The organism is Streptomyces sp. YKOK-I1 (assembly GCF_054660435.1).
In genome coordinates, this window is sequence record NZ_BAAGDR010000001.1 from 4,248,619 (window position 1) to 4,363,961 (window position 115,343).

Consider the following 115,343-nt stretch of genomic DNA (forward strand, 5'->3'; position numbering starts at 1 on the left):
ACGATGACGGAGTCCGTGGAGAGCAGGGCCCGGCGCAGCGTCTCGCGCCACGCGCGCGTACCGCGCTGCAGGCCCAGGGTGACGGTCGTGCCGGCGTCCGCGTCCGTGGCGTCACCGCGCAGTAAGGAGACCACCTCGGTGACCGGACGGCCGTCGACCCCGTGTCCGTCGACGCTGCGCAGCCGGTCCCCGGCGCGGATCCCGGCGCCGGCGGCGGGCGATCCGGGCCGCACCTGGGTGACCTCGATCCGGCCCTGCGCGTCGCGTCGCGCCCACAGGCCGACGCCCGTGTAGCGGCCGTCGAGGGACTCCTCGAACTCCTCGTACTCGCCCGCGGAGTACACGGCGGCCCAGCGGTCCCCGCTGCGGCTGACCGCGCGCTGCGCCGCCTCCATGGGGGACTTGCCGACCGCGGCGGCCTCCTCGGCCGCGCGTGTCACCTCCTCGGCCCGCCCGGCGGACGCCTCACGGGACGGCCCCGGGGCGGTCCGCCGCCCGTCGCCCGGGATCGCCCCGGTCGCGGCACCGGCGACGAGCACGCTCGCGAACACCAATGTCAGGGCGGCCCCGCGGCCGAAACGGCGGGGCTGACAGAACAGGTCGCGGCCTGACATGGCGGTGAGTCTAGGGGAACGCGAAGAGCCGTATGCGCCCTTGACCGCACGACTCTCGTGGCATGCGTCACCGCCACGCCCGCAGCGGAGACGGCGGGATCGGACACTGCCGTCGGATCAACCGCTGATCGCCCATTGGGGTGACGTAGACCGATTTCGGCCCAGACGTTCGAGTGTCGTGCGTACGGTCTGATGGTCGAAACCGGGTGATCCGGCGTGAAGTACCACGATGGTGAAGGGGGGTGACAACGTGGTCTCACCACAAGAGGCCGACCGGGCCGGTCACGCCCGGTTCACCTACCGGCTGCGAGTGTCGTCCTCCGCTCGAACTGCGCTGTTGACCGAGTGGGGCCGCTGCCGGTGGGTGTGGAACGAATGTGTTGCCCGTTCCAAGGAGGCCTACCGCGAGGGGGAGAAGTGCGGCCCGGCTCGCCTGGACAAGATGCTGACCGAGACCCGCGCGGTCACGCCCTGGCTGGCCGAGGGGGCATCGGTCCCCCAGCAGCAGCTCATCCGCGACTTCGGCAAGTCGCGCGCGAAGGCTCTCAAGGACATCAAGGAACGCTTGCCGGTCAAGCGGCGAGCAGGGATGCCTGGCTACAAGAAGAAGCACGAGGACGCCCCGAGCCTGGACTACACCCGACGCGGCTTTCGGCTGAAGGACGGGCGGCTGCACTTGGCGGGCGGCATCGTCCTGACCGTGGTGTGGTCCCGCGAACTGCCCGCCGATCCCTCTTCGGTGCGGGTGTACCGGGACAGCGTCGGCGACTGGTACGCCTCCTTCGTCGTCTCCGTCGAAGTCCAGCCGCTCCCCGCCACGGGGCGCGTGATCGGTATCGATTGGGGAGTGAAGGAGACCGCGACCACCACCAGTGACAGCCACGAGCTTCCCCATTCCGAGCACGGGAGGAAGTCTCAGGCGAAGGTGTCGCGGTACGACCGGATGATGGCCCGTCGCACACCGAAGAAAGGTCGGGCGACGTCGAAGGGCTACCGGGAGGCCAAGCGTTGGCGGGCGAAGACCTACCGGAAAATCGCCCGGCAACGGCGGGACGCCGTCCGCAAGTGGGCGAAGAAGGTAGTGCGTGATCATGATGCGATCGCGGTGGAGGACTTCCGGCCGAAATTCCTTGCCAAGACGCACATGGCGCGCAAGGCGGCGGACGCCTCGATCGGGGCGGCGAAACAGGCCCTGCTCGAGATGGGCCGCAAGCACGAGCGGGACGTACGTCTGGTACATCCCGCTCACACGACCATGGACTGCGGAAGGTGCGGAGCGAGAACCAAGCACGCTCTCCCGCTGTCGGAACGTACTTATCGCTGCACCACGTGTGGGCTCATGTCCCCCCGGGACAAGAACTCCGCCCGTGTGATGCTCGTCCGGGCAGGTCTGGACCCGGCTGGTATCGACGGCGCAAGACCTCCTGGAGCGTTGCTCCAGGAGGCTGCCTGAGCCAGGAATCCCCTCCCGCCAGGGAAGGGGAGCGGTCAAACCTTGAGGTACTTGCGCAGCGCGAAGAACGCCGCCAGGGCCGGCATCAGCAGGCTGGTGGCGAGGATCAGCGGAAGCTTCGTCAGGACCGCGTCCCAGCCGATGAAGTTGATCAGGTTCAGCTTCTCGGACAGGGCGAGACCGTGGTCGATGATGAAGTACCGGGCGATCACCAGGAAGCCGCAGGCGACCGTGCCGCCGATCAGCCCGGCGACCGCGGCCTCGGCGATGAACGGGGCCTGGATGTAGAAGCCGGAGGCCCCGACGAGGCGCATGATCCCGGTCTCCCGCCGACGGCTGAACGCCGAGACCCGCACGGTGTTGACGATCAGCATCAGCGCGACCACGAGCATCAGCGCCATCACCGCGCGCGCGGCCCAGTTCATACCGTTGAGGAGCCCGAAGAGGTTGTCCAGGATGCCCTTCTGGTCCTGCACCGACTGCACGCCGTCCCGGCCGTCGAAGGCGGTGGCGATGACCTGGTACTTCTCCGGGTCCTTCAGCTTGATCCGGTACGACTCCTGCATCTGGTCCGGGGTGAGGGAGGCGGCCAGCGGCGAGTCGCCGAACTGCTCCTTGTAGTGCTTGTACGCGTCGTCCTGCGACTCGTACGTCACGTTCTCCACCACCGACATCTTGCCGAGGTCGGTCTTGATCTGCTTCTTCTGGTCGTCGGTCACCGCGCCCTTGGCGCAGTTGGGGTCGGACTCGGCGTCGCTCTTGTTGCAGAGGAAGATCGAGACGTTGACCTTGTCGTACCAGTAGCCCTTCATGGTGCTGACCTGGTCGCTCATGAGCAGCGACCCGCCGAACAGCGCGAGCGACAGGGCCACGGACACGATGACGGCGAAGGTCATCGTCAGATTGCGACGGAGACCGACGCCGATCTCGGAGAGTACGAACTGGGCACGCATGGCGTGTTCTTGAGGCCTTTCCGTGAACGTCTGCGGGGGCGGTCAGTGCTGGTAGCCGTAGACGCCGCGCGCCTGGTCACGGACGAGGCGGCCCTTCTCCAGCTCGATGACGCGCTTGCGCATCTGGTCCACGATGTTCTGGTCGTGCGTGGCCATCACGACGGTCGTGCCGGTCCGGTTGATCCGGTCGAGCAGCTTCATGATGCCGACGGAGGTCTGCGGGTCGAGGTTGCCGGTCGGCTCGTCGGCGATCAGCAGCTTGGGCCGGTTGACGAAGGCCCGCGCGATGGCGACGCGCTGCTGCTCACCGCCGGAGAGCTCACCGGGCCTGCGGTCCTCCTTGCCGCCCAGCCCGACCAGGTCGAGCACCTGCGGCACGGACTTGCGGATCTCGCCCTTGGACTTGCCGATGACCTCCTGCGCGAAGGCGACGTTCTCCGCCACCGTCTTGTTGGGGAGCAGCCGGAAGTCCTGGAAGACGGTCCCCAGCTGGCGGCGCATCTGCGGCACCTTCCAGTTGGAGAGGCGTGCGAGGTCCTTGCCCAGGACGTGCACCTGGCCGTGGCTGCATCGCTCCTCGCGGAGGATCAGCCGCAGGAAGGTGGACTTTCCGGAGCCGGAGGACCCCACGAGGAAGACGAACTCGCCCTTCTCCACTTCCAGGGAGACATCCCTGAGTGCGGGGTGGGTCTGCTTGGGGTAGACCTTGGAGACGTTGTCGAATCGGATCACGGGTGCACCACGGGTCGCCGGGGGTAGATGAGCGTGACCATACGCGAATAGGGCGCGCGGGCGCAGTCGCCGGGAGGGGTTGCGGCAGGCTTGTGCGTTTTTGTACGGGACTTTGTCCCGGAGTTTGTCCGGGCCCCTCTCCGGCAGGGCCGCGCGGCCCTGGCGGGAACCTGGCACAGTGGAGGGGGAACGTTCTCGGTTGCGTGAGCGTTGAGGTACGTGGAACCGGTGCAAGGAGGGCGAGGCGCATGACGTACGACAGGCTGGTGTGCGCTAACTGCGCGGCGCCCGTGAGCGAGGGCCGGTGCCCCGTGTGCCGTGCGAACCGCGAGCGGCTGCAGCAGGAGAACTTCTTCACGGGGCTGAACCCCATGGCGCTGATCGCGCTGCTGGCCGTCCTGGTGGCGGCGGTGGCGCTGCTGGCCCACCAGACCGCGTAGCGGCCCGTCCCAGGACACGGTACGACGCAGAAGGGCCCGGAGCCGATCGGCTCCGGGCCCTTCTCGCGTTACGTCACCTCACGTCACGCGCAGGTACGACTACCGTCAGGCAGCGGCCCCGCTGCGGCCCGCGACGACGCGCGGCAGGACGCGGAAGGCGACACCGCCCGCGATCATGGTGGCGGCGCCGAGGATCAGGAAGGTGGTCTGGCCGGCGCCGGTCTCGGCGAGCTCCCCGCCGCTGCCCTGGGCGGCGGTGTCGGAGGTGCTGTCCGAGGTGTCGGTCAGGGCGGAGGTGCCCTCCTCCTGGGTGGAGGTGCCGTCGGTGTCGGTGCCGCCGCTGGTGGAGGAGCTGCCACCGTCGGTGGAGGACCCACCGGTGCTGGAGGACCCACCGGAGGTGGAGCTGGAGCCACCGTCGGAGGAACCGCCGGTCGAGGTGGAACCGCCGGTGGTGGAGGAACCACCCGTGGTCGAGGAGCCGCCGGTGGAGGTGGTCTCGCCCGTGGTCGAGGAGCCACCGGTGGAGGTGGTCTCGCCCGTGGACGTCGTCTCACCCGTCGAGGTGGTCTCGCCGGTCGAGGTGGTCTCGCCCGTGGACGTGGTCTCACCCGTCGAGGTCGTCTCGCCCGTCGAGGTCGTCTCCCCCGTGGACGTGGTCTCGCCGGTCGAGGTGGTCTCGCCCGTGGACGTGGTCTCGCCCGTCGAAGTCGTCTCACCCGTGGTGGTGCAGACCCCGACCGGGTCGCACGGGTCGGGATCGGTCTGCGTGGAGACTTCGGTGTCGTCGGCCGTGGAAACGAGGTTGCCGTCCACGGCCGAGGCGACGCCCGCCACGGTCAGGGAGGCGCCCGCGGCGATCACGGCGCCGGCTGCGAGCCGCGCGACCCGGATCCGCGTCTTCTTTGTCATAAAGCTGCTACCCCCAGTAGCTGAATCGTCGATGAGGGCGCGCTCGGGGCGGTGATCGACGGGAGGTAGCTCAACTACTGGCTGAAACCCCCCGGTTCACATGCGCCCCGAAGATACGCATGCCACACTGCACCCTCCCGATTTTTCAAAGCATCGTCAAGGTCGTTGCGGGCGCAATGTCCAAGTCGGGGGTCTTTGCGCAATGTTGGAGCTGTGAATGTGACGTAAAAGGCAATACGAAAGGCAACCGCCGCTGATTCAGGGGCGGTTGCCTTGTCGACAAAACTACTTCTCCTGCTGCTTGCGCCAGCGAATTCCTGCTTCCAGGAATCCGTCGAGCTCACCGTTGAAGACGGCCTCGGGGTTGCCGACCTCGTAGTCGGTGCGGAGGTCCTTGACCATCTGGTACGGGTGCAGGACGTAGGACCGCATCTGGTTGCCCCAGGAGCTGCCGCCGTCACCCTTGAGCGCGTCCATCTTGGCCCGCTCCTCCTGGCGCTGCCGCTCGAGCAGCTTGGCCTGGAGCACGTTCATCGCGGTGGCCTTGTTCTGGATCTGCGACCGCTCGTTCTGGCAGGAGACGACGATGCCGGTGGGGAGGTGGGTGAGCCGCACCGCGGAGTCGGTGGTGTTCACACCCTGGCCGCCGGGTCCGGAGGACCGATAGACGTCCACACGCAGCTCGGACTCGTCGATCTCGATGTGATCGGTGGTCTCCACCACGGGAAGGATCTCGACACCCGCGAACGAGGTCTGGCGGCGCCCCTGGTTGTCGTAGGGCGAGATGCGCACCAGCCGGTGCGTGCCCTGCTCCACCGAGAGGGTCCCGTAGGCGTACGGCACCTGCACGGCGAAGGTGGTCGACTTGATGCCGGCCTCTTCCGCGTACGAGGTCTCGTAGATCTCGGTCTTGTAGCCGTGCTGCTCGGCCCAGCGCAGGTACATGCGCTGGAGCTTCTCGGCGAAGTCGGCGGCGTCCACTCCACCGGCCTCGGCGCGGATGTTCACGAGCGCCTCGCGGGAGTCGTACTCCCCGCTGAGCAGCGTGCGCACCTCCATCTCGTCCAGCGCCTTGCGGACGGCGGCGAGCTCGGACTCGGCCTCGGCACGGGTGTCCGGGTCGTCCTCCTCCTCGGCCATCTCGAAGAGCACGGCGAGATCGTCGATCCGCGCGCGCAGGGCTTCGGCCTTCCTGACCTCCGCCTGCAGGTGACTCAGCTTGCTGGTGATCTTCTGCGCCTCGTCCGGGTTGTCCCACAGGGACGGCGCGGCCGCCTGCTCCTCGAGCACGGCGATGTCTGCCCTCAGCTTGTCGAGGTCCAGAACGGCCTCGATCGACTCCATGGTCGAGGAGAGGGACTTGAGCTCTTCGGATACATCGACGACTGCCACGCCTCCAGCGTAACGGACCCGCCATCCGCTCCTCTCCGACGCCGGTCGCGGCCTCGCAGGGGCTACGGGGCGGACGGGGCCGAGGTGCCGGTGTCCTGGGGGGACGCGCCCGCGTCGTCGCCCGAGGTCGCCGCCCAGGTGCCGACGCCCACCGCCGCGACCAGCGCGACCGCCGCCGCGCCCAGGGTGATCCGGCGGCGCCGGGTGACCGCCCGGTTGCGCGCGGAGCCGGGGCGAGGTGCCCCCGCGGCCCGCGGCACCCGTGCCGTGCCGTGCGCCCCGCCCGCCAGCTCGTCGGGCGCCGGCACCCGCATCGAGGTGTGGGTGTCCCGGTTGGAGTCCGGCTTGGCGCCCGGCACCAACGGCACCGACCCCCGCCGTACCCGTCCGGAGGGCGCCGCCGGGGCGGGCGAGGCCGGGTCCGCGTTCTCGCCGCCCTCCGCCGCCGGCTCGGTGTCCGGTTCGTCCACGTCGAGCGGCGGCATCCCGGCCAGCGTGGGCAGCTGCTCCCGCAGCCGCGCCGCCAGCTCGGAGGCCCGCAGCCGCGAGGCCGGCCCCTTCGCCAGGCACTGCACGATCAGCTGCCACAGCTCGTCGGGGATGCCGGGGAGCGGGGCGACCGTCTCGGTGACATGGCGGCGCAGCACGGCCCCCGGATGTCCCCCGCCGAACGGGGTGAACCCGGCCAGCAGCTCGTAGAGCACGGTCGCCAGCGCGTAGATGTCCACGGAGGCCCGCGGCGGCAGTCCCTCGACGATCTCCGGGGCGAGGTAGTCCGGTGTACCGATGATCTTCGTGGCGCGGGTCCGCTTCGGGGTGTCGATCAGTTTCGCGACCCCGAAGTCGGTCAGCAGCGCGCGGTGCGAGCCGCCGGGGCCCAGCGGGCCCTGCATGTCGAGCAGGACGTTCTCCGGCTTGACGTCCCGGTGCACCACCCCGGCGGCGTGCGCCGCGGCCAGCCCCTCCGCGATGTCGGCGACGATCGCCACCGCGGCCTCGGGCGCGAGCCTGCGGTCGCGGTCGAGCCGGGTGCGCAGATCGGTGCCCCGGACGAGGTCCATGACGAGCGCCAGGTCGTTGCCGTCGACCACCAGGTCCCGTACGGAGACCACGTTCGGGTGTTCGAGCCCGAGCAGCGCCGTGCGCTCCTGCACGAAGCGGCCCACGAGCTCCTCGTCGGAGGCGAGGTCCTCGCGCAGCAGCTTGATGGCGACGGGCCCCTCGGGTCCCTCGCCCAGCCACACCGTGCCGGCGCTGCCCCGTCCCAGGATCTGGTGGGCGGTGTACCGGCTGCCGATCTTCCGTGCCAAGACTGCTCCTACAGACGCGTGTTGCCGAACAAAGTACGCGTCCTACGAGCCAACCTTCACCGCGGAGACGGAAATCACCCGCCAGATGTCGACAAGTCCACAGACTCGCGGTCGGACGGCGCCGGTCCGGGCCCGGGTCAGGGCTTGCCCGGGCCGCCCGAGTCGCCGCCGACGTCGGCGAGGTCACCGACGAAGCTCGTGAACTGGTCGAACAGGTGGGTCAGCTCGCCCCACCAGCTCCGGCCCGTGCCGATCCACTCCTGGAGCGGGCTGAACTCCCAGATGAGCCAGCCGGCCACGAAGAAGATGACGATCGTGAACAGGCAGCCCTTCAGGCAGCCGAGTCCGGGGATCTTCATCGGGTTGGCGCTGCGCTGCCTGGGTTCGCGGGGCTGCCGCGGCTCGGGCGCGGGCCGCTGCGGCTGCCGCTGGGGCTGCTGCTGCGGGGCCGGAGCCGGGGCGTACCGCTGGGGCTGCTGGGGCTGCTGCGGCGGCGCGTACTGCTGCTGGGGTTGCTGCTGATGGCCGTACCCGCCCTGCTGGGGCGGGTATCCGCCCTGCTGAGGCCCGTATCCGCCCTGCTGAGGCCCGTATCCGCCCTGCTGGGGCCGCTGCGGCGGCTGCTGCGGACGGGCGACCTGCCGCTGGGGGCGGCGGCGCAGCGGGTCCTCGCCCGGGTCGAGGTACTGCTGGACCTGCGTCTGTTCGTTGCGGTCGCGAGCCGCGCGGAGCTGGGTCTGCCAGGGGTGCGGCTGCTCGGGCTGCTGCTGTCCCGGCTGGTGCTGCGGCACCGGCGGCAGCACGGCCGTCGGATCGGCGCCGCCGCCCGGGCCGCCGGTGTGCGGCAGCACGGCCGTCGGGTCGGCGGCTCCGGCGGGGCCACCGGTGTGCGGGAGCACGCTGGTCGCGGCGTTCGGGTCGTACGCCCCCTGGGGCAGGCCCGCTCCGGCGTCCGCGCCCGGCACCTGCGCGGGCGCCGGGTCGGGGGCGAGGAGGTGGACGACGCCCTCGGCGGCGGCGATCTGCATCGCGTTGGCGTGCACGCCGATGCCCTCGGCGACGATCCGCAGCCCGCGCGCGAGGTTCTGGGCGCTCGGCCGGCCCTCGGGGGTCTTGCTCAGGCAGCGCTCTATGACCGTCCACAGCGGGTCGGGGACGGTGGAGGGGCGGCGCGGTTCGGCGCTGAGGTGCTGGTGGAGTACTTCGAGCGCGGAGCCGCCGGCGAACGGCGGACGGCCGGTGACCAGTTCGTACAGCAGGATGCCGGCGCCGTAGATGTCGACCGCCGAGGTCTGCGGACGGCCCTCCGCCGACTCGGGCGCCACGTACGCGGGGGTGCCGACGAACTCGCTGGTGCGGGTCAGGCCCGGGGAGTCGGCGAGACGGGCGATGCCGAAGTCGGTGAGCATCGGGTGCATCTGGCCGCCCTCCTGCATCAGCAGGACGTTGGCCGGCTTCAGGTCGCGGTGGACCACGCCGTCGGCGTGGCTCGCGGCGAGCGCGTCGGCGACCTGGGCGGTGAGCAGCGCGGCGGCGACGGGCGTCAGCGGTCCGTTCTCGCGCAGGTAGCGGTGCAGGTCGGGGCCGTCGACGAGGTCCATGACCAGCGCCAGCAGATCGCCCTCGACGACCAGGTCGCGGACCCGGACGATGTTCGGGTGGGTCAGGCGCAGCAGCACCGACCGCTCGCGCAGGAACCGCATCACGACGTCGGGGTCGCTCGCGAGCTCCTCCTTGAGGACCTTGATCGCGACGGTTTCCCCGGGCTGACCGGGCACGGCCGCCTCGGCGCCCGCGGTCTCGCGCTGGCGGGCTCGCCAGACGGTGCCCGTGGCGCCGCGTCCGAGCGGCTCCTCGAGCAGGTACTTGCTGCCGACTGGCCGCACGTCACGCGCTCCCTGCTGCTTGCTGGCTGCTTGCTTGCTGCTTGCTTGCCTGTTCTGCCTGTGTTCCGACCCACTGTAGTGCCGGGGTCCCCGGACCGGGCTGTCCTCTTCCTATGGGCCTTACGTACGGTTACGTGCCTTCTTCCCTGCCCGTTCGAAGGGAAGACGCGCACCCAGGTCCCCCGGTTGCCGCACCCCGGCGTGACCGATCTCAACTGATCGCCGTCCGATCGCCGGCGATCGAATGGTCAGGCACTTTTGCGGGCAGAGCCGACCAATCAAGATCACTTGCATGCGGGCGGTGGGCGGATTGTCGGTGACAGGTGCGAGGATGCCTGCAGTACTGGCCGATGTGCTCGTGCGGGGTGGGGGATGGTCCGCGCCCGGGCAGAAGGGACCGCTGACGGCGATGCAGATCCGGCTGACCGTCGTAGACCCGCTGGGCGCGTCCGCTGAGGGGCGGGGCCGCGCCGCGAGCTGCGACGTACTGGTCACGGCGCCCGCCGGCACGGCGCTGACCGAGGTCGCGTCCGCCCTGTCCGCCGCGGTCTCCGGGGAGAGCGCGAGCGGCGCGCCGGTCGTCCTGTACGCGGGCGCGGAGCGGCTCGACAGCCGGCGCTGCACCCTCGGCGAACCTCCCCTGACGGACGGCGCCGTCCTCGCCGTGGGCGCCCCGGCCGACCCCGAGCCGCATCCCGAGGTCGACGACGCCCCGGCCCGGCTGCACGTGGTCGCGGGCCCGGACGCCGGCGGGGTGCACCTGCTGCACGGCGGCCAGGTCCGGGTGGGCCGGTCCGCCGAGGCCGACGTCCCGCTGGACGACCCGGACGTCTCCCGGCTGCACTGCGCGGTGACCCTGACCCCCGACGGGCGCGCCACCGTCACCGACCTCGGCTCCACCAACGGCACCACCCTGGACGGCAGCCGAATCCAGTCCCGGCCCGTCCGGCTGGCCCCGGGCGCGCTGCTGCGGGTCGGCGAGTCGGCGCTGCGGCTCGCTCCGCCCGGCGGCCCGGGAGTCCCCGTGGCCACCACCCCGGACGGCGAGGGGCACGTCCGCGTGCCCTGCGGCGCCGGTACGGCACAGAGCGCCCCGCCCTCGACACCGGCGACCGGGGCGCACCCGCGCGAGACGGCCGCCGCCGACCGGACCACCGCGGCGGGCGGATCCCCCGCGCGCGAGACGCCCGCCCCACGACCGGGCGGCCCCGCGGGCACCACCGGTGCCGCCCCCGCACGCGTGCTGCCGGGCGCGCGGACCGACAGCCCGCAGCCGGCGGGCACCCCCGCGCCGCCCCACGGCCCGACCGGCCACGCCTACGGCACGGTCGACTGGACCGGTTCCGAGGCTCCCCGCCCCGAGCGTGCCCACCCCTCCGGCGAGACCCCCTCGGTGCCCGGCCAGGGCGGCGCCCCGCACATCGAGAGCCACCCGGCCCCCGGCACGGCGCGCCGCGCGCCCTCCCCCGGTGCGTCCCACGACACGCACGCCGGCCGCGCGGGCGTGGGCTCCTTCACCCGGCCGCACCACGACGAGCCCCACCACGGCCAGTCCCCCCAAGGCGGGCCCCACGACGGCGGACCCCACGACGGCGGACCGCAGGACGGCGCCCGAGGCGCGCACGGCACCGCCCCCGACGACGACACCCCCGCCGTCTCCCGCCGCAAGGGCACCCCCCTGCGCGGCACCGACGTCCCGCCCGGTCTGCGCAAACGCGGCGGTCTCTCCGCCTGGGCGCGGAAGCTGGCCGGCGGCCGCGGCGGCGCGCAGGACTCCCCCGACACCGACGCCCACGACGACGCACCGGGCACCGCGGCCTCCTCCTTGGCCGTCGCCGCGCCCGCGCCGGAGACCTGGCCGGACCCGGCGGCGCTGCTGCTGACGGCGCTGGCCCCGGGCCCCCGGCTGTGGGAGCGCGCCCCCGGTCACCCGGAGGCGCTGACGGTCCGGCTCGGCACGGCGGACCGGCCCGCGCCGGACGGCTCGGGCGTGCTGCCCGCCGTCCCGGTGACGGCGGGGCTGCGCGAGGCGGGGGCGCTGGGGCTGGCCGGACCGCGCCCGCGGCTGGCGGGGCTGGCCCGCGCGGTGCTGGCGCAGCTGGCCGCGCTGCACTCGCCGGACGCCCTGGAGATCGTCCTGATCAGCACGGACCGGGCGCGCAGCGAGCAGGAGCGCACCGCGGAGTGGGCCTGGCTCGGCTGGCTGCCCCATCTGCGTCCCGGCCACGGCCAGGACTGCCGTCTGCTGCTCGCCTACGACCACGACCAGGCGGCGGCCCGCACGGACGAGCTGCTGCGCCGACTGGCGGACCGGCAGCCGGACGGCGGCGGCCCGGCGCCGGTCACCGCGCACCGCCCGTCCTGGGCGCGGGCCGAGGACGGGGCGGGCTTCCCCGGCCCGTACACGGTGGTCGTCGTGGACGGCGACCCGGGCGGCGCCGATCTGCGCGAGGCGGTGACGCGGCTGGCGGTGGCGGGCCCCCGGGCCGGCATCCATGTGCTGTGTCTGGCCGAGACGTCCGCCGTGTCGCCGGGCGCCCCGGTGACGCAGGCGTACGAGACGGCCTGCGCGGCGGCACCGGCGTTCCGCGCGTGCGGGGCGGTGGCGCTGCTGAGCGGGGACGTGGCGACGGCGCTGCGGCTGTTCCGGGTGGCGCCGGAGGGCGACGGCCGGTCGGGCCCGGTGGGTCAGGGCACGCTGGCCGCCGTGGACGCGGTCTCCCCGGCCTGGGCCGAGCGGTTCGCGCGCGCCCTGGCCCCGCTGCGCCCCGACGGCGGCGGTGAACGGCACACGCGGGTGTCGGCCCCGCTGCCCCCGTCCGCCCGGCTCCTCGACGAACTGGGCCTGGCCCGGGCCACCCCGGCCTCCCTGATGGCCCGCTGGGCCGACGCGGCCGACGACACCGAGGCGCTCGGCGGCCGGGCCTGGGCCGTGCTGGGCGCGGGCCCGCGCGGTCCGGTCGCGGTGGACCTCGCCGTCGAGGGCCCGCATCTGCTGATCGAGGGCCCGTCCGGCAGCGGCCGTACGGAACTGCTGCGGGCGGTCGTCGCCTCGCTGGCCGCCGCGGAGCGCCCGGACCGGCTGAGCGTGCTGCTGCTGGACGGCGGCGACACCGTCGGCCAGGGCGCCACCGGCCAGGGCGACGGTCTGCGCGTCTGTACGGACGTCCCGCATGTCACCGGCCATCTGACCGCCAACGACCCCGTCCGGATGCGGGAGTTCGCGCAGTCGCTGAGCGCCGAGCTGAAACGGCGGGCCGAGCTGCTCGGGCTCTCCGACTTCGCCGAGTGGCACACGCACCGCGAGGTGTCCGGCCGGATCGTCCCCCAGCGCACCCCGGCCGCCCCCGCGTCCTCGTCCGCCGGCGCCGCCGACCTCGACACCCCGCCCAGCGCCACGATCCGGCTGCGTCCCTCGGCGGCCGCCCGCCGCCAGGAGGAGACACCCGCCCCGCTGCCCCGTCTGGTGGTCGTGGTCGACGACCTCGACGCCCTGGTCTCGCCCGCCCTGGGCTCCCCCGGGCGCCCCGCCGCCGGCTCGGTGATGCGGGCGCTGGAGGCGGTGGCCCGTGAGGGTGACCGGCTCGGCGTGCACCTCGTGGCGGCGACGGCTCCGGACGCCCGTACGGCGGAGTCGGAACCGGCCCGCCGTTCCACCGTCCGGGTCAGCCTCGACCCTCCGGGTTCGGGCGCCGACGAGCCCGCCCCCGGCCGGGGCCGCCTCAGGGGCGCGGACGGCCGTCTCACCCCCTTCCAGGGCGGCCGCGTCACGGGCCGTATCCCCCGCACGGCGACCCTGCGCCCCACGGTGGTGCCCTTGGACTGGCACCGCATGGGCGACCCCCCGACCCGCCGCCCCGTCCGGGAACTGGGCAACGGCCCGACGGACCTGGCCCTGCTGGCCAGCGCTCTGGAGCGCGCGGCGGCCACCGATCAGCACCGGTCCGGCACCTCCAGCCCGTCCGGCGTGTGAGGACACCGCACCACGGCTCACCCGTTACGACGCGGTCACGATCCCCCGGTGGACAGGGTGGGCGCTCTTGCCGACCTCCGTCACCCGGCGTAGACCAGTGCTCACGGGACAGCGCTCGACGTTCGACGAGAACCGAAGAACGGGGTCGTGATGCGCAGGACGAGCCACACCATCCGGACACGCAGGACCGTGAAGACGGCCGCCGCGCTCGCGGCGGGAGCCCTCGCGCTCTCGCTCACCGCGTGCGGCGGGGACGACGACAAGAGCAGCGGCAACGGAAGCGGGACCGGCACCGAGGACACCGGCAGCGGACTGAGCCTGCCGAAGCTGGACGGGACCACGCTCGAGGTGGCCGCCGTGTGGACCGGCGCGGAGCAGGCGAACTTCAAGAAGGTCCTGGCGGAGTTCGAGAAGCGCACCGGCGCGAAGGTGACCTTCGTCCCCGCGCAGGACCCGATCATCAACTTCCTCGGGTCGAAGATCGCGGGCGGTTCGCCGCCGGACGTGGCGATGCTCCCCCAGCCCGGCGCGATCAAGCAGGCGGTGGACCAGGGCTGGGCGAAGCCGCTGGGCGCGGACGCCCTGAAGGAGCTGCAGAAGAACTACGCGCAGGGCTGGCAGGACATCGGCAAGGTCGGCGGCAAGCAGTACGGCGTCTACTACAAGGCCGCCAACAAGTCGCTGATCTGGTACAACGCGCAGGTCTTCGAGAACGCGGGCGCGAGTGAGCCGAAGACATGGGACGAGCTGCTGGACACCGCGCAGACGGTGTACGACTCCGGTGTCACGCCGTTCTCGGTCGGCGGCGCCGACGGCTGGACGCTCACCGACTGGTTCGAGAACGTGTATCTGTCCCAGGCGGGCCCGGAGAAGTACGACCAGCTCGCCCAGCACAAGATCAAGTGGACGGATCCCTCGGTGAAGGAGGCGCTGACCACGCTGGCCCTGATCTGGGGCAAGAAGGACTGGATCGCGGGCGGTGCGAGCGGCGCGCTCCAGACGGAGTTCCCGGCCTCGGTGACGCAGACGTTCACCGGCGGCGACCAGCCGAAGGCGGCGATGGTCTACGAGGGCGACTTCGTGCAGGTCAACATCGCGGACACCAAGGCGAAGGTGGGCACGGACGCGAAGGTGTTCCCGTTCCCGAAGGCCGGTGACACCGCGCCGGTGGTGTCCGGCGGTGACGCGGCGGTCGTCTTCAAGGACTCCGAGGGCGCGCAGGCGCTGGCGACCTTCCTGGCCTCGCCGGACGCCGCGACGATCCAGGCGAAGCTGGGCGGCTACCTCTCGCCGAACAAGAACGTCGCGATCTCCTCGTACCCGAACGAGGTCCAGCAGACGATCGCCAAGGCGCTGATCGCGTCCGGCGACGACTTCCGCTTCGACATGTCCGACCAGGCCCCGCAGGCCTTCGGCGGCACACCCGGCAAGGGCGAGTGGAAGGATCTCCAGGACTTCCTGAAGAACCCGACGGACGTGGCCGGCACCCAGAGGAAACTGGAGTCGGACGCGGCGGCGGCGTACGGGAACTGACCCGGCGATGAGGCAGTCCGTAACCGGCACGCGCACAACCGTGGCGGCGCTCTTCCTGCTGCCCGCTCTGGTGCTGCTCGGCGCGCTCGTGGTGTACCCCATCGGGTACTCGGTCGTGCGCAGCTTCTACGACCCGTCGGGCGACGGTTTCGCCGGCGTCGACAACTACCGGGCCCTCTTCACGGACGACGGCATCCGCACGGCCCTGAAGAACAACGTGATCTGGGTGGTGTTCGCGCCGACGGTGGCGACCGCCCTCGGTCTGATCTTCGCGGTGCTGACCGAGCGGGTGCGCTGGGGCACGGCGTTCAAGCTGGTCGTCTTCATGCCGATGGCGATCTCGATGCTCGCCGCCGGGATCATCTTCCGGCTGGTGTACGACCAGGACCCGGACAAGGGGGTCGCGAACGCGGTGTGGGTGGGGGTGCACGACACGTTCGTCCAGGCGTCCGCGTTCCCGAAGGCCCACCCCGGCCGTGAGTCGCCCCTGACGGCCGAGGGCGGCGGTTACGTCACCCAGGCGACCGTGCACACCGGTGAGACGGTCTCCCTCCCCCTGGTCGGCGTCGCGCCCGACCGGATGCCCGACGACGCGAAGAAGGCCGTACCGGCCGAGGCCGACCCCGCGAAGATCACCGGCACCACCTGGCAGGACTTCACCCGGGGCAAGGGCGTCGGCACCCTGGGCGCCCCGGACCCCACCGAGCTGGGCTACGCCGGGATGAGGATCGAGGCCGTGAAGGACGGCAGGGTGGTCGCGTCCGCCACGGCCGCCGACGACGGCACCTTCACCCTCCCCGCCGAAGCGGACGGGGCCCGGCTGCGGCTGCCCGCGAGCAACTTCGCGGAGCCGTACAACGGCGTGGACTGGCTGGGTCCCTCGCTGGTCACCCCGGCGATCATCGGGTCGTACATCTGGATGTGGGCCGGTTTCGCGATGGTGCTGATCGCGGCCGGGCTGGCGGGTGTCCCCCGTGAGCTCCTCGAGGCCGCCCGTGTCGACGGGGCGAACGAGTGGCAGGTGTTCCGCCGGGTCACCGTCCCGCTCCTCGCGCCGGTCCTGGCGGTCGTCACCGTCACCCTGATGATCAATGTGCTGAAGGTGTTCGACCTGGTGTTCATCATCGCCCCCGGCTCCTCGCAGGACGACGCGAACGTGCTGGCGCTGGAGCTGTACCGCAAGGGCTTCTCGGAGAACCAGCCCGGCATCGCCAGCGCGATCGCCGTGTTCCTGCTGCTGCTGGTGATCCCGGTGATGTGGTTCAACGTGCGCAGGCTCAGGCGGGAGGTGCGGCGATGACGACCGCGGGCAGGTGGCTGATCGAGAAGGTCAACAGCGGTCTGGTCCGGGTCTTCCTCCTCGTCGTCGGCCTGTTCTGGCTGGTGCCGACGATCGGTCTGCTGATCTCCTCGCTGCGCTCCCCGGAGGACCTGAGCGCCAGTGGCTGGTGGACGGTGTTCTCCAAGCCCTCCGAGCTCACCTTCGGCAGCTACCGCAAGCTCCTGGAGAACGGCGACATCACCGACTCGCTGGTCAACACGGTGCTGATCACCGTCCCGGCGACGCTCCTGGTGGTCTTCATCGGCTCGCTCGCCGGATACGCCTTCGCCTGGATGGAGTTCCCGGGCCGCGACTGGTGGTTCCTGGCCGTCGTGGGGCTGCTGGTGGTGCCGGTGCAGGTGGCGCTGATCCCGATCGCGGAACTCTTCGGCAAGCTCGGCCTGTTCGGGTCGGTCTTCGGGGTGGTCCTGTTCCATGTCGGCTTCGGCCTGCCGTTCGCGGTGTTCCTGCTGCGGAACTTCTTCGCGGAGATCCCGCGCGAACTGCTGGAGGCCGCCCGGCTGGACGGGGCGGGCGAACTGCGCCTGTTCTTCCGGGTCGTGATGCCGCTGGGCGGCCCGGCGATCGCGAGCCTGGCCATCTTCCAGTTCCTGTGGGTGTGGAACGACATGCTGGTGGCGCTGGTGTTCACCGACGCCGGCAGCCAGCCGATCACGGTCGCCCTCCAGACCCAGGTACGGCAGTTCGGCAACAACATCGACGTGCTCGCGCCCGGCGCGTTCATCTCGATGGTGATCCCGCTGGCCGTGTTCTTCGCGTTCCAGCGGCAGTTCGTGTCCGGGGTGATGGCGGGAGCCGTGAAATAGCCGTCGACTAACCGCCACGGGGGCGGGACGTCACGGTCCCGCCCTTCCCCGTTCACCCGGAATCCCCCGAATGCCGTACGAACCGTAACCGATTCACTCCATCGGCCGTTCCCGGGCAAGGCCCTGCCCGCGCCGACCCATGGATGCCCCTTGCCCAGGTTCAGTGTCATCGTCCCCGCGTACAAGGTTCAGGCGTATCTGCACGAGTGCCTCGAATCGGTGCTGTCCCAGTCGTGGACCGATCTCGAACTGATCGCCGTCGACGACTGCTCGCCGGACGCCTGCGGAGAGATCATCGACGAGTTCGCGGCGCGCGATCCACGGGTGCGCGCGGTCCATCTGCCGGAGAACGCGGGCCTGGGCGGTGCCCGCAACGCCGGGATGCGGGTGGCGGTCGGCGACTATCTGCTGTTCCTGGACTCCGACGACACCTTCACCCCGGACGCGCTGCGCGCGATCGCCGACCGGCTGAAGGAGACCGGCGAGCCGGACGTCCTGGTCTACGACTACGCGCGCACCTACTGGACGGGCGAGGCCGAACGCAACAAGGTCGCGTCCCTGCTCGGCGAACAGGGCCCGGCCCCGTTCCGGCTGGAGGACCGCCCGGAGCTGTTCCGGCTGCTGATGGTGGCCTGGAACAAGACCTGCAGGCGGGAGTTCGTCGACCGCGTGGGTCTGGCCTTCCCGCCGGGCTACTACGAGGACACGCCGTGGACGTACCCGGCGCTGATGGCGGCGGAGTCGATCGCCACGCTCGACCGGGTCTGTGTGCACTACCGTCAGCGCCGCCGCGGCAACATCCTGTCCACCACCAGCCGCCGGCACTTCGACGTCTTCGAGCAGTACGACCGGGTCTTCGCGTTCGTCGAGGAGCACCCCGAGCTGGCCCGCTGGCGGCCGGTGCTGTTCCGCCGCATGGTCGACCACCTCACGACGATCTTCGCCAAGCGGGACCGGCTGCCGCGCGCCGCGCGCGCCGAGTTCCTGCGCCGGGCCCGCGCCCACTACCGCCGCTACCTCACCCCCGGCAGCGGGATCCCGCTGCGCTCCCGGCTGCGGCACACCCTCGTCCACCTCGGCCTGCACCGCACCTACCGGGGGCTCCAGGCGGCCATGACGCTGCGCCGGCGCGCCCTGAAGCTCGCCGTGAAGCTGGCCCGCGCCCTGCGGTCCGTCCTGCTCCAGACGCACTACCGCGTCCAGCTGCGGCTGCCCCTGCGCGCCGACCGCGCGGTGTTCGGGGCGTACTGGGGGCGTGGGCACGGCTGCAACCCGGGCGCGCTGGAGGCCGCGTTCCGCGCCTACGCGCCCGAGGTGCGCACCGCGTGGATCGCCCGCCCCGAGCACCGGCAGGCGATCCCGGCGGGCCCGCGCCCCCTCACCCCCGGCACGGCCGCCTACTGGACGGCGCTGGCCCGCTCCAAGTACCTCGTCAACAACGTCAACTTCGACCGCCGGCTGGTCAAACGGCCCGGCCAGGTCTTCGTGCAGACCCAGCACGGCACCCCCCTCAAGCACATGGGCCTCGACCTCCAGGAACGCCCCGCCGCCGCCCGGGACATGGACTTCGAGGAGCTGCTGCGCGGCGTCGACAAATGGGACTACGTGCTGTCCGCCAACCGCCACACCACCCTGACCTGGGAGCGCGTCTACCCCGGCCGGTACCGGACGCTGGAGTACGGCTATCCGCGCAACGACGTCTTCCAGCGGGCGACCGCGGCGGACGTGGCCCGGCTGCGGGACTCCCTCGGCATCCCCCGCGACACGGTGGCGATCCTGTACGCGCCCACCCACCGCGACCACCGGCGCACCCAGCACCCCGCCCTGGACCTGGAGCGCGTGCTGCGCCGGCTGGGCCCGCGCTTCGTGGTGCTGGCCCGGGCGCACCACTGGCAGGGCGCCCTCCTCGCCCGGCGCACGCCCGGCGTCATCGACGTCGGCGACCATCCCAGCGTCGAGTCGCTCTGCCTCGCCTCGGACGCCCTGGTCACGGACTACTCGTCGATCATGTTCGACTACGCCAACCTGGACCGCCCGATCGTGGTGCACGCCCCCGACGAGGACTGGGCGGCGTACCGGGCGGCCCGCGGCGTCTACTTCGATCTGCGGGCCGCCCCGCCGGGCGCGGTGGCCCGCAGCGAGGACGAGCTGATCGACATCTTCTCCACCGGCCACTGGCGCGGCTCCCGCTCGACCCAGCTGCGGGCCGGGTTCCGCGAGCGGTTCTGCCCGTACGACGACGGGCGCGCCGCCGAGCGGGTCGTCCGGCGGATCGTGCTGGGCGAGACGCACCTGCCGCCGGTCGTGCCGCTCGCCGAGCGCCGGCCCGTGCCGTCGGCGGCGGCCTCGGGCCACCCCCCGCTCACCGCCGTACCGCAGCCTTCCGGCACACACCCCGTCACCGACGGCCGCTGAACACCGTTTGCCCGACGAACACACCGGCGCAGCACGCCCGGCAGAGTGCCCGGCAGAGTGCCCGGCGGAGTGCCTGACAGAGTGCCCGACAGAGAAAGAGCAGCATGCCCCGCTTCAGCATCATCGTCCCGTCCCATGGGGTCGCGGGCCGGCTGTCCCTGGCGCTGGACTCCGTCCTCGCCCAGTCCTTCGGCGACTTCGAGCTGATCCCGGTCTGCGACGCGCCGGACGCCCCGGCCGCCGTCCTCGCCGCCGGGTACGCCGAGCGGGACCCCCGGGTGACGCCGGTCCACTCGCCGCCGTCGGCGGGCCTGGCCGGGGCGCGCAACACCGGGACGCGGGCGGCGCACGGGACGTATCTGCTGTTCCTCGACGGCGACGACACCCTCGCGCCGGGCGCCCTGGCGGCGCTGGACGCCCGCCTCGCCGAAACCGGTGACGTGGACGTCCTGTACGCCGAGCACGAGCGCGTCCCGTGGTGGGAGGGCGAGCCGGCCAACCCGGCGGCCCCGCTGCTGGCGAAGGCCCCCCGGAGCGCCTTCACCCCGGCCGAGGCGCCCCGGATCACCGGGGTGCTGCTGCCCGCCTGGAGCGCCGCCTACCGCCGCGCCTTCCTCGCCGAGCGGCGGATCGCCTTCCCCGAGGGCCACTTCACCGACCTCGGCTTCGGCGGCCTGGTCACCCTGCACGCCGAGCGGATCGCGGTGCTGCGCTCGGTCGTCGTCCGGCATCTGCTGCGCCGGCAGGGCAGCCGGCTCAACCTGCCGGGCGAGCACCACACCGAACTCCTCGACCGGATCGAACCGGTACTGGCGGCGGCCGCCGGACTCGGACTGCCCGCCGACCGGTCGGGGCCGCTGTTCGAGCAGCTCTTCGCGCTCGTCCTCAAGACGGCCGCGCACCCGCGCCGGCTGCCTCACCGCCGTCGCCGGGCCTTCTTCCGCCGCGCGGGCCGGCTCTACCGCCGCCACCGCCCCGCCGGTCTGCGCCGGCCGGGCGGCAGCCTCGGGGTGCAGCACCGGCTGCTCGCGGCGGGGGCGTACACGGCGTTCCGTGCGCTGCGCGGCGCCAACCAGCGGCTGTCGGCCGCCGCCCGGCTCCTCCCGCGCCCCCGCGGACTGCGCACCCGCCTGTACTACCGGCGTCAGCTGCGCCGCCGTATCGACCCGAACCTGGCGGTGTACTGCGCCTACTGGGGCCGCGGGTACGCGTGCAGCCCCGCCGCGATCCACGCCAAGGCCGCCGAACTCGCCCCGCACATCCGCTCGGTGTTCCTCGTCGAGCCCGGCCAGGCGCACGCCATGCCGGAGGGCGTCGAGCACGCCGTGATCGGCAGCCGCCGCTCCTGGCAGGTCCTGGCCCGCGCCAGGTACCTGGTCAACAACGCCAACTTCGCGGAGGGCGTGGTCAAGCGGGAGGGCAGTGTGCACGTGCAGACCCAGCACGGCACCCCGTTGAAGAAGATGGGCGTCGACCAGTCGACGTACCCCGTGGTGGCGGCCGCGAGCGGCTCGTTCACCAAGCTGCTCGGGCGGGTGGACCGCTGGGACTTCAACCTCTCCTCCAACACCCACTCCACGCAGATGTGGGAGCGCGCCTTCCCGGGCCGCTACGAGCACCTGGAGTACGGCTATCCGCGCAACGACGTCCTCTACACGGCGACCGCCGAGGACGTGGCCCGGATCCGGCGTGAGCTCGGGGTGCCGCAGGGGCGGACGGCCGTGCTGTACGCGCCGACCCACCGCGACTGGCGGACCGGCTTCGAGGGCGGCCTGGACCTGGAGGCCTTCTGCGAGGCGGCCGGCGAGGACGTCGTCGTCCTGCTGCGCGCCCACTACTTCTACGACCTGGGCCGCGCCCGCGGCACGGGCCGGATCCTCGACGTCACCGGCCACCGCTCCTCCGAGGAGGTGTGCCTGGCCGCGGACGCGCTGGTCACGGACTACTCGTCGATCATGTTCGACTACGCCAACCTGGACCGCCCGATCGTCGTGTACGCCGACGACTGGGAGGTCTACACCGAGACGCGGGGCGTGTACTTCGACCTGATGGCGGCCCCGCCGGGACCGGTGGCCCGTACGCCCGGGGAGCTGGCGCGGGTGTTCCGCGACGGCTCGTACGCCTCGCCGGAGTCCGGGGAGCTCAGGGCCGCGTTCCGGGCCCGTTTCTGCCAGTTCGACGACGGCCGGGCCGCCGAGCGCGTGGTGCGCAGGGTGCTGCTCGGCGAGCCCCCGGAGGCGATCGAGCCCGTGCTGCCGCTCGCCGACCGCGTCCCGGCCCCCGCCCACCCCGTAAGGAGCTGACCCCCGCAGTGCCCCGCTTCAGCGTCATCGTCCCCTGTTTCAAGGTGCAGGGTTTCCTGCGCGAGTGTCTCGACTCGCTCCTTTCGCAGTCGTACGCGGACTTCGAGGTGATCGCCGTCGACGACCGCTCACCCGACGGCTGCGGCGCGATCCTCGACGAGTACGCGGCCCGCGACGAGCGGGTCCGGGTGCTGCATCTGCCGGAGAACGTGGGTCTCGGCCGCGCCCGCAACGCGGGTCTGCCGCTCGCGGGCGGCGACTATCTGTTCTTCCTCGACAGCGACGACACCCTCACCCCGGGCGCTCTGCGCGCGATGGCCGACCGGCTGGCCGGGTCCGCGGACCCGGACGTGCTGGTGTTCGACTACGCGCGCACGTACTGGTGGGGCGGCACTCGCCGCAACGCCCTCGCGCACGTCCTCGCCGACATCGGCTCCCCCGCTTTCACGGCCACCGAACGCCCGGAGATCCTCGACCTGCTGATGGTCGTCTGGAACAAGGTCTACCGGCGCGACTTCGTCGAGCAGAACGGCTTCGCCTTCCCGCCCGGCTACTACGAGGACACGCCCTGGACGTTCCCGGTCATGCTCAGCGCGGAGCGGATCGCCGTGCTGGACCGGATCTGTCTGAACTACCGCCAGCGCCGTCAGGGCAACATCCTGTCCACCACCAGCCGCAAGCACTTCGACATCCACGACCAGTACGAGCGGGTGTTCGCCTTCGTCGACTCCCGCCCGGCGCTCGCGGGCTGGCGGCCGTATCTGCACCGCAAGATGGGCGAGCACTGCCTGGACATCCTGGCCAAGCCGGACCGGCTGCCGCCGTCCGACAAGAAGGAGTTCTTCCGCCGCACGGCCGAGATGTTCCGGGCCCGCCGGCCGGACGGCGCACCGGTGCCGGCCGAGCTGCGGGTGCTGGAGCACGGGTACGCGGCCTACCGGGCCCGGCGGCAGGCCGCGCGCGCGGGACGGGAGCTGGCACGGCGCGGGACGCTCGTACGCCGGGCGGCCGGGGCACGGACCCGGCGCGCGGTGGACGGGGTGCGCGCCCGCCGGCCGATCGACCCTCAGCTGGTCGTGTACTCGGCGTTCTCGCACCGGGGGGTGCTGGGCGATCCGGGGGCGGTCTACCGCAAGGCGCTGGAGATCGCGCCGCAGTTGCGCGGGGTGTGGGTGGTGCGCGACGAGGAGACGGCCGCGGGGCTCCCGACGGGCGTCGAGCACGTCCTGCTGGACTCGCCCGCGTACCGGAGGGTGACCGCGCGGGCGGGGTTCTTCGTCAACAACGTCAACTGGCCGGGCGCGCTGGCCAAACGCCCCGGCAGCGTCCACATCCACACCCACCAGGGCACCCCGCTGAAGTACATGGCCGCCGATCTGCTGGACCGGCCCGGCGGCCGGTTCGGGGTGGACGTGCCGCAGATGCTGCGCCGCGCCGACCGCTGGGACCACAGCCTGGTCGCCAACCCGCACTCGGAACTGGTGTGGGAGCGGGCGTACCCGTGCCACTTCGCCTCCGCCCGCACCGGCAGCCCGCGCAACGACGTGCTGGTCGCCGCGGACGCCGGGGCGGGCGCGGCGGTGCGGGCCCGGCTGGGCATCCCCGCCGGGGACACCGTGGTGCTGTACGCGCCGACGCGGCGGGAGTACGTGCGGGGCGGGCACGTCGACCGGATCGACCTGGCCCGGTTCGCCGCCGGGCTGGGCGAGGGCCACACCCTCGTCGTACGGCTGCACCCGTCCCTGGCGACCGGGCACGCGCGCGGGATGGGCCTGGCGGACCTGCACCGGCGCGGGGTGCTCGTCGACGCGACGGACGAGCCGCACGTGGAGGACGTGATGCTCGCCTCGGACGTGCTGGTCACCGACTACTCGGCCCTGATGTTCGACTACGCCAACCTGGACCGGCCGATCGTGGTGCACGCCGACGACTGGGAGGCGTACACGGCGAGCCGGGGCGCCTACTTCGACATCACCGCCGAGGCGCCGGGCCCTGTCTCGCGCTCCTTCGACGAGCTGGCCCGGCTGCTGGCCTCCGGGAGCTGGCGGGACGAGGAGTCCACCCGGCTGCGGGCCGCGTTCCGGGCGCGGTTCTGCGCGTACGACGACGGACGCGCCGCCGAACGGGTCGTACGGCGGCTGCTGCTGGGCGAGGAGTTCCCGGACGTCGGGGCGGCGCGGGTGCCCGCTCCGGGCGCGGCGCACGAGGAGCTCGCGTCGACCTGAGCGGCGGGCCCGCATGGTAGGCCGGATGCCGCGACATCCCTCATGCACGGGGCGGGCGCTGTACTGCGTCCTGCGCGCGGGGGTGTGTGGCTGGCCGGGGGCGCGCCGGCCGTGCTGGTCGCGGTCGAGCACGCGCAGGCGCTGTTCCTCGGGGCGTGCCTGGCGGGTGCGGGCGCGCCTGCGGGCGCGGGCGGCCCGACGGGGCCTGTTCGCGGGGATGACTCCGTTCGGGCTCACCCGCCGGGGTGACAGGGGGCGAGGCCGCTGATGCGGGAGGGAAGGTACGGCCAATGCCCCTCATGCGCAACTTTGCCCCCGATTGCCACCTTTCCCTTGCCTGTCACCTTTCACTTGTCTGTCACCTTTCGGTCCGCGCCCGGTGAGCGCCGGTGTCCTGATCCGGCGTCCGGCGCGCGGCGCCGGGGCGCTGCGCCGTCGGCGGGTGTGGCGTCCGAGCCCGTTCCAGGTCTTCGGTTTCGTGTTCTGGCTGGTGACGACGCTGGCGTTCTGGAGGGTGCCGCTGTGCTGCGACGCGGGGGTGCACGCGGCGGTGGTGGAGCGGCTGAAGGCCGACCTGCTGCACCCCCGGCATCCGATGGCCGATCTGCCGGGCGCGGGCAGTCCCTACTACTCGCCGTACGCGCTGGCCGAGGGCGTGTTCGCCCGGCTGACCGGGCTGACGGGGTGGGAGGTGCTGAGGGTCGCCGGGCCGGTGAACCTGGTCGTGCTGCTGACCGGTCTCGGCCGGTTCGTGCGGGCGCTGACGCCGAGACCGTGGGCGCCGGTGCTCGCGCTGGCGGCGATGACACTGCTGTGGGGCACGGAACGCGCCTGGTGGAGCGGCTATCTGGGCCTGATGTCGATGACCGGCAACCTCGGCTATCCGTCCACCTTCGCGATCGGCCTGGCCCTCTGGGCGTGGGCGCTGACGGCGGCACGCGCGTGTGACGGACGCCTGGTCCGGTACGTCGGCCCCGACGGGCTGCGCGGCTTCACCGGGTACGCGGGGGTCGGCGCGCTGTACGGGGCGATCCTGCTGGCGCATCCGATCACGGCGGTGGCGGCCGTGACGGGCGGGGTCGCGGTGGTCCTGGGCCGGCAGCGGGAGTGGCGGCCGGCGGTGGCGGCGCGCTGGGCGATGACGGCCACGACGGCGCTGCTGGTCGCCGCCGCCTGGCCGTACTTCGATGTGTTCGCGCTGGCCGGGGACGGCAGCGTCGACGGGATGCACCGGCGGCTGTACGACGACCTGGCCGGCCATTTCTGGCTGGCGCTGCTGGGCCTGCCGGCGCTGGCGGCGCGGGCGCGGCGCTCGGTGCGCGATCCGCTGGTGCTGATGTTCGCGCTGGACTGTCTGGTGGTGGTGTACGGGTTCGTCAGCGGTCACTACACGTACGGGCGGATCCTGGGCCTGACGCTGGTGCCGCCGCAGTTCGCGCTGGCGGTGGAGCTGGCGGCGCCGAAGCCGTGGGGGGTGTGGCGCAGGGCGCTGGGCGCGGTGGCGGCCGCCGGGGCCTGTCTGGGGCTGCTGACCGTGCAGGCCGGGGCGGTCGTGCCGCGTGCGCTGGATCCGGTGGGCTTCGACCAGCCGCCGCGCTGGCCGGCGTACGACTGGGCGGCGCGGCACATCGGGCCCGGGGAGGTGGTGATCACCGACGGGTACTTCGCGGTCCACGCGATCGCCGGGTACGGGCCGAACCTCGCCGCGCCCGCCTGGCCGGACGCGGCGCTGGACGAGCGCGCGAGGCTGCGCCGGGTGGCGGACGTCCGGGCGTATCTCGCCCCGGGCTCGACACGGGCCGGGCGGGCGGCGATCGTCCGCCGCTACCGGGTCCGCTGGCTGCTGCTGACGCGCTGGCACCCGGTGCCCGAGGAGGCCGTGGTGGTGGCGTGGAGCCGGCGGACCGGGGAGGTGCTGGCGCGGGTGGGGTGAGCCCTCCCGAGGGGTGTCGCCCGCTGCGCGGATCCCTCGGGAGGCCTGTGTCCGGGAGGTCCGGGGGTTACTCGATGACGAGGTCGACCTCGATGTTGCCGCGGGTGGCGTTGGAGTAGGGGCAGACCTGGTGGGCGGTCTCGACCAGCTTGCGGCCGGTCGCCTCGTCCAGGGTGTCCGGGAGCTCGATGCGCAGCGTGACCTTCAGGCCGAAGCCCTCGCCCTGCTTGCCTATGCCGACCTCGGCGGTCACGGCGGCGTCGGAGACGTCGACCTTCGCCTGACGGCCGACGAGACCGAGCGCGCTGCCGAAACAGGCCGCGTAACCGGCGGCGAACAGCTGCTCCGGGTTGGTGCCCTGACCGTTGCCGCCCATCTCCACCGGCAGGGCGAGGGCGAGGTCGATCTTCCCGTCGTTGGTGACGGCGCGGCCCTCGCGGCCGTGGGTGGCGGTGGCGACTGCGGTGTAGAGCGCGTCCATGGATGAACCGTCCCTCTCGGAAGAGCCTGTGTCGGGGGGTGGCCGGTCCGGCCGCTTCTCGCGTCCGGGCCGCTCACGGGGATAAGTAGAGCACACAATTCAGTTGTGCACAACTAAATGGCCCACCGGCGTTACCCTGGAGGCATGACCCCGACGTCGACCCCGCTCCCCGCCCCCGCCCCCTCGGAGAACTGGCTGCGCCTGGACCGCCAGATCTGCTTCTCCCTGCACGCGGCCTCGCGTGCGTTCAACGGGGTCTACCGCGTGATCCTCAAGGAACTCGGGCTGACCTACCCCCAGTACCTGGTGATGCTGGTGCTGTGGGAGCAGGGCGAGCTGCCCGTGAAGAAGCTCGGCGCACATCTGCGCCTGGACTCCGGCACGCTGTCCCCGCTGCTCAAGCGGCTGGAGACGGCGGGGCTGGTGGTCCGGGAGCGCAGCGCGCGCGACGAGCGGTCGGTGGAGATCCGGCTGACCGAGGAGGGTGCCGCGCTGCGGGAGCGGGCGCTCCAGGTGCCCCGCCGGATCGTCTCGGCGACCGGGTTCGGGCTGGAGGAGATCAGCGAGCTGAGGGAGCGTCTCGACCAGCTCACCGACGCGCTGGACGCGGCGGCGCTGGAGGAGGAGCCGGGGGCCGGCAGGACTGAGGACCTTCGTGCGGACAGGTCCCAGGACTCCGGCGCGGCGGGCGGCGGGCGGCGGGTGTAGAGGCGCAGGGTGACCCCGCCGCGCACGAACTCCCGTCCCGGTTCGCCGGGCACGAACTCCTCGGTCACCACGGTCAGCTTGACCCGCTCGGTCGGATTGCGCGGGTACCACGGGGAGCGCAGCGCGTACGGCTCGGCCAGCACCCACAGCCGGTCCAGCGCGAGCAGCTCACGGCGCAGCTCGGCGGCGCCCCGCTCGCGGCCGTAGAGCGTGCCGGAGGCGGGAGCGGACGCCTGGAGCGCCACGTCCCGCACCCCCCGGAAACCCTCGGGGTGCGCGACCTTCGCCCGCCGCCCGATGGCCGGCAGGAACACCACGGCCTCGCCCGGCCGCATCTCGCGCCCGGCCAGCGCCGAGACGGCGGCGAGGGTGTCGGGGCGCCCGCGCAGGGTGCGGTCCTGGCGGTACAGGGGCAGGTACTGGGTGAACGCGAGGGCGACGGCCAGGGTTCCCGCGAGCGGGACCAGGGGCGACCTCGCCCCCTTCGCGCCGAGCACCCGGTCGGCGCCCGCCGCCACCAGCAGCGGCGCCCCCGCGAGGGCGTACAGCACATAGCGGTCGTCGTACATCGGGCGGAGCTGGGAGACGGCGAGCAGGGTCAGCGGGGGCACGACCGCCCAGGGCAGGGCCACCGACGCGAGGGTCAGCCGACGGGGGCCCGGCAGGGCGGCGAGAGCGAGGAGCAGAAAGGTCCAGAAGAGCGGCCCGCCCGGCCCGAGGAACGCGTGCAGCAGCCGCAGCGCGCTGCCCGCGCCCGGCCGGGACAGCCACGCCACCTGGCCGGCCTGGGCGCGCGACACGACGGCGAGCGGGGTCAGCACCAGCATCGCGGCACCGGCCGCCGCGGCCCACCGCGCCCCGTCCCGTCTCCCCACGCGCGCGTGCAGGAGCGTCACCCCGTGGGCGAGCACCAGCAGCACCGCCAGCTCGTGCAGCAGACAGGTCAGCGTGAGGACGACGCCGTACGGCCACCAGGAGCGCCCCTGGAGCGCCCGGACGAGCAGAAGGGTCGCTCCGGCCGCGCCGGCGCAGACGAGAGCGTAGGAGCGGCCCTCCTGCGCGTAGTGGCCCACGAGCGGGGTGACGGCGTACAGCAGGCCCGCCCACAGGCCGACGCGCGGCCGGGCCAGCCGGGTGCCGAGGGCCGCGACCAGGCCCGCCGTGAGGGCCGCCGCGCAGACGCTCGGCAGGCGCAGGAGGACCTCGCCGGGGCGGACGGCGAGGACGGCGTGCAGGAGGAGGTAGTACAGGCCGTGCACGGCGTCCACCCCGTGCAGCAGCCGCCAGATCTGCGGCACCGAGCGCCGCGCCACCTGGAAGGTGACGGCCTCGTCGCGCCACATGCCCCCGCGGTCCAGCCCCCACCACCCGAGCCCGAGCCCGGCCCCGACGGGAAGGAGCACCGCCGCACCGGCCCTGTTCCTGATGTCCACGGACCCCATTTTGTTGGATTTAGTACCGCTTCTTGGCTATTGACGGAGTATCTGAACTAAAGAGGCATTCGAGCGCCTTACGATCCGCCGTCATGAGACGTCGTCACCTTCTCGTCGCCCTCGCCGCCGCCTGGCTGGCCTCCCGCGCCCTGATGCTGTGGCTGCTCGCCCACGACTCCCTCGGAATCCTGGGCGGCCGGGTGGGCCGGGAGGTGTGGCACCTGTACCACCACTGGTACGGCGTCCTCGCGCACGGCGCCTTCCCCGCGCACGACACCTTGTGGCAGTACCCGCCGGGCGCCGGTCTCGTGCTGCTGTCGCCGGGCGTGCTGCCGTGGTGGACGTACTTCCAGGCGTTCGTCGCGCTCACCGTCCTCTCGGACGCGGCGGTCGCGTGCGCGCTCGCCCGCGCGGGCACCCGCCCCGGCCGCCGCCTGGCCGGGGCGGCGGTCTGGGTGGTCGGGCTGCCGCTGCTGGTCCGCGTCCCGTTCGCCCGCTACGACGTGCAGGTCACCGCGCTCGCGGTGCTCTCCCTGCTGGCGCTCGCCCGCTCCACGCGTGCGTGCGGGGCGTTCGCGGCCGTGGGGGCGCTGGTGAAGGTGTGGCCGGCACTGGTGCTGATCGGCGTGCGGCGCGGGCGCGACTCCCGGTCGGTGTGGTCGTCGGTGGCGCTGACCGGGGCCTCGCTGTTCCTGCTGCTGGTGTTCGTGTTCCGCAATCCGCTCGCCTTCGTGCGCCAGCAGGGCGGCCGGGGCGTGCAGATCGAGTCCCTGGGCGGGACCCTGCTCTCGCTCGCGACCCACGCGGGGTGGCCGGGCAAGGTCCACTACCGGTACGGCGCTATGGAGTTCACGGGGCCGTACGTCTCCAGCGTGGCGCACGCCTCGCTCGCCCTGACCGCCGTCGCCTTCGGGCTGCTCCTGCTGTGGCGGGTCCGCGCCCGGCACTGGACCGAGGCCGTGCCCTTCGACGCCGCGCTGAGCGCGGTCCTGCTGTTCACCGTGACCAGCAGGGTGATCAGCCCGCAGTACATGATCTGGCTGGTCGGGCTGGCCGCCGTCTGCCTCACCTCCCGGCACACCACGCAGCGTCCGGTGGTGGCGCTGATCCTCGCGTCGACCGCGGTCAGCTCCGTGATCTTCCCGGTCGAGTACGGCAGGGTCATCGAGTGCACCTGGACCGGAACCGGGCTGATGGTCCTGCGCAACGGCCTGCTGCTCGCGGCGGCCGTGCTGTCCTACGTCCGCCTGTGGCGCGCGACCACGGCGCGCGCCCCCGAGCGCGCCGGGAGTTGTCCACAGGCCCTGCGGGAGAGCCGTACGCCTGCTTCACTGTGAGACGAACGGGCCGATCGCGGACGAATCACATCGCAACCGGCCATCCTGCTTGGGGGAATCCACATGACCTGGCTGATCACCGGCGGCGCCGGCTACATCGGGGCGCATGTCGTCCGGGCGATGACCGCGGCGGGCGAGCGGGCGGTGGTGTACGACGACCTGTCGACCGGCGTCGCCGCGCGCGTGCCGGAGGGGGTGCCGCTGGTGACGGGCTCCACGCTGGACGGGGAGCGGGTCGCCCGCGTCCTCGCCGGGCACGCGGTCACCGGTGTCGTCCATCTCGCGGCGAAGAAGCAGGTCGGCGAGTCGGTGGAGCGGCCCCTGCACTACTACCGGGAGAACGTGGAGGGCCTCAGGGTCCTGCTGGAGGCGGTCACCGAGGCCGGCGTCGGGTCCTTCGTGTTCTCCTCCTCGGCCGCCGTCTACGGCATGCCGGACGTCGATCTCGTCACCGAGGACACCCCGTGCGTGCCGATGTCGCCGTACGGCGAGACCAAACTCGCCGGCGAGTGGCTGGTCCGGGCGACCGGCCGCGCCACCGGCCTGTCCACGGCCTGCCTGCGCTACTTCAACGTGGCGGGCGCGGCCTCCCCCGGCCTGGCCGACACCGGTGTCTTCAACCTCATCCCGATGATCTTCGAAAGACTCACCGAGAACGCGCCGCCCCGCATCTTCGGCGACGACTACCCCACCCCCGACGGCACCTGCCTCCGCGACTACATCCACGTGGCCGACCTCGCCGAGGCCCATGTGGCCGCCGCCCACGCCCTGCGCTCCTCCCCCGGCCGCGACCTCACCCTCAACATCGGCCGCGGCGAGGGCGTCTCGGTCCGGGAGATGATCGACCGCGTCACCGCCGTCACCGGCCACACCCGCCCCCCGACGATCACCCCCCGCCGCCCCGGCGACCCCGCCCGCGTGATCGCCTCGGCCGACCGCATCACCACGGAGCTGGGCTGGAAGGCACACCACGACGTCCAGGACATGATCACGTCGGCCTGGCAGGGATGGCTGCGACTGCATCCGGAGGCGGGGCGGGCTTAGACGGACGGCCCCGTACGCCGGCACGACGACCGCCGAGGACCGCCGAGGACCGCCGCCGCTAGGCGTTGTTGAGATACGCCAGCACCGCCAGTACCCGGCGGTGGCCGCTGTCGCTCGGGGGGAGGCCCAGTTTCAGGAAGACGTTGCCGATGTGTTTGCTGACCGAGCGCTCGGTGATGACGAGCGTGCCCGCGATGGTGGTGTTGTCGTGGCCCTCGGCCATCAGCTCGAGGACCTCGCGCTCGCGGGGGGTGAGCTGGTCGAGGGGGGAGTCCTTGCGGCGGGTCAGCAGTTCGGTGACCACCTCGGGGTCCAGGGCCGTACCGCCGCCCGCGACCCGTTGCAGGGCGTCGAGGAACTCGTCGACGCGGCCCACGCGGTCCTTGAGGAGATAGCCGACGCCGTTCGCGCCGCCGCCGAGCAGTTCGGCCGCGTAGGACTCCTCGACGTACTGGGACAGGACCAGGACCGGGAGGCCGGGGATCCTCCCGCGGGCCTCCAGGGCGGCCCGCAGGCCCTCGTCGCGAAAGCCCGGCGGCATCCGCACATCGAGCACGGCCACATCGGGGCGGTGCTCCAGCAGTGCCGGAAGGATCTCGGGCCCGGAGCCGGCGACGGCCGCCACCTCGTGCCCGGCCGACGTCAGCAGCAGCACGAGCCCCTCCCTGAGCAGGGCGTTGTCCTCGGCCAACACGACTCTCATGCCACCTCGACTCCCGTCGACCCCTGTCGACTCCCGTCACGGCGCCCGGAGTTCCCGGTCACAGCGCCTTGATCGCCTCCGCGGTCGCCCGCGCCAGCGCGCCCAGATAGCCCTTGGGCAGCTTCGGACTGCGGATCACCACCGAACGCCAGTAAAGCGGACCGGAGATCAGATCGAGCGCCAGCTCGTCGTCGAGGCCCATCCGGACCTCGCCGCGCTGCTCCGCCGCCGCGACGATCTTCAGCGCGACCCCCTCCTGCCCCTCGCGCAGCGCCTTCTGCAGCGCCTCGGCGATCTCGGGGTTACGGGCCGCCTCGGCCTGGAGATCCGGGATGATCTGCGAGGCCGCGGGGTGCCGCAGCGCCCGCGAGGTCACCTCGTACAGCATCCGCAGATCACCCTCCAGACTGCCCGTCTCCGGGGCCGGCAGGCCCTGCACCGCGAGCGCCGAGACGAGATCGAGGACCAGGTGCAGCTTGGAGCGCCAGCGCCGGTACACCGCGGTCTTGCCCACGCCGGCGCGCCGGGCGATGCCCTCGATGGACATCCGCGCGTAGCCGACGGTGGCGAGCTCCTCGAACACGGCAGCCCGGATGGCCTCCGTCACATCCTCGCGAAGCACGGCCGCACCCGCCGGAGCCCGGCGGCGCGGCTTCGCCTGCGGTTCGTCGGCGTTCGTCGCGTTCGTCGTCATGTCCTCCAGCATAGGGCGTTACGACGAAACGGTTGCGTTCCGACGTCGACTGGGCCTACGCTCACGTTGCGACGATACGGTCCCGTCCCGACGTAAGAAAACATCAAGAGAAGCGTAAGAGAACGCCGGGCGACGGCAGAGTGCAGCCGCGACGGCCGCACACGCACCCCCACCCCCCGAGTGAAAGCAGCGGATGTGAGCCAGGTACTCCACACACCGCCCACGACACAGGCCGCACCCCCCGAAGACGACCTGGCGGCCCTCGCCGCCCGTCACGGCCTCGCGGTCAGCGGTGCCCGCCCCTCCCTGCCCCAGTACATCCGCCAGCTGTGGGCGCGCCGCCACTTCATCACCGCGTTCGCCACCGCCAAGCTGACCTCGCAGTACAGCGACGCCAAGCTGGGGCAGATCTGGCAGGTGATGACCCCCCTGCTGAACGCGGCGGTCTACTACTTCATCTTCGGTGTGCTGCTGCAGACCAAGAAGGGCGTCCCGGACTACATCCCCTTCCTGGTCACGGGTGTGTTCGTGTGGACGTTCACCCAGAGCTCGATCATGTCGGGCACCCGGGCCATCTCCGGCAACATCGGCCTGGTGCGGGCCCTGCACTTCCCGCGGGCCGCGCTGCCGATCTCGTACTGCCTCCAGCAGCTCCAGCAGCTGCTGTTCTCGATGGCCGCGCTGCTGATCATCCTCGTCGTCATGGGCGTCCCCCCGGCGCCGTCCTGGCTGCTGGTCCTGCCCGTGCTGCTGCTCCAGTTCGTCTTCAACGCGGGCGTGTCGCTGGTCATGGCGCGGGCCGGCGCGAAGACCCCCGACATCGCCCAGCTGATGCCCTTCGTCCTGCGCACCTGGATGTACGTCTCGGGCGTGATGTGGAGCATCGACAAGCTGCTCAGCAAGCACGCCGGCCTGCCGTACTGGGTCGTGGACGTCCTGCGCGCCAACCCGGCGGCCGTCTACATCGACCTGATGCGCTTCTCGCTGATCGACAGCTTCCACGCGAGCCAGCTCCCGGCCCATGTGTGGGCGTGGGCGACGGGCTGGGCCCTGCTCGCCGGCGTCGGCGGCTTCATCTACTTCTGGAAGGCTGAGGAGACGTACGGCCGTGGCTGACAACACCCCCCGCACCGAGCCCTTCGCCGACGAGCGGATCCCCACCGTCGTCGCCGACCGGGTCGACATCGTCTACCGCGTCAACGGCACCGGCGGCGGCCGCGGCAGCGCCACCGCCGCCCTCAACCGCATCCTGCGCCGCAAGCAGACCGAGAAGGCGGCCGGCACCCGGCTGGTGCACGCCGTCAAGAACGTCTCCTTCGTCGCCTACAAGGGCGAGGCCATCGGCCTGATCGGCACCAACGGCTCCGGCAAGTCCACCCTCCTCAAGGCCGTCGCCGGACTGCTGCCCGTCGAGCGCGGCCGGATCTACACCCAGGGCCAGCCCTCCCTCCTCGGCGTCAACGCCGCCCTGATGGGCGATCTGACCGGCGAGCGCAACGTCTACCTCGGCGGCCTGGCCATGGGCATGTCCAAGGAGCAGATCCGGGAGCGCTACCAGCAGATCGTCGACTTCTCCGGAATCAACGACAAGGGCGACTTCATCTCCCTGCCCATGCGCACGTACTCCTCCGGCATGGGCTCCCGGCTGCGCTTCTCCATCGCCGCCGCCAAGGACCACGACGTCCTCCTCATCGACGAGGCCCTGGCCACCGGTGACGCGCTCTTCCGCAAGCGCTCGGCCGACCGCATCCGCGAGATGCGCGAGCACGCCGGCACCGTCTTCCTCGTCAGCCACAGCAACAGCTCGATCCGCGAGACCTGCGAACGCGTGCTGTGGCTGGAGCGCGGCGAGCTGAGGATGGACGGGCCGACGGAGGAGGTCATGGACGCCTACGAGGAGTTCAGCGGCGACAACAAGGCCAAGAAGAAGCCGGCCGCGAAGAAGCCCGCCGCCAAGCCCGCCGCCAAGCCGGCCACGGCCGTCTGAACGGCAGCACGAAGGGGCGCCTCCCGGGTGGGAGGCGCCCCTTCGCGTTCACCTACGCGTCGTTCCCCTGCGAAGCGTTCCCCCGCGGATCACGCATGCGTCCGCAGCAGCGTCCTCATCGTCCGCATCGCCACCGACAGGTTCGCCAGGTCGAACGTCTCCGAGCCCTGGATCTCCTCCAGGGTCGTCCGCGCCCGGCCCAGGATCGCCGCGTTCTTCTCGTCCCACGCCTTGAACCGCTGCTCGGGCGTCGAGGTGCCGTTGCCGACGGCCAGGACGTCCGCGGTCAGCGCCGCATGGGCCGCGTACAGGTCCTCACGGATGGAGGCGCGGGCCATGGACTGCCAGCGGTCGGCCCGCGGCAGCTCGATGATCCGGTCCATCAGCTGGGTGATGTGCAGCCGGTCCGCGAGGTCGTAGTAGACCTCGGCGACATCCAGCGGGTCCTTGCCCATGCGGTCGGCCACCGACACGATGTCCAGCGCCGGGAACGCGGAGGAGAACCCGGCCACCCGCGAGGCCAGCTCGTCCGGCACGCCGGCGCCGCTGAGCTCGTCGTAGATCTTCTGCCACCACTCCAGGTCCGCACCGCGCAGCAGCTTGGTCAGCTGCGACCACACCTGCTCGACGCGCTCGGCGAAGAAGTCGACCGTCTCGGCGAGCTGGAGCGGCTGCGGCCGGTTGTTGAGCAGCCAGCGCGTGCCGCGCTCGACGAGCCGGCGCGAGTGCAGCCGGATCCGGGTCTGCACGGCCGCCTCGACCGTGTTGTCCAGCTCCTCCACCGCGTCCCACACCGGCGCCGACCGGAAGATCGCCCGCGCCGCGGTCTGCGCCCGCACGATCTCCTCCAGCGACGCCCCCGTCTCCTCCCGCAGCCGGTGCAGATACGTCGTGCCGCCCGTGTTGACCGTGTCGTTGACCAGCACGGTCGTGGTGATCTCACGGCGCAGCGGGTGGCTGTCGATGTGCTCCGGGAACTGCTCGCGCAGCGCGGTCGGGAAGTACGCGTACAGCAGACCCCGCAGATAGGGGTCGTCCGGCAGGGAGGTCTGGAGCAGCTCGTCCGAGACGGTGATCTTCGTGTACGCCAGCAGGACGGCCGTCTCCGGGCCGGTCAGGCCGTGGCCGGAGCCGAGGCGCTCGCGGATCTGCCGGTCGCTCGGCAGGAACTCCAGCGCCCGGTCGAGGTGGCCCTCGCGCACCAGGTGGCGCAGGAAGCGCTGCTGGGCGTGGAGCATGTCCTTGGACTGGGCGAGGGCGTTGGCGATCGCCGTGTTCTGCGCGTAGTTGTTGCGCAGGACCAGCGCGCCGACCTCGTCGGTCATCTCGGCGAGCAGCTTGTTGCGCTGCTTGACCGTCATGTCGCCGTCCGTGACCAGCCCGTTGAGCAGGATCTTGATGTTCACCTCGTGGTCGGAGGTGTCCACGCCCGCGCTGTTGTCGATGGCGTCGGTGTTGATCCGGCCGCCCTGGCGGGCGAACTCGATCCGGCCGAGCTGGGTCAGCCCCAGGTTGCCGCCCTCGCCGACGACCTTGACCCGCAGGTCCTGGCCGTCGACGCGGATCGGGTCGTTGGCCTTGTCGCCGACGTCGGCGTTCGACTCGGTGCTCGCCTTGACGTACGTGCCGATGCCGCCGTTCCAGAGCAGGTCCACCGGCGCGCTGAGGATCGCCTTCATCAGCTCGGCCGGGGTCAGCTTGGCGACCTTGCCCTCGATGCCGAGAGCCTCCCGGATGTGCGTGTTGACCGGGATCGCCTTCGCCGTACGCGGGAAGACGCCGCCGCCGGTGGAGATCAGGTCGGCGTTGTAGTCGGCCCAGGAGCTGCGCGGCAGCTCGAACAGCCGGCGGCGCTCGGCGTAGGAGACCGCGGCGTCCGGGCGGGGGTCGATGAAGATGTGCCGGTGGTCGAAGGCGGCGACCAGACGGATGTGCTCGGACAGCAGCATGCCGTTGCCGAACACGTCACCGGACATGTCACCGATGCCGACGACCGTGAAGTCCTCGACCTGGGTGTCGTGGCCCATGTCGCGGAAGTGCCGCTTGACGGACTCCCAGGCGCCGCGGGCGGTGATGCCCATCGCCTTGTGGTCGTAGCCGGCGCTGCCGCCGGAGGCGAAGGCGTCCCCGAGCCAGAAGCCGTACGATCCGGCGACCTCGTTGGCGATGTCGGAGAACGTCGCCGTGCCCTTGTCGGCGGCGACCACCAGATAGGTGTCGTCCTCGTCGTGCCGTACGACGTCGGACGGCGGCACGACCTCACCGGCCACCATGTTGTCGGTGATGTCGAGCAGCGCCGAGATGAAGGTGCGGTAGCTGGCGATGCCCTCGGCGAGCCACGCGTCGCGGTCCACGCCCGGGTCGGGCAGCTGCTTGGCGACGAAGCCGCCCTTCGCGCCGACCGGCACGATGACGGTGTTCTTCACCATCTGCGCCTTGACCAGGCCGAGGATCTCCGTGCGGAAGTCCTCCCTCCGGTCCGACCAGCGCAGACCGCCGCGCGCGACCTTCCCGAACCGCAGGTGCACCCCCTCCACCCGGGGCGAGTACACCCAGATCTCGAACGCCGGCCGCGGCGCCGGAAGGTCCGGGATGACCTGCGGGTCGAACTTCATCGACACGTACGCGTGCGGCGTGCCGTCCCCGGTGGTCTGGAAGAAGTTGGTGCGCAGGGTCGCCTTGATGACGGTGAGGAAGGACCTCAGGATCCGGTCCTCGTCGAGGGAGGCCACCTGGTCGAGCGCGGCGTCGAGCTCCTCCAGCAGCGCGTCGACGATCTCCAGACCGGCCCGCTGCCGGCCCGGCGACATCCGCGCCTCGAACAGGGAGACGAGCAGCCGGGTGGTGTGGACGTTCGTACGGAGGGTGTCCTCCATGTAGTCCTGGCTGAACGTGGACCCGGCCTGCCGCAGGTACTTGGCGTAGGCGCGCAGCACCATCGCCTGCCGCCAGTTCAGCCCGGCGCCCAGCACCAGCGCGTTGAACCCGTCGTTCTCCGCCCGGCCGGTCCAGGTCGCGGCGAACGCCTCCTGGAACCGCTCACGCCCGTCGTCGCCGAGCAGATCGGTGCTCCCGCCGCCCAGCGCCTTGGGGATGCGCAGCCCGAAGTCGTAGATCCAGGCCACCGACCGGTCCGTGCAGCGCAGTTCGTACGGCCGCTCGTCGATGACCTCGACGCCGAGCCGGTTCAGCACCGGCAGCACCGCCGACAGGGAGATCGCGTCGCCCTTGCGGTAGATCTTGAAGCGGCGCTCGTCGGGCGCGGCGCCCACCGGCTCGTACAGGCTGAGCGAGAAGCTCTGCTCCTCGGTGAGCCGTTCGAGGTGGACGAGGTCGGCGACCGCGGCGCGCGGGGTGTGGTCGGCCTTGTAGCCCTCGGTGAAGTTGTTGTAGCGGCGCAGCAGCTCGGCGGCCCGCTCCTCGCCGAGCTCGGCGGTGAGCGCCTCGGCGAACGCGTCGGACCAGGACCGGGCGGCCTCGACGAGACGCGCCTCGATGCGGTCCTTGTCGGACTCCGACAGCTCCGGCAGCTCGGTGCCCGGCGGGACCCGGACCACGAAGTGCAGCCGGGACAGGATCGACTCGGTGTTCCAGGCGGTGAAGTCGACACTCGTGCCGGCGAGCTCCTCCTTCAGGATGTCGATGATCCGCAGCCGTACCCCGGTGGTGTAGCGGTCGCGGGGCAGGTAGACGAGCGCCGAGTAGTAGCGCCCGTACTCGTCCTGGCGCAGGTAGAGCCGCAGCCGACGGCGCTCCTGGAGGTACAGCACCGACGTGACGATGGAGCGCAGCTCGTCGACCGGGGTCTGGAACAGCTCGTCGCGCGGATACGTCTCCATGATCTGGAGCAGGTCGCGGCCGTCGTGGCTGTTGGGCGAGAACCCGGCGCCCGTCAGGACGGCGTCGACCTTGCGGCGTACGACGGGGACCCGCAGCACGGACTCGGTGTAGGCGGCGGAGGAGAACAGCCCGAGGAAACGGCGCTCGCCGATCACATTGCCCTCGGCGTCGAACTTCTTCACCCCGACGTAGTCGAGGTACGACGGCCGGTGCACGGTGGCCCGGCTGTTGGCCTTGGTCAGCACGAGCAGCTTGTGCTCACGGGCCTTGGCGCGGGCGTCGGCCGGCAGCCGCTCGAACGACGGGCTGACCGGGTGGGCGTCCTCACCGGCGTGGTGCGGGTCGGCGCGCAGGATGCCGAGCCCGGTGCCGGGCACGGCCGCGAGGGAGTCGTCCTCGCGCAGCTGATACTCGCGGTAGCCGAGGAAGGTGAAGTGGTCGGCGGCGAGCCAGCGCAGCAGCTCCCGCGCCTCCTCGACATCGGCGGAGGCCAGATCGCCGGGCGTGGGCTCCTCGGTGAGACCGTCGGCGATCCGCAGCGCCGAGTCCCGCATCTTCTCCCAGTCCTCGACGGCCTCCCGCACGTCGGAGAGCACCCGCAGCAGATCGGCGGTGACCTGCTTGAGGTCGGCGCGGTCGGTCTCGCGGTCCATCTCGACATGGATCCACGACTCGATGTGCGCGTCGTGCGGAAGACCGGCGACGGGGGCGGCGGACAGCACCTCGATCAGCTTGCCGGTCACATCGCGCCGCACCACGACCTGCGGGTGCACGACGAGATGGATGCCGCGCCCCTGCCGGGTCAGCTCATTGGTGACGGAGTCGACGAGGAAGGGCATGTCGTCGGTGACGACCTCGACGACGGAGTGGCTGCAGGTCCAGCCGTTCTCCTCGACGGTCGGGGTGTGGACCCGGACGTTGGCGGTTCCCTGCGGCCGCATCTCGGCGAGCCGGTAGTGGGAGAGAGCGGCTCCGAAGACATCGACCGGGTCACGGCCCTTGAGGTCCTCCGGGGCGGTGTGCAGGTAGTAGCGCTGGAGGAACGCGAGCAGGGCGTCGTGGTCCGGGGTGCCCGGAGCTCCTGGCGTGCCCTCGCTCGTCGTCCCAGTCGGTAGGTACCCCCCGACCGGGCTGTTCTCAGCGACCCGCGCCGCCCTCTCGAGCAGCTCGGCCTTGGCTTCGTCCAGCTTGGTCTGCATTGTCCTCTGACTCCTGTCGCGCGCCGTTGCGTGACGTAGAAGGAAGTACGGTCTCTTCCCTTGCGGCTCGCCGCCACGGCCCGGGGTCTCCGGTCTGCTCCGACGCTATGCCGCAAGATGAGATGAGCGGGGGGTTATCGGCCATTCTCGACACAGCCACGCGGTGTGACGCTGCTCTCCGCGTCGCGCCTTCCGCGTGCGTGTACGGCGTCCCGGGGACCCTTGCGCCCCTCTCCCGCCCGCAAGAACCAGCGTCCGCCGCCCGGCCGCGGAGATGGTCCGCACACACCGGGCGCAGGGCAGGGGCAACAGAACCCCCGCGAACTATCGCGCTGATCACGCCACTAAGGCTATCGCTCCCCACCGGGGGGCCGTCATGAGCCGTATGTGTACAAAACAAGGGGCAGAACTTTGACGTTCTGCACAGGGGGAAGGGGCCTCAGAGGTCGACGCCGGTAGGGGCTCCGAGAGACCCTGAGGCTGGAAGCGCCCCCGAGAGAGGAGCCGCACCATGTCCGCGAAGATCCTCATCGTCACCGGCGACGCGGCGGAGTCCCTGGAAGTCCTCTACCCCTACCAACGCCTGCGCGAAGAGGGCTACGAGGTCCACATCGCCGCCCCCACCCGCAAGACGCTCCGGTTCGTCGTCCACGACTTCGAAGCCGGCTTCGACACCTACACCGAGAAACCCGGCTACACCTGGCCCGCCGACCTCGCCTTCTCCGAGGTCGACCCCGGGCAGTACGCCGCCGTCGTCATCCCCGGCGGCCGCGCCCCCGAGTACCTGCGCAACGACCCCGAACTCCGCAAGATCCTCAAGTCGTTCTTCGACGCCGACAAACCCGTCGCCCAGATCTGCCACGGCCCCCTGCTCACCGCCGCGTCCGACGCCCTGCGCGGCCGGCGCGTCACGGCTTACCCCGCGCTGGAGATCGACATGCAGTCGGCCGGCGCCACCTTCCAGGACAGCGAGGCGGTGGTCGACGGCATCCTCGTCTCGGCCCGGACCTGGCCCGATCACCCGGCCTGGATGCGCGCGTTCCTGAAGGTGCTGCGGGAGAAGGCCCCGGCGGGCTGACCACTCCCGGATGCGGCACCGGCTCCGCGGGGGCGCCGCAGCGTCACGCGGCAGCCAGCGGCATCACGCAGCCGACCGCAGCGTCACGCGGCCGACCGCGCCGTCACACGGCCGACCGCAGCGTCACGCGGTAGCCAGCGGCGTCACGCAGCCGACCCCACCGTCACGCGGTAGCCCGCGGCGTCACGCGGCCGACCGTGAGGCGACCTCCACCGCCTCCGCGAGGGTGTCCACCACCGGGACGCCCACCGCCTCCAGGCTCGCCCGGCTGTGCGAACCGCCGGTGTACAGCACGGCCCGCGCACCCGCGTGCAGCGCCGCCACCGCGTCGTCGGCGGCGTCCCCGATCACCACGGTCCGGGCCGGCTCCACCGACTTCCCCAGCGCGGTGAGATGCCGCACCATGTGCTCCGCCTTGCTGCCCCCGGACGGCCCGACCCGGCCGTCCACCCGCACGAAGTGCGGCTCTATGCCGAAGCCCCGCACCACCGGCACCAGTTCCTCGTGCACGTACATGCTCAGCAGGGACTGGCTGTGCCCCGCCGAACGCCACCCCGTGAGCAGCTCCACCGCCCCCTCGGTGAGCCCGCACCGCACCCGGTGCTGGGCGTAGTACCGGTGGAAGATCTCGTCCATGAGCTCCCACTCGGCATCCGTCGGGAGCCGCCCCATGAGCCGCTCGTAGAACTTCGGCACCGGTACGCAGTACAGCGCCCGGTACTGCTCCAACGTCAGCGGCTCCAGGCCCAGCTCCGCGAACGCCGCGTTCGTCGCCCCTATGATCGCGTCGTTGTCATTGAGCAGCGTCCCGTTCCAGTCCCAGACGATGTGCGCCGCCACCTGCTGTTTCCCCATGCAGCAAACGTACCCGCCCGCACCGACAATCAAGTGCGGAGGCGACCTCGCGCCCCCGCCCCGGGCGCCCGCCCCCTCGGTCGTCCTCCGCGCCCCTCAGCCGCCGGCGCCGACCAGGTTCGGGATCTCCTGCGTGGCGAACCACAGCAGCTCGTGGTCCTCGGCCCCGTCCACCACGAACTGCGCGTCGTCGTCCCCGCCATCCGCCGCGCCGAGCGCCTCCGCCGCCGCGGTCACGTCCGCCTCCGCGTCGCCGGCGTCGACATGCACCGAGGCCGCCTTCGCCAGCGTCACGGCCCCCGACACCCGCACCTCGCCGAGCGCCGCCGGGTCCAGCCCCCGGTCGGGGTCCACCTCGGTCGCACGGTCGGGGACGTCGACGGCGACCACGACCCTGCGGCGCGGCGCACCCCCGTCCGCCGCGAGCAGCCGCAGCGAGGCGAGCGCGGCCCGGCTCAGCGCCGCGTACTCCAGTTCCTCGATGTCGTCGGACAGGTACCACTCGCGCAACGCGGGCGTGACGGCGTAGGCGACGAGCGGCCCGGACCCCAGCTCTCCCGTCTTGTGCGCCTCGGCGAGGCCGGGGAGGGTCAGGGGGACGTAGACGCGCATGGCAGGCCGCTCTTTTCGTCGTCGGATTCGGCCCGGACGCTCGGCCCGGGGGCCTTCAGGATACGTGCGGCCGTCCCCTTTCGGGCCCCTCCCCGCATACGCCGACGCGTCCACCCCACGCCCCGGAATTCACCCTGCGCACCGCCCTCACCGGGACTTTCCCCTCCTCCGATCACCCTGATAAGTGAACCGCCCTCCCCCCTCGCCACTACCCTCCGCCCCCTTGTCATCACTCACCGCAACCACGTACAAGATCGACGACGGCAAGTTACCGATCGGTAGAAGGTCGGGCCGGCCAACCCATCAAGTCGATCCGACGGGGACACGATGAACAAGGTCATGACGAGGAAGCACACCCCTGCCCCCCGAACCGCCGCACCTGTCACCGACGCAGCTGCGGGCAGTCGTGCCGCTGGGGCGGCACGGGTGGGCGCAGCGGCACCCACGACGGCGGACACCCGACCACCCACGGCCGCGGCCGGCACCGCCGGCACCCGTCCCCCGGGCCGCCGCGACCCCCGCCGCCCCGCGGGCACCCCACCCCGCACCCGCCAGACCCACCCGCCCCACTCCCACCCCAACCACCCCAACCCCACCCACACCCCCACGCCCCGCCACCCGGCTCCGGCCACCCCCACCCGGAGCCCCCAGCGCCCCTCTCCCGCCCCGCCGCAACCCCGCCCCACCGATCTCTTCGCCGACCGCCTCCTCGCGGTCCTCAGCGGCCGGCGCCCCGTCCACTCGATGCTCCGCCACACCCTGGGCAGCGCCTACGACGACCTCTCCCACCTCGCCGAACGCGGCCCCCTGCGCACCACCCGCGGCCCCGGCCCGACCGTCCGGGACATCGGCTACTACGTCCCCCGCCCCGGCGTCATCGAGGCCTTCGCCCGCATCGGCACCGGCGACCGGCTGCGCGCCATGGCCTTCCGCCTGGAACTCGGCACCGACCACCGCTGGCGCTGCACCGCCGTGGAACTCGACGGCCCCCGCAGGCCCCGCGACCAGGACGACTGAGCCCCCACCCGAACCCCCACCCGGACGCCGGACACACGAAAGGGCCGGGTCACCCTAAGCGACCCGGCCCTCACCACCGCTGACGGCTACTTCTTGCGACGCCCCCGCGTCTTCGCCTGCTTGCGGCGCTCCGCGCGCGTGAGACCGTCGGCCTCCGACCGCACCGGCTCGTCCTCGTCGTCGAAGTCACCCTCGATGGTGCCGCCCTCGCCGTCCACCGTCGGCGCCGAGAAGTGCAGGTTCCGCCGCTGCGGGGCGTCCAGCCCCTTGGCACGGATCTCCGGACGCGCACCCGCCTGCGCCGGCACCACGTCCTGCTTCTCCATGTCGACCGGCTCGACGTCCTCGACCGGAACCTCCTCGACCTGCTGCTCGACCTGGACCTCCAGGTTGAACAGGTAGCCGACCGACTCCTCCTTGATGCCGTCCATCATCGCGGAGAACATGTCGAAGCCCTCACGCTGGTACTCCACCAGCGGGTCCTTCTGCGCCATCGCGCGCAGACCGATGCCCTCCTGGAGGTAGTCCATCTCGTAGAGGTGCTCACGCCACTTGCGGTCCAGGACCGACAGCACGACCCGGCGCTCCAGCTCACGCATGATCTCGGAGCCGAGCTGCGTCTCACGCTCCTCGTACTGCTCGTGGATGTCGTCCTTGATGGACTCGGAGATGAACTCGGCCGTCAGACCCGCCCGGTCACCGGCCGCCTCCTCCAGCTCGTCCACCGTGATCTTCACCGGGTACAGCTGCTTGAACGCGCCCCACAGCCGGTCCAGGTCCCAGTCCTCCGGGAAGCCCTCGGCGGTCTCCGCGGACACATACGCGTCGATCGTGTCGTCCATGAAGTGCACGACCTGCTCCTGCAGGTCCTCGCCCTCCAGGACGCGGCGGCGCTCGCCGTAGATGACCTCACGCTGACGGTTGAGGACCTCGTCGTACTTCAGAACGTTCTTACGGGTCTCGAAGTTCTGCTGCTCGACCTGCGACTGCGCCGACGCGATCGCGCGCGTGACCATCTTGTTCTCGATCGGCACATCGTCCGGGACGTTCGCCATCGACATCACGCGCTCGACCATCTGCGCCTTGAACAGACGCATCAGGTCGTCACCCAGCGACAGATAGAACCGGGACTCGCCCGGGTCACCCTGACGGCCCGAACGACCCCGCAGCTGGTTGTCGATACGACGCGACTCGTGCCGCTCGGTACCCAGCACGTACAGCCCGCCGAGCTCCTCGACCTCTTCCTTCTCCGCCTTGACGGCCTGCTCGGCCTTCTCCAGGGCGGCGGGAAGCGCGTGCGCCCACTCCTCGATGTGCTCCTCGGGGTCCAGGCCGCGCTGGCGCAGCTCCGCGTCCGCGAGGTCCTCGGGGTTGCCGCCGAGCTTGATGTCCGTACCACGGCCGGCCATGTTGGTCGCCACCGTGACCGCGCCCCTGCGGCCCGCCTGAGCCACGATCGACGCCTCACGCTCGTGGTGCTTGGCGTTCAGCACCTCATGCTGGATGCCCCGCTTGGAGAGCTGCTGCGAGAGGTACTCCGACTTCTCGACGGACGTCGTGCCGACGAGGATCGGCTGGCCCTTCTCGTGCTTCTCCGCGATGTCGTCGACGACCGCCTCGAACTTGGCGACCTCGGTGCGGTAGATCAGGTCCGACTGGTCCTTGCGGATCATCGGCTTGTTCGTCGGGATCGGCACCACACCGAGCTTGTAGATCTGGTGGAACTCGGCGGCCTCGGTCATCGCCGTACCGGTCATGCCGGACAGCCCCGGCTCTTCCTTGCCGTCGTGGTCGTGCCGCTTGTAGAGGCGGAAGAAGTTCTGCAGGGTGATCGTGGCGAGGGTCTGGTTCTCGTCCTTGATGTCCACCCCTTCCTTCGCCTCGATCGCCTGGTGCATGCCCTCGTTGTAGCGGCGGCCGGCGAGGATACGGCCGGTGTGCTCGTCGACGATCATGACTTCGCCGTCCATGACGACGTAGTCCTTGTCCTTCTTGAAGAGCTCCTTCGCCTTGATGGCGTTGTTCAGGTAGCCCACCAGAGGCGTGTTCACCGACTCGTACAGGTTGTCGATGCCCAGCCAGTCCTCGACCTTGGCGACACCCGCCTCGTGAATGGCGACCGTGCGCTTCTTCTCGTCGACGTCGTAGTCGCCGGTCTCCTCCAGGCCCTTCAGCGGGTTGCCCGCCTCGCCCTTCTTCAGACGCGTCACCAGCTTGGCGAAATCGCCATACCACTTCGTCGCCTGGTCGGCCGGACCGGAGATGATCAACGGCGTACGCGCCTCGTCGACCAGGATCGAGTCGACCTCGTCCACGATCGCGAAGTTGTGGCCCCGCTGCACCAGCTCGTCCTTCGCCCACGCCATGTTGTCGCGCAGGTAGTCGAAGCCGAACTCGTTGTTCGTGCCGTACGTGATGTCGCACGCGTACTGCTCGCGCCGCTGGGCCGGCGTCATGTTGGCCAGGATGCAGCCGACTTCCAGACCCAGGAACTTGTGGACGCGCCCCATCATCTCGGAGTCGCGCTCGGCCAGGTAGTCGTTGACCGTGATCAGGTGCACACCCTTGCCGGACAGGGCGTTCAGATAAGCGGGCAGCGTGCCGACGAGGGTCTTGCCCTCACCGGTCTTCATCTCCGCGACATAGCCGAGGTGCAGGGCCGCACCACCCATGATCTGCACGTCGTAGTGACGCTGACCCAGAGCACGCTTCGCGGCCTCACGCACCGTGGCGAACGCCTCGGGCAGCAGGTCGTCCAGGGACTCACCGTCGGCGTACCGCTGCTTGTACTCCGCGGTGAGGGCCCGCAGCTCGGCGTCGGAGAGGTCGACGAAGTCCTCTTCGATGGAGTTGACCTGGTCCGCGATGCGGTGCAGCTTGCGCAGGATCTTGCCTTCGCCTGCACGCATGATCTTCGAGAGGACGGACACGGGGGTTGGTCTCCTTGCCGGTCGGGCCTGGCACGGTCGGTTTCCATTTGGCTCACTGAGCAACGGCCATCGTATGCGAGGACCCCGCCACGCCGGGAGGCCTGCCGTGACGAGGACCGCACACTGTCGCGCACACGCGCCAAAATCTTCTTCAACCAGGACAACGTCCGGCCCCCGTCGATAGTGCCGCCCCCCGCCCACGAAGTACGCGATTTGTGATCACCCGCTCACGCCCCGCACAACCGGCACGCCGCACCCCCACCGGGGGACACCGGCCACGCGGGCCCGCCTCCCACCGGGGAACACCGGCCACGCGGGCCCGGCACACCCCGCAAACCGATGGCGCCCGCCCACCGGCCCCCACCACAATCTCCCGATGGAGCCCGTCACCCTCACCACCGACCGCCTGGTCCTGCGCCCCGTCGGCCCCCAGGACACCGACGCCGTCCTCACCGCCGCCCAGGACCCCGACATCCAGCGCTGGACCACCATCCCCTCCCCCTACCTCCCCGAACACGCCCGCAGCTTCACCGAACAGGTCGCCCCCGACGGCTGGGCCGACGCCTCCATGTACACCTTCGGCGTGTTCCTCCCCGACGGCACCCTCACCGGCATGCTCGGCCTCACCATGCGCTCCCTCGGCACCACCGAGATCGGCTTCTGGACCGCCAAGGAACACCGCGGCCACGGCTACACCACCGAGGCCGCCCGCACCGCCACCCGCTGGGCCTTCACCCACCTCGCCGTCGACCGCGTCGAATGGCGTGCCGAAGTCGGCAACCAGGCCTCCCGCGCGGTCGCCCGGGCCGCCGGCTTCACCCTGGAGGGCACCCTCCGCTCCGCCCTCAACAACAAGGGCGTACGACGGGACTGCTGGGTCGGCTCCCTCCTCCCCTCCGACCTCGGCCTGCCCTCGGCGGCCCCCTACCTGCCGCCACCGGCCCGGCACACGCCGTAGGAACACCCCCTCGCACTCCTGGCCCTCCCGGCACTCCTCGCACTCCCCGCCGGGCGAATCCGCAGCTCACCCCGCACTGTCAGTGCCACCGCCTATCGTGCGAGACATGACGACCCCGCGCCCCGCCACCGAGCTCTCCGCAGACGAAGCCCGCAGGATCGCCCTGCGCGCCCAGGGCTTCCTCGGCAGCCCCGACCGCAAGGCCGGCGTCCGCGGAATCCTCCGCCACCTCGGCGCGGTGCAACTCGACACCATCTCCGTCCTCGCCCGCTCCCACGAACTGATCCCCTACGCCCGCCTCGGACGCGTGGGCCGGACGACCGTCGAGGACGCCTACTGGAAGGACATCCACGCCTTCGAGTACTGGTCCCACGCCGCCTGCATCCTGCCCATCGAGGAATGGCCCCACTTCGCCTTCCGCCGCCGCGCCTACCGGGGCCGCCCCCACTGGAACCACGACCTCCCCGAGGGCACCTACGACCAGGTCGTCAAACAGCTCCGCGCCGAGGGCCCGCTCACCGCGACCGAACTCGGCGGCGCGAAGAAGACCAGCGAATGGTGGGACTGGTCCGGCACCAAGGTCGCCGTGGAGCGCGCCCTGATGTACGGCGAAGTGGTCTGCGTGGAGCGCCGCGGCTGGAAGCGCGTCTACGACCTCGCCGAGCGCGCCGTCCCCGCCGAGCTGCTCCACGACGAACTCGACGACACCGAATGCCTGCGCCGCCTGGTCCGCCTCGCCGGCCAGTCCCTCGGCGTCGGCACCCGCGCCGACATCGCCGACTACCACCGTCTCAAGGGCGAACAGGTCGACGCGGTGATCGCCGACTCGGGCCTGGTCCCGGTCACCGTCGAAGGCTGGGGCAAACCGGCCTGGGCCGATCCGGCGGCCCTGGCGACACCGCCGCGCGGCCGCCACCGCACGACCCTGCTGTCCCCGTTCGACTCCCTCATCTGGGAACGGGCACGCACCGAACGGATCTTCGGCTTCACCCACCGCCTGGAGGCCTACGTCCCCAAGCCCAAGCGGATCCACGGCTACTTCGCGATGCCCGTCCTGGCCGGCGGCCGGCTCGTGGGCCGCGTGGACCCGGCCCGCGAGGGCCAGACCCTGGTCGCCAGACAGGTCAGCCTGGAAAGCCCCAAAGCCGTGCCCGCGGTCGCGGAGGCACTGGTCGAGGCGGCGAGCTGGGTGGACTGCATGGACGTACGCGTGGAGCGGGTCGACGCGCCGGAACTGCGCGACACCCTCACCCAGGCGGTGACCCGCGCCCTGGTCGCCGCCCTGCGCTGAACGACCTCACCGGCCTCACCTGCTGCACCGGCCTCAGCGGATCTCGAGGATCTTCTCCCGCATCGCGTACACGACCGCCTCCATCCTGGAGTGCAGCTGCAGCTTCTCCAGGATGTTGCGCACATGGTTCTTCACGGTGTTCTCGGAGATGAACAGCTCCTTGGCGATGTCCCGGTTGTTCATCCCGGTCGCCACCAGCTTGAGCACCTCCAGCTCACGGTCCGTCAGCCGGGGCGCGGGCACCAGCCGACGCTCGTCGGTGCGCTGGATCATCGACTTGAACTCGGTGAGCAGCTTCGACGCCATCGACGGGCTGATCTGCGACTGCCCGTCCGCGACCGCCCGGATCGCGGTGGCGACCTCGTCCGTCGAGATCTCCTTCAGGAGGTAGCCCGTCGCCCCCGCCTTGATCGCGTCGTAGAGATCGGCCTCCTCGTCGCTGATCGTCAACATGATGATCTTCGCGCTGGGAGCCACCTCCTTGATGGAGGTGCACGCCTCGATACCGCCGCGCTTCGGCATCCGCACATCCATCAGCACGATGTCCGGCAGCAGATCGGCCGCCTTGTCCACGGCCTCCGCGCCGTCCCCGGCCTCACCGACGACCTGGATGTCCTCCTCGGCCGCGAGCACGATCTCCAGCCCCCGACGGAACAGGGCGTGGTCGTCCACGACAAGGACTCTGATCGGCTCCTTGCGTGATGCACCCGCGTCCGGGCCCATGCCGACGACGCCGTCGTCGGCATCCTCGTCCCGCATCGGTCCGAAGCTGTCCGCCATCGTTCCTCCCCCTGCAAGGCTGCGGCTGTGGTCCTGAGCCATCGCCAACCCAAGGCTGCGACCCACCGATTGAGCCGCACCGGCCATGATTCCATGCCCGTACGACAACGCGGCGACGGAGCGCTGCCCCAAGGGGTCGCGCACGGATGCCCCTGGGGGCGCACACAGCGCTCCAGGGGCACACCGCGTCAACCACTGTCACCGGGCAGGGTCAGCCGCCCAGCGCCCCGCCCGCCTCGGGAGAGTGCACCTGGGTGACCATCGGGTCCGTGTCGAGGTGGATCACGCCGTAGTCGTAGGCGTGGCGCCGGTAGACGACGCTCGGCTGCTTGGTCTCGGAGTCGACGAACAGATAGAAGTCATGGCCGACCAGTTCCATCTCGTAGAGGGCCTGGTCGAGAGTCATCGGAGCGGCGACGTGGGTCTTCTCACGGACCACGAGCGGGCCATCGCCCTGCACTTCCAGCGAACCGATCTTCTTCGTCGGCACGCTGTCCGACGCTTCGGCCGGAACGGGGTGTCCGTTGCCGTTGAGCGTCGCCACGCCCGGGACGTGGTCGGGAACCTCTGCCGCGCTGAGCCGGCGTGCGCCACGGCGCGTGTACCGCTTGTCGTGCTGCTTGCGCAGCTGGGCGTCCAGCTTCTCCGCCGCCAGGTCGAGTGCCGCATACGGGTCGCTGGCCGCGGCCTCCGCCCGGATCACAGGGCCACGGGAGCGGAGCGTGATCTCCACTCGCTCGCACCGGTCGGCCTGTCGGGGGTTGGGCTCCTTGGACACCTCGACGTCGAGGCTGATCACCTTGCCGTCGAGCTTCTGGATCTTCTCCAGGTTCAGCTTCTCGGCCACGTGCTTGCGGAACCGCTCGGGCACCTCGGTCTTGCGGCCCTTGACGACGATGTCCACGCAGAACTCCGTTCCCGGATCACTCCGCCTCAGTGCGGAGCGTCTCCCTTTTGCACCAGGCTCCGGTGAGCACCGGAACCTCGGACTTGGTGACTTCCACCTCCTCCTCCCCCATGGGCGAGATCGACACCCCAGGTGCCGCGGACGATTCCCAAACCGCAGCACGGCATTCGGATATGAGAGGTGTGGCCTGCGGCTTTCCCTCACAACCGAACATATCTCGCTCGGACGGATGTCGTCACCCTCTACTGCGCCATACCTCCGTTCAGGTGAATTGACCCTGTCATTACCTGCAACGACGCAAGTTCTCAGTCAGTTCCGGTTTATTCCGAAGGAATCCGGCGAAGCCGCGACCACGGCCGCGCAGAGCACGTCACCACCACGTCCCACCGCCACACCTCCCTCCGTCGTCCCGAACCGCCGTACCCCTCTCCCTTCCCGACCGGCCCCCACGTACACGGCCGACCCGCCAGGACCACCCCTGGGGACCTCCTCCGGACGAGGATCCGCCGTCACTCCTGGGGCCTCCTCCGGACGCGGATCCGCCATCGCGCCCGGGGCCTCCTCCAGGCGGCGATGCCTCGTCACTGCCGGGATCTGCTCCGGACGGCGATGCGTGGTCGCTGCCGGGGTCTGCTCCGGACCGGGATCCCCTGCCGTCCCGAGGACACCGCCCGCACCGGAGTCCTCCGTCACCCCGAGGACCGCACCCGCACCCACACCCCCGGCAGCCCGGTGCACCCGTCCAGCCGCCGTCCCGCGATGCCCCCGCGCCTGTCCCACGGACTCCGCCGCCGTCGCGGCCCGTACCGCTCGCGCCGCCTCAGCGAGCGAGGCTCCCGTCGTCATCAGGTCGTCGACGAGCACCACCGGCCCACCGCACAACAACCGCCCGCCCCCGCGCACCACCGCCAGCGCGCCCACCAGGTTCTCCTGCCGCTCACGCGCGTTCAGCCCCGCCTGATCGGCCACCGCCCCGCGCTGCCGCAACACCGGAGCCACCCGGGCCCGCACCCCGGCCCGCCGCAACTCACCGGCCGCGGCCAGCGCGATACGACGGGCGGGGTCGTGACCTCGGGCGCGGGTGGCGGCGGGGGCCGAGGGGACGGGGACCAGGAGGAGAGGAAGTGCCGGGGGCGGGGGCCCCTCCCCCACCCCCGCCTCCCCCAACCCCACCCGCACCGCCCCCGCCAACGCCACCCCCAGCACCCCCGCCAGCCCCAGCCCACCCCTTTCCTTGTGCGCCAGCAGCACCGCCCGGACCTCGTCCGCGTAGGGCGACGCCGCGTGCACGGCGGGGAGCCCGGCCGGTTCCGGTTCCGGCCGTACCCGCCGCGGTCGGTTTCCGTGGAGCGCGGTCCGGCACCGCGGGCAGAGCGCCGTACGGGCCCGCCCGCAGCCCGCGCACTCGGCCGGCAGTACCAGGCCGGCGAGTTCCTGCCACCACCTGCGAACGCCTTCCACGTCCTCCACTGTGCCGAGTGGGGAAGGGGTCGGCCACCCCTGTGGAAAACCGTGGACGGGGGGCTGTGGAAAACCGACCGGTAAGTCAGTTAAAAGGCTGGCCGGGCTCTCCCGCAGAGAGCCCGGCCGGCCAAAATCGGACGACCGCCCCGAAAAGGCGGACGTCGTAGGGATCACCCCGGATAAAACGCGGCCGAGGCGGTTTCCTTCAGCGTGCGCCACCCGCTCCCGCCGGGCAGCCACAGCAGTCCGTCCTTGGAGGTCGCGAAGAGTGGTTTGTCGCTGTTCTCGGAGGCGGCGATGCTGGTGACCTCGGTGAGGCCGGGCAGGGTGCCGGACTCGGGGATCGAGCCGTCGCACTGCACGTACTGCACCTGTTCGACGCCGCCGGACTCCTGCCCGACCACGACGAGACGGCTGTCGCCGGCCCATGCCACGGCCGTGACCTGCTCCAGTTCGGGGGTGGCGGAGCGCAGTTCCTGTACGGACACGGACGGCTGGTCTCCGCTGGCCGCGCCGCGTTCGATGCGCCCGATGAGCAGGGACTGCTTGCCGTCCTTGTCCACGACGAGCGCGATGCGCGCGCCGTCGGCGGCGACCCGTACGGCGTTGATACGGCCGTCCAGCCGCGGTGTGAGCACCTCGACGGGCTTGCCGCCGCCCTTCTGCAGGAGCAGGAGCCGCGGGTCGACGGGGTTGCGGTCGGCGATCCACAGGTCGCCCTGGGCGTCCCAGGTGGGGGTGGTGAGGCGGTCGGCCTCGGTCTTGCCGGTGCTGGTGAGGACGGGGTCTCCGAGGGAGCCGCTGGCCACGGTGGAGGTGACGTAGAGGTTCTTGCCGTCGAGGGTGACTCCGGCGGCGCTGTGTTCGTCGCGGGCCACGGCCACCGAGAGCAGTGGTTTGGTGCCGTCGCCGAGTGCTCCGGGGACGGGATCGGCCTTGGCGTTGCCGCCGGCGCCCGCGGACATGCGGAGGAGCTGGTGGTGGCCGTCGATGAAGTAGAGGTATTCGGGGTCGGCCTCGCTGCCGCGGGCCGCGACGGCGGAGGCGGCGTCGTCGGTGAGCGAGCACAGTTGCCGGCCGCCAGCCCGCAGGGCGATCTCCTGCACCGTGGGGGTGACGCTCTGGATGGTGAACAGGAGCTGGGCGGCCATCTCCGAGCACTTGCCCCGGCCGATGTCGGCGGCCTTGTCGTTGAGGGGCACGGTGAGCTTGTTCGCGTCGTCGGGCGCGAGTGCGCTGACGCCCTTCCTCAGTGCCGTGCCGGTGGGGAAGCTGGATCTGACGACGGGGCGGAGCCAGCTGGTGGGTCCGGCGAGCAGGGAGCGGACCATCTGGGTCGTGGGGTCGACACGTTCCCGTACGTAGACGGGGTCGGCGACGGCCATGGGCTGCCCGGAGGCGGCGGAGGTGGTGTTGGAGGCGAAGTAGTACTTGTTGACGGACATGTAGTTGCGCTGGAAGTCCGACTTGCCCATGACGACTCCCTGGGGGAGCACGTCGATGCGCCATTGTTCGGTCTTCTTGTCGCGGGTGAGGTGGACCGTCTGGTCGTAGCCGCCGGAGGCGGGCGTGTACGACTGCTGGGCGTCGACGGTGGCGACCTTCGTGCCGGTCAGGGTGAAGGAGGAGGATCCGTCGCCCTCCTCCCGGCCGCCCGTCCGTCCGGCCTCCGCGCCGGGTCCGTCGGCGAGGACGGTGGTGGAGAGTTCCGGTTGCCAGGTCTGGGCGGCCCGGGTGGTCAGGTACTGCCGCGCCGTCGCATAGCTGGGGTCGTCGCTGGTCAGGGCCTCGAGGAAGCCCTGGACGATTTCCGAGGGCGGTGCGTCGTCGCGGGGCGGCATGGCGAACACCCGTACCTGGGTGTCCTGCCGCGGTGTGGACTCGACGTCCCGCAGATCACCGCGGTCGGGCATGGAGGCGCATCCGGCCAGCAGTACGACACCACAGGCGGCGTACGTCACCGCGCGCGCCGGTGTGCGCCGGTCGCGCTTCTGGCGGTCAGCGCCCACGGAATGCCTCCCCTTGTTCGTCCGGGTCCTGCGGTCCGGTGTCCGGCCGGTCCGGGGTGTCGCTGTGTGCCGTGTCGCGGTGTGGTGTGTCGCGGTGTGCCGTGTCGCGGTGTGGTGTGTCGCGGTGTGCCGTGTCGCGGTGTGGTGTGTCGCCGCGTTCCGCGTCGCTGCTGTCGGCCGGTTCGTCGCTGCTCCGGGTGGCCGAGGCGGCGGGCCGGGACACCACGCGTGCGCCGTTGCCGGGCAGGGCCGTGGGGTCGGCGGTGGGGGTGACCGTGGCCATGCGGGGGGCGAGCGGGGCGTGTGCGGGGGAGAGCGGTTCCCGGGCGGGCTGCACGGGGACGGTGGCGCTCTTCTCGCCGCCCCGGCCGGCGGGTCCGGAGTCGTCGAGGCCTCGGTTGCGCCGTGAGTCCTTGGGCTCCAGGGGTATCGGGGAGCCCCGCAGCGGTTCGTCGGCGGTCCTGGGCAGGGTCAGGCGGAACTGTGAGCCGCCGCCGGGTTCGCCCCAGGCCTGCAGCCAGCCGCCGTGCAGCCGGGCGTCCTCCAGGGCGATGGACAGTCCGAGGCCCGTGCCGCCGGTGGTACGCGCGCGTGCCGGGTCGGCGCGCCAGAAGCGGCTGAAGACGCGGGTGGCCTCGCCGGGCTTGAGTCCGACGCCGTAGTCGCGTACGGCGACGGCGACGGCGCCGCCGGCTGCGGCGAGCTTGACGACGACGTCCTTGCCCTCGCCGTGTTCGACGGCGTTGACGACGAGGTTGCGCAGGACGCGCTCGACCCGTCGGGCGTCGGCCTCGGCGACGACGGGCTGCTGGTCGCCGAGGACGCGGATGGTCGTGCCCTTGCGGTCGGCCAGGGGCGCGGCGCCGCTGACGACGCGCCGGACGACCTCGCGCAGGTCGATGGGTTCGGCCTCCAGCGCGGCTGCGCCGGCGTCGAAGCGGCTGATCTCCAGCAGGTCGGCGAGCAGGGACTCGAACCGGTCGAGCTGGTCGGCGAGGAGTTCGGCGGACCGCGCGGTGACGGGGTCGAAGTCCTCCCGCGCCTCGTGGATGACGTCGGCGGCCATGCGCACGGTGGTCAGCGGCGTCCGCAGCTCGTGCGAGACGTCGGAGACGAACCGGCGCTGCATCCGCGACAGGTCCTCCAGCTGCTGGATCTTCAGCTGGAGGTTCTGCGCCATCTTGTTGAAGGCCTCGCCGAGTCGGGCGATGTCGTCCTCTCCGGTGACCTTCATACGTTCCTGAAGACGCCCGGCGGAGAGCCGTTCGGCGATCCCCGCGGCCATCCGCACCGGTGTGACGACCTGCCGTACGACGAGCCAGGCGATCGCGCCGAGGAGGACGACGACGAAGAGCCCGGCGGTCGCGAGGGTGCCCTTGACGAGGCTGAGGGACTTCTCCTCCTGGGTGAGCGGGAAGAGGTAGTAGAGCTCGTAGGGGTCGCCGTTGGGGTCGTTGAGCTGTTTGCCGATGACGAGGGCCGGCTGGGAGTCCTTGTCGTTGCTGTAGAGGATGCGGGAGTAGCTCTGGGCCGCTCCGGCGTTGCTGTTGATGTGGGTGCGCAGGGCTTCGGGGACGCTCTTGTTGGGGTCGACGTAGCCGGAGGAGCGGGGTCCCGGTCCGCCGCCGCTGTCGTCGCCCGGGGGGAGGGTGACGACGTCGAAGGCGCCCTGGCCGCCGCTGGAGAGCGACGACACGAGTTCGCTCATCCATTCGGTGACGTTCTGCGGGGAGCTTCTGTCGACGGCGTTCCCGTCTCCGCCGCCCGCGGCGACCGCTTCGTCGGCCTTCTGTTTGGCGACGGAGAAGCCGCCGGCGGCCTGGCTCTGGGAGGCCTTGACCTTGGCGTCGAGCAGTCCGTTGCGGACCTGCCCGATGACGACGAAGCCGAGCAGCAGGACGACGCCCAGTGACATCAGCAGGGTGGTCGCGACGACCTTGAGCTGGATGTTGCGGCGCCACAGCCGCATGACGGGCAGCAGCGGCCGGCGTACCCAGCGCAGCAGCAGGCGCAGGACGGGGCTGCCCTGCATCCCGCCCTGGAGCAGCCCGCCCTCTAGGAGGCGTTCGAAACGTGAACCCATGGTCTTCCGGCCGACAGGCCGCTCCGGTCGGACCCCGGACCGGCCGGGGGCCGAAGCGGCACTGTCCCCGGACATGTCAGCTCGGCCCCGCCTTGTATCCGACGCCTCGGACGGTCACCACGATCTCCGGGCGCTCCGGGTCCTTCTCGACCTTGGAGCGCAGCCGCTGGACGTGCACATTGACCAGGCGGGTGTCGGCGGCGTGCCGGTAACCCCACACCTGTTCGAGGAGCACTTCACGGGTGAACACCTGCCAGGGCTTGCGCGCCAGCGCGACCAGCAGGTCGAACTCCAGCGGCGTCAGCGCGATGGACTGTCCGTCGCGCTTCACGGAGTGCCCGGCGACGTCGATCACGAGGTCACCTATCGCCAACTGCTCCGGCGCCGGCTCCTCCGACCTGCGCAGCCGCGCCCGGATACGGGCGACGAGCTCCTTCGGCTTGAACGGCTTGACGATGTAGTCGTCGGCGCCGGACTCCAGCCCGACGACCACGTCGACGGTGTCGCTCTTCGCCGTGAGCATCACGATCGGCACACCGGACTCCGCCCGGATCAGGCGGCACACCTCGATGCCGTCCCGTCCGGGCAGCATCAGGTCCAGCAGCACCAGATCGGGCTTCGCCTCCCTGAAAGCAGCCAGCGCCTTGTCACCGTCGGCTACGAAAGACGGCTCAAAACCTTCACCACGCAGCACGATGCCGAGCATCTCGGCCAGTGCGGTGTCGTCGTCGACGACAAGGACTCGTCCCTTCATAAACGACATCATCCCATTCTCATAACGGTGAAGGTGACGCAGGTGAGAAGCCTCACCGCCCGGTGACGATAGTCGTACGGGACGGTCACTGTCTGCCCTCGCCGACAGACCGTGATCTCAGGGGCATCAGGCACCCGTCCCCGGACGGGCCCTCGCGCACAGTTCGGCGAGCCCCTCGGCCGTCACCGGCGACACCGCGCCCTCCTCCGTCACGATCGCCGTCACCAGCTCCGGCGGCGTCACGTCGAACGCCGGGTTGTACGCCTGAGTCCCCAGCGGCGCCACTGGAATCCCGCCTCCCGCTCCCGTCACCGGCACCTGCGGCGCCGTCACCTCGGTCACCTCGAACCCGGGGCGCTGCTCGACCTCGATCGCCGCCCCGTTCGCCGTGTGCGGGTCGACGGTCGTCACCGGCGCGACCACGATGAACGGCACATGGTGGTACCGCGCGAGCACCGCGAGCGGATAGCTCCCCACCTTGTTCGCCACCGAACCGTCGGCCGCGATCCGGTCCGCCCCGATCAGCACCGCGTCCACCTCGCCCGCCGCGAACAGCGAGCCCGCCGCGTTGTCCGTCAGCAGGGTGTACGCCATACCGCTGCGCGCCGCCTCGTACGCGGTCAGGCGGGCGCCCTGCAGCAGCGGACGCGTCTCGTCCACCCACAGCCGCCGCAGCCGCCCCACCCGATGCGCGGCCAGCGCCACGGCGAACGCCGTCCCCTCCCCACCCGACACCAGCGAGCCGGTGTTGCAGTGTGTGAGGATCCGGTGCCCGCCGCCGGGCAGCAGCTCGTCCAGGAGCGCCAGCCCGTGCCCGGCCATCCGGGTACTGGCCTCGGCGTCCTCCCGGTGCAGCCGCCGCGCCGCCGCCAGCGCGGCCTGCGCCCCGTGTGCCGGATCTCCTCCGCCCGCCAGCTCCGCCCGGTACGCGGCTCGGGCCCGGTTCACGCCGAGGGACAGATTCACCGCGGTGGGCCGCGCTCCGGCCAGCGCGGTGGCCGCCTCCTCCACGTCGAAGCCCCGCGCGGCGGCGAGCGCGACACCGTACGCCCCGGCGATGCCGAGCAGCGGCGCCCCCCGCACGGCCAGCGAACGGATCGCCTGCACCAGCGCCGACGCGTCCGTACAGACCAGCTCGACCTCCTCGGCCGGCAGCCTCGTCTGGTCCAGAAGCACCAGCACGGGACCTTCGGGCGGCTCTTCCCAGCGGATCGCCGGTATCTCGGCCTGCCGCTTGTCCTCAGCGGATTGCGCGTACTGATCAGCCATGCGGTCAGTCTGCCCATAGTCCGGCGGACAATTGAAGGTGTGCAGCCCCTACCGCGGCCGGTCTCCCGATGACCACCCCATGGCACGATGGCAGCCAACCTGCCGCCGCGCCCGCGGACGGGCATCGTGAAGGAGCGACGATGAAAGACACTCCGGGCTGGGCCTCGCCCGGATCCGCCCCGTCCGACCGGCGGGAGCCCGGCGCGTCCGACCCCGCAGACCAGCCCGCCGACGCGCAGCCCGAGGGCCAGTCGGCCGCGAATCCACCGGACCCCCAGGCGAAGTGGTCCAAGGAGCAGCCGCCCCCCGCCCAGTGGTCCGCGCCGGCAGGTATCCAGCACCCGGGCCAGAGCGCTCCGCAGAACCCCGTCCAGCCTCCGCCGCCCCCACCGCCCGGCCCCGGCTGGGGCGGCCGCCCGCCCGCCGGCCCGTACGGCGGCGCCCCCAACGGCCACCCGGGCTACGCCCCCTACCCGACCTGGGGCAACGGCTGGGGCGGTCCCCCGCCCGCGGCGAAGCCCGGTGTGATCCCGCTGCGCCCGCTCGGCGTCGGCGAGATCCTCGACGGCGCGGTCGCCACCATGCGCACCTACTGGCGCACGGTGCTGGGCATCTCGCTGACCGTCGCGATCGTCACCGAGGTCATCGTCGTCCTGCTCCAGGGCCTGGTCCTGGACCACACCACGGACGCCTCCGCCCTCAGCGACCCGAGCGCCACTCTCGACGAGCAGACCCGCGCCATGGGCGACGTCCTGCTCAACTCCGGTGTCCTGCTGCTGGTCTCCCTGGTCGGCACCATCTTCGCGACAGCCCTGCTCACGGCCGTCATCAGCCGTGCGGTCCTCGGCAAGCCGGTGACCCTCGGGGACGCCTGGCGCGATGCCCGCCCCCGGATCCCCCGGCTCTTCGGGCTGATCTTCCTGCTGCTGCTCATCGCGGGCGCGGTGGGCGCCGTCGGCGCGCTGCCCGGCATCCTGGTGAGCGCCGCCGGGGCCGGCGAGGGCGGTGCCGCGCTCTCGGTCCTCGGCACCTTCGTCGCGGCCTTCGTCGCCCTGTGGCTGCTGGTCCGCCTCTCCCTCTCCTCGCCCGCGCTGATGCTGGAGAAGCAGGGCATCACGAAGGCCATGGGCCGCTCCGCCAAACTCGTCCGCGGCTCCTGGTGGCGGGTCTTCGGCATCCAGCTGCTCGCCCTGATCATCGCCAACATCGTCGCGACGATCGTCCTCGTCCCCTTCGCCTTCGCGGGCGCCGCGATGAGCGACAGCGGCATCGGCGGCCTCATCGACGGCACGGGCGACTACGGCTGGACCTACCTGATCGTCAGCGGCATCGGCTCGGTGATCGGCTCCATGATCACCTTCCCGATCGCGGCCGGAGTCGTCGTCCTCCTCTACATCGACCAGCGCATCCGCCGCGAGGCCCTCGACCTCGACCTGGCCCGCGCCGCCGGCGTCCAGGGCTACGGCTCCCCCGACACCGGCACCACCCCGGGGAGCTGATGCGGTGAGCCTGACGGGGGGAATCCTCACCGCACCACCGCTTCCACACGGCACACCCGTCCGCTCGGACGACGCGCCTCCGCTGACCATCCCCCGCGATCCCGCGCGGGAGGCGGCCCGGCGCGAACTGTCCGAACGGCTGTACCACGAGCACGACCCCAGCCTCCTCCAGCGCGCCCTCGACACCCTCTGGGACTGGATCGGCGACCTGTTCGCCACCGCGTCCGGCGCCACCCCCGGAGGCACCGTCGGCGTGCTGGTCGTCCTCGCGGCCGTCGTGGCCGTGGTGGGCGCCCTGTGGTGGCGCCTGGGCACCCCCCGCCGCCAACCCACCTCCGCCGCCACCCTGTTCGACGACCGCCCCCGCACCGCCGCCGAACACCGCGCCGCCGCCGAGGCACACGCCTCCCAGGGCCACTGGAACCAGGCCCTCCAGGAACGCATGCGCGCCGTCGTCCGCTCCCTCGAGGAACGCGCCCTCCTCGACACCCGCCCCGGCCGCACCGCCGACGAAGCCGCCGCGGAAGCCGGCCGCACCCTCCCCACCCACAGCGACCGACTCCACGCCGCCGCCCGCGCGTTCGACGACGTGACGTACGGAGGCCGCCCGGCGACCGAACCGGCGTACCGCCGCATCGCCGACCTCGACCACGACCTGGAGCGCACCAGGCCCCTGCTCACCGCGAGCAGCACCCCCGGCACCCTGAGCACCACCCCCACCACCCGCCGGGGAGCCGCCGAATGACCACCGAGGTCATGCTCCCCTCCACCGCGGTCTCGCCCACCGCCCGACGGCTGTGGACCCGCACGCGAGGCGTGGCCCTCGCCCTGACGTTCCTCCTGGCGGCCGGCGTCGCACTCGCCGCCCTGCGCTCCGACGCCCGGCACGGCGCCCTCGACCCCCGCTCCGCCGACCCCTACGGCAGCCGCGCCGTCGCCGAACTCCTCGCCGACCGAGGTGTCTCCACCCGCGTCGTCACCACCCTCGCCGAGGCCCGCGCCGCCACCGCCCCCGACACCACTCTCCTGGTCGCCTCCCCCGATCTTCTGACGGAGCGCCAGCAGCAGGAACTGCACGCCGCGACCGCCGGCTCCCGCGGTCGCACCGTCCTCGTCGCCCCCGGCAGCCCCTCGGTCTCCACCCTCGCCCCCGGAGTCACCGCGGACCCGGCCACCAGCCGCGGCTCCACCCTCACGCCCGACTGCGCCCTGCCCGAGGCCCGGCGCGCCGGCTCCGCCGAGACCGGCGGCATCCGCTACAGCACCCGCCACCTCGACGCCGACACGTGCTACCCCAGCCAGCGCCTGGCCACCCTCCTGCGTATCCCGGACACCTCCGCAAGCGGCGACACCATCGTCCTCGGCGCACCCGACATCCTCTACAACACCCGGCTCGACCAGCAGGGCAACGCCTCGCTCGCCCTCCAACTCCTCGGCTCCCGCCCCCATCTGACCTGGTACCTCCCCTCGCTCTCCGACGCCTCCGCCACCGAACCCGGCGACGAGAAGACGTTCTTCGATCTGCTGCCCTCCGGCTGGCTCTGGGGCACCCTGCAACTCTTCGTCGCGGCAGCCCTCGCCGCCCTCTGGCGGGCACGCCGGCTCGGCCCCCTCGTACCCGAGAAACTCCCCGTGGCCATCCGCGCCTCCGAAACCACCGAAGGCCGCGCCCGCCTCTACCGCAAAGCCCGCGCTCGCGACCGCGCGGCCACCGCTCTTCGCTCCACCACCCGCACCCGACTCGCCCCCCTCGTAGGCGTCCCCGTCGCCCAGGCGCACACGCCCGAAGCACTCCTGCCCGCCCTGTCCGGCCGCCTCCCCTCCGGCGGACAGCCCCTGCACTCCCTCCTCTTCGGCCCGCCGCCCAGCGACGACACGGCCCTCATCGCACTCGCCGACCAACTCGACGCCCTCGAAAGAGAGGTACGCCGTCCATGATGGACCCGACCACTGACAACGCCGGGAACACCGGGGACCCGGGCCGCGCCCGCGCTTCCCTGGAAGCCCTGCGCGCCGAGATCTCGAAGGCCGTGGTCGGCCAGGACCCCGCCGTGACCGGCCTCGTCGTCGCTCTCCTCTGCCGCGGACACGTTCTCCTCGAAGGAGTCCCCGGAGTGGCCAAAACGTTGCTCGTCCGCGCGCTCGCCTCCGCGCTCGAACTCGACACGAAACGCGTCCAGTTCACCCCCGACCTCATGCCGAGCGACATCACCGGCTCTCTCGTCTACGACGCGCGCACCGCCGAGTTCTCCTTCCAGCCCGGCCCGGTCTTCACCCACCTCCTCCTCGCCGACGAGATCAACCGCACCCCGCCGAAGACCCAGTCCTCCCTCCTGGAGGCCATGGAGGAACGGCAGGTCACCGTCGACGGCACCCCCCGCCCCCTGCCCGACCCGTTCCTCGTCGCCGCGACCCAGAACCCCGTCGAATACGAGGGCACCTACCCCCTCCCCGAAGCCCAACTCGACCGCTTCCTCCTCAAACTGACGATCCCTCTCCCCTCCCGCCAGGAAGAGATCGACGTCCTCACCCGTCACGCCGAAGGCTTCAACCCGCGCGACCTCCACGCCGCCGGCGTACGCCCCGTCGCAGGCCCGGCCGACCTGGAAGCGGCCCGCGCCGCCGTCGCCAAGACGACCATCTCCCCCGAGATCACCGCATACGTCGTCGACATCTGCCGCGCCACCCGCGAATCCCCCTCCCTCACCCTCGGCGTGTCGCCCCGCGGCGCCACCGCCCTCCTCGCCACCTCCCGCGCCTGGGCCTGGCTCACCGGCCGCGACTACGTCATCCCCGACGACGTCAAAGCCCTCGCCCTCCCCACCCTCCGCCACCGCGTGCAACTCCGCCCGGAAGCCGAAATGGAAGGCGTGACGGCCGACTCCGTCATCACCGCGCTCCTCGCCCACGTCCCCGTCCCCCGCTGATGGCACTCACCGGACGCGCCGCGCTCCTCGCGGCCCTCGGCTCCCTCCCCATCGGCATCTGGGAACCCAGCTGGACAGGCCTCCTCGCCGTCAACGCCCCGCTCGCCCTGGCCTGCGCCTGCGACTACGCCCTGGCCGCCCCCGTACGCCCGCTGCGCCTCACCCGCTCCGGTGACACCACCGCGCGCCTCGGTGAGCCCGCAGACGTCACCCTGACCCTCACCAACCCCTCCCGCCGCCCTCTGCGCGCCCGCCTCCGTGACGCGTGGCCGCCGAGCAGCTGGGAGCCCGGCACCGAAACCGAGGCCTCCCGCCACCAGCTGACCGTCCCCGCCGGGGAGCGGCGCCGCATCACGACCCGTCTCCGCCCCACCCGCCGCGGCGACCGCCAGGCCGACCGCGTCACCATCCGCTCCTACGGCCCCCTCGGCCTCCTCTCCCGCCAAGGCACCCACAAGGTCCCCTGGACGGTACGCGTCCTGCCCCCGTTCACCAGCCGCAAGCACCTCCCCTCGAAACTCGCCCGCCTCCGCGAACTCGACGGCCGCACCAGCGCCCTCACCCGCGGCGAAGGCACGGAATTCGACAGCCTGCGCGCATACGTCCCCGGCGACGACACCCGCTCCATCGACTGGCGCGCCACAGCCCGCCACTCCACCGTGGCCGTCCGCACCTGGCGCCCGGAACGCGACCGCCACATCCTCCTCGTCCTCGACACCGGCCGCACCTCGGCGGCCCGCGTCGGCGACGCCCCCCGCCTCGACGCCTCCATGGACGCCGCCCTCCTCCTCGCCGCCCTGGCCTCCCGGGCCGGCGACCGCATCGACCTCCTCGCCTACGACCGACGAGTGCGCGCACGCGTCCAAGGCCGCTCAGCCCGCGACGTCCTGCCCTCCCTGGTCGCCGCCATGGCCACCCTCGAACCCGAACTGGTCGAGACGGACGCCAGAACTCTCACCACCACGGCACTCCGTACGGCACCTCGCCGCTCCCTCATCGTCCTGCTGACCACGCTCGACGCGGCCCCCGTCGAGGAAGGCCTCCTCCCCGTCCTCCCTCAACTCACCCAGCGCCACACCGTCCTCGTCGCCTCGGTCGCCGACCCCCACATCGCCCGCATGGCCACATCCTGCGGCACTGTCGACGCGGTCTACGACGCCGCGTCCGCCGCCCAGGCCCAAGCCGAACGCCATCGCACAGCCGAGCAACTCCGCCGGCACGGAGTCACCGTCGTGGACGCAACCCCGGACGATCTCGCCCCGGCCCTCGCGGACGCCTACTTGGCATTGAAGGCAACGGGACGGCTCTGAAAGGAAGCGGGCTCTTCAAGGAGCCCGCGAAATCAAACGGATCTGAACGCAGAAAACCCCCGCACCATACGGTGCGGGGGTTTCCCGGAATGATTGTTCGGCGGTGTCCTACTCTCCCACAGGGTCCCCCCTGCAGTACCATCGGCGCTGTGAGGCTTAGCTTCCGGGTTCGGAATGTAACCGGGCGTTTCCCTCACGCTATGACCACCGAAACACTATGAAACTGTTTCAGCCGCACCACGCTGTGGCAACGTGGGGCCGTTCGTGGTTTCAGAACCAACACAGTGGACGCGAGCAACTGAGGACAAGCCCTCGGCCTATTAGTACCGGTCACCTCCACACATTACTGTGCTTCCAGATCCGGCCTATCAACCCAGTCGTCTACTGGGAGCCTTACCCCATCAAGTGGGTGGGAATACTCATCTCGAAGCAGGCTTCCCGCTTAGATGCTTTCAGCGGTTATCCCTCCCGAACGTAGCCAACCAGCCATGCCCTTGGCAGAACAACTGGCACACCAGAGGTTCGTCCGTCCCGGTCCTCTCGTACTAGGGACAGCCCTTCTCAATATTCCTGCGCGCGCAGCGGATAGGGACCGAACTGTCTCACGACGTTCTAAACCCAGCTCGCGTACCGCTTTAATGGGCGAACAGCCCAACCCTTGGGACCGACTCCAGCCCCAGGATGCGACGAGCCGACATCGAGGTGCCAAACCATCCCGTCGATATGGACTCTTGGGGAAGATCAGCCTGTTATCCCCGGGGTACCTTTTATCCGTTGAGCGACGGCGCTTCCACAAGCCACCGCCGGATCACTAGTCCCGACTTTCGTCCCTGCTCGACCCGTCGGTCTCACAGTCAAGCTCCCTTGTGCACTTACACTCAACACCTGATTGCCAACCAGGCTGAGGGAACCTTTGGGCGCCTCCGTTACTCTTTAGGAGGCAACCGCCCCAGTTAAACTACCCATCAGACACTGTCCCTGATCCGGATCACGGACCCAGGTTAGACATCCAGCACGACCAGAGTGGTATTTCAACGACGACTCCACAACCACTGGCGTGGCTGCTTCAAAGTCTCCCACCTATCCTACACAAGCCGAACCGAACACCAATATCAAACTGTAGTAAAGGTCCCGGGGTCTTTCCGTCCTGCTGCGCGAAACGAGCATCTTTACTCGTAGTGCAATTTCACCGGGCCTATGGTTGAGACAGTCGAGAAGTCGTTACGCCATTCGTGCAGGTCGGAACTTACCCGACAAGGAATTTCGCTACCTTAGGATGGTTATAGTTACCACCGCCGTTTACTGGCGCTTAAGTTCTCAGCTTCGCCACACCGAAATGTGACTAACCGGTCCCCTTAACGTTCCAGCACCGGGCAGGCGTCAGTCCGTATACATCGCCTTACGGCTTCGCACGGACCTGTGTTTTTAGTAAACAGTCGCTTCTCGCTGGTCTCTGCGGCCACCCCCAGCTCGGGAAGCAAGTCCCCTCACCAGGCGTGGCCCCCCTTCTCCCGAAGTTACGGGGGCATTTTGCCGAGTTCCTTAACCATAGTTCACCCGAACGCCTCGGTATTCTCTACCTGACCACCTGAGTCGGTTTAGGGTACGGGCCGCCATGAAACTCGCTAGAGGCTTTTCTCGACAGCATAGGATCATCCACTTCACCACAATCGGCTCGGCATCAGGTCTCAGGCTATGTGAACGGCGGATTTGCCTACCGTTCGCCCTACACCCTTACCCCGGGACAACCACCGCCCGGGCTGGACTACCTTCCTGCGTCACCCCATCACTCACCTACTGCAAGTCTGGTTCGTCGGCTCCACCACTCCCCTTTGCCCGAAGGCTCCGGGGCGGCTTCACGGACTTAGCATCGCCTGGTTCGATGTTTGACGCTTCACAGCGGGTACCGGAATATCAACCGGTTATCCATCGACTACGCCTGTCGGCCTCGCCTTAGGTCCCGACTTACCCTGGGCAGATCAGCTTGACCCAGGAACCCTTAGTCAATCGGCGCACACGTTTCTCACGTGTGAATCGCTACTCATGCCTGCATTCTCACTCGTGAACCGTCCACAACTACCTTCCGGTGCTGCTTCACCCGGCACACGACGCTCCCCTACCCATCACAGCACCCGTTGGGGCTTATCGCTGCAATGACACGACTTCGGCGGTACGCTTGAGCCCCGCTACATTGTCGGCGCGGAATCACTAGACCAGTGAGCTATTACGCACTCTTTCAAGGGTGGCTGCTTCTAAGCCAACCTCCTGGTTGTCTCTGCGACTCCACATCCTTTCCCACTTAGCGTACGCTTAGGGGCCTTAGTCGATGCTCTGGGCTGTTTCCCTCTCGACCATGGAGCTTATCCCCCACAGTCTCACTGCCGCGCTCTCACTTACCGGCATTCGGAGTTTGGCTAAGGTCAGTAACCCGGTAGGGCCCATCGCCTATCCAGTGCTCTACCTCCGGCAAGAAACACACGACGCTGCACCTAAATGCATTTCGGGGAGAACCAGCTATCACGGAGTTTGATTGGCCTTTCACCCCTAACCACAGGTCATCCCCCAGGTTTTCAACCCTGGTGGGTTCGGTCCTCCACGAAGTCTTACCTCCGCTTCAACCTGCCCATGGCTAGATCACTCCGCTTCGGGTCTTGAGCGTGCTACTGAAACGCCCTGTTCGGACTCGCTTTCGCTACGGCTACCCCACCCGGGTTAACCTCGCAACACACCGCAAACTCGCAGGCTCATTCTTCAAAAGGCACGCAGTCACGAGGTAGGAACAAGTTCCTACCCGACGCTCCCACGGCTTGTAGGCACACGGTTTCAGGTACTATTTCACTCCGCTCCCGCGGTACTTTTCACCATTCCCTCACGGTACTATCCGCTATCGGTCACCAGGGAATATTTAGGCTTAGCGGGTGGTCCCGCCAGATTCACACGGGATTTCTCGGGCCCCGTGCTACTTGGGTGTTTCTCAAACGAGCCGTACAGATTTCGACTACGGGGGTCTTACCCTCTACGCCGGACCTTTCGCATGTCCTTCGCCTATCCATACGGTTTCTGACTCGCCGACCAGCCGGCAGACTGATCAAGAGAAATCCCACAACCCCGTATGCGCAACCCCTGCCGGGTCTCACACGCATACGGTTTGGCCTCATCCGGTTTCGCTCGCCACTACTCCCGGAATCACGGTTGTTTTCTCTTCCTGCGGGTACTGAGATGTTTCACTTCCCCGCGTTCCCTCCACACTGCCTATGTGTTCAGCAGCGGGTGACAGCCCATGACGACTGCCGGGTTTCCCCATTCGGAAACCCCCGGATCAAAGCCTGGTTGACGACTCCCCGGGGACTATCGTGGCCTCCCACGTCCTTCATCGGTTCCTGGTGCCAAGGCATCCACCGTGCGCCCTTAAAAACTTGGCCACAGATGCTCGCGTCCACTGTGCAGTTCTCAAACAACGACCAGCCACCCATCACCCCCAACCACACGGTCAGAGTTCACTGGGGCCGGCATCCGAGGGTTCATTCCCTCAGACACCCAACAGCGTGCCCGACCCGGTCCTTTCGTCCTCCCTGCGTTCCACGCCGAAGCAGTACTAGCAGAAGACATCCAGACCGTGCCGAATAATCAACGTTCCACCCATGAGCAACCACTCCGAGACATTCGCTCGAAGCTGGCTATGTGCTCCTTAGAAAGGAGGTGATCCAGCCGCACCTTCCGGTACGGCTACCTTGTTACGACTTCGTCCCAATCGCCAGTCCCACCTTCGACAGCTCCCTCCCACAAGGGGTTGGGCCACCGGCTTCGGGTGTTACCGACTTTCGTGACGTGACGGGCGGTGTGTACAAGGCCCGGGAACGTATTCACCGCAGCAATGCTGATCTGCGATTACTAGCAACTCCGACTTCATGGGGTCGAGTTGCAGACCCCAATCCGAACTGAGACAGGCTTTTTGAGATTCGCTCCACCTCACGGTTTCGCAGCTCTTTGTACCTGCCATTGTAGCACGTGTGCAGCCCAAGACATAAGGGGCATGATGACTTGACGTCGTCCCCACCTTCCTCCGAGTTGACCCCGGCGGTCTCCTGTGAGTCCCCATCACCCCGAAGGGCATGCTGGCAACACAGGACAAGGGTTGCGCTCGTTGCGGGACTTAACCCAACATCTCACGACACGAGCTGACGACAGCCATGCACCACCTGTACACCGACCACAAGGGGGGCACTATCTCTAATGCTTTCCGGTGTATGTCAAGCCTTGGTAAGGTTCTTCGCGTTGCGTCGAATTAAGCCACATGCTCCGCTGCTTGTGCGGGCCCCCGTCAATTCCTTTGAGTTTTAGCCTTGCGGCCGTACTCCCCAGGCGGGGAACTTAATGCGTTAGCTGCGGCACCGACGACGTGGAATGTCGCCAACACCTAGTTCCCACCGTTTACGGCGTGGACTACCAGGGTATCTAATCCTGTTCGCTCCCCACGCTTTCGCTCCTCAGCGTCAGTAATGGCCCAGAGATCCGCCTTCGCCACCGGTGTTCCTCCTGATATCTGCGCATTTCACCGCTACACCAGGAATTCCGATCTCCCCTACCACACTCTAGCTAGCCCGTATCGAATGCAGACCCGGGGTTAAGCCCCGGGCTTTCACACCCGACGTGACAAGCCGCCTACGAGCTCTTTACGCCCAATAATTCCGGACAACGCTTGCGCCCTACGTATTACCGCGGCTGCTGGCACGTAGTTAGCCGGCGCTTCTTCTGCAGGTACCGTCACTTTCGCTTCTTCCCTGCTGAAAGAGGTTTACAACCCGAAGGCCGTCATCCCTCACGCGGCGTCGCTGCATCAGGCTTTCGCCCATTGTGCAATATTCCCCACTGCTGCCTCCCGTAGGAGTCTGGGCCGTGTCTCAGTCCCAGTGTGGCCGGTCGCCCTCTCAGGCCGGCTACCCGTCGTCGCCTTGGTGAGCCATTACCTCACCAACAAGCTGATAGGCCGCGGGCTCATCCTTCACCGCCGGAGCTTTCGACCCTCACAGATGCCTGCAAGAGTGATATCCGGTATTAGACCCCGTTTCCAGGGCTTGTCCCAGAGTGAAGGGCAGATTGCCCACGTGTTACTCACCCGTTCGCCACTAATCCACCCCGAAGGGCTTCATCGTTCGACTTGCATGTGTTAAGCACGCCGCCAGCGTTCGTCCTGAGCCAGGATCAAACTCTCCGTGAATGTTTACCGGTCATCCGGTGAACACACACGAGAGCGGAACAGTCGGAGGAATGATCCGACTGTTCACAGCGTCCTCGCTGTGTTTTTTCAAAGGAACCTCATCCTCGGCTATCACTGCCGGGGACGGGGTATCAACTAATCTGGCGTTGATTTTTGGCACGCTGTTGAGTTCTCAAGGAACGAAAGCTTCCTTTGTACTTGCCTGAGAGACTCTCTCAGGTTTTCCTCCGGGCTTCCCTTCGGTCTTGCGTTTCCGACTCTATCAGATCTTTTCTCGATCTGATTTCCTCGGTGCTTTCCAGGTTCCCGCTTTTGTTTCGCGGTTTCCTTTCCGGCGGTTCCGACTTTATCAGAAGTTCCGGGCCGGTCTGACCGGCGATGGTTTCCGATTCATCGGGGGGCTTCTGCGGAATCCATGTTCCGAGCTGCCGATAGATTTTCACTGCTGCCGACCGGATCGCATCCAGTTCCAGGCAACTGTTCGAATCTACCTCCCCGCGCACTCCGTGTCAACGGCTTTTGCGGGAACGAGGAGGACACTAGCAGTTCAGCGGGGCGGTTCGCACATCAGGCGGCTGTCGGCACGGTCGCGCTGCGCTCGGCTGCCTCGACGTCACCCGTGTCACCGGCGCGTGCCGCTCTGCCGCCGAGGACGTAGACGTACCCGAGGAAGGCCACCTCGGCCGCGACACCGATGGTGATCCGGGCCCAGGTGGGCAGGCCCGAAGGGGTGACGAAGCCTTCGATGGCACCGGAGACGAAGAGGACCAGGGCAAGGCCGATGGCCATGGCGATCGCTGCTCTGCCCTCTTCGGCAAGGGCCGTGCGCCGGGAGCGTGGGCCTGGGTCGATGACGGTCCAGCCGAGGCGGAGGCCGGTGCCGGCGGCGACGAAGACCGCTGTCAGTTCGAGCAGGCCGTGCGGGAGCACCAGGCCGAGGAACGTGTCGAGTCGGCCCGCCGAGGACATGAGGCCGACGCCGATACCGAGGTTGAGCATGTTCTGGAAGAGGATCCAGAGCACCGGAAGTCCCAGGAAGACACCCAGGACCAGGCACATCGCGGCGGCCTGGGCGTTGTTCGTCCACACCTGGGCGGCGAACGACGCGGCCGGGTGGCTGGAGTAGTAGGTCTCGTACTGGCCGCCGGGTCGGGTGAGCTCGCGTAGTTCGTCGGGGGCCGCTATGGAGGCCTGTACTTCCGGATGGGTGCCGATCCACCAGCCCAGAAGGGCGGCGACGGCGGTGGAGAGGAGTGCGGTGGGGACCCACCAGTGGCGCGAACGGTAGACGGCGGCCGGGAAGCCCTCGGTGAGGAAGCGGGTGACATCGCGCCAGGAGGCTCGGCGGGCTCCTACGACGGCGCTACGCGCGCGTGCCACGAGGTGGGTGAGCCAGCCGGTCAGCTGGGGGTCCGGGGCTATGGACTGGATCAGGGAGAGGTGGGTGGCGGTGCGTTGGTAGAGGGTGACGAGTTCGTCCGTCTCGGCGCCGGTGAGGCGGCGGCGTCGCCGTAGGAGGGCGTCGAGGCGGTCCCATTCGGCTCGGTGGGCGGAGACGAAGACGTCGAGGTCCATCGGTGTGCCTGCTCCTCGGCTGTGCGTCGGCTGCCGGTGGTGTGTATCAGGTTGTCGTACTGCGGCGCGATGTGCGCTCAGCTTGGCAGACTGGCTGTTCCAGGGGCAGGTCGGGAAGGGGCGGCGGGCGTGAGTGAGCTGGTGACGGGCGAGGCGGTGGCGTTGGAGCTGCAGCCCGCCAGGCTGCCCAGCAGGGCTCTGGCCCTGTTGCTGGACCTGATCGTGGTCCTGGTCGTCTATGTAGTCGTGAGTGTCGTTCTGGTGCTGTCGACGGCCTCGCTGGACGACGCGGCGCGCACGGCGGTGTCGATCGCCACGTTCCTGCTGGTTCTGGTCGGTGGGCCGATCGCTGTGGAGACGCTCAGCCATGGGCGGTCGCTGGGGAAGTCGGCGTGCGGGTTGCGGGTGGTGCGGGACGACGGTGGGCCGATCCGGTTCCGGCATGCGCTGGTGCGGGGTGCGCTCGGGCTGGTGGAGATTCTGCTGACGTTCGGGGTGGTGGCGTGTGTCGCGTCACTGGTGTCGGCACGGGGCCGGCGGCTCGGTGATGTGTTCGCCGGGACTCTGGTGGTGCGGGAGCGGGTGCCGGCGGCTCGGGGTGGTTTTGTGCCGCCTCCTCCGCCGTGGTTGGCCGGGCGGTTCCAGGAGCTTGATCTTTCGGGTGTGCCGGACGGGTTGTGGTTGGCGATCCGCCAGTATCTGGGGCGGATGAGCCAGCTGGATCCGCAGGTGGGCTGGGCGATGGCGGGGCGGCTGGCGGATGAGCTGGCTGGGCGGACCGGGGTGCCGGTGCCGCCGGGCGTGCCGCCGGCCGCGTATCTGGCGGCGGTGGTGCAGGAGCGGCAGGTTCGGGAGGCTCGGCGGGTTTTCGGGGGCGGTCCGGCCGGGGGCGGGCCCGTCGCGGGTGCTCCTGTCGCGGGTGGGGCCGGTGTGGGCGGGGGCTTCAGCCCTGCGTCGCCGTTCGGTCCCCCGTCGCCGTCGGCGCCAGCGCCGTACGGACCGCCGTCGTACGGTCCGAAGTCGCACGGGTCGCCATCGCACGGGTCGGCTGTGCCCTCAGGGTCTTCCTCTCCGGGCAGTGCCGGTGTGCCGGGCGATGCGTCGGGGGCGGATGGGCCGTCCGTGGTGGTGGAGGGTGAGGGGCGGGGTACCGGGTTCGTGCCGCCCGCGTAGGGGCTCGGGCGTCGGGTTCAGGTGAACGTCGACGGGGGTGATTCGAGGTCCTCGAGTTCGATGCCGGGGGCTGCGAGGACGACGTCGCCGGCGATGTGCACGGTGTGCTGTTCGCCGGTGTCCAGGGCTGTGACCTGGTATTCGTCCACGGCCAGGGGGGCGTTGTCAGTGGCGTGTGTTTCGCTGTTCACGAGAGCCCAGGACTGGTCGACGGTGCGGGGGGCGAGGACCGGGTCGGTGAAGGCGACGAGACGGACGCGGGTGGCCGCGGTGGAGGGGGTGAGGCGCAGGAGGCGGGCGGTGGCGACGAGGAACGCGGGTGAGGTGCCGGTGAAGGCGTGAGCGGCGACGTTGCCTTCGGTGGCGTGGGTGCCGGTGGGGTCGGTGCGGACCCAGGTGACGCCGTCCAGGGCGGCGCCGCGGACCTGCCAGCTGCTCGCGTGGAGTTCCAGCCGGAGGGGCCGGCCGAGGTCGTCGAGGGTGAGGTCGACGGAGCCGGTGTGTTCACCGGTGGGGGTGGTCAGCTGGGAGACGTAGCGCCAGCCGGAGGGGCCGGGGGCGCACTGGAAGTGTTCGTGGGCGAGGAGGGTGTGATCGTGAGGATCGAGGAGTGCATAGCGGCCGCGGGGCATGGGGGTCCTGGGGTGTGACGGGTTGGTCGGGGCGCCGCGGCGGTCCGGCCGAGGGGCCGAAGGGGCAGGCCCCCGACACGGGGGTGCGGGGGCCTGTCTCTGAGGTACTGCTGCTTGCCGGTGCGGCTGCGGGCCGGGGGCCCGCTGCCGGATCAGTAGCGGTAGTGGTCCGACTTGTACGGGCCGTCGACCTCGACGCCGATGTAGGCGGCCTGCTCCGGGCGCAGCGTCGTCAGCTTGACGCCGAGGGAGTCGAGGTGGAGGCGGGCGACCTTCTCGTCGAGGTGCTTGGGCAGCGTGTAGACGCCGACCGGGTACTCGTCGGGCTTGGTGAACAGCTCGATCTGGGCCAGGGTCTGGTCCGCGAAGGAGTTGGACATCACGAACGAGGGGTGGCCGGTGGCGTTGCCCAGGTTCAGCAGGCGGCCCTCGGACAGGACGATGAGGACCTTGCCGTCGGGGAAGGTCCAGGTGTGGACCTGCGGCTTGACCTCGTCCTTGACGATGCCGGGGACCTTGGCGAGGCCGGCCATGTCGATCTCGTTGTCGAAGTGGCCGATGTTGCCGACGATGGCCTGGTGCTTCATCTTGGCCATGTCGGCGGCCATGATGATGTCCTTGTTGCCGGTGGTGGTGATGAAGATGTCGGCCTTGTCGACGACCTCGTCGAGGGTCGTGACCTGGTAGCCGTCCATCGCGGCCTGGAGGGCGCAGATGGGGTCGATCTCGGTGACGATGACGCGGGCGCCCTGGCCGCGGAGGGACTCGGCGCAGCCCTTGCCGACGTCGCCGTAGCCGAAGACGACGGCGGTCTTGCCGCCGATGAGGACGTCGGTGGCGCGGTTGATGCCGTCGATGAGGGAGTGGCGGCAGCCGTACTTGTTGTCGAACTTCGACTTCGTCACGGCGTCGTTGACGTTGATCGCCGGGAAGAGGAGGGCGCCGTCGCGCTGCATCTCGTACAGGCGGTGGACGCCGGTGGTGGTCTCCTCGGTGACGCCGCGGATCTCCGAGGCGAGCTGGGTCCACTTCTGGGAGCCGTCGGTGATGGTGCGGTTGAGGAGCTCGAGGATGACGCGGTGCTCGTCGTTCTCGGCGGTGTCGACGGAGGGGACCTTGCCGTCCTTCTCGTACTCGACGCCCTTGTGGACGAGGAGGGTGGCGTCACCGCCGTCGTCGAGGATCATGTTCGGGCCGCCGGTGGGGCTGTCCGGCCAGGTCAGGGCCTGCTCGGTGCACCACCAGTACTCCTCGAGGGTCTCGCCCTTCCAGGCGAAGACGGGGACGCCCTGGGGGTTGTCCACGGTGCCGTTCGGGCCGACGGCGATGGCGGCGGCGGCGTGGTCCTGGGTGGAGAAGATGTTGCAGGAGGCCCAGCGGACCTGGGCGCCGAGGGCGACCAGGGTCTCGATGAGGACGGCGGTCTGCACGGTCATGTGCAGGGAGCCGGTGACGCGGGCGCCGGCGAGGGGCTGGGCCTCGGCGTACTCCTTGCGGATGGCCATGAGGCCGGGCATCTCGTGCTCGGCGAGGGTGATCTCCTTGCGGCCGAAGGCGGCCAGGGAGAGGTCGGCGACCTTGAAGTCCTGTCGGTTGTCGACAGTCGTCATGGTGAGCTGCTCCTCGGTGGTTGGTTCGAGGTGTGGGCAGGGCTGGTCTGCGCGGCGGCGGACACAGGGGTGCCCCGAGGGGACACAGGCATGCCCGCGTGCGCGCAGCGCAGTCCGTCGGAGGCCCTCTCTCCCTCGGTCGGTCCGCTTCGGGACCGCCCGACCGCCATCAGCAGCGACGTCTGGCTCCCGTCCAAGCTACACCGGAGGTGGCGGGCGGCCCCAGTCCGCCTGCGAACAGATCGCGCCGTTCGGGGTCGGTGGGGGGAAGGCGACAGGGCCGGCCGGTGGTGCGGCGGGCCCTGTCGGGTGGTGTCCGGGGTGGTCAGTGGTCGGCGGGGTGCCGGTCGGGGCCGCCGGGGGTGGCCGCGGGGTCGGGGCCCTTGGCGGCTTCGGTCTCGCTGTAGATGTCGGGTTCGAGGTAGATGACCCGGGCGATGGGCACGGCCTCGCGGATGCGGGCCTCGGCGGCGTCGATGGCGGTGGCGACCTGGGCGGCGGTGTCGTCGTGCCGGACGGCGATCTTGGCGGCGACGAGGAGTTCCTCGGGGCCGAGGTGGAGGGTGCGCATGTGGATGATGCCGGTGACGGTGCGGCCGTCGACGATGGCGGCTTCGATCTTCTGGACCTCTTCGAGGCCGGCGGCCTCGCCGAGGAGGAGGGACTTGGTCTCGGCGGCGAGGACGAGGGCGATCAGGACGAGGAGGATGCCGATGCAGACGGTGCCGATGCCGTCCCAGATGCCGTCGCCGGTGAGGAGGGCGAGGCCGACGCCGCCGAGGGCGAGGACGAGGCCGATGAGGGCGCCGAAGTCCTCGAGGAGGACGACGGGGAGTTCGGGGGCCTTGGCGCGGCGGACGAACTGGGACCAGGAGAGGGAGCCGCGGAGTTCGTTGGACTCCTTGATGGCGGTGCGGAAGGAGAAGCCCTCGGCGATGATCGCGAAGACGAGGACGCCTACCGGCCAGTACCAGTGCTCGATCTCGTGGGGGTGCTTGATCTTCTCGTAGCCCTCGTAGATGGCGAACATGCCGCCGACGGAGAAGAGGACGATGGAGACGAGGAAGGCGTAGATGTAGCGCTCGCGGCCGTAGCCGAAGGGGTGCTGGGGGGTGGCTTCGCGCTGGGCCTTCTTGCCGCCGACGAGGAGGAGTGCCTGGTTGCCGGAGTCGGCGAGCGAGTGGACGCCTTCGGCGAGCATCGAGGAGGAGCCGCTGAAGGCGAACGCCACGAATTTGGATGCCGCGATGGCGAGGTTGGCGCCGAGTGCCGCCACGATCGCCCTGGTGCCGCCTGACGCGCTCATGTGTTCGCGTTGTCCCTTCGCCTCACGTACGTGTCTCGTACGTCCTGTTCGCCGTCCGGGGTCTCTTTGCCCGGCCTTTGCCGGTGGGCCATTGTTGCAGCCCTGTCCGGCGGCGGTTCGTCAGGTGTCCACCCGCGCGGTCAGACAATCACCGTGGCGCGGAAGAGGGTTCCGGCTCCGGACACCTCGGCCTTCTCGCCTGCGGGGACGAAGACCGACTGGCCGGGGGCGAGTTCGTGGTCTCCGGCTCGTACCGTTCCGGCGGTGCAGAGGAGGATCTGCGGGGTCTCGCGGGTGAGGTCGTGGGGGTCGGAGCCCTCGGGGAGGACGTAGCGGGAGAGGCGGAACTCGTCGATGGGGGTCTCGTAGACCTCTTCGCCGTCGGGGGAGGCTTCGGGGCGCAGGACGCCGGGGTCGCCGGGTTCGAAGCGGACGATGCGCAGGAGTTCGGGGACGTCGACGTGCTTGGGGGTGAGGCCGCAGCGCAGGACGTTGTCGGAGTTGGCCATGATCTCGACGCCGAGGCCGCTCAGGTAGGCGTGCGGGATGCCGGCGCCGAGGAAGAGGGCTTCGCCTGGCTGAAGCCGGACGTGGTTGAGGAGCATGGCGGCGATGACGCCGGGGTCGCCGGGGTAGTGGTGGGCGATGCCGGCGTAGGGGGTGTAGTCGCCGCCGAGGCGGTCGCAGGCGGCCGCGGCGGCCGTGACCGTGTGGGCCATGTCGTCGGGGTCGGCGGTGAGGACGGCGGTGAGGACCTCGCGCAGGGCGGCCTCTTCGGGGTGGGCGTGCAGGAGGTCGACGTACGGCTTGAGGGAGTCGACGCCGAGGCCGTCGAGGAGGGCGGCGGCCTGCAGGGGGTGCCGGAAGCCGCACAGGCCGTCGAACTCGGTGAGGGCGCAGATGAGTTCGGGCTTGTGGTTGGCGTCCTTGTAGTTGCGGTGGGGGGCGTCCACGGGGATGCCGCGGCGCTCCTCGTCGTCGTAGCCCTCCTTGGCCTGGGCGAGGTCGGGGTGGACCTGGAGGGAGAGGGGGGCGCCGGCGGCGAGGAGCTTGAGGAGGAAGGGCAGGCGGGGGCCGAACCGGGCCACCGCGCGGTCGCCGAGTGCGCGCTGCGGGTCGGTGTCGATCACCTCGACGAGGGTGCCGCGTTCGGTGCGGGAGGGGGCGCCGGGGTGGGCGCCCATCCACATCTCCGCCTGGGGTTCGCCGGTCGGCTCGGTGCCGAGGAGGTGCGGGATGGCGGTGGGGGAACCCCAGGCGTAGGGGCGGATGGTGTTGTCGAGGCGGTCCATCGGGTTCTCTGCCTGTCTGTCCGGCGCTGCTTGTCTGGTCGTGCTGGGGTGGGGCCCCGCGCGGCACGCGTGGGTGGGGCTCCAGATCAGGCCTGTGAGGCGAGCGCCAGGTAAACGGCGGCGAAATCCGTGGTGGCGATCAGTTCGGCGAGGGTGACGAGTTCGTCGCCGTCGTCGGGTTCGAGCTCGCTGATCGGGGTGTCGTGGCTGAGGGCCAGGTCGCGGGCGGAGGGGGCGGCGGTGAGGCCGCCGAGGGGGCGGTCGCGCAGGAGCACCACGCGCGCGTGCAGGGCGGGGGCTTCCTCGACGCGGTCGCGGAAGAAGTCGTCGGGGTCGGCGCTGGCGGCGAGGGGGCCGGCGAGGAGGGCGCTGTGCTCGGCGAGCGCCTCGGGGAGCTCGGCGACGAGGGCGGGGCGGCCGGCGAGTTCGGCGAGGGCGGAGGCGAAGCGGCGGCCGGCGGGGCCGGCGGAGGCGCCTTCGGTCCAGATCACCGGGAGGGCGTCGGCGAGTTCGGCGGCCAGGGTCTTCGCCGGGTTGCTGTAGGTGGCGATGGCGGGGCCGCAGCGTTCGGCGACCTGGTCGAGGCGGTCGGCGACCTTCTCGAGGGCGTCGGCGGGGGCGGAGAGCAGCGCGATGCGGTCGAGGAGCGCGAGGAGGGGGGTGAGCAGGGCCCACAGGACGCCGGGGGCGGAGGCGGCGACGGGGGGTTGTTCGTCGTGTTCGTACGGGGCGGTCGCCATCGGTACGAAGAGGCCGTGCGCGGCGTCGGCGGCGTCGGTGAGGGGGGTGCGGGCGGGGGCGACGGCGACGACGGTGCAGCCTCGGCGGTAGGCCTGTTCGGCGAGGAGGGCGAGTCCGGGTTCGGTGCCGTCGGGGGTGGCGATGAGGAGGAGGTCGACGGAGCCGGCCCAGCCGGGGAGTTCCCAGCGCAGGGCGCCCGCGGCGGGGGCGACGCCGCTGGGGGCGAGCCGGATGACGGGGCAGGAGGCGCCGGCGAGGGTGCCGAGGAGGTCGGCGACGCAGGTGGCGGCGGCGCCGGGGCCCGCGATGAGGATGGCGCGGGGGCGGCCGTCGGGCTTGAGGTCGTTCACCCCGGCTTCGGCGGCGTGGCGGGCGGCGGTGCGGACGCGGGCGCCGGCTTCGGCGGCGCCGCGCAGGAGGGCTCGGCGGTCGGCCTCGGCGAGGGCCTCCGGCGTGTCGAGCAGTGAGTCGTCGAGCATGGCGGGGGGTCTCCGATCGCCGGGGGGGTCGTCGGGGTGCCGGGGGGTGGATCCGCTGTGGTGCTGTTTCCGGCCGGGTGCCGCGGCTTCGGGCCGTGGGGGCCCGGTTCGGGCCGTGGGGCCCGGTTCGGGCCGTGGGGCCAGGGTTTCGGACCGTGGGGCTGGTTCAGGCCGTGGGGCCGGTTGGGGTGCTACGGCGGTGTCGGCGGCCCGGGCCGGGCGGCGCGGGTGGGCCGGCGTCGCGAGCTGGGGTCGCGCTGGGTGCAGCGGCCTCGCCGTCGTTACGCGGGGCGGCGGGCCTCGTCGACGAGGAGGACGGGGATGCCGTCGCGGACGGGGTACGCCAGACCGCAGTCCTGGCCGGTGCAGATCAGCTCCTCCTCCTGCTCCTTGAGGGGGGCGTGGCAGGCCGGGCAGGCGAGGATCTCCAGGAGGCCGGCTTCGAGCGGCATGAGGTGTCCCTTCGGGTGCGTGCGGGGGTGGCTGGATGCGCCTGGTCAGCGTACCGCCGGTGGGGGTGGGGTGGTGGGTGGTGCCGCCCCGCCGCCCTTGCGCGGCCCGCTCGCCAGGGGCTTCGCCGCCGGCCTCTGGGGGCAGGCCTCCCCGGGCGGGGTCGCGTGCCGCTCGGCCCGCGAGCCCCGCGGGGCGTTCTCAGGCGCGGATGATCGCCAGAGCCTCGTCCCTGATCTTGGTCATGGTGGGTTCGTCGCGGGCCTCGGCGTTGAGGCGCAGGAGGGGTTCGGTGTTGGAGGGGCGGACGTTGAACCACCAGTCGGGGGTGGAGACGGTGAGGCCGTCGAGTTCGTCGAGGGTGACGTCGGGAACGCCGGTGTAGGCGGCCTTGATCGCGGCGATGCGGTCCGCCTGGTCGGCGACCGTGGAGTTGATCTCGCCGGAGCCGGTGTAGCGGTCGTATGCGGCCACGAGGGAGGACAGGGGGCCGCTCTGGCCGCCGAGGGCCGCCAGGACGTGGAGGGCCGCCAGCATGCCGGTGTCGGCGTTCCAGAAGTCCTTGAAGTAGTAGTGGGCGGAGTGCTCGCCGCCGAAGATCGCGCCGTGGCGGGCCATCTCGGCCTTGATGAAGGAGTGGCCGACGCGGGTGCGGACGGGGCTGCCGCCGTTCTCCTCGATCACCTCGGGGACGGTCCGGGAGGTGATCAGGTTGTGGATGACCGTGCCCCGGCCTCCGTTGCGGGCGAGTTCGCGGGCGGCGACCAGTGCCGTGATCGCGGACGGGGAGACCGGGTCGCCGTGCTCGTCGACGACGAAGCAGCGGTCGGCGTCGCCGTCGAAGGCGAGGCCGAGGTCGGCGGACTCCTCGCGGACGCGCTGTTGCAGGTCCACGAGGTTGGCCGGGTCGAGGGGGTTGGCCTCGTGGTTCGGGAAGGTGCCGTCGAGTTCGAAGTACAGGGGGACGACGGTGAGGGGGAGGCCGTCGAACACGGTGGGGACGGTGTGGCCGCCCATGCCGTTGCCCGCGTCGACCACGACCTTCAGGGGGCGGATGGAGGTCAGGTCGACGAGTGAGCGCAGGTGCGCCGCGTAGTCCTTCAACGTGTCGGTCCGGGTGAGGGTTCCCGGCACGGCGGCGGCCTCGGGCGCACCGGTGTCCGTCCAGCGCTCCACCAGGTCGCGGATGTCCACCAGCCCGGTGTCCTGGCCGACGGGGGCGGCGCCGGCGCGGCAGAGCTTGATGCCGTTGTACCGGGCGGGGTTGTGCGAGGCGGTGAACATGGCGCCGGGCCGGTCGAGGGCGCCGGAGGCGTAGTAGAGCTGGTCCGTGGAGCACAGGCCGATCTCGGTGACGTCGACGCCGAGTGCGGCCGCCCCGCGCGCGAAGGCGCCGCTCAGGCCGGGCGAGGAGGGGCGCATGTCGTGGCCGACGACGATCGCCTCGGCGCCGGTCACCCGGGCGAAGGCCGCGCCGAAAAGTTCGGCGACGGACTCGTCCCACTGGTCCGGGACCACCCCGCGGACGTCGTACGCCTTTACGATCTGCGACAGATCAGCAGCCACGGGCCACCCTTCCTGGAAGTCCTGCTTCAGTCGCCACAAACTACCCGGAAGGGTTCGGTGACGGCTGTGCGCCCGCGCAGTGGACCCGCATAAGTAACCTTGCGCACCAACCCGGGGCACCCGGGGAGAAGGCCGGCCCGTCCTGTCGGGGCGTCAGGTCGCCCGTGTTGGCGTCCACCCTCGAAGAAAGCGGTTTCGCGGGAGTCGGCCGGAGCGCGGGACCGTGCGTGCGGTCGGCAAGCGCCGACGGGGCGTCAGGAGGTGCCGGGCGAAGGGGGCTTACGGAGGCTCAGTTGTCCGGTGAGCGCAGGACGCGCAGGTGGCCGCGGCGGGCGACCTCCATCGGGTCCGCGCCGCGTCCGCCGCCACCGGCCTGGGCCGCGCGCTCCTGCGGGCGGGCCGCCTCGCGGACGGCGTTGGCAAGCGCTTCCAGATCGTCACCACTGGGCCGTGCGGGAGCCGAACCGTCGAGCAGTCGGACGACCTCCCAGCCGCGCGGGGCGGTGAGGCGCTCGGAGTGCTCGGCGCACAGGTCGTAGCAGTGGGGCTCGGCATAGGTGGCGAGCGGGCCGAGGACCGCGGTCGAGTCGGCGTAGACGTACGTCAGCGTCGCGACGGCGGGTCGGCCGCAGGCGGTTCGCGAACAGCGACGTACAGGGCTCACGACGTTGGACGGTACCGCACTCTTGAGCGGGCCGCGACGACTCTCCACCAGGTCACTCCACCGTGTCGTGTTGTGAAACGCCCCACGGGCCTCTCCAGTCATACCCCGCTGACCTGCGCGAACACCAGTCATTGACGAGAAGAAGACGAAGCCTCGCCATCGCCGGGCGGTACAAACAGCATCAATTGCCATGAGTTCACCGGTCTCGGAGAGATACGGAATCGAGCCCAACCTTGGCTGGAATGGTCATCCTGCGACAGGGGCGTGGGGCCGGACGGCAGGTCGTGGCGGGGTCTACCCTTCAGTAGTGATGGACAGCCCCGTACCACCCCGTGCCGCAGGCCCCGGACCCCGCCGCCGTGATCGCCACGGCCGCGGCATGCGGGGACCGATCGCGCCCCCTCAGGTGCCGTTGGCCGCGAGCCGTGCCGACGCGTTCGCCGATCTGGTGCAGGACTCCGTGGAGCGGCTGGAGCGGCGTTGGCCGCAGCTTGCCGAGATCGACTTCATGGTGCTGGAGGTGCCGCGCCCGGCCGCGGCCGGCGAGCCGTGGAACGACGAGGCGGTGCCCCTCGGCGGGACGGTTCCCGCGCGTGAGGGGCGGCGGGCGCGGGTGGTCGTCTACCGGCGCCCGGTCGAGATCCGCACCAAGGGGCGCGACGAACGGGCCGCGCTGGTGCACGAGGTGGTTGTGGAGCAGGTGGCGGAGTTGCTGGGGCTGACCCCGGAGACGGTGGATCCGCGCTACGGCGACGAGGACTGACCACCGTCTCCCTCTTCGCGGCCGACCGGGTCGGGGCGCCCCCGACCCGGTCGGGTCACTTCTGCAGCACCGCCATGTTCTCGTCCGCCCGGGGGACCTCCACCGTGCCCCGGTCGTCCGGGAGGGTCTGGATCGTGAAGCCGGGGACGCCCTCCTCGGTCGCCGCCAGGGTGCGGGCGGCGTAGACGGGGGTGTCGGTGAGGGGTTCGACGGTCAGGGCGAAGGTGCCCTTCAGGCCGGAGGCGACGGGGAGTTCGACGTCCTGGGTCGTACCGGACTTGATCGTGTACGTCTTGGAGGCGGACGTTCCGCCCTCGCTGCCCGTGGACGCGGTGACCTTCACCTTGGCGGTGCCCTTGGGGGCGGTCAGAGAGAGGGTGGAGCCCTTGGCGGTGTTGTCGGCGGCGGACGCGCGCGTGCCGACCGGGGCGGACGCGGGGATGAACGCCGACTCCTGGTTCGCGCCCTTGCCGCGCAGCACCCGGACGGCCGCTACGACCGGCACCGACCGGTCGGTGGGTGTCAGGACGATCGAGCCCGCCTCGCCGCGCGTGACGTCGCCGAGGTCGACGGCGGTCGTCATGCCTCCCTTGACGTGCACGGTCTCGTGCCCGGCCGGGGTGATCAGGCCGCTCGGGGAGGCGAGTTGGACCTTCAGGTCGGCGTCGGCGTCCCCCGGCGCGTAGGCGATGAGCCGGACCGCGGTGGCGTCCTTGGGGATGCCGGGGATGACCAGGCCGGCCGCGGGGTCGGTGGCGGCGGCCAGCCAGTCGCCGCCGAGCTTGTCGTCCAGGGCCTGCACCGCCGCGCCCACGCGGCCGCTGCGGACGTTGACGTGGACGGTGAGGTCGTCCTCCTTGTCGCCGGTGAGCGTGGACAGCAGGATCGGCTCGCTGGAGTGCGGCGGGACCGTGATGCCCTCCCCCACCGTGGTCTGCAGGGCGCCGTCCTTGCCGTAGAGCTCGATGTCGGCGACGGCGGCGGAGTCGTCCGGGTTGGTGAGGTGGACGTAGTCCGTACGGTCGGCCGCCGTGCTGGCGCCGGGGAACCAGAACTCCGTGTCCGCGGGGGTGCAGGTGACGCCCAGCAGGCCGCGGCCGGAGCCGGCGGCGACCTCGGTGGTCTCCTGGACGGTCCAGCCGGGCGCGAACTTTCCCTCGGCGGTGCCCATGAGCGCGGGCGACTCCCCGCCGTCGGTGTCGCCGGTGGCGGGGGTGCCGGGCGACTTGGGGCTCACGACGGACTTCTCGGACTTCTTGCCGGTCTTGTTGTCCCCGGTTGCGGCGACGAGTTCGGCCGTGCCGTCGTTGCCCGTGCCCTTGGTGACGGGGGTGAACGACGTGTACGACGTCTGGGCGATGTCGGAGGTGCTGGGCGCCGGGCAGAGCAGGCTGGTGCGCTCCACGGGCAGGACGGCGGCGGCCTTTACCGGGTCGTCCGCGCCTGCGCCCTTGGGCTCGTTGAGCGTGGCGAACCCGGTGACGGCGGCGAGCGCTGCCGTGCCGGCGATCAGGGACAGGGTGGTGCGGTTCACTGCTGGCTCCCGTCGGGACGCTCGCTGCCGGTGCCATGGGGGTGCTGCTGCGCCGGGTCGTAGGCGGGGTCGTAGCCCTGGTTGCCGTAGCCCTGGTCGTAGCCGTACGTCTGTTCGTACGGCGCCTGTGTGCCCTGGCCGTCGTAGGCGTAGGGGTCGTACTGGCCGGCCTGGTAGGGGTCGTAGGACTGCTGGTCGTAGCCGCCCGCCGGGTACTGCTGGGCGCCCTGGTACTGCTCGCCCTGGTAGCCGCCGTACTCGGCGCCCGCGTGGCTCGGCTGGTCCCACTCGCCGTACGTCTGCTGCTGCGGGAGGGCGACGGGGGTCTGGTCCGGCGTGTCCTGCGGGGTCTCCTCCTCAGGAAGGGACGGGAAGTCGTCGTCCTGGAGGGCGGGTTCCTCCGTCTCCTCGGCCTGGGCGCGCAGCCTGCGGGCGCGGCGGCCCTCGCCCTCGGCGGGCCGGTCCTCGGCGAGCTCCTCCTCGGGGAGGTCGTCGTCGACGTCGCGGCGGCGGCCGGGCAGGGCGAGGACGACGAGGACCAGGGCCAGGAAGCCCTGTGCCCACAGCCAGGCGGTGTGGGTGAACGGGTCGTCGTAGGCGACGTCGAGCCTGCCGCCGGAGGCGGGCAGTTCGAAGCCCTGCGCCCAGCCGTCGACGGTGGTGCGGGTGAGCGGCTTGCCGTCCAGGGTGGCGGTCCAGCCCTCGGCGGCGGCGTCGGCCAGGCGCAGGATCCGGCCCTCGGAGCCCGCCGGGATCGTGGTGTGGATGTCGACCGGGCCGGCGGCGACCGGGGTCGCCGTGCCCTTGCCGGACTCGGTGACGACGGCCGCGCGGGAGACCTCCTGGCCGACCCGCCACAGGGCGCTGCCGTCCTGCTGGCTGAGCCGCTTCAGGCCGGGGGTGGCGTCCAGGACGCGGGTGACGTCGCGGGGGGCGCCCTTGTGGACGAGGACGTATCCGACGGCGAACTTGCCGAGCTGGTCGGTCTGGTCGGCGCCGGAGCCGGCGACGAGGTTGGCGACGACCTTGTCGAGCTGCGGGTTCTCGCCGTCGGCCGCGGCGAGTTCGGCGTCGCCGAGGCGGGCGCCGGAGCCGCGGACCAGCATGTAGTCGACGTGGGCGGTGGAGTCGCTGTCGAGGACGAGGGTGCGGGACTGGTCGCGGTTGCCGGCCTCCTCGGCGACGAACGCGGGGACCTGGACGGGGTCGCGGCGCTCCAGGGGGCCGTCGGCGCCGCCGATCATCCAGCCGGCGGCGAGCAGCAGGGGGCCCGCGGCGGAGGCGAACGCGATGAGGGCGGCGACGGGCTGGCGCCAGCCGAAGCTCTGTTCGGCGACACGCGTGCGTGCGCCGTCGGCGCCGAGGACGGCGGCGGCCAGGAGCGCGATGCCGTAGACGAGGGTGGCGGGTCCGGCCCAGGTGGAGTTGTTGGACAGGACCGCGAAGACGAGTGCCACCAGGGCGACGGCCCAGGCCGTCCAGATGCCGAACTGGCGCTCGCCGCGCAGCAGGGCGGCGAGGGCGGCCAGGACGACGCCGATGAGCATCAGCCCGTCGACGGTGCCGGGTCCGCCGGGGCTGGCGGCGAGCAGGTCGAGAGCGGAGGCGGTGGACGGGGCGTGGTCGAGTCCGGCCTGGGTGAAGAAGCCGAACGGGAGCAGGGTCAGCGACCAGGGCGCGAGGATCAGCAGGGGGGTGCCGAGCTGGGCCAGGAAGCGCAGGCCGTAGGCGGTGATGTCGGTGCGGCGCACGGCCAGCACGGCGAGGCCGAGGACCAGCGCGAGGGGCCAGACGATCGGGGTGAACGCGGTGGTGATCGTCAGGAGCAGGGCGTACGCCCAGGTGGCGCGCCAGCTGCCGCGGGCGCCGGAGGTGTGCGTCAGGCCGCTCGCGGCGGCTCCCGCGCGGGCGATGAGCGGCAGCAGGACGGCCAGGACGGCGGTGCCGACGCGGCCGCCGGCGAGGGCGCCGGTGGCGGCGGGCAGGAAGGCGTAGACGACGGCGGCCCAGGCGCGCAGGAGGCGGGACTCGACGAGGGGGCGGGAGGCGAAGTAGGCGGTGAAGCCGGCCAGCGGCACCGAGCAGACGAGCAGCAGGGTGAGGGCGAGGCCGGTGGAGCCGAACAGGAGGGTGGCGAGGGTCGCGACGATCGCGAGGTAGGGCGGGGCGGAGGGGGTGCCGCCGGCGCCGACCGGGTGCCAGGCGTCGAGGTAGCGCGACCAGAGTTCGGAGGCGTCGGCCGGGGCGGGCAGCAGGGCGCCGCCGGAGAGGGCGCCGCCGCCCAGGAGGTTGCGGCAGGCGACGAGGGAGACGAGCAGCAGGACCAGGAAGAGCACCGGGCCGGGTTTGCGGGCGATGCGCTTGAGGCGGGCGAACTGTTCGATCTCGAGGAAGTCGGCGTCGTCGCCGCCGGGGCCGGACTCCAGTCCGCCGCCGTGCCGTCCGGCGCCGCCGGCGGTCTCGGTGTCGGAGGAGCCGAAGAGGTCGCCGGCGACCTGTTCGACGGTGGCCCGTACGGTCGCGCCGGGCGGCGGGAACAGGGGGCGCAGTTCGCCCTTGTCGATCTGGGGTGTGCCGCGCCTGCGGCGTCCGGCGATGATCCGTTCGGGCCGCAGGAGGGTGCCGAGCAGGCCGCGGATCTCGTCGAGGGCCTGTCCCGGGACCTTGCCGACGAGGTAGGCGACGGTGCGCAGCAGGGTGCCGAGGACCAGGCGCAGCAGGATCCAGGGCAGCTGCGCCGTACGGCTGTTGACGAGGAGGGTGTAGACGGCGCCGGCCTTGTCGACCTTGTGCGGGGAGGCGGTGGTGCGGCCGGCGCAGTCGACGGCGCGGCGCTCGCGGGAGGCGGCCTCGGCATGTCGTACGACGGCTTCGGGGGCGACGAGGACGCGGTGGCCGGCGGCGGTGGCGCGCCAGCACAGGTCGACGTCGTCGCGCATGAGGGGCAGCCGGCGGTCGAAGCCGCCGAGTTCCTCGAAGACGTCGCGGCGGATCAGCATGCCGGCGGTGGACACGGACAGCACGGGCCGGACGTGGTCGTGCTGTCCCTGGTCCTGTTCGCGGCGGTCCAGGCCGGTCCAGCGGCGGCCGGAGGAGGCGATGGTGACGCCGACCTCGAGGAGCTGGCGGCGGTCGTACCAGCCGCGGAGCTTGGGGCCGACGACGGCCACGTCGTCGCGGCCCAGTTCGAGTTCGTTGTCCACGACGCGCAGGAGTTCGGCGAGGGCGTCGGGCTCGGGGGCGCAGTCGTCGTGCAGCAGCCACAGCCACTGGACCGGTTCGCCGTGCGGGAGCTCGGGCAGGTCGTAGGCGTCGTCGCGCCACGTGCGCGTGACGGGGTCCCAGCCGCTGGGCCGCTTCAGGTACGGCAGTTCCTCGGGGGTGAGGACCGGTGCGGTGCGGTTGGCCTCCTCGACGGCCTGGCCGAAGCCGGTGCGCCGGGCCAGGTGCAGCACGCGGTCGTCGCCGAGGGCCTCGGTGACCAGGCGGGCGGAGTCGTCCGAGCTGCCGGTGTCGGCGGCCATGACGGACTGGACGGGGCGCTCCTGGCCGAGCAGCCCGGCGAGCGCGTCGGGCAGCCAGCGGGCACCGTCGTGGGAGACGAGGACCGCGGTGACGACATGACGCGGAAACTCAGGTGTGGCAGCGCCGCCTTGGTGGCCTGCCGGGTGGCTGTGCGCGGACATCGAGGTACGGGCCCCGGTTCGGTGGACGTGGTGGACGCCTGCGCCGCGTGAGAGCGGCGGGGTGTCTCGGACGAGCGACCACACTATCGGCTGGGCAGGACGGCGGCCCGCCGCCTGTGGACAACCCACCTGCGACGGGCCGTTCACAGCCACGTCCGCCCGGGCCGGGCGCCGCGCACCCCGGGGGGCGGCTCGTGTCCGGGCGGGGCCCGTCCGTCAGACGGCGGCCTTCTTCAGCCTGCGGCGCTCGCGCTCGGACAGACCGCCCCAGATGCCGAAGCGCTCGTCGTTGGCGAGTGCGTACTCGAGGCATTCGGAGCGGACCTCGCAGGCGAGACAGACCTTCTTGGCCTCGCGGGTCGAGCCGCCCTTCTCGGGGAAGAAGGACTCGGGGTCGGTCTGGGCGCACAGTGCGCGCTCCTGCCAGCCGAGTTCCTCGCCCGCGTCGTCGACCAGCAGTTGCTGCACCAGCTCGGTCATGTGCGCCCCTCGCTCTGTCTTTCGCGTCCCCGTGTACCTGGCCGTTTACCGATGTCGGCGCCTTGGCCCATTACCGATGTCGGCTGAACGACACGAGTGAAATTACAAGTGTGCTGCTCCGGGCGAGTCAAGCCGAGATCTGCTATTGAGCCCCTTATTCACTCTGCGGAACCAAGGCCGTGCGGTAAGTGTTCAAATCGCCATAAACCTTGACATGCAGATGGGGCCCTGGAGGGGCGGACCCCGCACAGTGCTTCCACGGGGAAGGACGCCCATAAGTTCGATCCCGTTGCGTCACAACGGCTCACGCGTCCGGACTTGTGCCTCGTGTGTCCCGGTGGCCTTGCGCACAAACCTTTCACCTCTCAGATGCACCGGATGAGGTGAACGGTGTCCCACATACCGGGCGTCGAGTTGACACCGGCAGGTGTGAACCGATGTCCTTGTGGGCATGCTCGCGAACTCGGCACTCACCTCGACCCGCTCCGCCGGGTCCCACGGTGCTGCTCGTGCTCGCTGTAGCTGTTGTTGCTGTTCCAGCTGTTGAGCCCAACGCGCTCCGGCTGCTGCTCCTCCCGGGTCCACTACGGCCCGGTGCTGTTTCCCTTCGGCCCGCACCAGGGCACCCCTGATCCACCCGTGATCCGGGTGGACGGCACGCGACTCCCAGCCGCCCCCCACTCTTCCGCCGAGGAACCACCCCACCCCATGAACAGCGACAGCGACCTCCAGATCGCCGGCGACATCCTCGAAGTCCCCCACCTCCTCCAGGCCCCCCGCGAGCACCCGGCCACCGTGGCCGAGTTCGTCGGCCTGGCCCGCTCGATCGCCGGCGACCGCGCCGCGTGGGAGCACCTCGTCCGCTACGACGCGGCGAGCCGCTGGTACCACCGGCTGCGCACCGGCCCGGGCTACGAGGTGTGGCTGCTGTCCTGGGTGCCCGGTCAGGGCAGCGGGCTGCACGACCACGGCCGCTCCTCCGGCGTGCTGACCGTCCTGGACGGCGAGCTGACCGAGCGCACCGAGCGGGGCAAGCGGGTACTGGGGGCGGGCGCGCAGCGGGTGTTCGCGCCGGGGTACGCGCACGACGTGGTCAACGACGCGCTGGAGCCGGCGGTGAGCCTCCACGTGTACTTCCCCGGGCTCACCGAGATGCCCATGCACCACACGGCGTGCACGGCGCGGGAGACGTACGACACGGTGGACGCCGTCGGCGCGTAGGACTGCCGCGGCCGGTGCGGGAGGGCCGTGACTCGTACGGGTGGTCGGGTTTGTCCACAGGCGGGGGGTTGTCCACAACCGCCGGGCGGGTTGTCCGCGGGGCCTGCGAGACTGGCTTCCATGCGCATTGTGGTTCTGGCAGGCGGCATCGGCGGTGCCCGGTTCCTGCGTGGTCTGAAGCGGGCCGTGCCGGACGCGGACATCACCGTCATCGGCAACACCGGCGACGACATCCATCTCTTCGGGCTGAAGGTCTGCCCGGACCTCGACACCGTGATGTACACGCTCGGCGGCGGCATCGACGAGGAACAGGGCTGGGGCCGGGCCGAGGAGTCCTTCCGGGTGAAGGAGGAGCTCGCGGCGTACGGCGTCGGGCCGGAGTGGTTCGGGCTCGGCGACCGGGACTTCGCCACGCACATCGTGCGGACGCAGATGATCGGCGCCGGGTACCCGCTGAGCGCGGTGACCGAGGCGTTGTGCGACCGGTGGAAGCCCGGGGTGCGGCTGATCCCGATGACGGACGACCGGGTGGAGACGCATGTCGCGGTCGAGATCGACGGCGAGCGCCGGGCCGTGCACTTCCAGGAGTACTGGGTGCGGCTGAGGGCGTCGGTGCCGGCCGAGGCGGTCGTGCCGGTGGGCGCGGAGCAGGCGAAGCCCGCGCCGGGGGTGCTGGAGGCGATCGCCGCGGCGGACGTCGTCCTGTTCCCGCCGTCGAACCCGGTCGTCTCCGTGGGCACCATCCTCGCCGTGCCCGGCATCCGTGAGGCGATCGCCGAGGCCGGGGTCCCGGTGGTGGGCCTGTCCCCCATCGTCGGGGACGCGCCCGTGCGGGGCATGGCCGACAAGGTGCTCGCCGCGGTCGGTGTGGAGTCGACGGCCGCCGCGGTCGCTGAGCACTACGGCTCGGGGCTGCTGGACGGCTGGCTCGTGGACACCGTGGACGCGGGATCGGTGGAGCGGATCGAGGCGGCCGGCATCCGCTGCCGGGCCGTACCGCTGATGATGAGCGATCTCGACGCGACCGCGCGGATGGCCCGGGAGGCGCTGGAGCTGGCGGAGGAGGTGCGGACGGCGTGAGCGGTGAGCAGGGGTACCGGGTGTGGGCCGTCCCCGGGCTGCCCGAGGTGCAGGACGGGGACGACATCGCCAAGCTGATCGCCGCCGCCGAGCCCGCTCTCGCCGACGGGGACGTGCTGCTGGTGACGTCGAAGATCGTGTCCAAGGCGGAGGGCCGGATCGTCCGGGCGGACGACCGGGAGGCCGCGATCGACGCCGAGACGGTACGGGTCGTGGCGCGGCGCGGGACGTTGCGGATCGTGGAGAACCGGCAGGGGCTGATCATGGCGGCGGCGGGTGTCGACGCCTCCAACACCCCTTCCGGGACGGTGCTGTTGCTGCCCGAGGATCCGGACGCGTCCGCGCGGGCGATCCGGGACGGGCTGCGCGACGCGCTCGGCGTCGAGGTCGGGGTCGTCGTCACCGACACCTTCGGGCGGCCCTGGCGGGCGGGGCTCACGGACGTGGCGATCGGCGCCGCCGGGGTGCGGGTGCTGGACGATCTGCGCGGGGGCACGGACGCGTACGGCAATCCGCTGAGCGCGACGGTCGTCGCGACGGCGGACGAACTGGCGGCGGCCGGTGACCTGGTGAAGGGGAAGGCGGCCGGGCTGCCCGTGGCCGTGGTGCGGGGGCTGGCGCATGTCGTGGTGGCGCCCGCCGACGGCTCTGCCGGCTCCGACGGCCCTGAGGGCCCTGACGGCTCCGGCTTCGGGGAGGGCGCTTCGGCGCTGGTGCGCGGGGCGCGGGACGACATGTTCCGGCTGGGGACCTCGGAGGCGGTGCGGCTGGCGGTGACACAGCGGCGGACCGTGCGGGCCTTCACCGACGAGCCGGTGGATCCCGGTGCGGTACGGCGGGCGGTCGCCGCGGCGGTCACGGCGCCGGCGCCGCACCACACCACGCCGTGGCGGTTCGTGCTGCTGGAGTCGCGGGAGTCACGGACCCGGCTGCTGGACGCGATGCGGGACGCGTGGATCGCGGATCTGCGGCGGGACGGGAAGTCCGAGGAGTCGATCGCCAAGCGGGTGCGGCGGGGGGACGTCCTGCGCAACGCGCCCTACCTGGTGGTCCCGTGTCTGGTGATGGACGGCTCCCACACCTACGGCGACGCGCGGCGGGACGGGGCCGAGCGGGAGATGTTCGTCGTCGCGACCGGGGCCGGGGTGCAGAACCTCCTGGTGGCGCTTGCCGGGGAGCGGCTGGGATCGGCGTGGGTGTCGTCGACGATGTTCTGTCGGGATGTGGTGCGGGAGGTGCTGGAACTGCCGCAGGGGTGGGACCCGATGGGAGCGGTGGCCGTCGGGCACGCGGCCGAGGAGCCGCGGGAGAGGGGCGTACGAGAGGTGGAGGGGTTCATCGAGGTGAGGTGAGACACGGTCGGCGGGCAGGGCTTCCACCGGCTTCCATCGGCTTCCATCGGATCTCCGGCATCGGGACTGGCATCGTGGCAGGACGTTTCGCACCCAGGTCCACGCGTACGACCGTGCGCGGCGGGCATGTTCCCGTGCCCGCGCGGCCGGCGGCGCGGGACGACGTCGGCGCGCCGGGGAGGGTGCGGGAGTGGGTGCCGCGGGGGCCGGTCGATCTGGGGCTGGTGCTGGGGCCGTTGCGGCGGGGGCCCGGGGATCCGACGTTCCGGGCGATGCCGGACGGGTCGGTGTGGCGGGCCAGTCTGACGCCCGCCGGGGCGGGGACCCTGCGGGTGTCGGTGGTGGCCGGCGGGGGTGCCGTACGGGGAGAGGCGTGGGGGCCGGGGGCCCAGTGGCTGCTGGAGGGGCTGCCCGAGCTGCTGGGCGCCGGTGACGAGCCGGAGGTGTTCGTGCCGAGGCATCGGGTGGTGGCGCACGCGTGGCACCGGCGGCCGGGGCTGCGGTTGACGCGGACCGGGCTGGTGCTGGAGTCGTTGATCCCGTCGATTCTGGAGCAGAAGGTCACGACCGACGAGGCCTACCGGGCGTGGCGGTTGCTGGTGCGGAAGTTCGGGGAGCCGGCGCCAGGGCCCGCGGCGGGCGGACGGCTGTGGGTGATGCCCCCGGCGCGGACATGGGCGTTGATTCCGTCGTGGGAGTGGCACCGGGCGGGGGTCGACAACAAGCGGGCGTCGACGATTCTGCGGGCGGTGCGGGTGGCGCGGCGGATGGAGGAGGCGGTGGGGATGTCCGCGGAGGATGCGCGGGCCCGGCTGGAGCTGGTGGCGGGGATCGGGCCGTGGACCTCGGCGGAGACCGTGCAGCGCAGTCATGGGGCGGCGGACGCGGTGACGGTGGGGGATCTGCATCTGCCGGGGATCGTGGGGTGGGCGCTGGCCGGGGACCGGGAGGCGGACGACGAGGTGATGCTGGAGTTGTTGGAGCCGTATGCGGGGCAGCGGCATCGGGCCGCTCGGTTGATCCTGTTGAGCGGGCGGGGGCCGGAGCGGAGGGCTCCGCGGATGCGGCGGGGGGACATCGGGGCGCTGTGAAGGGGCTCCGCCCCTTCGGCCCCGATTCCAGGGGGCTGCGCCCCCTGGACCCCCGATCGGCCCTGAACGGGCCTCGTCCTCAAACGCCGGACGGGCTGAGGAAAACGGACCGGCGCGGAGAAGCGACACCCCTGATCGAGAGCCGCACCCCTCAGAGGCCGGACGGGCTGAGGAAAACGGACCAGTGCGGAGAAGCGACACCCCTGATCGAGAGCCGCACCCCTCGGAGGCCGGACAGGCTGAGGAAAACGGACCAGTGCGGAGAAGCGACACCCCTGATCGAGAGCCGCGCCCCTCGGAGGCCGGACGGGTTGAGGAAAGTGGACCGGCGCGGAGATGCGACGTCCCTGATCGAGAGCCTCTCGAACGCCGGGCGGGCTGGCTTGCCGCGGCCGGCGTCGAGAGGTGGGCCTTCCGGCGGCTGCGGTTACTGGTCCGAGGAGAAGCGGACCGCTCCTGCGGGGATGCGGGCGTCGCACCAGACCCGGGCGCCCTCGCGGAGTTCGTTGTCGGGGCCGATGATCGCGCCGTCGCCGATGACCGTGCCGGTGAGGACGGAGCGTTCGCCCACGCGGGCCCGGGTGCCGATGAGGGAGTCCGTGATGACGGCGCCGGGTTCGATGACGGCGCCGGGGAGGATCGTGGAGCCGAAGACCCGCGCGCCCTCCGCCACGAAGGCACCCTCGCCGACCACCGTGCCGCCGGTGAGCTTGGCGTCCGCCGCGACCCGGGCCGTGGGGAGGATCAGACGGTCGCCGCAGCGGCCGGGGACGGCGGGGGACGGGGCGCGCCCCAGGACCAGGTCCGCGGAGCCTCGTACGAAGGCCGCGGGAGTGCCCAGGTCCAGCCAGTACGTGGAGTCCACCATTCCCTGGAGGTGGGCCCCGGCCGCCAGCAGGTCGGGGAACGTCTCGCGTTCCACCGAGACCGGGCGGCCCTGCGGGATCGTGTCGATGACCGAGCGGCGGAAGACGTACGCGCCCGCGTTGATCTGGTCGGTGACGATCTCCTCGGGGGTCTCCGGCTTCTCGAGGAACGCCAGGACCCGGCCCGTCTCGTCCGTGGGGACCAGACCGTAGGCGCGGGGGTCCGTCACCTTCGTCAGGTGCAGCGACACGTCCGCCGCCGTCTCCTGGTGGGTGGCCACCAGTCTTCTGATGTCCAGGCCCGTGAGGATGTCGCCGTTGAAGACCAGCACCGGGTCGTCGGGGGCCGAGTGCAGGCGGGACGCCACGTTGCGGATCGCGCCGCCCGTGCCGAGGGGCTCCTCCTCCGTCACGTACTCGATGTGCAGGCCCAGGGACGAGCCGTCGCCGAAGTACGGCTCGAAGACCTCCGCGAGATAGCTCGTCGCGAGGACGATGTGGTCCACCCCCGCCGCCTTCGCCCGCGCCAACTGGTGCGTGAGGAAAGGCACCCCCGCCGCCCTGACCATGGGCTTGGGCGTGTGCACCGTGAGCGGGCGCAGTCGGGTGCCCTTGCCGCCGACCAGGAGGATCGCTTCTGTCACCTTCGTCTCTGCTTCCTGCCGGGACCGGCCGAACTGTCATTCGACCGGCCAGTGTATGCAGACCGTTGTGTGGCGCTTTCCAGGCCGTGCGGTGTTCCGTCCCAGTCCCGAGGAGACTGTCCCCCCGACGGCTGATGAAATGTGCCCCCACCTGGATGTGTTCTCCGGCCGTTCGGGTGCGGTTCCGGTGCGGTGCGCCGCCGGGCCGGCGCGGTCGGTTCCGGGGGCCTCCCCTGACCCCCGGAACGCCCGGCCGTGGCGCCCCCTCAGCGGCCCTGGTAGGTCGCCGCGGTCGAACGGGCCGTGCCGAGCTTGCCGTAGAGCTGCTTGCCCGGGCATTCCGTGGCGAACCCGTCACGGTGACCGGAGATCACATTCAGTCGTACGTTCTTTCCCTTGGCGTACAGATTCCCGCCTCCGGACTTCAGGTATGTCTTGCCTTTCGGATTCGCCCCGAAGAGACCGAGTTTCCATGCCGTCAGACGCGCGACGGCCTTGACGGTGGCCGAGTTCGGCTTGGCGGAGGTGAACGTGCCGAGGACGGCGACGCCCATGCTGTTGGTGTTGAAGCCGAGAGTGTGGGCGCCCATGACGGCCTTGGCCACACCGCCGGCGCGGCCCTCGTAGATCGTTCCGCACTTGTCGATGAGGAAGTTGTAGCCGATGTCGCGCCAGCCCATGCTCTTGACGTGGTAGCGGTAGATGCCGCGGATCACGGACGGGGCCTGTGCGCAGGTGTAGTTGTTGCCGGTGGCCGTGTGGTGGACGAAGGCGGCCTTCACCGTGGTGGTGTAGCGGAAGCCCGCCTCCCGCATGCTCTCGTCCGCGCCCCAGCCGCGGCGGGTGACGATGCTCGGACGGGGGCCGATGTAGGGGGCCGCGCGGTGCTTCCCCGCCTGCTTCGTCATCCCCGCCTGCTTCGTCATCCCCGCCTGCTTCGTCATCCCCGTCTGCTTCGTCTTCCCCGTCTGCTTCGTCTTCCCCGTCTTTGCCGTCTTTGCCGTCTTCTTCGACTTCTTCGTCTTCTTCGTCTTCTTCGTCTCCTTCGTTGCGAGTTCGCGTCGCGTCTGTTCGCGGTTCAGGGCCGTGATCCTTGTGGCGCCCAGTCGGGCGAGGGGCGCGTTGGCGGCGGAGGCCGAGCGCTCGGCCGTGGACAGCCCCGTGGTCGCCGGGGCGGCCGGCAGGGCTCGGCTGCGCGGGGCCACGGGGACGTGCACGGGGGCGGCGGCCCCGGGGTCGACCAGCTCCAGGCGCAGGCCGGCCGGGAGGGAGGCGTCGGGGTGGACGCGGACCTCGACGCCGTCGGAGTCGCCGACCCACAGGGGGGCGGTGGCGCCGCGGACATGGCCCGAGGTGCGTTCGGCGGTGCCCGGGTCGGCGCCGTGGTCGGCGTTGTGCGTCTCCACGTCCTGCCAGCCGGACCAGGCGTCGCCGTCGGCCGGCCGGGTGCGGACCTGGACACGGCCGTGCAGTTCGGCGTCCGGGTCGTCCCAGACGACGCCCAGGAGGGAGAAGCGGTGGACGTCCGTGCGCTGTGTGCCCCGGTCGGCGGAGCCCAGGGCGCGGTCGCGGGTGAGGGGGGTGAGGGGCAGTGACTGGGTGCTGCCGGGGAGGGCGGCTGCCCTGGCGGCCTCGGTGCCGGCCTCCGCGGTCGGCGCCGGTCGCACTGCCGCCGCCGTGGCGGGCGACGTCAGTGGCAGGGCGAGGGCGGCCGCACAGGTGACACCGATCGAAGTAGCTAGCAATCCACGCATGCGAACGATCCTGGGCAGAGTCATACATATCTGTCCATCGGGGATATGACGGGCCGTCGGGAGCGTTCCGCCGAACCGGTGGCGCCCGGGCGCCGGGCGTTCGGCCGAACCGGTGGCACGGCGGCGGGTGCGGCACCGGGGCGGCGCGTACGCTTGCGCGGGTGAACGTCACCGATCGCACCCCTGCCGACCTGCTGCGTTCCGCGCTCGCCGCGGATCCCGCGCGTCCCCTCGTGACCTTCTACGACGACGCCACGGGCGAGCGGGTCGAATTGTCCGTGGCCACCTTCGCCAACTGGGTGGCCAAGACCTCCAACCTCCTCCAGGACGGCATGTCCGCCGAGCCCGGCGACCGGGTCGCGCTGCTGCTGCCCGCGCACTGGCAGACGGCGGTGTGGCTGCTGGCGTGCGCGTCGGTGGGCGTGGTCGCGGACATGGACGGGGATCCGGCGCGGGCGGACTTCGTGGTGGCCGGGCCGGGGCGGTTCGAGGAGGGGCTGGCGTGCGGCGGGGAGCGGTACGCGCTCTCGCTCGCGCCGCTCGGGCGGCGGTTCGTGCCGGGGCCGCCGCAGGGGTACGCCGACTACGCCGTGGAGGTGCCGACGTACGGGGACCGGTTCATGGCGTACGCGCCCGTCGACCCCGAGGCGGCGGGGCTGGTCGTGGCCGGGGCGGAGTACAGCGGGGCGGAGATCGTGGAGCGGGCGCGGGACGGGGCGGCGGGACTCGGACTGACGGGGCCCGGGTCGCGGTTGCTGTCGGGGCTGCCGTACGACACCTGGGAGGGGCTCGCGGCGGGGCTGTACGCGCCGTTGGCCAGTGGGGGGTCCGTGGTGCTGTGCCGGAATCTGGGGCGGGCCGGGGAGGAGACGGTGGACCGGCGGATCGAGAGCGAGCGGGTGACGGCGGTTTCCCGGTAGGCGGGTGTGGGGTCGCCTCCCGTGCCAGGGGGCTCCGCCCCCTGGACCCCCGGTCGGCCTGAACGGCCTCGTCCTCAAACGCCGGACGGGCTGGAAGAGCCCTGACCCCCTCACCCGTTCGGCCCACCCCCGCCCGCACCCCCGCTCCCCTCGCGTCATCGTCGTAGGAACGGCACTGCGCTCTCGTACAGGGGGTGAGACGGACATGCGTGGCACGCGTCGGCGGTGGCTGGTGTACGGGGTCGGGGTGCTTGCCGTGCTGGTGGTGGGCAGCGGTGGGGTCGGGTGGGTGCTCTACACCCAGCTCGACGGGAACATCACGCCCGACGAGGCGGCCGCTGCCGAGCTCGCCCGGTATGCGAAGGAGCGGCCGGCAGCCCTCGTCAAGGACGCGCAGAACGTGCTGGTCATCGGGTCGGACTCGCGGGCCGGGGAGGACAACGGGCGGTACGGGACGGACTCCGGCACCGAGCGGTCGGACACCACGATCCTGCTGCATCTGTCGGGCGGGCGGCACCGGGCGACCGCGGTGTCCGTGCCCCGGGATCTGATGGTGGACGTGCCGGCCTGCCGGCGGGCGGACGGGTCGCGGACCCGGCCGGTGTTCGCCATGTTCAATCACGCCTTCGAGACCGGAGGCTCCGCCTGCACGGTCCGGACCGTGGAGAAGCTGACCGGGGTGCGGATCGATCATCACGTCGTCGTCGACTTCAGCGGGTTCAAGGACATCGTCGACGCGGTGGACGGGGTGAAGGTGTGCGTAGCGGAGCCCGTCGTCGACAAGGCCGCCAAGCTGCGGCTGCCCGCCGGGGAGGTGACGCTCGACGGGGAGCAGGCGCTGGGGTACGTCCGGGCCCGCAAGTCCCTCGGGGACGGCAGCGACACCGAGCGGATGGACCGGCAGCAGCGGTTCCTCGCGGCGCTCGTCAACAAGGTGCGGAGCAGTGACGTCCTGCTGAATCCGGTGAAGCTGTATCCGCTGCTGGACGCGGCCACGTCCGCGCTCACCACCGACCCGGAGCTGGCGAGTCTGCGTGGCCTCTATGAACTGGTGCGCGGTCTGGGCGACATTCCCGCCGAACATGTGCAATTCCTGACCGTTCCGCGGGAGTCGTACGTCTACAACGCCAATCGCGACCAACTGGTCGAGCCGGCGGCGGAGAAACTCTTCGAACAACTGCGCATCGACGGGCCCGTCGTGGTTTCTAAGAAACTTCCCATGAATTCAGGGAGAGTGGAGTCGGGTGCACACGGTCCGTACATCCTGAAGGGCCCTTCCCCCTCCCCACCGGCCCCTACGTTCCGCGGCAGCACCGCCGCCGAGGGCGGTTGCGGGTAAAGCGCTTGCCAAGTCGGGACCCCTGGATGACATCAGGCCCAGGGAATTGAGGCGGATTGCCCGGTTGTAGGGACGTGGAATGTGTCACGGTCGTCGCCCCACGTCGAACCGGGCGGATAGTGTGAGCGATCCGGTGCACCCGGCCACTTGGTCTGTCCTGGGGTCGTGCACTGATGTGACCGACTTGTGACTGAGTGACCGAGACGACCCGAGCGCCTGGAGGGGGAAAGGCGCCGCGTGGCCCCGACGGAGGATTCGACAGACCGTGGACGCGCAAGGCCGTGGGCGGGCGGACAACATCGATCCCGCAGACCAGTGGGTGCTCAATCCGGACACCGGCGAATACGAACTGCGACTGAGCCCTTCCGCACCGCAGTCGGCGGTCCCCGGACCCCGTAGAGCCGCCTCCCGCGCGGCGGCCCCGGCCGGCGCGTCCGGCGGGGCGCGCGGCCGTACGGCGGCGCCGGAGCGCCAGTCGCCGGAGGAGGCCCCGGAGCGGGTTCCCGGGCCGCGCCGCAGGCGTGGGGTGCCGGAGGAGCCGCCGAACCGGCGTGGGCGCCGGCCGGTGAAGAAGAAGTCGAAGGCGAAGAAGGTCCTGTTGTGGACCGGCGGCGTCATGGCCTTCGTGCTGGTGGGCACGGCCGCCGCGGCCTACCTGTATCTCGAGCACCTCAACGACAACATCACCGCCGTCTCCGACGACGGCGCGAGCACCGGTGGCTTCAGCAAGGACAAGGCGATCAACATCCTGCTGATCGGCACCGACAAGCGCACCGGCTCCGGCAACAAGGGCTACGGCGACACCGACAGCGTCGGCCACGCGGACACCACGATCCTGCTGCACGTCTCCAAGGACCGTACGAACGCGACCGCGTTGAGCATCCCCCGCGACCTGATCGTGGACGTCCCGGACTGCCCCACCACGATGGAGGACGGCACCAAGAAGGTCATCCCCGGCGAGGACGACGTCCGCTTCAACACGAGCCTCGGGCAGGAGGACCGCACGCCGAGCTGCACCGTGCGCACGGTCACCGAGCTGACCGGGATCCAGGCGGACAACTTCATGGTCGCCGACTTCAACGCCGTCAAGACGCTGACCACGGCGGTCGGCGGCGTCGAGGTGTGTCTGGCGAAGGACATCGACGACCCGGACTCGCATCTGAAGCTGTCCAAGGGCACGCACACCATCGAGGGCGAGCAGGCGCTGGCCTTCGTGCGGACGCGGCACTCGGTGGGCTTCGGCGGCGACCTGAGCCGGATCGAGATCCAGCAGCAGTTCCTCGGCTCGCTGATGCGCAAGCTGAAGTCGAACGACACCCTCACCAGCCCCACCAAGATGATCAAGCTGGCGGAGGCGGGCACGAAGGCGCTGACCGTCGACTCCAAGCTGGACAGCATCACCAAGCTGAAGGACCTGGGCCTGGAGCTGGGCAAGCTCAATGTGAAGAACCTGACCTTCACCACCGTTCCGGTGCTCGACAACCCGGCGGAGAAGGTCAAGGCGACGGTCGTCGTCAACACCTCCACGGCGCCCACCGTCTTCCAGATGATCAAGGACGATGTCTCCTTCACCGAGGTGAAGCAGAAGGCCAAGGAGTCCAAGAGCGCGGCCGCCGCCGAGGCCGCCGCCCGGCTCAAGGGCACCAAGTCCGCCGCCTCCGAGGTCCGGGTGCAGGTCATGAACGGCGGGGCCCCGGCCGGCAGCGCACAGGAGACTCTTAACTGGCTGCAGAATGATGAGGGCGTGACGAAGTCCGAGAACGCGGGCAACGCGCCGGAGGAACTGAGCAAAACGACGCTCGAGTACGACCCCGACCAGGCCGATCAGGCCCGCAGGCTGGCCGACATCATGGGGCTGCCGGGCACCGCGCTGAAGCCGGGGAAGAGCGTCACCAACGCCCAGGGGCTGCCGACGATGACGCTGACCCTGGGCAAGGACTTCAAGGGCGCGGGCGTCTCGCTCACGGCAACCACGAAGGTGCCGGACTCGGTCCAGAAGTCCACGGCGGACAAGGTCCAGTGCGCGAAGTAGGTAACCCGAAGTAGGTAACCCTACGGGCCCGTCGTGCGTCTGACTTGACGCGGGACGGGCCCGTGTCAGGCGCACGGCGTGGAGGGGCTGGGGAATTGGCGACGACAAGCGGGATGCGGGGTGAGGTTCCCGCGGTCGAGGACACGATGTCCCTGACCCCGGTGGACAAGGACGCGTCCGACGACGAGGGCGGGGCCAGAGGCGACGGCGGCGGCGCGGGCAGGGGGCGCCGCAGACGGCGGGTGCTGCGCTGGTCGGCAACGGTCCTGACCCTGGTCATACTCGGCGGCGCGGGTGCCGGCTATCTCTACTACGAGCACCTGAACGCCAACATCAAGAGCGACGACCTCAACCTCGGCGACGCCAAGGACCGGGCCGCCAAGACACAGGCGAACTCGGCCGGCCAGACCGCGCTGAACATCCTGCTGATCGGCTCCGACGCGCGCGACAGCGCGGAGAACCAGAAGCTGGGCGGCGCGAAGGACACCTACGGGGGCACCCCGCTCGCGGACGTCCAGATGCTGCTGCACGTCTCGGCGGACCGCAGCAACATGTCGGTGGTGAGCATGCCGCGCGACACGCTCGTCGACATCCCCAAGTGCACGGACCCGGACACCAAGAAGACGTACGCGGCGAGCACCCGGTCGATGACCAACGAGTCGCTGGGCCGAGGCGGCCCGGGGTGCACGGTGGCCACCTGGGAGAAGCTCACCGACATCCACATCGACCACTTCATGATGATCGACTTCTCGGGTGTGGTGTCGATGGCGGACGCGATCGGCGGCGTCCCGGTGTGCGTGGACGCCAACGTCTACTCGCACACCAGCAGCGGCAAGGGCTCCGGGCTGAAGCTGGAAAAGGGCACGACGTCCATCAAGGGCAAGCAGGCCCTGCAGTGGCTGCGCACGCGCTACGGCTTCGAGGACGACACCGACCTCGCCCGCGCCAAGGCACAGCACATGTACATGAACTCGATGGTCCGTGAGCTGCGCGCCAACGCCAAGCTGACCAACCCCAACAAGCTGCGCAAGCTCGCCGAGGCCGCCACCGAGGCGATCACCGTCGACGACGGCCTGGACACCATCACCAAGATGTACGACCTGGCCACCGAGCTCCAGAAGGTGCCCACCGAGCGCATCACGATGGCGACGATGCCGAACGCGTACGACACGGTCCAGACCGGCCGTGTGGTGCCCACCGAGGACGCCACCAAGCTGTTCCGGCTGGTGCGCGAGGACATCGCGCTCGACGGCAAGGACGAGAAGAAGACCACGGCGAGCCCCTCCCCGACGGTCACCGACACGGCCGCGGCGGACGACGCGATCGCGGTGCAGGTCCACAACAGCACCCGTACGGGCACGCTCGCCCCGGTCGTCGGCCGCGCGAGCGCGGTGACCGGCCTGCTGAAGGCCAAGGGCTTCGACGAGGCCGTCGCGGACACCTCCGCGGCCACCTCCGAGGAGACCACGGTGATCCGCTACCCGAGCGCCGACCTCCAGGCCGACGCGCTGCGGGTGGCGAAGGTCCTCGGCGTCCCGACCGGCCAGGTGAAGAAGTCCACCGACGTCTCCGGGGTCACGCTCTACGTCGGCGGGGACTGGCGGTCGGGGAACAAGTACACGGCGTCCGCGAAGGAGGACGACGACAAGACGCCCGAGTCGGCCCAGGCGATGAACGGCGCGGACGACTCGCAGTGCATGCACGTGGACCCGAACTACACCTGGTAGTCCGGGTCCGGGAAGCCGCCCTCGGTGGTGCTCTCAGCTCGCCGAGCCGCTGAGGACCGCCGGGCGGCGCGAGGCGATGACCTTCCTGGCCAGCGACTTGGGGCTGGTCAGGAAGCCGAACCCCCACGACATGTGCATGGTGGCCAGGGCCACGGGGATCTGGAGCCGCGCCTTCAGCGGCAGCCCCTTGCCGGCCGGTACCGACCCGGCGGCGATCGCCGCGAGATAGCCGCCGGGGACCAGGAACCCGAGCGGGGTGAGCACGGCGCCCACGACCAGGCCCACGGCTATCGCGCACACCGCGGTGGGCGGGGCGAGGTAGCGCAGGTTGATGGAGCCCTCGTGGTAGCGGGCGACGACGTGCCGCCAGCGGCCGTAGTCCTTGTACTGCTTGGCGAGCGCCTTCACCGAGGGCCGCGGGCGGTACGACACCTTCAGCTCCGGCGAGAACCAGATCAGCCCGCCGGCCTCACGGATGCGGAAGTTCAGCTCCCAGTCCTGGGCGCGGATGAACTCCTCGTTGTAGCCGCCCTGCTGTTCGAGGGCCTCGCGCCGGAAGACACCGAGGTACACCGTCTCGGCGGGGGCGGCCTGTCCGCCGGTGTGGAAGGCGGCGTTGCCGACGCCGATCTTCGAGGTCATGGCGGCCGCGACGGCGTGCTCCCAGTCGTTCTCGCCCTCGGCGTGCATGATGCCGCCGACGTTCTGCGCGCCGGTCTCCTGAAGGAGCCGTACGGCGGTGGCGATGTAGTTCGGGGAGAGGATGCCGTGCCCGTCGACGCGGACCACGACCGGATGGCGGGAGGCCTTGATCGCGGCGTTGAGGGCGGCGGGCGTACGGCCCGTGGGGTTCGGGACGGTGTGCACGCGCGGGTCTTCTGCCACGAGCTCGGCCGCGATCTCGTCCGTACGGTCCTTGGACGGACCGAGGGCGATCACGACCTCCATCTCGCCTGCGTACTCCTGCGCGAGGATCGCTTGGACGGCTCCGCGCAGATGCCGCTCCTCGTCGAGGACGGGCATGATGACGGACACGGCGGGGAGCTGCACGTCGGGCTTGGCGTTCATAGGACGCTCACGTTACCGCGAACGGGGGACACCGGTGCGCGCCGCCGGGTGCGCTGCGCCGGGCGACAGATCGTACGGGCCTACGGTACTCACGGCTTCCCCCGCCCCGGAGGTGTCCCGTATGCCCACCACACCGCCCCGGACCCGGCGCCGTCCGCCGCGCCCCCCGGTCCGCCCCGTACGGCGCAGACGTCCGCGCTGGGCCATGCGGGCGGCGACCACGCTCTCGGTGGTCGTCCTGGCCTCCGCCGGGATCGGGCACTCCCTGGTCGCCGGCCTCGACGCGGACATCGCCCGGGTCGACCCCTTCAAGGACATGAAGAACCGGCCGCGGGCCGGGCACGGGATGAATGTGCTGCTGGTCGGCACCGACGGCCGGGACAAGGTGACTCAGACCGAGCGGCGGCGGTTCCGGCTCGGCGGGGCGCCCTGCCACTGCACCGACACGATCATGATCGTGCACATCTCGGAGGACCGGGAGCGGGCCAGTGTGGTGAGCCTGCCGCGCGACTCGTACGCCGAGACGCCCCCGCACACCACCCAGGTCGGCGGGCGGGAGCACCGGGGGCACCCGATCAAGCTGAACGCGGCGTACGCGGAGGGCGGACCGCAGCTGACCGTGCGCACGGTGGAGAACATGACCCATGTGAAGATCGACCACTATCTGGAGGTCGACTTCACCAGCTTCATGAAGACCGTGGACGTGCTGGGCGGGGTGAGGATCTGCACCGCGCGGCCGCTGCGGGACACGTACACGGGTCTCGATCTCGCTCCGGGCGAGCACACGCTGCGGGGCGGGGCGGCGCTCCAGTACGTCCGGGCCCGGCACGCGGACGGCTCCTCGGACCTCGGCCGGATGAAGCGTCAGCAGCGGTTCCTGGCCTCGCTGGTGGACCGGGCGACGTCCTCGGGGATCCTGCTGAACCCGCTGAGGTTCCGGGACGTGACCCGGGCGGTGCTGGGGTCGGTCCGGGCGGACCGCGGCTTCGGCACGGACGAACTCCTCGACCTCGGGCGGGCGATGCGCACCTTCTCGCCCGCCTCCTCCGAGTTCACGACGGTGCCGATCGGCCGGCTCGGGTACGTGGTGCCGGGCATCGGCTCGACCCTGAAGTGGGACCCGGTGCGGTCCGAGCGGGTCTTCCGGGCGCTGCGCGAGGACAAGCCGCTGGACTCCGCGCGGCCGCGGCCGAAGCCGGGCCCGAGCCCGCGGGCCCCGCGGGTGGAGGTGGCGCCGCAGCGGATCCTGGTCCAGGTGGAGAACGGCACGTCGACCGAGGGCCTGGGCCGGCGGGTGGACGACGCCCTCGCGGCGGCCGGCTTCCGCACCACGCACCGCCCGGTCGACTCGCCCGCCCGGGACGTACGGCGCACGGTCGTCGTCCACGACCCCCGTTGGGACCGCTCGGCCCGCTCCCTGGCCGCCGCCCTGCCCGGCAGCGAACTGCGGGCCGCCCCAGGCCTCGGCCCGACCTTGAAGGTCGTCGCGGGCACGGACTTCCGCCAGGTGCGCACGGTCCGGGGGCCGGAACCGGTGGCGCCGGAGCCTGAGGTGGTGCGGGGGAACGCGGTGGGGTGCGGCTGAGGGTGCACCCGGACAGGCTCCAGGGGCGTAGCCCGGATGGCGGGTGGGGCCGAGGGGGCGTAGGACGGTAGTGCACGGGGCCTGCCCCGGGCCCCTCACCCCTCCAGGAGGAGCCATGACCCAGCAGCAGTCGTCCATGACGGCGATGAGCAAGGAGATGCAGGACTGCGTCCAGGCGTGCATGGCCTGCCACACCGTCTGCGAGGAGACCATGAGCTCCTGCATGCAGATGGGCGGCCAGGCCCAGATGCAGATCATGCGCGCGCTGATGGACTGCTCCGAGATGACCCGGATGTGCGCCGACATGATGATGCGGCGCTCGCCCATGTCGGCCGAGATGTGCGCGATGTGCGCCAAGGCCTGTGACATGTGCGCCGAGGCGTGTATGTCCATGCCGGACGATCCGCAGATGATGCGCTGTGCGCAGGCGTGTCGCCGCTGCGCGGAGTCCTGTCGGACGATGGCGGGCGCCCGGATGTGATCCCCGCCTGAACGCGGTCGGGGGCGCCCCGCGGGGTGCCCCCGACCGTCGTAGGTGCGCTCAGCCGAACAGCGGTGCCAGCTCCCGCTCCAGGTCGGCCGGTTCCCGGTAGTGGACGGCCCGCATGCCGAGCGCGGCGGCCGCCTCCACGTTCTCCGGGGTGTCGTCCACGAACAGACACCGCTCGGGCCGTACGCCGGCCCGTGCCGCCCCGAGTTCCAGGATCCGCTGATCGGGCTTGACGAGTCCGACGCGGGCGCTGCTGACGACGTCGTCGGCGAGGTCGGTCAGGCCCATCGCGGCGAGGTCGGCCTCCAGGCCGGTCGTGGCGTTGCTGACCAGGACCAGCGGGACCCGGGTGCGGGCCCGGCGCAGCAGGGCGACCACCTCGTCGTCGGCGTGGAAGGGCGACTCCACCAGCGCGGTGCCGAGCGACCAGGCGGTCTCCTCGTCCTCCACCAGGGCGGCGAGGCCCTCGGCGATGGCGGCGACCCACTCCTGCTCGGTGATCTGCCCGAGCAGCAGCGGCCCGTCGACCTCCGGGGAGAACGCCACCTTCTTGGTGGTGCCCTCCGCCAGTCCGGCGGCGCGTTCCAGCGCCTCCAGGTGGGCGGAGTCGAAGTGGCGTATCACGTTGTCGACGTCGCACAGGACGGCGTCGTAAGGACGGCCCGGGGCCGGTCTGTCCCCACCCTGGTCAGTCACTGGTCACCGTGACCTTCTCGTCGTTGTTCAGTTCGTTCACCAACTGCTTGACCTTGGCCTTGTCCCAGACCAGGTTGCCGCCGGTGGAGCCCGAGATCGGCATGTTCATGGACACGCCGTCGCCGCCGTTGACGCCCTTCATGGCGAAGAACATGGAGCCGAGGTCGTAGAGCCCCATGTCCTTGTCGACGATCAGGGAGTCCAGGCCCGCGCCCATCACCGGGTAGAACTTGAAGGGGTTGAGGATCGTCGACGGGGTGGCCACCTGGTGAGCCAGGGCGGCGAGGAACTTCTGCTGGTTCTTGGTGCGCTGGAGGTCGGAGGCGGCGAAGGCGTGCCGGGTGCGGACGAAGGCGAGCGCCTCCTCGCCGTTCAGCGTCTGCTTGCCCGCCTTGAAGTCGGCGCCCGAGTACTTGTCCTTGAACGCCTTGTCGATGGTGATCTCGACGCCGCCGACCGCGTCCACGATGTTCGCGAAGCCCGCGAAGCCGATCTCGACGTAGTGGTCGATGTGCAGACCGGTGTTGAACTCGACGGTGCGCACGAGCAGCGTCGGGCCGTCCTCGGCGTAGGCGGCGTTGAGCTTGGTGTGCCGGCCGGTGCCCTTGAAGGTCTTGCCGGACTCCGAGCCGACGTACGTCGGGATCTCCACGTCCGAGTCGCGCGGCAGCGAGATCAGGGTGTCGCCGCTGGACCCGACGTGCAGGATCATCATCGAGTCGGTGCGCTTGCCCTCGGCGGAGCCGGTGTGCAGTTCCTTCTTGTCCTCGGAGCTCAGGCCCTCACGGCTGTCGGAGCCGACGATGAGGTAGTTGGTGCCGTCGCCGGCGTCGGGCCGGTCGATGACCTTCGACAGGTCGACCTCGCGGCGCAGCTTGGAGTCGGCCCAGAAGTAGGTGGAGACGGAGGTCACGACGAGGACGACCGCGACGGTGATCGCGGTCCACTTGATCCGGCGGCGCCAGTCCGGGGCGGGGCGGGCGCCCTGCGGGTATCCGCCGCCGGGCCCGCCGGGCTGGCCGGGGCCGCCCGGTGCGCCGTAGACCTGGCCCGAGCTGTAGCCGCTGTCGTACCCGGACTGCTGGGCGTTGGTGTAGTCGCCGTGTCCCTGTCCGCTGACGTACGACGGCTGCTGGGGGACACCGGCGCCCTGCGGCGGGGCTGCGGGGCCGCGCCGGACCTGCCGCATGACACGCGCGCTCTCGGGCTGCGCACCCGCGCTGCCGTTTCCGTACCGGGAGCCTCGGTCGTTGCCGGACCATCCCTCGGGCCAATCGTTCATGCCGAACAGTGTGCAGGCTACGGCTGTGTCCCTTACAAGGGGTGTCGGGAAATCAGCGCTCCGCTGTTGCCAAGCCGACACAAAGTCCCGGCTTGTCCCCTGCGGCATAAGGTGGAGGCCATGACAGACCAGGTCACCGCAGTGGACTCGGACCTCCCGGACATCCCGGGCAAGCCCACCTCCGCGTCCCGCACCACGCTCAGCCACATCATGACCCACAACGACACCAACCTGCTGGGGACGGTGCACGGCGGTGTGATCATGAAGCTCGTCGACGACGCGGCGGGCGCCGTGGCCGGCCGGCACTCCGGCGGGCCCGCCGTGACCGCGTCCATGGACGAGATGGCGTTCCTGGAGCCGGTCCGGGTCGGCGACCTGGTCCATGTGAAGGCACAGGTGAACTGGACCGGCCGGACCTCGATGGAGGTCGGCGTCCGGGTGCTGGCCGAGCGCTGGAACGAGTCGGCACCGCCCACCCAGGTCGGCTCGGCGTACCTGGTGTTCGCCGCGGTGGACGCCGACGGCAAGCCCAGGGTGGTCCCGCCGGTCCTCCCGGAGACCGACCGCGACCGCCGCCGCCTCCAGGAGGCCCAGATCCGCCGCACCCACCGCCTGGCCCGCCGCCGCGCGATCCGCGAACTGCGGGAGCGGCGGGTGGCGGAGGGCTACGAGGACTGAAGCCCGCGCGGAGACCGCGGGGGCGGCCGGGCTGGGACCCGTCCGGCCGATCAAGTCGCAGGAAAGCAGCGGCCGCTGATCAGCGCGGGTGAGCGGGGGGCGTGCGGCGGCAAGGCGGAGGAGGGCGTCGAGGCGAGGGGGCCCCTCCCGCGCGAGCGCAGCCGGGTGTGGGGAGTCGGCACCGACGACAACGCGGCTGGGGTTCCCCCCTCCGGGGGAGCACCTGCCGCACCCCGCGTCTGCGGCATGACCGGCCGGACACGTCCTAGAAGAGCGCGGCCAGCTTGCCGAACGACTGGGTCCAGCCCTCCTCGTGCAGGGCGCGGCGCGGCTCGGTGGCGAAATCGCGCTGGGTGAGAGTCAGTTCGGTCGAGGTGCCGGCCAGGTCCCGGAGCGACAGCGTCACGACCGTTTCCCGGTCCTCGGGGTCGGGCTCCTCCCAGCGGAACGTGTAGCGCAGCAGCCGCGGGGGGTCGACCTCGAGGAACTCCCCCGCCAGATGGAACAGAGCGCCCTCGGGCGGCCGCATCGCGAGGCGGTACGTCCCTCCCGGTCTCGGGTCGCTCTCCACGTCCGGGACGGTGAACCCGTCGGGGCCCCACCACCGGGCGAGCTGCTCCGGGTCCGTCAGGGCCGCGAACACGGCCGACGGCGGGGCGTCCAGGACGCACCGCAGACGCAGCACCAGCCCCTCGTCACGTGTGCTCATCTCCTCATCCTGGACCCCGGTCCCGTCGGCCACCACACGCACTCGCCCCCCGGCCGTGAGGGCCGGGGGGACGGCGTGCCGGGCGGGTTACGGCAGGTTGCGGGCCATCACGATGCGCTGGACCTGGTTGGTGCCCTCGTAGATCTGGGTGATCTTGGCGTCGCGCATCATGCGCTCGACCGGGTAGTCGCGGGTGTAGCCGTAGCCGCCGAGGAGCTGGACCGCGTCCGTGGTGACCTCCATGGCGACGTCCGAGGCGAAGCACTTGGCGGCGGCGCCCTGGAAGGTGAGGTCGCTGTCGCCGCGCTCTGACTTGGCGGCGGCCGCGTAGGTCAGCTGACGGGCGGCCTCGATCTTCATGGCCATGTCGGCGAGCATGAACTGGATGCCCTGGAAGTCGGCGATCGGCTTGCCGAACTGCTTGCGCTCCTGGACATAGCCCTTCGCGTAGTCGAAGGCGCCCTGGGCGACACCGAGGGCCTGGGCGGCGATGGTGATGCGGGTGTGGTCGAGGGTCGCCATCGCCGTCGCGAAGCCGGTGCCCTCCTCGCCGATCATGCGGTCGGCCGGGATGCGGACGTTGTCGAAGTAGACCTCACGGGTCGGGGAGCCCTTGATGCCCAGCTTCTTCTCCGGCGCGCCGAAGGAGACGCCCGGGTCCGACTTCTCGACCACGAAGGCCGAGATGCCCTTGGAGCGCTTGGTGGGGTCGGTGACCGCCATCACGGTGTAGTACTCGCTGACGCCCGCGTTGGTGATCCAGCGCTTCACGCCGTTGAGGATCCAGTGGTCGCCGTCGCGGACCGCCTTGGTCTTCATGCCGGCCGCGTCCGAGCCCGCGTCCGGCTCGGAGAGGCAGTACGAGAACATCGCGTCGCCCTTGGCGAGCGGGGTCAGGTACTTCTTCTTCAGGTCCTCGGAGCCGGAGAGGATGACGGGGAGCGAGCCGAGCTTGTTCACGGCGGGGATGAGGGAGGAGGACACACAGGCGCGGGCCACCTCCTCGATGACGATCACGGTCGCCAGGGCGTCGGCGCCCGCGCCGCCGTACGACTCGGGTACGTGCACCGCGTGCAGGTCGCTCGCGACCAGCGCGTCCAGCGCCTCCTGCGGGAACCGGGCCTCCTCGTCCACCGCCGCGGCGTACGGCGCGATCTTCGCCTCGGCCAGCGCGCGGATGGCGTCCCGGAGCATGTCGTGCTCCTCGGACGGGCGGTACAGGTCGAAGTCAGCCGATCCGGCCAAGGTTGCTCACGCTCCAAAGACGCTAGCGTTACCGACGCTAATTACCGTTAAGTAACTCAAATTTTAGAGCGCCGACCGCGCGTCTGACACGTGAGCTGGACAACAGGGGGAAGCCTGGGGGGAAAGCACCCGGTGAGGGGCTCCGACCCGCCCGGATATGCTCGTGCGCGCGCACCCCCGGCTTACTTCCTGGAGCATCCATGAGCCTCAAGATCACCGTGATCGGCACCGGCTATCTCGGGGCCACCCACGCCGCCGCCATGGCCGAGCTGGGCTTCGAGGTGCTCGCCCTGGACGTGGTCAAGGAGAAGATCGAGAAGCTGGAGCGCGGCGAGACCCCGATGTACGAGCCGGGGCTGGAGGAGCTGCTGCGCCGGCACGTCGCCGGTATCGAGGGCTCCACCGGCCGGCTGCGCTTCACCATGGACTGGGCCGAGGTCGGCGCCTTCGGCGATGTGCACTTCGTCTGCGTGAACACCCCGCAGAAGCACGGCGAGTACGCGTGCGACATGTCGTACGTCGAGTCCGCGGTCGCCTCCCTCGCCCCGCACCTGTCCCGGCCCGCCCTGGTCGTCGGCAAGTCGACGGTGCCGGTCGGCTCCGCCGAGCGCCTCGCCCGCACCATCGCGGAGCTGGCGCCCGTCGGCGCGGACGCCGAGCTGGCCTGGAACCCGGAGTTCCTGCGCGAGGGCCTCGCCGTCCAGGACACCCTGCACCCCGACCGGATCGTCGTCGGCGTGCGCAGCGAGCGGGCCGAGAAGCTGCTGCGGACGGTGTACGCCACCCCGGTGAAGGAGGGCTCGCCGTTCGTCGTCACCGACTTCCCGACCGCCGAGCTGGTGAAGACCGCCGCGAACTCCTTCCTCGCCACGAAGATCTCCTTCATCAACGCGATGGCGGAGGTGTGCGAGGCCGCCGGCGGCGATGTCGCCAAGCTGGCGGAGGCCATCGGGCACGACGACCGCATCGGCCGGAAGTTCCTGCGCGCCGGGATCGGCTTCGGCGGCGGCTGTCTGCCCAAGGACATCCGGGCCTTCATGGCCCGCGCCGGCGAGCTGGGCGCCGACCAGGCGCTGACCTTCCTGCGGGAGATCGACTCCATCAACATGCGCCAGCGCGGGCAGATGGTGGAGCTGACCCGGGAGGCCCTCGGCGGCGGCCCCTTCCTGGGCCGGCGGGTCGCGGTGCTCGGCGCCACCTTCAAGCCCGACTCGGACGACGTCCGGGACTCCCCCGCGCTCAACGTGGCCGGGCAGATCCACCTCCAGGGCGCCCAGGTGACCGTCTACGACCCCAAGGGCATGGAGAACGCCCGCAGGGTCTTCCCGACGCTGGGGTACGCCGACTCGGCCCTGGAGGCCGTACGGGGCGCCGACGTCGTCCTGCACCTGACGGAGTGGCGTGAGTTCCGGGAGCTGGACCCGGCGGCGCTCGGCGAGGTCGCGGCGGCCCGGCTGGTCCTGGACGGGCGCAACGCGCTCGATCCGGTGGCGTGGCGCGCGGCGGGCTGGACCTACCGGGCGATGGGCCGCCCCACGGCGTGAGCGGGCCGGCCTGAACGCAGGGTGACGCCGGTTCGGCCGAGGCTCAGTCGGCCGAACCGGCGTCTGTGTGCATTCTGCCGTACCCGGGTGCCGTCCGCGGCGCGAACTCCCTCCACGGCCGCCTGTCGATCTCCTGTGAGTTACGCGCGGCGGCCGTGCGGGCACCTGTCCCCCATGGCTTCCGTCGTGCGTTTCCGTTCCGTCGTGCTGGACTGTCCCGACCCGCGCGCCCTCGCCGAGTTCTACGCGGGGCTCCTGGGCGGCACCCCCTGGGCCGAGGAGGGCGAGGAGGACTGGTACGTCCTGAAGGTCCCCGGCGGTCCCCGGCTCGCGTTCCAGGAGGTCGAGGGGTACACCCCGCCCGAGTGGCCGCGGCCCGACCGCAACCCCCAGCAGTTCCACCTCGACCTCGACGCCGGCGCCACCTGGGCGGAGGTCGACGCGGCGCACGAACGGGTGCTGGCGCTGGGGGCGCGTCCGCTGGATCTGGAGGACCGGGAGAAGAAGGACTTCCAGGTGTACGCCGATCCGGCGGGCCATCCCTTCTGCCTCTGCCGGATCGAGCATCCCTAGGGGGCCTTGCGTTCCTGAGCCGCGCGGGCGGTGAAGTCGGCCGTGCGCAGGGCTCGCTGGACGTTTCCCCAGGTCAGCAGGGACAGGTCGGACTCCGGCCAGCCGCGGTCGAGGAGTTCCGCGACGAGGTGGGGGTAGCCGCAGGCGTCGGCGAGGCCCTGGGGGTGGGCGGCGCCGGAGTCGTACACGCCGGACAGGGCGACGCTCCCGGGGCCCGCGACGGCGCGTACGTGGTCGAGGTGGTCGGCGACGTCCCGCAGGGCCGGCCCGGTCTGCTCCTCGCTCATCGGCACCATGCACACGCCCCCGGCCGCGCCCAGCTCGGCGAGCAGGTGGTCGGGGAGGTTGTCGGGGTGCGGGCGCAGGGCGCGGGCGGCGGAGCGGGTGGCCAGCACCGGGGTGCGGGAGAGGGCGAGGGCGCGGCCGGTCGTGGCGTCGGAGGCGCCGGAGAGGTCGGCGAGGACACCGAGCCGGTTCATCTCCCGTACCGCCTCCTCGCCGAACCGGGTCAGGCCCGCCTCGCCCGCCCACGAGGTGCCGGCGAGGGTGAGGACGCGCAGTCCCAGGGAGTGCAGGACGCGCAGGACGGCCAGGGAGCCGTCGAGGGCCGCCGCGGTGGCCGGGCCGAGGACGACGGCGACCCGGCCGCAGTTGCGGGCGTCGAGGACCTCTCCCGCGGTCCGGGCGAGCCGCAGCCCCTCCGGGTGGGCGGCGACCACCGCACGGGCGAGGTCGAGCTGCTCCAGGGTGGCGCCGAGGGCCCGGTCGGACGCGAGGCCCTCCGGCGGGTGCAGGGCGCAGAACAGCGCCCCGACCCGGCCGCGCCGCAGCCGCGGCACATCGGTGTCGACGGCGCTCTCCCCGAGCTGCAGGTCGTACCAGGGCAACTCCCGCAACGCCCGGGCCAGCCCACTGTAGCCATCAGCAACAGGCCACCGCCCAAGCAGAGCACGGGCCCGCTCCAGGGGGTCGATGAGCTCGACGTCAGGGGCGGGGGCCGGGTGCGGGTGCGGGGCCGGGTGCGGGTGCGGGTGCGGGGCCGGGGCCGGGGCCGGGTGCGAGGCCGGGGCCGGGTGCGAGGCCGGGGCCGGGTGCGAGGCCGGGGCCGGGTGCGAGGCCGGGGCCGGGTGCGAGGCCGGGGCCGGGTGCGAGGCCGGGGCCGGGTGCGAGGCCGGGGCCGGGTGCGAGGCCGGGGCCGGGTGCGAGGCCGGGGCCGGGTGCGGGTGCGGGTCCAGGTGCGGGTGCGGGGCCGGGTGCGGGTGCGGGTGCGGGGCCAGGTGCGGGTGCGGGTCCAGGTGCGGGTGCGGGTGCGGGGCCGGGTGCGGGTGCGCGGACTGCAGCGGGCGCGACGGGGCTGGCTCGGGGTGCACGGGCTGCAACGGGCGCAGCGGGTCCGGCTCCACGGGCGGGGACGGCTGCGGGCGTGACAGGTTCCGCTCCGGGTGTACGGGCTGCAACCGGCGCTGCGGGTCCGGTTCCACGAGCGGGGACGGCTCCGGGCGCGCGGGCCTGTGCGGGCGCGACGGGGCCGGGTCCACGTGCGCGGAAGGCAGCGGGCGCGACGGGGTCGGCTCGGCGTGCGCGGAAGGTTGCGGGCGCGACGGGGTCGGCTCGGCGTGCGTGGGCGGCTGGGGGCGTGACAGGTCCCGCTCGGGGTGCGCGGGCTGGAACCGGCGCTGCGGGTCCGGCTCCGCGTGTGCGGGAGGCTGCGGGCGCGACGGGACTTCGGGGGTGCGGGGGACCGGTGGTTCATGGGCCTCGGGCGGGTCGTGCAGTTCGTCCTGGAGGTCGGCCATGACGGTCTCCGTACGTCGCTCGGCGGTACGGCCACCGTCGCACGGGGGCGGGGAGGCTTCCTGGTGGGCGGGGCGTTCGGGGGTACGGCCCGCCCACCGGGGTACGGCTCAGCTGTCGAGGGACTCGATCGTCGCGTTGGACGGGGACCGCCGGGTGCGCAGATCGCGGGAGACGTCCTCCGCGGCGCCCAGCACCCGCACGGCGTTCTGCCAGGTCAGCTTGGCGAGGTCGGCCTTCGACCAGCCGCGGTCGAGGAGCTCCGCGATCAGGTTGGGGTAGCCGGAGACGTCGTTCAGGCCGTCGGGGGTGAAGGCCGTGCCGTCGTAGTCGCCGCCGATGCCCAGATGGTCGATGCCGGCCACCGCGCGCATGTGGTCGAGGTGGTCGGCCACGGTCGCGGCCGTGGGGACCGGGCGGGGGTGCGACTCCTGGAAGGCCTGGTGGACCTTCATCGCCTCGGGCGTGGTGGCCAGGTCGTGGAAACCGTGGGCGCGCAGGTTCTCGCTCGCCGCCGCGGTCCATTCGACGGCGGCCTGGAGCACGAACTTCGGTACGAACGTCACCATGGCGACGCCGCCGTTGGCGGGCAGGCGTTCGAGGACGTCGTCGGGGATGTTGCGGGGGTGGTCGCAGACCGCGCGCGCCGAGGAGTGCGAGAACACCACCGGCGCGGAGCTGGCGTCCAGCGCGTCGCGCATGGTGGTGGCGGCCACGTGCGAGAGGTCGACCAGCATGCCGAGCCGGTTCATCTCGCGCACCACCTCGCGGCCGAACGCGGTGAGGCCGCCCGCCCTCGGCTCGTCGGTCGCGGAGTCCGCCCAGTCCACGTTGTCGTTGTGGGTGAGGGTCAGATAGCGCACGCCGAGCGCGTACAGGCCACGCAGGGTGCCCAGCGAGTTGGCGATGGAGTGGCCGCCCTCGGCGCCCATCAGGGAGGCGATACGGCCCTCCGCGCGCGCCGCCTCCATGTCGGCGGCGGTGAGCGCGGCGCGCAGATCGGCCGGGTGCCGGTCGATCAGCTGCCGTACGCAGTCGATCTGCTCCAGGGTCGCCGGGACCGGGTCGGGCAGGTCCGCGCGGACGTACACCGACCAGAACTGCGCGCCGACCCCGCCCTCGCGCAGCCGCGGCAGGTCGGTGTGCAGATGGGCGGCCTGGGAGACGGCGAGATCGCGGGCGTCGAGGTCGTAGCGGACCTGCTCGCGCAGGGCCCAGGGCAGGTCGTTGTGGCCGTCGACGACGGGGAAGTCGGCGAGGAGTTCCCGGGCTGCCTCGAGTGAGCTCAAGGCCGTCACTTCCCGAAGCCGAAGCCGGCGCCCGCGCCCTCGACCTTGGCGCGCAGCCGCTTGCCCTTCTCGGTGGCCTGGTCGTTCAGCTCCTGCTGGAAGTCGCGCATCCGGGCGAGGAGGTCCTCGTCGTGGGCGGCGAGGATCCGGGCGGCGAGCAGTCCGGCGTTGCGGGCGCCGCCGACGGAGACCGTGGCGACGGGGACGCCGGCCGGCATCTGCACGATGGACAGCAGGCTGTCCACGCCGTCCAGGTACTTCAGCGGGACGGGCACGCCGATCACCGGGAGCGGGGTCACGGAGGCGAGCATGCCGGGCAGATGGGCGGCGCCGCCGGCCCCGGCGACGATCACCTTCAGTCCGCGGTCGGCGGCCTGCTCGCCGTACGCGATCATCTCGCGGGGCATGCGGTGCGCGGAGACGACGTCGACCTCGTAGTCGATCTCGAACTCGTCCAGGGCCTGGGCGGCGGCCTCCATGACGGGCCAGTCGCTGTCCGAACCCATCACGATGCCAACAACGGGGCTCATTCGGTGATCGTGCCTCTCAGGTAGCCGGCTGCGTGACGGGCGCGCTCGAGCACGTCGTCGAGGTCGTCGCCGTAGGTGTTGACGTGGCCGACCTTGCGGCCCGGCTTCACGTCCTTGCCGTACATGTGGATCTTGAGCTGGGGGTCGCGGGCCATGCAGTGCAGGTACGCGGAGTACATGTCGGGGAAGTCGCCGCCGAGGACGTTGACCATGACCGTCCAGGGCGCGCGCGGGCGCGGGTCGCCGAGGGGGAGGTCGAGGACCGCGCGGACGTGGTTGGCGAACTGGGAGGTGATCGCGCCGTCCTGGGTCCAGTGGCCGGAGTTGTGCGGGCGCATCGCGAGTTCGTTGACGAGGATGCGGCCGTCGCGGGTCTGGAACAGCTCGACCGCGAGATGGCCGACGACGCCGAGTTCCTTGGCGATGCGCAGGGCCATCTCCTCCGCCTGGAGGGCGAGGGCCCGGTCCAGGTCGGGGGCGGGCGCGATCACGGTGTCGCAGACGCCGCCGACCTGCTGGGACTCCACGACCGGGTAGGCGACGGCCTGGCCGTGCGGGGAGCGCACCACGTTGGCCGCGAGCTCGCGGACGTAGTCGACCTTCTCCTCGGCGAGGACGGGGACGCCGGCGCGGAACGGGTCGGCCGCCTCCTCGGCGGTCTCCACCACCCACACGCCCTTGCCGTCGTAGCCGCCGCGAACCGTTTTGAGGACGACGGGGAAGCCTCCCCCGCCCTCGGCCGCGAACCGGACCACGTCCTGCGGGTCGGTCACGATGCGGTGCCGCGGGCAGGGCACGCCGATCGCGTCGAGCTTCGCGCGCATCACGCCCTTGTCCTGGGCGTGCACCAGCGCGTCGGGGCCGGGGCGGACGGGGATGCCGTCCGCCTCCAGCGCCCTGAGGTGCTCGGTGGGGACATGTTCGTGATCGAAGGTGATCACATCGCACCCGCGCGCGAAGTCACGCAGCGTGTCGAGATCGCGGTAGTCGCCGATGACGACATCGCTCACGACCTGCGCCGCGGAATCCTGGGGGGTGTCACTGAGGAGCTTGAACCTGATGCCCAGCGGAATGCCCGCCTCGTGTGTCATACGAGCGAGCTGGCCTCCGCCGACCATGCCGACTACCGGGAACGTCACGCCCCCAGGGTATCGGCCGCGTCACCTGGGCCGGAGCCCGCGCCCGCCGGTGCGGGCGTCCGGGGCTCTCACCGGTCTTTTCCCCGGCTCATACCGGTCGTTTGCCGCGTTCTTCCCGACCCGTTTCCGACCCGT

At 71.3% G+C, this 115,343-nt stretch carries 82 protein-coding genes, 3 rRNA genes and 3 pseudogenes (1 of these 88 running past the window's edge); 40 read left to right on the plus strand and 48 right to left on the minus strand.

The annotated features are described in order from the left end of the window. Window positions 1–614, minus strand: the 5' portion of a protein-coding gene (locus tag ACYQ8Q_RS18520; protein ID WP_460066273.1) for a S41 family peptidase. It extends 553 nt beyond the left edge of the window; 614 of the gene's 1,167 nt are visible here — the first part of the coding sequence; the start codon lies at window positions 612–614; the stop codon falls past the left edge of the window. Window positions 615–843: 229 nt separating this feature from the next. Between ACYQ8Q_RS18520 and ACYQ8Q_RS18525 the strand changes: the two genes are divergently transcribed. Next, window positions 844–2,067: an RNA-guided endonuclease InsQ/TnpB family protein gene (locus tag ACYQ8Q_RS18525; RefSeq protein ID WP_460066274.1), complete on the plus strand. Its 1,224-nt coding sequence runs from the start codon at window positions 844–846 to the stop codon at window positions 2,065–2,067. Between the two features lie 35 nt (window positions 2,068–2,102). Here the strand turns inward: ACYQ8Q_RS18525 and ftsX are convergent, their stop codons facing one another. Both ftsX and ftsE read right to left on the minus strand, forming a co-directional pair. Next, a complete protein-coding gene (gene ftsX, locus ACYQ8Q_RS18530; protein ID WP_358986118.1) occupies window positions 2,103–3,020 on the minus strand; it encodes a permease-like cell division protein FtsX in 918 nt (305 codons plus the stop codon). A 42-nt stretch (window positions 3,021–3,062) separates the two neighbouring features. Then, a complete protein-coding gene (gene ftsE / locus ACYQ8Q_RS18535; RefSeq protein ID WP_059203505.1) occupies window positions 3,063–3,752 on the minus strand; it encodes a cell division ATP-binding protein FtsE in 690 nt (229 codons plus the stop codon). Window positions 3,753–4,000: 248 nt separating this feature from the next. Here ftsE and ACYQ8Q_RS18540 point away from each other — a divergent pair, with 248 nt between their 5' ends. Continuing rightward, window positions 4,001–4,192 (plus strand): hypothetical protein, encoded by a 192-nt coding sequence (locus ACYQ8Q_RS18540; protein WP_460066277.1) that lies wholly within the window; start codon window positions 4,001–4,003, stop codon window positions 4,190–4,192. 105 nt (window positions 4,193–4,297) lie between these two features. Here the strand turns inward: ACYQ8Q_RS18540 and ACYQ8Q_RS18545 are convergent, their stop codons facing one another. The 4 genes from ACYQ8Q_RS18545 to ACYQ8Q_RS18560 all read right to left on the minus strand — a co-directional run bounded on the left by ACYQ8Q_RS18545 (window position 4,298) and on the right by ACYQ8Q_RS18560 (window position 9,692). Then, window positions 4,298–5,104, minus strand: a complete 807-nt coding sequence (locus tag ACYQ8Q_RS18545) for a hypothetical protein (RefSeq protein WP_460066278.1) — start codon at window positions 5,102–5,104, stop codon at window positions 4,298–4,300. Between the two features lie 285 nt (window positions 5,105–5,389). Then, window positions 5,390–6,496 (minus strand): peptide chain release factor 2, encoded by a 1,107-nt coding sequence (gene prfB, locus ACYQ8Q_RS18550; RefSeq protein WP_460066280.1) that lies wholly within the window; start codon window positions 6,494–6,496, stop codon window positions 5,390–5,392. 62 nt (window positions 6,497–6,558) lie between these two features. Beyond that, window positions 6,559–7,806 (minus strand): serine/threonine-protein kinase, encoded by a 1,248-nt coding sequence (locus tag ACYQ8Q_RS18555; RefSeq protein ID WP_460066282.1) that lies wholly within the window; start codon window positions 7,804–7,806, stop codon window positions 6,559–6,561. A 137-nt stretch (window positions 7,807–7,943) separates the two neighbouring features. Further along, window positions 7,944–9,692: a serine/threonine-protein kinase gene (locus ACYQ8Q_RS18560; protein WP_460066285.1), complete on the minus strand. Its 1,749-nt coding sequence runs from the start codon at window positions 9,690–9,692 to the stop codon at window positions 7,944–7,946. Between the two features lie 409 nt (window positions 9,693–10,101). Between ACYQ8Q_RS18560 and ACYQ8Q_RS18565 the strand changes: the two genes are divergently transcribed. The 8 genes from ACYQ8Q_RS18565 to ACYQ8Q_RS18600 all read left to right on the plus strand — a co-directional run bounded on the left by ACYQ8Q_RS18565 (window position 10,102) and on the right by ACYQ8Q_RS18600 (window position 26,222). Next, on the plus strand, window positions 10,102–13,665 hold the full coding sequence (locus tag ACYQ8Q_RS18565; protein WP_460073387.1) for an FHA domain-containing protein: 3,564 nt from the start codon (window positions 10,102–10,104) through the stop codon (window positions 13,663–13,665). Between the two features lie 150 nt (window positions 13,666–13,815). Next, window positions 13,816–15,198, plus strand: a complete 1,383-nt coding sequence (locus tag ACYQ8Q_RS18570) for an ABC transporter substrate-binding protein (RefSeq protein ID WP_460066287.1) — start codon at window positions 13,816–13,818, stop codon at window positions 15,196–15,198. Window positions 15,199–15,205: 7 nt separating this feature from the next. Further along, window positions 15,206–16,498, plus strand: a complete 1,293-nt coding sequence (locus tag ACYQ8Q_RS18575) for a carbohydrate ABC transporter permease (RefSeq protein WP_460066289.1) — start codon at window positions 15,206–15,208, stop codon at window positions 16,496–16,498. Next, window positions 16,495–17,346 (plus strand): carbohydrate ABC transporter permease, encoded by an 852-nt coding sequence (locus ACYQ8Q_RS18580; protein WP_460066290.1) that lies wholly within the window; start codon window positions 16,495–16,497, stop codon window positions 17,344–17,346. Before ACYQ8Q_RS18575 ends, ACYQ8Q_RS18580 begins: the two co-directional genes overlap by 4 nt. 150 nt (window positions 17,347–17,496) lie before the next feature. Next, on the plus strand, window positions 17,497–19,761 hold the full coding sequence (locus ACYQ8Q_RS18585) for a bifunctional glycosyltransferase/CDP-glycerol:glycerophosphate glycerophosphotransferase (RefSeq protein ID WP_460066292.1): 2,265 nt from the start codon (window positions 17,497–17,499) through the stop codon (window positions 19,759–19,761). Window positions 19,762–19,865: 104 nt separating this feature from the next. Further along, the gene (locus tag ACYQ8Q_RS18590) at window positions 19,866–22,064 is read left to right on the plus strand and encodes a bifunctional glycosyltransferase/CDP-glycerol:glycerophosphate glycerophosphotransferase (RefSeq protein ID WP_460066293.1); all 2,199 of its coding nucleotides are present in this window, start codon (window positions 19,866–19,868) and stop codon (window positions 22,062–22,064) included. 8 nt (window positions 22,065–22,072) lie between these two features. Then, the gene (locus ACYQ8Q_RS18595) at window positions 22,073–24,289 is read left to right on the plus strand and encodes a bifunctional glycosyltransferase/CDP-glycerol:glycerophosphate glycerophosphotransferase (protein WP_460066294.1); all 2,217 of its coding nucleotides are present in this window, start codon (window positions 22,073–22,075) and stop codon (window positions 24,287–24,289) included. Window positions 24,290–24,668: 379 nt separating this feature from the next. Further along, window positions 24,669–26,222, plus strand: a complete 1,554-nt coding sequence (locus ACYQ8Q_RS18600; protein WP_460066296.1) for a hypothetical protein — start codon at window positions 24,669–24,671, stop codon at window positions 26,220–26,222. A gap of 67 nt (window positions 26,223–26,289) precedes the next feature. On the opposite strand, the gene ACYQ8Q_RS18605 is transcribed toward ACYQ8Q_RS18600, so the two are convergent. Further along, window positions 26,290–26,703: an organic hydroperoxide resistance protein gene (locus ACYQ8Q_RS18605; RefSeq protein WP_358986082.1), complete on the minus strand. Its 414-nt coding sequence runs from the start codon at window positions 26,701–26,703 to the stop codon at window positions 26,290–26,292. Window positions 26,704–26,847: 144 nt separating this feature from the next. On the opposite strand from ACYQ8Q_RS18605, the gene ACYQ8Q_RS18610 reads away from it, so the two are divergent. After that, entirely contained in the window at window positions 26,848–27,411 is a 564-nt protein-coding gene (locus tag ACYQ8Q_RS18610) for a MarR family winged helix-turn-helix transcriptional regulator (RefSeq protein WP_460066297.1), read from the plus strand. Between the two features lie 875 nt (window positions 27,412–28,286). On the opposite strand, the pseudogene ACYQ8Q_RS18615 reads toward ACYQ8Q_RS18610, so the two are convergent. Next, window positions 28,287–28,853: pseudogene (locus ACYQ8Q_RS18615) on the minus strand (glycosyltransferase family 39 protein); the annotation flags it as partial. Between the two features lie 83 nt (window positions 28,854–28,936). Between ACYQ8Q_RS18615 and ACYQ8Q_RS18620 the strand changes: the two are divergent. Both ACYQ8Q_RS18620 and galE read left to right on the plus strand, forming a co-directional pair. Beyond that, entirely contained in the window at window positions 28,937–30,181 is a 1,245-nt protein-coding gene (locus ACYQ8Q_RS18620) for a glycosyltransferase 87 family protein (protein WP_460066298.1), read from the plus strand. A 63-nt stretch (window positions 30,182–30,244) separates the two neighbouring features. Continuing rightward, window positions 30,245–31,225, plus strand: coding sequence for a UDP-glucose 4-epimerase GalE (gene galE / locus ACYQ8Q_RS18625; protein WP_460066299.1), 981 nt, complete (start codon window positions 30,245–30,247; stop codon window positions 31,223–31,225). 58 nt (window positions 31,226–31,283) lie between these two features. Here the strand turns inward: galE and ACYQ8Q_RS18630 are convergent, their stop codons facing one another. Continuing rightward, entirely contained in the window at window positions 31,284–31,928 is a 645-nt protein-coding gene (locus tag ACYQ8Q_RS18630) for a LuxR C-terminal-related transcriptional regulator (protein WP_460066300.1), read from the minus strand. 58 nt (window positions 31,929–31,986) lie between these two features. Beyond that, window positions 31,987–32,622, minus strand: a complete 636-nt coding sequence (locus tag ACYQ8Q_RS18635; RefSeq protein ID WP_460066301.1) for a TetR/AcrR family transcriptional regulator — start codon at window positions 32,620–32,622, stop codon at window positions 31,987–31,989. A gap of 195 nt (window positions 32,623–32,817) precedes the next feature. On the opposite strand from ACYQ8Q_RS18635, the gene ACYQ8Q_RS18640 reads away from it, so the two are divergent. Both ACYQ8Q_RS18640 and ACYQ8Q_RS18645 read left to right on the plus strand, forming a co-directional pair. Continuing rightward, on the plus strand, window positions 32,818–33,738 hold the full coding sequence (locus ACYQ8Q_RS18640; protein ID WP_460066302.1) for an ABC transporter permease: 921 nt from the start codon (window positions 32,818–32,820) through the stop codon (window positions 33,736–33,738). After that, window positions 33,731–34,609: an ABC transporter ATP-binding protein gene (locus ACYQ8Q_RS18645; RefSeq protein WP_460066305.1), complete on the plus strand. Its 879-nt coding sequence runs from the start codon at window positions 33,731–33,733 to the stop codon at window positions 34,607–34,609. Before ACYQ8Q_RS18640 ends, ACYQ8Q_RS18645 begins: the two co-directional genes overlap by 8 nt. An 89-nt stretch (window positions 34,610–34,698) precedes the next feature. On the opposite strand, the gene ACYQ8Q_RS18650 is transcribed toward ACYQ8Q_RS18645, so the two are convergent. Then, the gene (locus tag ACYQ8Q_RS18650) at window positions 34,699–39,648 is read right to left on the minus strand and encodes an NAD-glutamate dehydrogenase (RefSeq protein WP_460066306.1); all 4,950 of its coding nucleotides are present in this window, start codon (window positions 39,646–39,648) and stop codon (window positions 34,699–34,701) included. A gap of 511 nt (window positions 39,649–40,159) precedes the next feature. Here ACYQ8Q_RS18650 and ACYQ8Q_RS18655 point away from each other — a divergent pair. Beyond that, window positions 40,160–40,726, plus strand: a complete 567-nt coding sequence (locus ACYQ8Q_RS18655) for a DJ-1/PfpI family protein (protein ID WP_460066308.1) — start codon at window positions 40,160–40,162, stop codon at window positions 40,724–40,726. A 183-nt stretch (window positions 40,727–40,909) separates the two neighbouring features. Here ACYQ8Q_RS18655 and ACYQ8Q_RS18660 read toward each other — a convergent pair whose 3' ends face one another. Both ACYQ8Q_RS18660 and ACYQ8Q_RS18665 read right to left on the minus strand, forming a co-directional pair. Beyond that, the gene (locus tag ACYQ8Q_RS18660; RefSeq protein ID WP_460066310.1) at window positions 40,910–41,581 is read right to left on the minus strand and encodes an HAD family hydrolase; all 672 of its coding nucleotides are present in this window, start codon (window positions 41,579–41,581) and stop codon (window positions 40,910–40,912) included. A 96-nt stretch (window positions 41,582–41,677) separates the two neighbouring features. Next, on the minus strand, window positions 41,678–42,193 hold the full coding sequence (locus tag ACYQ8Q_RS18665; protein WP_460066313.1) for a DUF6912 family protein: 516 nt from the start codon (window positions 42,191–42,193) through the stop codon (window positions 41,678–41,680). Between the two features lie 327 nt (window positions 42,194–42,520). Between ACYQ8Q_RS18665 and ACYQ8Q_RS18670 the strand changes: the two genes are divergently transcribed. Further along, window positions 42,521–43,210, plus strand: coding sequence for an Rv3235 family protein (locus ACYQ8Q_RS18670; RefSeq protein WP_460066315.1), 690 nt, complete (start codon window positions 42,521–42,523; stop codon window positions 43,208–43,210). Between the two features lie 86 nt (window positions 43,211–43,296). Here the strand turns inward: ACYQ8Q_RS18670 and secA are convergent, their stop codons facing one another. Further along, window positions 43,297–46,140, minus strand: coding sequence for a preprotein translocase subunit SecA (gene secA / locus ACYQ8Q_RS18675; protein WP_460066316.1), 2,844 nt, complete (start codon window positions 46,138–46,140; stop codon window positions 43,297–43,299). Window positions 46,141–46,516: 376 nt separating this feature from the next. Here secA and ACYQ8Q_RS18680 point away from each other — a divergent pair, with 376 nt between their 5' ends. Then, window positions 46,517–47,098, plus strand: coding sequence for a GNAT family N-acetyltransferase (locus ACYQ8Q_RS18680; protein WP_460066318.1), 582 nt, complete (start codon window positions 46,517–46,519; stop codon window positions 47,096–47,098). 106 nt (window positions 47,099–47,204) lie between these two features. Then, on the plus strand, window positions 47,205–48,389 hold the full coding sequence (locus tag ACYQ8Q_RS18685; protein ID WP_460066320.1) for a winged helix-turn-helix domain-containing protein: 1,185 nt from the start codon (window positions 47,205–47,207) through the stop codon (window positions 48,387–48,389). Between the two features lie 33 nt (window positions 48,390–48,422). Here the strand turns inward: ACYQ8Q_RS18685 and ACYQ8Q_RS18690 are convergent, their stop codons facing one another. From ACYQ8Q_RS18690 to mtnA, 7 genes and pseudogenes are all read right to left on the minus strand, one after another. Next, the gene (locus tag ACYQ8Q_RS18690; protein ID WP_055638882.1) at window positions 48,423–49,169 is read right to left on the minus strand and encodes a response regulator; all 747 of its coding nucleotides are present in this window, start codon (window positions 49,167–49,169) and stop codon (window positions 48,423–48,425) included. Window positions 49,170–49,380: 211 nt separating this feature from the next. Beyond that, the gene (gene hpf / locus ACYQ8Q_RS18695; protein WP_460066322.1) at window positions 49,381–50,073 is read right to left on the minus strand and encodes a ribosome hibernation-promoting factor, HPF/YfiA family; all 693 of its coding nucleotides are present in this window, start codon (window positions 50,071–50,073) and stop codon (window positions 49,381–49,383) included. Window positions 50,074–50,781: 708 nt separating this feature from the next. Continuing rightward, a pseudogene (locus ACYQ8Q_RS18700) lies at window positions 50,782–51,537 on the minus strand (ComF family protein); the annotation flags it as partial. Between the two features lie 173 nt (window positions 51,538–51,710). Beyond that, complete coding sequence (locus tag ACYQ8Q_RS18705; protein WP_460066324.1) at window positions 51,711–53,549, minus strand: LpqB family beta-propeller domain-containing protein; 1,839 nt, start codon at window positions 53,547–53,549, stop codon at window positions 51,711–51,713. Beyond that, complete coding sequence (gene mtrB / locus ACYQ8Q_RS18710; RefSeq protein ID WP_460066327.1) at window positions 53,539–55,707, minus strand: MtrAB system histidine kinase MtrB; 2,169 nt, start codon at window positions 55,705–55,707, stop codon at window positions 53,539–53,541. The genes ACYQ8Q_RS18705 and mtrB overlap by 11 nt, the downstream gene beginning before the upstream one ends. A 1-nt stretch (window position 55,708) precedes the next feature. Beyond that, window positions 55,709–56,398, minus strand: coding sequence for a two-component system response regulator MtrA (gene mtrA / locus ACYQ8Q_RS18715; protein WP_187283109.1), 690 nt, complete (start codon window positions 56,396–56,398; stop codon window positions 55,709–55,711). Window positions 56,399–56,512: 114 nt separating this feature from the next. Continuing rightward, window positions 56,513–57,655: an S-methyl-5-thioribose-1-phosphate isomerase gene (gene mtnA, locus ACYQ8Q_RS18720; protein ID WP_460066329.1), complete on the minus strand. Its 1,143-nt coding sequence runs from the start codon at window positions 57,653–57,655 to the stop codon at window positions 56,513–56,515. Window positions 57,656–57,795: 140 nt separating this feature from the next. Between mtnA and ACYQ8Q_RS18725 the strand changes: the two genes are divergently transcribed. From ACYQ8Q_RS18725 to ACYQ8Q_RS18745, 5 genes are read left to right on the plus strand one after another with little or no spacing between them, the layout of a single operon-like run. Continuing rightward, complete coding sequence (locus ACYQ8Q_RS18725) at window positions 57,796–59,154, plus strand: glycerophosphoryl diester phosphodiesterase membrane domain-containing protein (RefSeq protein ID WP_460066330.1); 1,359 nt, start codon at window positions 57,796–57,798, stop codon at window positions 59,152–59,154. Between the two features lie 4 nt (window positions 59,155–59,158). Continuing rightward, a complete protein-coding gene (locus ACYQ8Q_RS18730) occupies window positions 59,159–59,899 on the plus strand; it encodes a DUF4129 domain-containing protein (RefSeq protein WP_460066333.1) in 741 nt (246 codons plus the stop codon). Beyond that, window positions 59,896–61,092, plus strand: coding sequence for a DUF4350 domain-containing protein (locus ACYQ8Q_RS18735; RefSeq protein ID WP_460066334.1), 1,197 nt, complete (start codon window positions 59,896–59,898; stop codon window positions 61,090–61,092). The genes ACYQ8Q_RS18730 and ACYQ8Q_RS18735 overlap by 4 nt, the downstream gene beginning before the upstream one ends. Next, window positions 61,092–62,081 (plus strand): AAA family ATPase, encoded by a 990-nt coding sequence (locus ACYQ8Q_RS18740; protein ID WP_107120653.1) that lies wholly within the window; start codon window positions 61,092–61,094, stop codon window positions 62,079–62,081. The genes ACYQ8Q_RS18735 and ACYQ8Q_RS18740 overlap by 1 nt, the downstream gene beginning before the upstream one ends. After that, entirely contained in the window at window positions 62,081–63,391 is a 1,311-nt protein-coding gene (locus ACYQ8Q_RS18745) for a DUF58 domain-containing protein (RefSeq protein ID WP_460066336.1), read from the plus strand. Before ACYQ8Q_RS18740 ends, ACYQ8Q_RS18745 begins: the two co-directional genes overlap by 1 nt. Before the next feature lie 95 nt (window positions 63,392–63,486). Here the strand turns inward: ACYQ8Q_RS18745 and rrf are convergent. The 4 genes from rrf to ACYQ8Q_RS18765 form a co-directional block, all read right to left on the minus strand. Next, window positions 63,487–63,603: ribosomal RNA gene (gene rrf / locus ACYQ8Q_RS18750) — 5S ribosomal RNA — on the minus strand. Window positions 63,604–63,691: 88 nt separating this feature from the next. Next, a 23S ribosomal RNA gene (locus tag ACYQ8Q_RS18755) occupies window positions 63,692–66,813 on the minus strand. A 270-nt stretch (window positions 66,814–67,083) separates the two neighbouring features. After that, window positions 67,084–68,609 (minus strand): 16S ribosomal RNA (locus ACYQ8Q_RS18760). The 16S, 23S and 5S rRNA genes sit together here, the layout of an rRNA operon. A gap of 567 nt (window positions 68,610–69,176) precedes the next feature. Further along, complete coding sequence (locus ACYQ8Q_RS18765; protein ID WP_460066338.1) at window positions 69,177–70,184, minus strand: stage II sporulation protein M; 1,008 nt, start codon at window positions 70,182–70,184, stop codon at window positions 69,177–69,179. A 129-nt stretch (window positions 70,185–70,313) separates the two neighbouring features. Here ACYQ8Q_RS18765 and ACYQ8Q_RS18770 point away from each other — a divergent pair, with 129 nt between their 5' ends. Then, window positions 70,314–71,357, plus strand: a complete 1,044-nt coding sequence (locus ACYQ8Q_RS18770) for an RDD family protein (protein ID WP_460066339.1) — start codon at window positions 70,314–70,316, stop codon at window positions 71,355–71,357. Window positions 71,358–71,374: 17 nt separating this feature from the next. Here ACYQ8Q_RS18770 and ACYQ8Q_RS18775 read toward each other — a convergent pair whose 3' ends face one another. The 8 genes from ACYQ8Q_RS18775 to ACYQ8Q_RS18810 all read right to left on the minus strand — a co-directional run bounded on the left by ACYQ8Q_RS18775 (window position 71,375) and on the right by ACYQ8Q_RS18810 (window position 80,145). After that, entirely contained in the window at window positions 71,375–71,989 is a 615-nt protein-coding gene (locus ACYQ8Q_RS18775) for a hypothetical protein (protein ID WP_460066340.1), read from the minus strand. 152 nt (window positions 71,990–72,141) lie between these two features. Next, window positions 72,142–73,599, minus strand: coding sequence for an adenosylhomocysteinase (gene ahcY, locus ACYQ8Q_RS18780; RefSeq protein ID WP_460066341.1), 1,458 nt, complete (start codon window positions 73,597–73,599; stop codon window positions 72,142–72,144). A gap of 325 nt (window positions 73,600–73,924) precedes the next feature. Then, complete coding sequence (locus ACYQ8Q_RS18785; RefSeq protein WP_460066343.1) at window positions 73,925–74,905, minus strand: cation diffusion facilitator family transporter; 981 nt, start codon at window positions 74,903–74,905, stop codon at window positions 73,925–73,927. Between the two features lie 140 nt (window positions 74,906–75,045). Continuing rightward, a complete protein-coding gene (gene manA, locus ACYQ8Q_RS18790) occupies window positions 75,046–76,197 on the minus strand; it encodes a mannose-6-phosphate isomerase, class I (RefSeq protein WP_460066346.1) in 1,152 nt (383 codons plus the stop codon). A gap of 86 nt (window positions 76,198–76,283) precedes the next feature. Then, on the minus strand, window positions 76,284–77,417 hold the full coding sequence (locus ACYQ8Q_RS18795; RefSeq protein ID WP_460066347.1) for an SIS domain-containing protein: 1,134 nt from the start codon (window positions 77,415–77,417) through the stop codon (window positions 76,284–76,286). Between the two features lie 281 nt (window positions 77,418–77,698). Then, window positions 77,699–77,869 (minus strand): Trm112 family protein, encoded by a 171-nt coding sequence (locus ACYQ8Q_RS18800; protein WP_460066348.1) that lies wholly within the window; start codon window positions 77,867–77,869, stop codon window positions 77,699–77,701. Between the two features lie 199 nt (window positions 77,870–78,068). Next, complete coding sequence (locus ACYQ8Q_RS18805) at window positions 78,069–79,433, minus strand: phosphomannomutase/phosphoglucomutase (RefSeq protein ID WP_460066350.1); 1,365 nt, start codon at window positions 79,431–79,433, stop codon at window positions 78,069–78,071. A 289-nt stretch (window positions 79,434–79,722) separates the two neighbouring features. Next, a complete protein-coding gene (locus ACYQ8Q_RS18810) occupies window positions 79,723–80,145 on the minus strand; it encodes a DUF3499 domain-containing protein (protein ID WP_059196228.1) in 423 nt (140 codons plus the stop codon). A gap of 262 nt (window positions 80,146–80,407) precedes the next feature. Here ACYQ8Q_RS18810 and ACYQ8Q_RS18815 point away from each other — a divergent pair, with 262 nt between their 5' ends. After that, the gene (locus tag ACYQ8Q_RS18815) at window positions 80,408–80,860 is read left to right on the plus strand and encodes a metallopeptidase family protein (RefSeq protein ID WP_340378401.1); all 453 of its coding nucleotides are present in this window, start codon (window positions 80,408–80,410) and stop codon (window positions 80,858–80,860) included. Between the two features lie 55 nt (window positions 80,861–80,915). On the opposite strand, the gene ACYQ8Q_RS18820 is transcribed toward ACYQ8Q_RS18815, so the two are convergent. The 3 genes from ACYQ8Q_RS18820 to ACYQ8Q_RS18830 all read right to left on the minus strand — a co-directional run bounded on the left by ACYQ8Q_RS18820 (window position 80,916) and on the right by ACYQ8Q_RS18830 (window position 86,560). Next, the gene (locus tag ACYQ8Q_RS18820) at window positions 80,916–82,394 is read right to left on the minus strand and encodes a DUF5719 family protein (RefSeq protein ID WP_460066354.1); all 1,479 of its coding nucleotides are present in this window, start codon (window positions 82,392–82,394) and stop codon (window positions 80,916–80,918) included. After that, window positions 82,391–86,080, minus strand: a complete 3,690-nt coding sequence (locus tag ACYQ8Q_RS18825) for a glycosyltransferase (RefSeq protein WP_460066357.1) — start codon at window positions 86,078–86,080, stop codon at window positions 82,391–82,393. The genes ACYQ8Q_RS18820 and ACYQ8Q_RS18825 overlap by 4 nt, the downstream gene beginning before the upstream one ends. A 216-nt stretch (window positions 86,081–86,296) precedes the next feature. Beyond that, complete coding sequence (locus tag ACYQ8Q_RS18830; RefSeq protein WP_030792866.1) at window positions 86,297–86,560, minus strand: WhiB family transcriptional regulator; 264 nt, start codon at window positions 86,558–86,560, stop codon at window positions 86,297–86,299. Window positions 86,561–87,268: 708 nt separating this feature from the next. On the opposite strand from ACYQ8Q_RS18830, the gene ACYQ8Q_RS18835 reads away from it, so the two are divergent. From ACYQ8Q_RS18835 to ACYQ8Q_RS18850, 4 genes are all read left to right on the plus strand, one after another. Then, window positions 87,269–87,781: a cysteine dioxygenase gene (locus tag ACYQ8Q_RS18835; RefSeq protein ID WP_460066359.1), complete on the plus strand. Its 513-nt coding sequence runs from the start codon at window positions 87,269–87,271 to the stop codon at window positions 87,779–87,781. Window positions 87,782–87,901: 120 nt separating this feature from the next. Then, complete coding sequence (gene cofD / locus ACYQ8Q_RS18840; protein ID WP_460066361.1) at window positions 87,902–88,861, plus strand: 2-phospho-L-lactate transferase; 960 nt, start codon at window positions 87,902–87,904, stop codon at window positions 88,859–88,861. Further along, on the plus strand, window positions 88,858–90,213 hold the full coding sequence (locus tag ACYQ8Q_RS18845; protein WP_460066363.1) for a coenzyme F420-0:L-glutamate ligase: 1,356 nt from the start codon (window positions 88,858–88,860) through the stop codon (window positions 90,211–90,213). Before cofD ends, ACYQ8Q_RS18845 begins: the two co-directional genes overlap by 4 nt. Window positions 90,214–90,287: 74 nt before the next feature. Continuing rightward, on the plus strand, window positions 90,288–91,304 hold the full coding sequence (locus tag ACYQ8Q_RS18850; RefSeq protein WP_460066366.1) for a DNA-3-methyladenine glycosylase family protein: 1,017 nt from the start codon (window positions 90,288–90,290) through the stop codon (window positions 91,302–91,304). Window positions 91,305–91,731: 427 nt separating this feature from the next. Here ACYQ8Q_RS18850 and manB read toward each other — a convergent pair whose 3' ends face one another. Next, window positions 91,732–92,814: a mannose-1-phosphate guanylyltransferase gene (gene manB, locus ACYQ8Q_RS18855; RefSeq protein ID WP_460066369.1), complete on the minus strand. Its 1,083-nt coding sequence runs from the start codon at window positions 92,812–92,814 to the stop codon at window positions 91,732–91,734. Window positions 92,815–93,080: 266 nt separating this feature from the next. Then, window positions 93,081–94,568 (minus strand): peptidoglycan recognition protein family protein, encoded by a 1,488-nt coding sequence (locus ACYQ8Q_RS18860; protein ID WP_460066371.1) that lies wholly within the window; start codon window positions 94,566–94,568, stop codon window positions 93,081–93,083. Window positions 94,569–94,729: 161 nt separating this feature from the next. Here ACYQ8Q_RS18860 and ACYQ8Q_RS18865 point away from each other — a divergent pair, with 161 nt between their 5' ends. The 4 genes from ACYQ8Q_RS18865 (at window position 94,730) to ACYQ8Q_RS18880 (ending at window position 100,586) form a co-directional block, all read left to right on the plus strand. Then, entirely contained in the window at window positions 94,730–95,488 is a 759-nt protein-coding gene (locus tag ACYQ8Q_RS18865; protein ID WP_460066373.1) for a TIGR03089 family protein, read from the plus strand. Window positions 95,489–95,693: 205 nt separating this feature from the next. Beyond that, window positions 95,694–96,827 carry an LCP family protein gene (locus ACYQ8Q_RS18870; protein WP_460066375.1) on the plus strand — a complete coding sequence of 378 codons (1,134 nt, stop codon included), beginning with the start codon at window positions 95,694–95,696 and terminating at the stop codon, window positions 96,825–96,827. Between the two features lie 265 nt (window positions 96,828–97,092). Beyond that, window positions 97,093–98,859 (plus strand): LCP family protein, encoded by a 1,767-nt coding sequence (locus tag ACYQ8Q_RS18875; protein ID WP_460066376.1) that lies wholly within the window; start codon window positions 97,093–97,095, stop codon window positions 98,857–98,859. Window positions 98,860–99,005: 146 nt separating this feature from the next. Then, on the plus strand, window positions 99,006–100,586 hold the full coding sequence (locus ACYQ8Q_RS18880; protein ID WP_460073389.1) for an LCP family protein: 1,581 nt from the start codon (window positions 99,006–99,008) through the stop codon (window positions 100,584–100,586). 33 nt (window positions 100,587–100,619) lie between these two features. On the opposite strand, the gene ACYQ8Q_RS18885 is transcribed toward ACYQ8Q_RS18880, so the two are convergent. Further along, window positions 100,620–101,654, minus strand: a complete 1,035-nt coding sequence (locus tag ACYQ8Q_RS18885; protein ID WP_460066377.1) for a glycosyltransferase family 2 protein — start codon at window positions 101,652–101,654, stop codon at window positions 100,620–100,622. 121 nt (window positions 101,655–101,775) lie between these two features. On the opposite strand from ACYQ8Q_RS18885, the gene ACYQ8Q_RS18890 reads away from it, so the two are divergent. After that, window positions 101,776–103,239 (plus strand): LCP family protein, encoded by a 1,464-nt coding sequence (locus tag ACYQ8Q_RS18890; RefSeq protein ID WP_460066379.1) that lies wholly within the window; start codon window positions 101,776–101,778, stop codon window positions 103,237–103,239. Window positions 103,240–103,354: 115 nt separating this feature from the next. Then, a complete protein-coding gene (locus ACYQ8Q_RS18895) occupies window positions 103,355–103,720 on the plus strand; it encodes a four-helix bundle copper-binding protein (RefSeq protein WP_055634408.1) in 366 nt (121 codons plus the stop codon). 60 nt (window positions 103,721–103,780) lie between these two features. Here the strand turns inward: ACYQ8Q_RS18895 and ACYQ8Q_RS18900 are convergent, their stop codons facing one another. Together ACYQ8Q_RS18900 and ACYQ8Q_RS18905 are read right to left on the minus strand one after the other, a co-directional pair. Continuing rightward, complete coding sequence (locus ACYQ8Q_RS18900; RefSeq protein WP_460066380.1) at window positions 103,781–104,425, minus strand: HAD family hydrolase; 645 nt, start codon at window positions 104,423–104,425, stop codon at window positions 103,781–103,783. After that, a complete protein-coding gene (locus ACYQ8Q_RS18905; protein ID WP_460066381.1) occupies window positions 104,418–105,707 on the minus strand; it encodes an LCP family protein in 1,290 nt (429 codons plus the stop codon). The genes ACYQ8Q_RS18900 and ACYQ8Q_RS18905 overlap by 8 nt, the downstream gene beginning before the upstream one ends. Window positions 105,708–105,827: 120 nt before the next feature. On the opposite strand from ACYQ8Q_RS18905, the gene ACYQ8Q_RS18910 reads away from it, so the two are divergent. Further along, window positions 105,828–106,385: an acyl-CoA thioesterase gene (locus tag ACYQ8Q_RS18910; RefSeq protein WP_460066382.1), complete on the plus strand. Its 558-nt coding sequence runs from the start codon at window positions 105,828–105,830 to the stop codon at window positions 106,383–106,385. 265 nt (window positions 106,386–106,650) lie between these two features. Here the strand turns inward: ACYQ8Q_RS18910 and ACYQ8Q_RS18915 are convergent, their stop codons facing one another. Both ACYQ8Q_RS18915 and ACYQ8Q_RS18920 read right to left on the minus strand, forming a co-directional pair. Continuing rightward, entirely contained in the window at window positions 106,651–107,094 is a 444-nt protein-coding gene (locus ACYQ8Q_RS18915; RefSeq protein WP_460066384.1) for an SRPBCC family protein, read from the minus strand. An 87-nt stretch (window positions 107,095–107,181) separates the two neighbouring features. Continuing rightward, the gene (locus tag ACYQ8Q_RS18920; protein WP_416979203.1) at window positions 107,182–108,339 is read right to left on the minus strand and encodes an acyl-CoA dehydrogenase; all 1,158 of its coding nucleotides are present in this window, start codon (window positions 108,337–108,339) and stop codon (window positions 107,182–107,184) included. 200 nt (window positions 108,340–108,539) lie between these two features. On the opposite strand from ACYQ8Q_RS18920, the gene ACYQ8Q_RS18925 reads away from it, so the two are divergent. Together ACYQ8Q_RS18925 and ACYQ8Q_RS18930 are read left to right on the plus strand one after the other, a co-directional pair. Then, a complete protein-coding gene (locus tag ACYQ8Q_RS18925) occupies window positions 108,540–109,883 on the plus strand; it encodes a UDP-glucose dehydrogenase family protein (protein WP_460066386.1) in 1,344 nt (447 codons plus the stop codon). Window positions 109,884–110,057: 174 nt separating this feature from the next. Next, window positions 110,058–110,456: a VOC family protein gene (locus ACYQ8Q_RS18930; protein ID WP_460066388.1), complete on the plus strand. Its 399-nt coding sequence runs from the start codon at window positions 110,058–110,060 to the stop codon at window positions 110,454–110,456. Here ACYQ8Q_RS18930 and ACYQ8Q_RS18935 read toward each other — a convergent pair. Further along, a pseudogene (locus ACYQ8Q_RS18935) lies at window positions 110,453–111,499 on the minus strand (dipeptidase); the annotation flags it as partial. The gene ACYQ8Q_RS18930 and the pseudogene ACYQ8Q_RS18935 overlap by 4 nt on opposite strands. A 156-nt stretch (window positions 111,500–111,655) precedes the next feature. On the opposite strand from ACYQ8Q_RS18935, the gene ACYQ8Q_RS18940 reads away from it, so the two are divergent. Further along, entirely contained in the window at window positions 111,656–111,883 is a 228-nt protein-coding gene (locus ACYQ8Q_RS18940) for a hypothetical protein (protein ID WP_460073770.1), read from the plus strand. 477 nt (window positions 111,884–112,360) lie between these two features. On the opposite strand, the gene ACYQ8Q_RS18945 is transcribed toward ACYQ8Q_RS18940, so the two are convergent. From ACYQ8Q_RS18945 to ACYQ8Q_RS18955, 3 genes are read right to left on the minus strand one after another with little or no spacing between them, the layout of a single operon-like run. Next, window positions 112,361–113,548: a dipeptidase gene (locus ACYQ8Q_RS18945; protein WP_460066389.1), complete on the minus strand. Its 1,188-nt coding sequence runs from the start codon at window positions 113,546–113,548 to the stop codon at window positions 112,361–112,363. Further along, window positions 113,545–114,069 (minus strand): 5-(carboxyamino)imidazole ribonucleotide mutase, encoded by a 525-nt coding sequence (gene purE, locus ACYQ8Q_RS18950; protein WP_460066390.1) that lies wholly within the window; start codon window positions 114,067–114,069, stop codon window positions 113,545–113,547. The genes ACYQ8Q_RS18945 and purE overlap by 4 nt, the downstream gene beginning before the upstream one ends. Further along, window positions 114,066–115,208: a 5-(carboxyamino)imidazole ribonucleotide synthase gene (locus ACYQ8Q_RS18955; protein ID WP_460066391.1), complete on the minus strand. Its 1,143-nt coding sequence runs from the start codon at window positions 115,206–115,208 to the stop codon at window positions 114,066–114,068. The genes purE and ACYQ8Q_RS18955 overlap by 4 nt, the downstream gene beginning before the upstream one ends. Window positions 115,209–115,343: the final 135 nt, after the last annotated feature.

Excerpts from the sequence above, each read along its gene's own strand:
- ACYQ8Q_RS18670 (WP_460066315.1), top strand. The coding sequence starts at position 42,521 with ATGAACAAGGTCATGACGAGGAAGCACACCCCTGCCCCCCGAACCGCC.
- galE (WP_460066299.1), top strand. The coding sequence starts at position 30,245 with ATGACCTGGCTGATCACCGGCGGCGCCGGCTACATCGGGGCGCATGTC.
- ACYQ8Q_RS18835 (WP_460066359.1), top strand. The coding sequence starts at position 87,269 with ATGAACAGCGACAGCGACCTCCAGATCGCCGGCGACATCCTCGAAGTC.
- cofD (WP_460066361.1), top strand. The coding sequence starts at position 87,902 with ATGCGCATTGTGGTTCTGGCAGGCGGCATCGGCGGTGCCCGGTTCCTG.
- ACYQ8Q_RS18565 (WP_460073387.1), top strand. The coding sequence starts at position 10,102 with ATGCAGATCCGGCTGACCGTCGTAGACCCGCTGGGCGCGTCCGCTGAG.
- ACYQ8Q_RS18655 (WP_460066308.1), top strand. The coding sequence starts at position 40,160 with ATGTCCGCGAAGATCCTCATCGTCACCGGCGACGCGGCGGAGTCCCTG.
- ACYQ8Q_RS18825 (WP_460066357.1), bottom strand. The coding sequence starts at position 86,080 with ATGTCCGCGCACAGCCACCCGGCAGGCCACCAAGGCGGCGCTGCCACA.
- ACYQ8Q_RS18740 (WP_107120653.1), top strand. The coding sequence starts at position 61,092 with ATGGACCCGACCACTGACAACGCCGGGAACACCGGGGACCCGGGCCGC.
- ahcY (WP_460066341.1), bottom strand. The coding sequence starts at position 73,599 with ATGACGACTGTCGACAACCGACAGGACTTCAAGGTCGCCGACCTCTCC.
- mtnA (WP_460066329.1), bottom strand. The coding sequence starts at position 57,655 with ATGGCTGATCAGTACGCGCAATCCGCTGAGGACAAGCGGCAGGCCGAG.
- ACYQ8Q_RS18890 (WP_460066379.1), top strand. The coding sequence starts at position 101,776 with ATGCCCACCACACCGCCCCGGACCCGGCGCCGTCCGCCGCGCCCCCCG.
- ACYQ8Q_RS18745 (WP_460066336.1), top strand. The coding sequence starts at position 62,081 with ATGGCACTCACCGGACGCGCCGCGCTCCTCGCGGCCCTCGGCTCCCTC.
- ACYQ8Q_RS18650 (WP_460066306.1), bottom strand. The coding sequence starts at position 39,648 with ATGCAGACCAAGCTGGACGAAGCCAAGGCCGAGCTGCTCGAGAGGGCG.
- ACYQ8Q_RS18605 (WP_358986082.1), bottom strand. The coding sequence starts at position 26,703 with ATGGACGCGCTCTACACCGCAGTCGCCACCGCCACCCACGGCCGCGAG.
- ACYQ8Q_RS18795 (WP_460066347.1), bottom strand. The coding sequence starts at position 77,417 with ATGCTCGACGACTCACTGCTCGACACGCCGGAGGCCCTCGCCGAGGCC.
- ACYQ8Q_RS18830 (WP_030792866.1), bottom strand. The coding sequence starts at position 86,560 with ATGACCGAGCTGGTGCAGCAACTGCTGGTCGACGACGCGGGCGAGGAA.
- manA (WP_460066346.1), bottom strand. The coding sequence starts at position 76,197 with ATGGACCGCCTCGACAACACCATCCGCCCCTACGCCTGGGGTTCCCCC.
- mtrB (WP_460066327.1), bottom strand. The coding sequence starts at position 55,707 with ATGTCCGGGGACAGTGCCGCTTCGGCCCCCGGCCGGTCCGGGGTCCGA.
- ACYQ8Q_RS18815 (WP_340378401.1), top strand. The coding sequence starts at position 80,408 with ATGGACAGCCCCGTACCACCCCGTGCCGCAGGCCCCGGACCCCGCCGC.
- ACYQ8Q_RS18885 (WP_460066377.1), bottom strand. The coding sequence starts at position 101,654 with ATGAACGCCAAGCCCGACGTGCAGCTCCCCGCCGTGTCCGTCATCATG.
- ACYQ8Q_RS18880 (WP_460073389.1), top strand. The coding sequence starts at position 99,006 with ATGTCCCTGACCCCGGTGGACAAGGACGCGTCCGACGACGAGGGCGGG.
- ACYQ8Q_RS18660 (WP_460066310.1), bottom strand. The coding sequence starts at position 41,581 with ATGGGGAAACAGCAGGTGGCGGCGCACATCGTCTGGGACTGGAACGGG.
- ACYQ8Q_RS18725 (WP_460066330.1), top strand. The coding sequence starts at position 57,796 with ATGAAAGACACTCCGGGCTGGGCCTCGCCCGGATCCGCCCCGTCCGAC.
- ACYQ8Q_RS18910 (WP_460066382.1), top strand. The coding sequence starts at position 105,828 with ATGACAGACCAGGTCACCGCAGTGGACTCGGACCTCCCGGACATCCCG.
- ACYQ8Q_RS18930 (WP_460066388.1), top strand. The coding sequence starts at position 110,058 with ATGGCTTCCGTCGTGCGTTTCCGTTCCGTCGTGCTGGACTGTCCCGAC.
- ACYQ8Q_RS18630 (WP_460066300.1), bottom strand. The coding sequence starts at position 31,928 with ATGAGAGTCGTGTTGGCCGAGGACAACGCCCTGCTCAGGGAGGGGCTC.
- ACYQ8Q_RS18540 (WP_460066277.1), top strand. The coding sequence starts at position 4,001 with ATGACGTACGACAGGCTGGTGTGCGCTAACTGCGCGGCGCCCGTGAGC.
- mtrA (WP_187283109.1), bottom strand. The coding sequence starts at position 56,398 with ATGATGTCGTTTATGAAGGGACGAGTCCTTGTCGTCGACGACGACACC.
- ACYQ8Q_RS18570 (WP_460066287.1), top strand. The coding sequence starts at position 13,816 with ATGCGCAGGACGAGCCACACCATCCGGACACGCAGGACCGTGAAGACG.
- ACYQ8Q_RS18575 (WP_460066289.1), top strand. The coding sequence starts at position 15,206 with ATGAGGCAGTCCGTAACCGGCACGCGCACAACCGTGGCGGCGCTCTTC.
- ACYQ8Q_RS18635 (WP_460066301.1), bottom strand. The coding sequence starts at position 32,622 with ATGACGACGAACGCGACGAACGCCGACGAACCGCAGGCGAAGCCGCGC.
- ftsX (WP_358986118.1), bottom strand. The coding sequence starts at position 3,020 with ATGCGTGCCCAGTTCGTACTCTCCGAGATCGGCGTCGGTCTCCGTCGC.
- ACYQ8Q_RS18680 (WP_460066318.1), top strand. The coding sequence starts at position 46,517 with ATGGAGCCCGTCACCCTCACCACCGACCGCCTGGTCCTGCGCCCCGTC.
- purE (WP_460066390.1), bottom strand. The coding sequence starts at position 114,069 with ATGAGCCCCGTTGTTGGCATCGTGATGGGTTCGGACAGCGACTGGCCC.
- ACYQ8Q_RS18925 (WP_460066386.1), top strand. The coding sequence starts at position 108,540 with ATGAGCCTCAAGATCACCGTGATCGGCACCGGCTATCTCGGGGCCACC.
- ACYQ8Q_RS18665 (WP_460066313.1), bottom strand. The coding sequence starts at position 42,193 with ATGCGCGTCTACGTCCCCCTGACCCTCCCCGGCCTCGCCGAGGCGCAC.
- ACYQ8Q_RS18800 (WP_460066348.1), bottom strand. The coding sequence starts at position 77,869 with ATGCCGCTCGAAGCCGGCCTCCTGGAGATCCTCGCCTGCCCGGCCTGC.
- ACYQ8Q_RS18765 (WP_460066338.1), bottom strand. The coding sequence starts at position 70,184 with ATGGACCTCGACGTCTTCGTCTCCGCCCACCGAGCCGAATGGGACCGC.
- ACYQ8Q_RS18610 (WP_460066297.1), top strand. The coding sequence starts at position 26,848 with ATGACCCCGACGTCGACCCCGCTCCCCGCCCCCGCCCCCTCGGAGAAC.
- ACYQ8Q_RS18735 (WP_460066334.1), top strand. The coding sequence starts at position 59,896 with ATGACCACCGAGGTCATGCTCCCCTCCACCGCGGTCTCGCCCACCGCC.
- ACYQ8Q_RS18525 (WP_460066274.1), top strand. The coding sequence starts at position 844 with ATGGTGAAGGGGGGTGACAACGTGGTCTCACCACAAGAGGCCGACCGG.
- ACYQ8Q_RS18905 (WP_460066381.1), bottom strand. The coding sequence starts at position 105,707 with ATGAACGATTGGCCCGAGGGATGGTCCGGCAACGACCGAGGCTCCCGG.
- ACYQ8Q_RS18895 (WP_055634408.1), top strand. The coding sequence starts at position 103,355 with ATGACCCAGCAGCAGTCGTCCATGACGGCGATGAGCAAGGAGATGCAG.
- ACYQ8Q_RS18620 (WP_460066298.1), top strand. The coding sequence starts at position 28,937 with ATGAGACGTCGTCACCTTCTCGTCGCCCTCGCCGCCGCCTGGCTGGCC.
- ACYQ8Q_RS18590 (WP_460066293.1), top strand. The coding sequence starts at position 19,866 with ATGCCCCGCTTCAGCATCATCGTCCCGTCCCATGGGGTCGCGGGCCGG.
- ACYQ8Q_RS18775 (WP_460066340.1), bottom strand. The coding sequence starts at position 71,989 with ATGCCCCGCGGCCGCTATGCACTCCTCGATCCTCACGATCACACCCTC.
- ACYQ8Q_RS18915 (WP_460066384.1), bottom strand. The coding sequence starts at position 107,094 with ATGAGCACACGTGACGAGGGGCTGGTGCTGCGTCTGCGGTGCGTCCTG.
- ACYQ8Q_RS18685 (WP_460066320.1), top strand. The coding sequence starts at position 47,205 with ATGACGACCCCGCGCCCCGCCACCGAGCTCTCCGCAGACGAAGCCCGC.
- ACYQ8Q_RS18580 (WP_460066290.1), top strand. The coding sequence starts at position 16,495 with ATGACGACCGCGGGCAGGTGGCTGATCGAGAAGGTCAACAGCGGTCTG.
- ACYQ8Q_RS18545 (WP_460066278.1), bottom strand. The coding sequence starts at position 5,104 with ATGACAAAGAAGACGCGGATCCGGGTCGCGCGGCTCGCAGCCGGCGCC.
- ACYQ8Q_RS18690 (WP_055638882.1), bottom strand. The coding sequence starts at position 49,169 with ATGGCGGACAGCTTCGGACCGATGCGGGACGAGGATGCCGACGACGGC.
- ACYQ8Q_RS18785 (WP_460066343.1), bottom strand. The coding sequence starts at position 74,905 with ATGAGCGCGTCAGGCGGCACCAGGGCGATCGTGGCGGCACTCGGCGCC.
- ACYQ8Q_RS18870 (WP_460066375.1), top strand. The coding sequence starts at position 95,694 with ATGCGTGGCACGCGTCGGCGGTGGCTGGTGTACGGGGTCGGGGTGCTT.
- ACYQ8Q_RS18860 (WP_460066371.1), bottom strand. The coding sequence starts at position 94,568 with ATGCGTGGATTGCTAGCTACTTCGATCGGTGTCACCTGTGCGGCCGCC.